This window comes from Clostridium sp. CM038, from assembly GCF_055081105.1.
Map to the genome: position 1 here is coordinate 2,309,947 of NZ_CM143651.1, position 115,343 is coordinate 2,425,289.

Here is a 115,343-nt window from a genome sequence, read left to right on the forward strand (position 1 = left end):
TTAAATTATACACCAAAAGAAAAAAGAGCCATCTCGCAATAGAAATTACTTTCTATTTTGAGATGGCCCTTTTTATCTATTTTCCTTATATCAGTTTTAAATAGATAATTCCCCTATTTTCATAGCACTTTCCAAGCTTTTAGCAGATGCTATAAACCCTGCTTTGTGACAAAAAATAGCATCATCTATTTTAAGTATAGAATTTATTTCCTCACTTGATTTTCCTCTAATCGATTCTAATAAATCTTTTCTTGCTTCAAAAGTATCAACGGCTTTCTTTACAGTTTGAATCTTATACTCTGCATTATTATCATTTGGAGAAATAACAAACAATATTTCATTATTTATATCTATTTTTAGTAACTGTTTAAGCCAAGGACAACCGGTTTTTAAAACCATTATTTCGTTAGTCTTTCTACTTTGAAAGGCTTCATCTACTATTACCCTTGCTTTTATAACAGAAACTTGTCTGCTTATTATTCTTTTTATAACCTCAGTAGCATACCGGACGGCTTCTTCGAATGCCTCCTCTTTTGAATCATCAGAATCCCATGCAGGATTAAAACTTTGGATTATATCACTTATTGTAGTTACATTAATTTCTGATTTTATATCTATTCCATTATCTGTAGCATCAATACCCTGAACTAAATTTTTATCAACACAATCAAAAATGGATCTTATGTCCTCTTCATCAAATTCAGAATTAAACTTTTGTATTACTCTTGACCCAAACTCTCTCCAAACCAAACCACAAGCAGCATATGGAACATCGTTTTCTCTTATTTCTTTGTCTAATTGGTGATGGTCGAACTCTCCAAAGCCTATGTCATATACAAAATCTAAAGTTCTAAGTATATTCTCATCTCTTGTTCTTGTTACCTTTATATCCCCTAGTAGTAGACTAAGTATAGCTGTAGCCATAACATCGTCTGCATGAAATTTTCCATTATGTGTTCCTAAAGTTTTAATATTCTTTTCATTAATCATTATTTACCTCTTTTATATTTATTATAATTTACTCATATCCGCAATATATTCTACAATTTCATCATCACTGCTAAAATCATCTTTATTAATCCAAGTTACTCTTGGATCTTTTCTAAACCAGGTAAGCTGCCTTTTAGCATAATTCCTACTTCCTTGTTTAATCATTTCTATAGCTTCATTTAAAGATATTTCACCATTTAAATAGTATAGCACTTCTTTATATCCTATACCCTTCATTGACTGCATATCTGAATTGTAGCCCATATCTTTTAATTTTATAACTTCATCTATTAAATTATTTTCAAACATTATATCTACGCGTTGGTTAATTCTATTATACAATTTTTGTCTATCCATGTTTAGTACAAAATAATGTACATTATAAGGAATATCCAAAATATTTTGCTCTGATTTAAACTCACTCATGGGTTTACCACTTACTTTGTACACTTCTAAAGCTCTAATAACCCTTTTTAAATCATTAGGATATAGTTTATTGTAAGATTCCTCATCAATATCTTTAAGTAAGCTATGTACATATTCGTTTCCTTTTTCATCTGAAAGTTTTGTAAGATACTCTCTATACTCTTCATCTTTGTTGGTACGCGCAAAGCTATAGTTATATATTAGTGAATTTATATAAAACCCAGTTCCACCAACTAGCATTGGGAGTTTATTTTTATTACTTATATCTTCAATAGCACTTTCAGCTCTTTCTTTAAACTCAGCCACACTAAACTCTTCACTAGGCTCTATTATATCTATTAGATGATGAGGAACTCCCCTCATCTCCTCGAATGAAATCTTAGCAGAACCAACATCCATACATTTGTATATTTGCATTGAATCTGCTGATATGATCTCTCCCTTTAGCTTTTGCGCAAGTTTTATAGAGATTTCTGTTTTACCTACAGCTGTAGGGCCTGCTAAAATAAATAAATCTTTCATGTTTCCACCTTTTTTCTATTGTATTCTTTTAAATCTTTTTTCAAGTTCATTAAGTGTAACTTTTATTATTGTAGGTCTTCCATGGGGACAAGTAAAAGGTTCATCAATATATCTTAAATCATCAATTAATTTGTTCATTTCAAGCTCTGTTAGCTGATTATTTGCTTTTACAGCTGCTTTACATGCCATAGATGCTATACGATTATATTTAACTTCTACAGTTTTACCGCTGCCCATGTTTTTTAAATTATCTAATATTTCATTAAAAAGATTTTTAATATCTGGTTTCCCAAGTATTATTGGAACTTCCCTAATACTTATTGTGTTTTCACCAAATTCAATAATGTCAAAACCAGAATTTTTAAATACTGCTTCATTTTCAATATAATAAGTGTAATCATCTTGATTAAGCTCTATTACTATTGACGTAAGTAAAATTTGGGATAGCACCTCGGAATTTGTAATTTCTTTTTTATATTTTTCAAATAATACTTTTTCATGAGCTGCATGTTGGTCAATTAGGTAAAGCTCATTATATACCTCACCTAAAATATAGGTTTTATTGAATTGTCCTATAATTCGAAGCTCTGGAAACTTTGAAATTTTAGAAACTTCATTTGGCGATGTGATTTCACCCGTCTCATAATTAATTATATTACTATCTTTAACATTCTCACTTACCCGCGCGATTTGTAACTCATTAGTAGCTTCACTACCATAATTACTTGTAACTTTTAGATCACTCACATTTGTATAAGATGATTCTTTAAAATTATCTGTTTCATTGTTTAATGTTTTATAATTAAAATCTATTGGGATTTGAACACTCTTTTCTAGTTCTTCCCTATCCTTTTCATCTATTACTGTCCTGTTAAAATCATAAATTTCTTTTCTTAAGGTGTTTTCTTCAATTTCTTTCTCACTGCTATTTGCTTTATCGCCTTCTGGTATATCAAAATTGCCTCTTAAACTATCAGCAATTGCTGTATGCACTGCGTCAAAAACAATTTTAAATACAGCTTTATCCTCCTGAAATTTAATTTCAGTTTTTTGTGGATGAACATTTATATCTATATACTCAGGGAAAATATCTAAAAATATAACAAAGAAAGGAAATTTATGAACAGTCAAAAAAGATTTAAATGCATTTTCGACGGCCGCTGTAATTAGACCACTTTTAATATACCTTTTATTAACAAAAATACTTTGTCTATTTCGGCTGCCTCGACTTATCTGTGCATTACCGATATATCCATGAACAGACATTATATCGTTATACCTTTCAAAACTAGTAATATTATCTACAACTTCTTTACCATATATATATCTAATAGTATCGCAAAGATTTGTAGAGCTATATGTAGACAAAACCTTTTTACTATTGTTTAGTAGTTTAAAAGAAATCTCATTGTTAGCTAATGCAAGCCTGCCTATAATATCTGATATTAAAGCTGATTCTCTTTGAGGCGTTTTTAAAAATTTTTGCCTTGCAGGAACATTAAAAAATAGATCCTTAACTTCTATTGTTGTACCAACATTGCATCCTACTTCTTTAACGTAGAGTATATCCCCTGATGACTGAGATATCTCTTTGCCAAATGAGGATTCTTCAGTTCTACTATTTAGTAAAGTATGAGATACAGACGCAATACTCGGCAATGCCTCTCCTCTAAACCCTAACGTATGTATTTTATAAATATCTTCAACATATTTTATTTTACTAGTAGCATGAGGCAAAAAAGCCTTTTCTATATCATCTATATGTATTCCGTTGCCATCGTCAGTTATCTTTATGTTTTTTTGACCACCATCAACGATTTCTATGTTAATATTTTTAGCACCAGCATCTATACTATTTTCCACGAGCTCCTTGACTACAGACGACGGCCGCTCTACAACCTCGCCTGCAGCAATTTTATTGGAAGTCTCAACTTCTAATATATTAATTCTCATGACAACTCACATCCTTACCTATTTTTATAGCCCCTGTCTATCACTATAGCAACTTAGCCCTATTAACTAGATCGTATAGCTTATTAAACCCATCCATAGGTGTTAGATTAAGGATATTTATATTTTTAATTTCTTTTAACATATTATCCTTTTCTATGTCTGTAAAATTAATTTGAGTAATTTCATCGTTTTCTATCTTCGGTACATAAGTTACAGCCGCTTCTTTCGCCACAATGTTTTCAATATCTTTTTTATTATTAGCTTTATTAGGTCGTTTAATTTCCGAAAATTTATTGCTTTTTAAGTCAATTTCCGTAGTATTGTTAAGATTCTCTAGTGACGCTAGAATTTCATTTGCCCTATTTATTACATCCTCTGGTAGACCTGCAAGCTTTGCAACCTCTATTCCATAGGATTCATCAGCTCCACCAGGAACAATTTTTCGAAGGAATACAATTTCATTTTCAATCTTTTTTACAGCTACAGAATAATTTTTAACACCCTTAATCATACCTTCAAGTTTTGTTAACTCGTGATAATGTGTAGCAAACAAGGTTTTACTCCTTAAATTAGAATTCTTACAAATATACTCAATTACTGACCAGGCAATACTTAATCCATCATAAGTACTAGTACCACGACCTACCTCATCAAGTAAAACTAAACTTTTATTTGTTGCATTTTCTAATATATTGGATACTTCCCACATCTCAACCATAAAGGTACTTTTACCCGCAGCAAGATCGTCTGAAGCTCCTATTCTCGTAAATATCTTATCACATATGGATATATCTGCATCTATGCAGGGAACAAAACTTCCTATTTGAGCCATAATAGTTATTAATGCGACTTGACGCATATAGGTAGATTTACCCGCCATATTGGGTCCAGTTATTAGTAGTAATTGATTACCCACAGCATCCATACATGTGTCATTTTCAATGAAAGTATTTGTAGGCATCATTTTTTCAACTACAGGATGTCTCCCACCTTTTATATTAAAAATACCCTTAGTATTTATTTTAGGTTTGGTATAATTATTTTCAAGTGCAATTGTAGCTAGGGCACTTAAACAATCAATTTCTGATATTAACTTTGCAGTATTTTTCATTCTTTCTATGTGTTTTTCAATTTCTTCTCGAATACCTGTAAATACCTCATATTCAATATTGACTAATTTTTCTTGTGCTCCTAAAATTTTCTCTTCCATTTCCTTAAGTTCAGGAGTAATGTATCTCTCCGCGTTAGACAAGGTTTGTTTTCTTATGTACCTTCCCTCCGGAATTGACCCGATATTTAATTTGGTTACTTCAATAAAATAACCAAACACTCTGTTATACCCTACTTTTAATGACTTTATTCCAGTTATTCTTTTTTCATCATTTTCTAATGTAGCAATCCATTCTTTGCCATGGGCCTTAGCTTGCCTTAGCTCATCTATTTCACTATTAAAACCTTCCTTAATAATATTTCCCTCTTTAATAGAAATAGATGGATTTACAATAATAGAATTATCTAAAGTATTATATATATCTTGCAAATCATCTAAGTTTAAATATATTTTTTTCGTTAATTTACTATTAAGTCCTGCTAAAATGGATTTAACCCTTGGTATTTTTCCTATAGAATTTTTAAGAGAAATCAATTCTTTTGCATTAACATTCTTTGAAGAAATTTTCCCTACAAGTCTTTCTATATCATAAATATCCACCAGCACATCTTTTAAATCTTCGTGGAAGGTAGTATTACCTTTTAGTTCTTCTACGGCCTCTAATCTTTCATCTATTAAGCTCTTGCTTATTAAAGGTTGATCTAACCATTTACGGAGCCTTCTAGCTCCCATGGCAGTATTAGTTCTATCTAATACCCAAAGCAAAGAGCCCTTCTTAGTTTTATCTCTTAAAGTTTCCGTGAGTTCTAAGTTTCTCCTAGAATTTGCATCTAAACTTACATAATCTAAAATATCATAATATTCTATAGTATCTATGTGAGAAAGTGATTTTTTTTGTGTATCCATAATATAACTAAGCAATCCTGAAATGCTGCTAATTAAAGTTTGTGAGAATGTATTCTCACAAAAGTTATGAAACTGATTTGTAATTAAACTTTCGTCTTTCAGGGTAAAATACTCATTTGGGTAAGACGAATACAAAACATTAAATCTTTCTTTTATAGCGCGCAGTATCTCCTCAGATATATCCTCTGACACAATAATTTCTTTTGGATTAAACTTTGAAATTTCATCTAATATAGTAACAATGTTAAATTTAGTATCTGTGCAAGTAAATTCACCAGTTGATACATCACAAAAACACACTCCACAGAAGTTAATTTTTCTGTCAATGTAAATGCTCATAATATAGTTATTTTTAGTTTCTTCTAAAAAACCGGAATCAGTGTAAGTTCCCGGCGTAATTATTTTAATAATATCTCTTTTAACTATGCCCTTTGTAAGTGCTGGATCTTCCACTTGCTCACATATGGCAACCTTATATCCTTTTGCAATTAGCCTTCCTACATAGGTGTTGGCAGCATGGTACGGTATTCCGCACATAGGTGCTCTTTTCTCAAGGCCACAGTCCCGTCCTGTTAGGACTAATTCTAATTCTTTTGATGCAACCTGCGCATCGTCAAAAAACATTTCATAAAAGTCACCTAATCTAAAAAACAATATACAGTCCTTGCACTTTTCTTTTATTTCAAAATATTGTATCATCATTGGAGTTAATGCCATTGTCATACCACCTTGCTTTCATCTGTAAGTAAATAATAATTGTTAATTTTTATATAAGGGACATTCAAGTAAATAACAAGTCAGTATCCTAGCCTAGTGACTTGTTATTTACTTTCATGCCCCTAATGTGCATTTATTCTCATGCACCTTATATTTCTTCACCTAAAAGTGAAAAAGAGTGTGCCTCAGTTATTTGAACTGATACGAGATCTCCAATAGCTTTGTCGTTTCCCTCGAAGTTCACTAATTTCCCATTTCTAGTTCTTCCACTTAATTTATTTTTATCATTTTTACTATAACCTTCTACCAATACTTCTACTATTTTACCTACACATTCTTTGTTTCTTTCTGCACAATTTCTGTTAACAACTTCAATTAATCTATTAAATCTTTCATGCTTAACATCATCTGGCACTTGGTCTAGCATTTCATCAGCTGGAGTTCCTTTTCTTTTAGAATAAAGGTACGTAAATGCTAAATTAAATTTCACCTCTTCCATAAGGCTTAGAGTCTCTGCAAAATCTTCATCTGTTTCTCCAGGAAATCCAACGATAATATCTGTACTTATTCCTACATTAGGTATTGTGGTTCTAATATCTTTAACCAAATCCAAATATTCCTGCCTATCATAATGTCTATTCATTTTATTTAGAAGATTAGATGAACCTGATTGTACTGGTAAATGAACATGTTCACAAATCTTATCCCCCGCAGCAATCACTTGCATTACTTCATTTGATAAATCCTTCGGATGAGATGTCATAAATCTTAATCTCTCTAAATTTTCAATATTGTTAATTCTTCTAAGTAACTGTGCAAAATTTATTTCAGGAGTTAATCCCTTACCGTAGGAGTTAACGTTTTGACCAAGTAAGGTTATCTCTTTGTACCCTTGTGCAACCATAGCTGTTATTTCATTAATAATTTCTTCAGGCTTTCGACTTCGCTCGCGTCCTCTTACATAAGGCACTATACAATAAGTGCAAAAATTGTTGCAACCATACATAATTGTAACAAAACCTTTTAGATTATTTCCCCTATCTATTTTAATTCCCTCTATAATATTTTCTTCTTTATCCCAAATTTCAACGATAGATGATTCTCCACCTTGTATTCTCTTTAAGTACTCTGGGAATTTATGAGCATTGTGTGTCCCAATAATAATATCTACAAATGGAAATTTAGTAATTATATGTTTCGCCATGCCATCTTGTTGCATCATACATCCAATAATCGCAATTATAAGCTTTGGATTATTTTTTTTCATTGTTTTTAAAGCACCTATATTTCCATCAACCTTTTGCTCTGCATTCTCTCTAACACAACAAGTGTTGAATATAATTATATCAGCAGTTCCCTTATCCAAAGTTCTTTTATATCCCACAGGTATTAGCATACCAGATAATTTTTCAGAGTCCTCCTCATTCATTTGGCATCCCCATGTTTCTATGTAATAATTAAGTGTTTTATTCATTAGTGCATTCTCCTTTATAAAAAAAAGTATTAATACATACCATTATATATAATATGAAAGCTTTTTTAAAGTCATTTTTAATAATTGATTATATAATTAATCTATTCTAAATATATATACGAATCAGATTATACTCTTACTAGTTGATTTTCTATTTTAATATAGAAAAAATTACATATTATGATTCTTTAATTAGCACTTATATTTGTTTTTAATTTCTAGATTAAATTTCTGTTTTTAGGATAACCTACCTAAAAGGAGTGATTTTATATGTATGATGCAAAAAAAGAAGAGACTATAAAAGATACGAGTTTACAATACAATTGCATAGGTGATAGAAGTTATTATTGTATGTGTAACCATAGTAATATGCTAAATATGAAAGCATCCTATGTTCCTGTTGAAATTGTACTAAACCAGTATAATGACATTTCAGAAGGAATATCCACCACTTCCATTAGTGAGAATTCCTTATTATAACAAAAATAAATATGCTTTCTGATATTGAAGATAAAATATAAAAAGAGATAGAATCCTCTATCACTTTTTATATTCATTATTAAGCTTTGGTTTTTTTCCAAGTATAAACTTCCTTTTTAATATTAAAACCTAAAGAAATATATAATTTTAAAGCGAAAACATTATTAGAATCCACCTTAAGTGAGACTTTAGAAAAATCATTATCCATAGCTATATTAAGCAAATGCCTTAAAAGCACTTTCCCATATCCTTCTTTTCTGTATTTCTCTACTATTCCGAAATTTACTATGATTGCTGCCTTATCTTCAACTATAATTTGACCATATCCAACGGGTATATTATCTAGTTTAATAAATATTGCGCCCTCATTAAAATAATATTCCTGTGCTTCATCATAATAGATATCTTCTACATTTATCGGAATTCTATCATCATTTTTAAATATTTCATTTTGTAATAAACAACGTTCTTTTTCATTTTTGCCCTTTTTTACTATAGAAAAAGTAATATTACTAGGAACAAGGGAATTAAAATATTCTTTACACTCTAGTTCTAGTTCCATAACTCCCTTTAATCTAGTAAACCCTAGCTTATTTAAAATATCTATGTTTATTCCATTATCTTCACATTCATAAGTTATCAAACTATTACTTACCAGTGAACTAATTAAAATTTTATAGCAGTAGACTAAATTATTATCCTCTATTACATTTATTGAATTAATGGAACTATGATATTTAGTATGTTTTTCAAACCATATATAACCTATATAATTATTTTCTTCTAATAATAAGTTTACAGTTTTTCTTAAAAACAATTTTTGAATAATGTTACTATTATCATACTGTTCAAAGAAATCTTTATTCGATAAACTAAAGTTAGTATTAATTTTACTAATTTTTCTAAAACTTTCAATATTTTTCAAAGTTAGACTTATTAATTTATACATTTAACTTTACTCCACTAATATTTATTTTTAAATAAATTTGATTATTTATAAAATTTTAATACATTTATAATTATAAATCTATTATTAATAGTTTTACAATGAATTTTTATAATTTATGAATATTCTTCTAAAAAATTTAAATATTCATTAAAAAATTTCTCTTGAGCTTCATTGTGACATGTTATCTTATTAAGTTTATTCAAATATTTAGTCTCAGACCATTTTTTTTGTTTCATATATCTTTTCTTCGCTAACTTCCAAAACTTATGAGGGAATATTATTAAGGCAAGCATTATCTCTAAATCTTCTTTGCTTAATTTATTAGTAGAATTATATGCTTCAATCAGAACTTTAGCAAAATTAAAATTCCACCCATAAGCCTTTTCGAACATCAATCTCCGAAGAAGCTTTCCTAAATCACTTATTTGTAAATCACTCATAATACTATCAAGGTTAATTATGAAGTACTCTCCATCCTTTTTAATTATGTTGTGATAACGAAAGTTATTATGACATATTATTTTCTTATCATTTGCTATTTTTGATGATTTATAATACTGTGACTTATTTAGAATATTAACGGAAGACATACCTCTATTATAAAAGTTATCAATATTTTCTAGAAAATGAATATCAAATTCATTTTTTATCCTTTTGTTAGTAATTATTCTTTCGAATCTTTTAAAATCATTTAAATCGTTAGTGAAAATTTTCGGCCAATCCTTTAAATTGTTTGGTATATGGATTTTATTATGGTCAATTTTATTTGATACGTTATGAAATTGTGCTAAGAGTTTTGTACAACTCACAGCTTCATCAATATCAGTTAAATCACATTCACAGCCTTCTAACCATTCTGTTAAGTAATATATATTTTTTTTATAGCTTACGGAAAAAGCTCCGTCTTTTGTTCTAAAATATTTAGGTGTATTGGTAAAGTTATTAAGTAGTAGTTCTTCTGTTAAAATACAACCATTTTTAACCTTACTTCTTCCATGCCTCATTTTCTTTAAACAGAAATCACCATTATCTGTTGTAATCTTATATGCACTTCTAACTTTTTCAGCAGTTATTAACTCTAATTTATACTTCCTAACTACATTTATTAATATTTGCATCTTTTTATTAGTAATTATATTTAAGTGCTCAATTGTTCTTGCATTACCTTTCAATTTTCTCTCTCCCATAATAGTGCTATTAAATTATATTAGCTAATTTAATTTAGTATTCAATAATTCATAAAAATTATAAAAAAACGTGCTTGCATAATTTTATGCTACACGTTTTTTACGAGAAATTTTCTTAAAGAAAATGTTATGCTTCAATAATCTATTATTTCATTTTTAAAATTGCCTCTTTAATAACCCAATCCGGTGTTGAGGCTCCAGCTGTGACCCCTATACTCTTAACATTTTTATCTTTTATAAATTCATCAGTAATACCTAATAAATTTTCTACATGTATTGTATTTTCACAATTTTTCTTACATATTTCATACAGCTTTGTAGTATTGGAACTATTAAAACCACCAATAACAACCATAGCATCAACTTTAATTGAAAGTTCTTCTGCGGATTTTTGGCGTACTTCAGTTGCACTGCATATAGTGTTGAAGGCAACTATTTCCTTACAGGTTTTTATTACCTTGGTTAATACATCCTCCCAAGTAGCCTGCCTCTCTGTTGTCTGAGATACCACGCATACTTTATTTGATATATTACCGAGCTCCGTACCACTCTTAAGTATTACTGCAGAATCATTACACCATCCATTAATTCCAATAACTTCGGGATGATTTTTATCTCCAACTATAATTATATGATATCCTAAATCGTAATATTTTTTCACCTTTTTATGAATATTGGTTACATAAGGACATGTTGCATCTATTACATTAAGGCTGGTTTTTTTTAAAATATTTAATGTTTTTTCAGATACTCCATGCGATCTTATAATAATCGTATCATTTTCTTTTAATCTTGAAATATTATCAAGTTCTATAGGAAATATTGAATTTTCTTTCAAAAAATCCACAACATCAGTATTATGAATAAGTGGCCCTAGTGTATAGATTTCATTATTGTATTTTTCTTTCATATTTAAAGCCGTATCTACAGCTCGTTTAACTCCAAAACAAAAACCAGCTGAATCTGCTAGTGTTATTTTTCTCATACTGCCACCTCCATATATAAGGCATTATAAAAAATATTGAATTAACTATACTTAATTTTCAAATTAATATATTCCACAATTGTTTCAACTACTCCATTAATGCTTAAATCAGAAGAATCGATTTCTATAGCATCTTCCGCTTTTATAAGTGGACTAGTCTCTCTATGTGTATCAACATAATCTCTTTTTATAATATCCTTTAAAATAGTATTGTAATCAACTTCTATATCCTTAGAAATTAATTCTTCGTATCTTCTTTTCGCTCTCTCTTCGCTACTCGCAGTTAAATAAAATTTAAAAGAAGCATCCTTAAGTACAACTGTACCAATATCGCGTCCATCCATAATAACATTAAATTTTTTGGCTATATTTTGTTGTAGCTTAACAAGTATTTCTCTGATTTCAGGAATAGCTGCATATTTTGAAACATTGTTGCTTATAATAGGCATATTTATCATATATGTCAGATCTTCCTTATTAACAAATAGACGTTCTTCTTCAAAATGAATTTCTAAAGATTCCACCATTTTAAGTAAATCATCTACATTATTTTCTGATATGTTTGCATTCATCGCCTTTAAAGTAACTGCTCTATACATTGCTCCCGTGTTAATATACATAAGACCAAATTTTTCACCTATCATTTTAGCTATAGTACTTTTACCTGCACCTGCAGGTCCATCTATGGCAACGGAAATTCCCATACTCTTCACCCCTCGTTTATAAAACTGCTAGTTTTAATAGCATTAATTTGATACTGGAAGTAGCATTAATTTTCCCCTACATTACTCCCAGCTAAATTCCCTGTTGATAATGCTATTTGGAGGTTATAACCTCCTGTATATGCATCTACATCTATCATTTCACCTGCAAAATAAAGATTATCAATTTTTTTTGATTTCATGGTTGAAGCATCTATCTCTAAAGTATCTACTCCACCACTAGTTATAATTGCTTCTTCTATTGGGCGAAGGCCCTTAATATTAAACGTTAAATTTTGAAGCAAATTTACTACGGTTTTTCTTTCTTCTTTAGTAATAGAATTCACTTTTTTATCTTCATCAATATTAGATAGTTGAATTATCGTATTAATCATTTTTCTAGGAAGTAAATCATCTAATGAATTTTTAAAAGCTTTGTTTGCATATTTCAAGAAATCACTTTGAACTCGCTTATCAAGTTCAACTTCACTTAATGCTGGCTTAAGATTTATCACAGCCTTAAATTTTTCTCCTTCTTTTATAAAACTACTTGCACTTAATACAATAGGTCCTGAAGCACCATAATGGGTAAAAAGCATTTCCCCAAACTCTTTATATAGACTCTTATTCTTACTATTAGTAATTTTTAATTCTACATTTTTTAGAGAGAGACCCTGTAAATCCGAAACCCACGTTTCATCAAATTCTATTGGTACAAGTGATGCTTTAGGTTTAATTATATTGTGTCCTAAAGAACGAGTATAAGATAAACCTTCACCAGATGATCCAGTTTGTGGATATGATAAACCACCGGTACATAATATAAAGTAATCTCCATAAACATAACTTCCATCAGCAAGCTGTACTCCGACAATCTTCTGATTATCCCTAACTAACTTTTTAACTTTTGAGTTTAATTGCACTTTAACATTTTTATTTTTTAATTCCATATTAAACGCTTTTATTATATCCGAAGACTTATCTGACTGCGGAAATACTCTATCTCCTCTTTCAACCTTAAGGTTAACTCCTAATTCTTTAAAAAAATTCATTGTATCTTCATTAGTAAAGGAATATAAAGAACTATATAAAAAATGAGGATTACATGGTATATGTTCAAAAAAATCACCAATATCCTTCGCATTTGTAATATTGCATCTACCTTTCCCAGTTATATAAAGTTTTCTTCCTAATTTTTCATTTTTTTCAATGAGTACCACATCATGTTTTGATGAAGCTGTAACAGCTGCCATCATACCTGCTGGTCCTCCTCCAATAATAACTACTTTTGCCACCTAATCACTCCCTTATAATACTTACAATTATAAATTAATATAATACATTAATTTATTCAACCTCATTTAAAAATAAACACCGTATTTCAAATAAATATATGCATTCTATTATATCACACTCTTTTATATAACTAAAAAATAAAAAAATAAAAAAGGGAATCCCCCTAAAAGGATTCTCTTTGAAATATATACGTAAGAATTAATAATTTCCTTGTGCGTGCATTGCTTCTGCAACTTTAACAAATCCTGCGATGTTAGCTCCTGAAACTAGATTATAACCAAATCCAAATTCTTCTGAAGCTTCTTTACAATTTTTGTATATATTAATCATAATTTCATGTAATTTTTCATCAACTTCTTCAGCCGTCCATGATAGTCTCATGCTATTTTGACTCATTTCAAGTGCTGATGTAGCAACTCCGCCTGCATTTGCAGCCTTAGATGGTCCTACATTAACGCCCTTTTCTAAGAAGTAGTCAACTGCTTCGTTAGTACATGGCATGTTAGCACCTTCACAAACAAATTTTATTCCATTTGCGACTATTTGTTTAGCATGCTCTATATTGATATCGTTTTGTGTAGCACACGGTATTACTATATCAACTTTTACATTCCATGGTTTTTCTCCAGCATGGAATTCAACATCATACTTGTCAGCATAGTCCTTAACTCTCGAGCCTTTATTTACCCTTAACATTTCAACTAAGTAATCTATTTTCTCTCCTGTTATTCCATTTGGATCGTATATATATCCGTCTGGACCTGAAAGTGTAACTACTTTACCACCTAAATCAGCAACTTTTGTGCAAACACCCCAAGCAACGTTTCCGAAACCCGAAGTAGCTACTGTTTTACCTTTAAAATCTAGCCCTTCATGTTTAAGCATTTCTTCACAGAAATAAGCTATCCCAAAACCTGTAGCTTGTGGTCTTATTAAACTTCCGCCATACGCTAACCCTTTTCCTGTAAGAACTCCATTTTGAAAAGTTCCTTTAATCCTTCTGTATTGTCCATATAAATAGCCAATTTCTCGTCCTCCAACACCAATGTCTCCAGCTGGAACGTCAACATCTGGCCCTATATATCTGTAAAGTTCAGTCATAAAGCTTTGGCAGAATCGCATTATCTCAGCATCTGATTTCCCTTTTGGATCGAAATCAGAACCACCTTTACCTCCACCTATTGGAAGTCCAGTTAATGAATTCTTTAACACTTGTTCAAATCCTAGAAATTTAATGATTCCAATATAAACTGAAGGATGAAATCTTAAACCGCCTTTAAATGGTCCTATACATCCATTAAATTGCACTCTAAAACCACGTTTAACCTGTGTAACGCCTGCATCATCTATCCATGGAACCCTAAACATCATTTGTCTTTCAGGTTCACAGAATCTTTCTAAAAGGTTTGCTTCAATATACTCTGGATGTTTTTCTAAAACTGGTCCTAAAGATCCTAAAACTTCTTCAACTGTTTGTAAAAATTCAGGTTCATTAGGATTTCTCTTTTTAACATTTTCTAATACTTGCTCTATATATTCTTTTACTTCCATAATTTATTTCCTCCTTAAATTAATGTTTTATTTGAATTTAATATATATATGTATGTATATATATATTAGATTGCTACTACTTTGCACATAATTTATAGTATGCACTATTTCTTCCTCATTTAAAGAATTATAATTATATTTTAAAATAAAAAGCAAATATTTATATCCACTTATCTCATACTAATCATCCTAATCTTTATCTTTATAAGAATAAACTTGATATTCTTCCCATACGGTCTCCAAATTAGAAAATGTCCTTGAAATTTTTTCTTTTTCTCTTAATCCCACAGCAATAATTAATGCGTTTATTACACTGAGTGGCGCTACTAAAGAATCAACAAATGAAGCCATATTACTTTGAGCTATTAATGTATAGTCGGCTTTAGCAGCTAGTGGAGATAATAAACCATCTGTAATTGCTACAACATTAGCATTTCTACTTTTAGCAAAAGCCAAAGCTTCAACTGTTCTTGTTGCGTACCTTGGAAACCCTATTCCAATTACTACGTCTTTTTCATTAACATTAAGCATCTGCTCAAATATATCGCTGACACCATATGCTACAACCTTAACATTATCTAAAATAAGATTTAAATAAAAACCCAAAAATTCTGCTAATGCAGATGAACTTCTAAGCCCGATTATGTATATTCTTTCAGCCTTAAATAGTGAATTTACTATCTCCTCAAAAGTTTTATAATTAATCTTCTCCAGAGTAGCTCTAATATTTTCCATATCAGCTTTTAATACACCTTTTAATGCATTTTCTTGCGTAATGAAGTCGTTAGACAACTCAATTCTTTGAACGGTAGTTAGTTTGTTTTTAATTAATTCTTGAAGAGCTTTCTGTAGTTTTGGATAACCAGTGAAATCTAACTCATTAGCAAATCTTACAACAGTAGATTCACTTACTCCTACACTAGTACCTAATTTGGCTGCGGTCATAAATGCTGCCTTATCATAGTGTTTTAAAATATATTCTGCTATTAATTTTTGCCCCTTGCTTAACCGTGGAAACTTGATTTGAATAGACCTCATCAAATCTTGTTTGCTGTTTTCCATAACTAACTCAATCCTTTCTATGTTAATTCCAACCAAATAAAATGAAAAACTCCTTCATGTCCCACATAAAATGCATCATTTAATTATAGATTTTTCAAATATTTTATTTCATCTTCAGTCAAGTTTCTCCATGAACCCTTTTCCATATCGCCTAATAAAATATTGCCCACAGAAACTCTTTTTAATGCAATAACTGGATGTCCTATTGCATCACACATTTTTCTGATTTGGCGATTTTTCCCTTCATGTATAGTAATTGTAGCCCTGCAGTTGAATCCAACCCTCTTATTTATTTGAAGATCCGCTTTCGCTGTAATGTATCCTTCAATATCTATCCCATTACAGAACTTAGATATTTCTTCTTCATTTGGACATCCTTCTAGTATTGCTAAATAAACTTTGTTGATTGCTTGTCTTGGGTGAATAACCTTATTATAGATATCTCCATCATTCGTTAATATAATTAAACCGCATGTATCATAGTCTAACCGTCCTATGGGATATATTCTTTCTTTTACCTTCACCAAATCTAGAATAGTTTTTCTTTCTTTTTCGTCCTTTACAGTAGATACTATCCCTTCTGGTTTATTTAGTGCAATGTAAACTTTATTTTCTTCCATATTGATAATTTTATTATCCACATGTACCCTATCTTTTTCAGGGTCAACTTTATGACCAAGTTCTGTAACCATTAAATCATTTACTTTTACTCTTCCTGATGTAATTATTTCCTCACACTTTCTTCGTGAAGCAACACCACAGCTCGCCATGAATTTTTGCAATCGTTCTTCCACTATATCACTTCCTAATATTATTTTAGTCACTGTATAAATATATATCTCCTATTAAAAAAATTTCATAAGCTAAATTCCACTTAATAAATGAATATCACTATAAATGTATTTTTCACCAAATATTTCTAACCACATTTCATAATCTATTATGAAATAAAATTGATTTAAAATTAAAATTAATATATATATAAATAAGTCTTCACGGATAATTATATAGTATATTAATAAAAAATCAATTGTTGAAAAATTATTTTTCATTTTAAAACACAAGCACCGTTAATAATAGATTTAACTTGTTTTTATTTTGATGTATCTAATGCTATAATATACACAAAATATATTATTATAAAAGGAGGATATACTATGAACTTTACTAATTACTACATGCCAACAAAAATATTACTAGATGAAGACGTAGTACTAAAAAATAGCAATTTATTTTGTAATTATGGAGAAAAAGCTTTAATTGTTACTGGTAAAACCTCTTCAATCACTAATGGTTCATTAAAAGATGTTACTAATGCGCTGAAAAAAGAGGGAATTAAATATGATGTTTTTAATAATGTAGAAGAAAATCCCTCTTTAGAAACTGTAGAAGCCATTGCAAAACTTGGAATATTACAAAAATCTAATTTCATTATTGGAATCGGAGGGGGATCTCCCATTGATGCCGCAAAAGCAGCCGGTGTGCTCATAAATAACCCAGATGATACAATATGTAATTTATTTGAAAGCCCAAATTTAAAATCTATACCTATAATTGCCGTGCCAACAACAGCTGGAACAGGAACTGAAACAACTCCTTATTCTATAGTTACAGATAATGAACTACAAACAAAGCATGGTATATGTCAAAGAATATTTCCTGAATATGCTCTGCTGGATGTAAAATATCTAATGTTTTTACCAGAAAAAATAACTATTAATACTTCAGTAGACGCTTTATCACATTTAATAGAAGGATATTTGTCAACAAACGCAAGTATATTAAGTGATGCTTTAGCAGAAAAGGGATTAAAATTATTTGGTGAATGTCTAAATATGATAAAAGAAAAAGATTTCACCTACACTATAAGAAAAAAACTAATGGTAGCTTCTACTTTAGCTGGTATGGTTATAGCGCAATCTGGAACATCTCTTCCACATGGAATGGGTTATGCTCTTACATATTTTCATAATATACCTCATGGGAAAGCAAATGGAATACTTTTAAAGTCATATTTAGAATTTTGCGATGATAAAAGTAAAGTTAAAAAGATTTTATATCTATTAACCCTAGAGAATTTAGATGAACTTGGCTATTTTCTAAACTCTATGCTTGGTGATGTAAATAGTGTAACTTATGAAGACGTATGTTCTTATAGTGACAAAATGACCTTAAACAATAATAAGTTAAAAAATCATCCCACACCTGTAAAGCGAGAAGATATACTAAATATTTATAAGAATAGTTTCAAATTATAAATATTTTTAAAAAAAGCAAATTAACATTTGCTTTTTTTTAGGACATTAAAAATAACAAACACACTACGAGTAATATACCAAATATAAATAATGAGTAAGTTAAACTATTCATGTTATACCCTATTTCTTCTATTTTTGATTTTACATTTATAATTTCTGACTTTTCCTCTGCCATCTCAATTTTGCATTTATTAATATCTTGAGTATTAAATAAATTGATGAATACGCTTCTCATCCTTCTTATAATAGCTTTTCCATAATCGATTTCCCTTTTATTAATTGAATCAATACTTCTCCCTATAAAAGTAACACTGTTAACTACTAAGCGATCAATTATATGAAAAATAAAGCAACTAATAAAAATAATACCTTTTCCTAGAGGCTTATATATATGTTTTTCTAAACTTATCCAATTTAAAGTTGGGTTCACATAATACCAATTAGTACCTTCCCCTTTTTTTAACACTTTTCTTATAAATCCCATATAAATTACGATACCAATTAATATTATTATAAAGGAGCTTTTAATATTATTAAAAGTGTAGAAATCCACGGCTATTGGCTCAGCATTTCCAAATGGCTTTAAAGCTTTATCTAGCACATGTAAGATTACACTTGGATTAAGTCCAATATAAATACTCATTAAACTAAATATAACCATTGGTAAAAGTGTCATTTTAGTTATCTTTGCCTTTACCTTTTCAATATTTTGATTGCTTTTTTCTATAAATACAGCTACAAATATTTTCAGTAAATAGGCTACAGTAAAGCTACTACTTATTATAAACACAATTTCACATGTTTTAAAAAACACCCCCCCATACATATGCTCCGCTTCGATAAGTGCCTCATGCAGCATTGTTTTACTAGTGAATCCATTAAAACCAGGCATCCCTATTACCGATAGAACGCCTATAAAAAACATTATCTTTAATGCATGTTTATTAATTCCAAAGCCACCAATTTTATTTATGCTAACCTCATTTAGCAGCAAATATATGGTTCCTGTGCCCATAAATAATAAGGCTTTAAAAATTCCATGATTTATAACATGATACATTGTACCATAAATAGCTATAGTTCTATGCTCTTTCAAAACCCCTATTAATCCTATTCCAACAAGAATATAGCCAATTTGACTCATGCTACTATATGCAAGAATTCTTTTTATGTTTCTCTGCATCATGGCTAGAAAACCACCAATGAACATATTTAGAAGACCTATCACTAGAATAATAATTGAAATCATAAAATCTCCACTCATAATTACTTCAATAGTTAATATAATTCCAAATATACCGGTCTTCGCTAAAACTGCAGATAAAACAATAGTTGCAGGCGTTGGCGCTGCAGGATATGCCTTCGGTAACCATATGTGTAATGGTACCATTCCTGCTTTTACACCAAACCCTATAATAATTAGAGTTACGATAAGATACTTTACATCACCTAACTTGCTTACGCAAGCTCTAAGCTCACTAATATCTAATGTTTGAGTATAATTATACAGCAAAAATAATCCCATAAGCAAAATAAGACCACCAGTTACTGCCATTATAATGTAAGTATTTCCTGCATCATGCGAATAATCATCTTCATCGTTAATTATTAAAGCATATGATGTAAAAGACATAATTTCGAAGAAAGTAAACAAATTTAAGAAGTTTTCTGATATGAAAATTCCAATAGTACTCGCTAGAGTTAACATAAAAAACAGATAATATCTATTCCTATTTTTAGGATTTTTTAAATACTGTGTTGAATATATTGTAGTTAAAAACCATATCATAGCTGTAAGCCAGACAAAAACATATCTAAACATATCCAATTTTAAATGAAGGCCTGTACCCATAATATAAGGTATAGATAGCTCTATTGGCTGTACTACAACATATTTATATAATATAGTAGTAACCACAAATACAATGGCAGTCATTACAATATTAAAGACATCTCTATATTTTTCATTTTTCATGCCTATAATGTAGCCTATTAAAGAACTAATAAGTGGGAACAGCAGAATAAACAGTAAATACGTAGTGGATTTCAATATAATACCCTCCTTTCTTAAATTACCTCACTAGCAATTTTCTGAATAAATGAGATAAGCATATTAGGAAATAATCCAAGTAAAACAATTATAATGGTTATCATAACTATGGGTAGTAACATTTTTATTGGTGCTTCCTTAACTATAGTGTTCTCCCCTTTTTTGAAAAAGGCTTCTTTTATAACTGGAAGAAGGTATAAAGCAGTTAATAATGCACTAATAAGCAATATTGCAGGAAAAACCATTTTCCCTTCTGTAAGTCCGCCTTGAGCTAGAAACCACTTACTAACAAAACCATTTGTTGGTGGAATTCCGATAAGTGATATTGCAGCTACACTAAAACACCCCATTGTTATTGGCATCTGTTTGCCAATACCTCTAATCTGACTAATCTCTGTTTTCCCCGTAGTGTACATTATCGCTCCAACACAGAAAAAAAGAACAATCTTAATTACTGCATGATTAATTAAATGAAGCAGACCTCCAACAAATGCATCTTCATTTAAAAGAACCACGCCTAATAATACATATCCTAATTGACTAATGGTTGAGTAAGCTAACCTCTTTTTTAAATTTTCTTGATGTAATGCTAAGAATGAACCCATTAAAATTGAAATTACTATCAGAATACTTAAAAATATATTTATATGGAGCTGCCTGATTATTTCTGTCCCAAAGATAAAATAACTCATCCGTATAATAGCAAAAATTCCCGATTTTACAACAGCGACTGCATGAAGCAGTGCACTAACGGGAGTTGGAGCAACCATTGCTGCAGGTAGCCATGAATGGAATGGCACAAGGGCCGCTTTAACTCCAAAACCTAAAAACATGGAAACGTAACTTACCAAATATAGGTTTTTATTATCATTTGTTAGTGCTGGCAAAATACCATGAGCATTAAATGTTGTATCCTTCGTAATGCTGAATAATAAAATCATTCCAAGCAAAACCAATGTGGCTCCTACAAATGAATATATCAGATATTTTTTCCCGCTTTTTAACGCTTCTTTTGAATCAGTGTGAATTACAAGCGGGAAGGTTGACAATGTAAGAAATTCATAAAAAGCGTAAAGTGTTATAAGATTTCCCGAAAAGGCAATTCCTATGGTTACACCGAGTGTTGCAAGAAAAAAAGTATAAAATTTTCTCTCTTTGCCTTCGTGTTTCATATATTCTATGGCATAGAAAGCAGTGAAAATCCATAAAATTGCAACTAATAAAGAAAACAATATACTTAACTTATCTATTTTAAAATAAATATCTAGAAATTCATTTATTTTGAATAGATGAGTTCTACTTTCTCCAAACACATAAAATATAGTAACTAGAAAAATAAAATTTAATATAACGCCCATACTAACAAAAATATTTCTTTTCTTTTCATCTAATTTTATTGTTGCCATAATTATTGCTAATATAAATGGGAATAAAATTGGTATTATTATTGTGATATTATTCAACTGCGAAGCATCTCCTCTACTTAAGTCCTAGGCTAATTAAATCTATAATACCACTAGATGTTAATCCCACGTAAACCATTGAAATCACTAGAAAAATTACAGGCATCAATTCTTTTACAGGTTTGCTTTTTGATTTATATACTTTATCTTGTAAATTTTCTTCTCCAAAAAATCCATTTATTATGATTGGAAAATAATATACTGCATTTAATAAGCTGCTAAGCAATATAACCGCTACTAAAATTGTATCTCCAGATGCTATAGATGCTAAAGATAAGTGCCACTTGCTTACAAATCCAGGCAATATCGGAATTCCTATCATAGATAGTGCACCCATAGAAAATAATCCTAAGGTTAGTGGCATTTCTCTCCCTATTCCCTTTAAATGTTCTAATGTTTTATGTCCTGTTTGTTCTATCATTCCACCAACTAATAAAAACAAAGCTGATTTAGTTACCGAATGCCCAATAATATGGAATATAGCAATGGAAACTCCTAAATCAGTTCCAAGACCTATCCCAAGAAATATATACCCCATTTGTGCCACAGTAGAATATGCTATAACTCTTTTTATATTTTTTTGAAAGATAGCAAAAACTGAGCCCATTATCATTCCTAAACTACCTAATATCAGTATAATATTCAAAACAGAATAATACTTAATTATTTCTATTCCATAAAGTCTATATAATATTTTAATTAAAAGTAAAACAAATGCCTTTAAAACTAAAGAAGATAAAAGTGCACTTGAGGAGGTAGGTGCACTTGAATGGGCATCTGGTAGCCAATTGTGAAGTGGGAACATAGCACTTTTTACTCCAAGACCAACAATAAATAAAACTATAGAAATCAGTACTGCATTTGGATAATTTAAGTGGCTTTCAATTAATATTTCATGAATGTAGTCTATATTCAAATGCCCAGTCATTGAATACAAATAAGCAATTCCCATAAGTACAAGGCCGGATCCGATGCAACTCATAATTAAATATTTCATAGTGGCTTTTATGTTTTCTTTTTTGTCTTTAACAATAATAGTGCCACAAGACGCAAGTGTTCCTACTTCTATAAATACAAAACAGTTAAACAAATCATTAGAATATACTACGCCGAGTAAGGAACCTATTAAAATGTTTATAAGTAAATAATATAAAGCTACCTTTGATTCTTTGATTTCCTTTTCTATACTATAAATTGAATACCAAATTATCATAAGTGAAACAAATGTAAAAACCAAACCCATTATAGCCTCAATTATTCCAATGCGGAATTCAATTCCATAAGGTGCATTAAAATGTCCAATTCTATATAAATATCCTCCCTTGTTAATAACAAAGATTAAATTTATCACTGCTAAAATCATTACTATTGTCATTGATATTAAACTAATACCCTTAACAATCTTTGTGTTTTTAATTAAAGGCATTATAAATGCCGAAATGAACAATATCAATATAATTGTAAGTGGAAAACTCTCGATTAGGCTCATTTTAATCACTCCTCATCTTAATAATTTCATCTAGTTCAATGGTACCGTATCCTTCATACAACCTCACTGTTAGTGCAAGGGCAAATGCTGTTGTACTGACTGCTACAACTATCCCAGTAAGCATAAGCGCAGATGGAACAGGATTGATGTAACCTTGAATTCCTTTATGCGCCCCTATAATAATGGGAGCATCTTTACCTAAAATATATCCTTTTGCAATAAAAAATAAAAAAATTGCTGTATCCATTATATTCATACCAATTATTTTTTTTATTAAATTATTATGCAATAATAATATTGCAAAACCAATTCCAAACAGTATGATTGCGCCAGTCTCATAATAATTATTTATTAATCCTTCCATAATTAAATTTCCCCTCTGTCAAATAAAGTGAAAAAAAAGTATATAGTAATCGCTACAATACTTCCTACTAATATGTTAAGTGGCAATAAAAATCCACCACTGAGTATATTGCCTGGTGTTCCTAAACTAGGCTGCGGAAGCCCTAAATGATTTCCACCAGTTATAAAACTATACCCTTTTAATAACCCATAAAACATAATTGCTCCACATAGATAGGTTATTAATCTTGCGAATGGTAATTTTTTATCTGTAAACTTTTTACCATAAATTATTCTATATAAGATGAAACTTGTGCCTATAATTGTTCCACCTGCAAATCCCCCACCTGGGCTTAGATGTCCATAAAAAATTATATAAATCCCAAAAATCTGAATGCAAGGTATTAGCACTTTACTTACTTCTTTTAAAATAGTACTTTTTATAATGATTTCGTAAGTACCTGTATCCTTAGGGTTCCTTTCTTTCTTTAGAAGTAACAAAACTATAATTGAAGCAGTAAACAATACACTTGACTCAACAAAAGTGTCAAAGGCACGGTAATCTAAAATAATACCTGTAACAATGTTCATTGCACCAGTTTCTTTTGTTGTTTTCTCTATATAATAATGTGCAACTTCATTATTGGCGGGATTATCATATTGTCCAAATTTGGGGAGTTCATTAACCCCCAAAAGTAAAATCATAATTAGAGTTGCTGTAATCCCAATAGATAAAAATTTTCTCATTTTCTTACTCCTTTAACTCTTTTTAGTGTAAGTATAAATAAAATTGTAGTAATACCTGCTCCAACTGCGGCTTCAGTTATTGCTAAATCGGGAGCATTTAGCTGTTGCCATAGAATTGTCATGATAAGGCTATAAACCATAAATACTATTATTGCACCAAGCAAACTTTTTATAGTAGAAACGACTACAGCAGAGCCTATTAAGAACATCAGCATTATCAAACTAAATATCTTCATGTTTTTTCACCCCATTTATTTTCGCAAGAGACGCTTGCCGGGTATACTCAGCCTTAGCAATTAAGTGTGTAGCTGTTGGATTCGCAATCCATACAAATACAATAATTAATACAATTTTCAAACTAACCATATTTAATCCATTTAATACTACCAATGCAGATAGGCATAATATAGCCCCTAAGGTATCACATTTAGCCGCACTATGGGCTCTTGTAAACACATCTGGAAATCTTATAATTCCTAGTGTTCCAACCATGAAAAAGAATAACCCTCCAAAGAGAAAAATAGCAACAATCAACTCTCTCATATATTTCTCCCTTCTGAATTTTCAATAAATTTAGCTATTACAATAGCAGATAAAAAACTAATCAAAGCATATACTATTGCTACATCCACAAAATAAGTTTCATTAAGTAAAAATGAAACTATAAGAATAAGTACAATAGTTTTAGTGCCTATAACATTAATAGCAATAAGCCTATCTGCTGCACTTGGCCCCTTAATCGCTCGCAACATACATAAAAAAATTGTAGCCGCTAAAAATAAAATAGAAAAAATCAATAGTTTACTCATAAATGTCTTCCTCAACTTCTAAAATTTTTTTTTCAAAATCTGAATTAATTAGCCCATTTACAAATTCATTTTTCAAACAATGCACAGTAATTTTATCTCTATCCATTGAAATTGTTAAGGTTCCCGGCGTTAATGTTATAGAATTAGCAAAAATTGTTTTAAGAAAATCAGATTTTATTTTTGTGTTAATTGTTACTATCTGTGGCGATATTACTATTCGAGGGTTCAAAACTATTTTTGCCACATTAAAATTGGAAACTATTATTTCTTTTATCAATATAATTGTGTAAGATAACCATTTTCCAATATTTTTCTTGAAATTTACTTGTCTATCACTACACATCAAACCCTTATTTAAATTTCTAACTAATAAACTTATTATTATACCAATACAAATAGTTTCAACTTTCGCATTTGCTGATAGAACAATCCAAAATAATAAATATAAATATACAATTCCATAATACATTTTAAAAATCCCCCTATGAATTTTTACTCAGTTTCTTTATATATTTAACTAGCAATAAACATGCCAAATTTTCTTTTACAAAAAAATCAAGTTTATAATCCATTGATTTTCAACGGTTTATAAACTTGATTTTTTTATTTTAAATAAAATTTTTGTTTTTCATAAAAGCACCTTATTTAAAATCGTACCAATACGGCACACTATATTATTATAGCTAACGATTACATGCACCATTTTGAAACACTTGTACCACATTGATACGATTTTTATAATTATATTAACTGGTAATGATTACTCTATTCTACACTAATCATTATTGGTGTAGAAATTCAACTTATTACAGCACCGCAGGTGATGATTTAACTAATCTTATATTTTTCCATCTTTCTATACAATGTAGTTCTCCCTATACCTAATATTCTAGAAGCAGCTGCCATATTATCATTTACATTAATCAACGCTTGCATAATAGCATCTTTTTCGATTTGTTCTAATGTAAGTAGTTGCTTTGCGCCACTTACTTCTCCAACATTTTCCTTTTCATTTATATAACTTGGCAAACTCTTATTTGTAATTACACTATTATTTTCAGCTACATTTAATACAAGTTGCATAACATTTTGTAATTCGCGAACGTTTCCGGGCCAATTATAATTAATCATACTTTTATAAAAGCTTTCACTTATTCTTTTTATATTCTTTTCATTAGATTCACTGAATTTTTCATAAAAATAATCAATAAATATCTTGATATCCTCTTTTCTGTCTCTAATGGAAGCAATATAAATTGGCATAACATTTATCCTATAAAACAAATCACTTCGGAATTTTCCTAGTTCAACTTCTTTTTTTAAATCTTTGTTAGTAGCCGCTATAACCCTAACATTTATTGGTATAACATCATGTCCTCCAACTCTTACTACCATGTGGTCTTCTAAAACCCTAAGTAAACTTATCTGAGCGTCTAAGGGCATATCGCCTATTTCATCAAGAAATATTGTTCCGCCATTTGCGAGCTCAAATTTTCCTGGATGTCCACCTCTTTTAGCTCCAGTAAAAGCACCTTCTACATACCCAAAGAGTTCACTAGAAACTAGATCACGAGGAATAGCTCCACAATTTAAAAATACAAATGGTCTGTCTTTCCTTCTACTAGCATTATGTATAGCTTGTGTAAACATTTCTTTGCCTGTGCCACTTTCTCCTTGCAAAAGTATAGTATCATCAGTCTTAGCCGCAATTGATGCTAATTTAATAGAATGGGTTATACTTTGGCTTTTTCCAAATATATCATCAAAGGTATATCTTGCATTAGCTCCAACAATTTTATTAATCATACTTAGAACTGCTTTATTCTCTTTAAAAGTAATTAGCACCCCACCTAAGTCACTAGAGCTAAAAATCTTTATGGGGGCAACGTTAACTATACAAGTTTTATTTCTACCCATTTTTGTAGTAAAATCTATTTCTTCCTCTTGACACTCTCTTCCATTATCTATAATATTTACAATATCCTTACCACTATTATTAGATAAAACATCACCTATGTGCATATTATGTACATCTTTCCCGCTATATCCCAATAGTTTTCTTGCAAATCTATTCATACTAATTATATTACCTTGATTATCTATTCTAATAATGCCCTCGGAAATTGATTCTGTAATTTGATAAAATTGTTCATTAACTATTTTCAATTTTTTATTGTAATACTCTAACTTCATTTCTTTTTCTATAGCCTTTGCTGCGGCTACTACCATACCTAACGTATGTGGATGTACAAATTCATAGTTACCTGTAATACTTAATACCCCTAAAACTAAGCCCTTTTCATTTTTTATAGGACATGCAGATGAAGTCCAATTATGATACTCATGCAAATAATGTTCGCCACCAAGTACTTGTATTGGCTCACCAGTTATTAATGAAAGACCAATCGCATTAGTGCCTATTACTTCTTCTTTTACATTATATCCATCTTGTAACACCAGAAATTTATTTTGCCGCATTAAGCTATCCTCTCCAATATGATCTAATACATATCCATCTCTATCTGTTAAACGAATCATAAAATCCGAATTTTGTAGTAGATTGTACAGTGTTTGCATAAATGGTTTAGCTGTCTGTAACAGAGGCATAAATTCCTTATACTTCTTTTTTAGATTATCCTGCGTAAGTTCAATTGGAAAATCCTTTTTAAATGGATCTATATCATTCAATTTACTTCGTTCCCAAGACTTTGAGATAATATCTCGAAGTCCATTTTTATTTAAAATACCCTTTGAAACAAATAATTGCCACTTTTTTATAATATCTTCAGAATTACCAAGCAATTTTTTATTTGGCAAATAAATCCTCCCTCTCATAGCATTTCAATATAATTATATGTCTAATTATATGTCTAATTATATAAAATGGCTATTGAAAATATTGAATAAGCAAAAAAAAATCCCCTGAAAAAACAAGGAATTTTTAAGAATCAATTAATTTAACTTAATCATCATTTAAATTGATATGACAGTAACCACCGGGATTTTTTTGTAGATACTTTTGGTGATAATCTTCAGCATCCTGAACCTCACACGACTGAAGTCGAATGGTTCTTATCTACCTAAACTTCTTCAATACTCTCATATATAGAAATTTTATAACTTCTATATATTACAACGTATTAAAACTAATTTATATCGACAAGACTTTTACTACCAAAGGCTACTATTAGCCTATTAGCGATAGTATAATGGCTCAATTCAAAACCATTTTGTTTAATTATATTCCCATACTTGATATTAGTTTAAATCCACTTGATTTTAATTCTTTTAATCTATTAATTTCATTATCATGTAATTTTTTAAAATTATCATAAGTTTTATCACATAATCTTCTATCAATTTTCTCTAAATCATCGCCTACATTCATTATCAAAAATGCAGAATAACAATCTCTTTGAATTTCAAACGTATTCCACCTATCTTTTAACTCTTTTCTATTATATTCTCCTGTGAAATGACTGAATTGACTAGCCTTTACTTTCTGAGTATTAATCTTTAATATTTCTAATCCATCATATTTTAATTTTCTATTAATGATTTCTACAATCATGGCAGGAGCTTTGTTGCTCAAACTCTTTCCAAATCTTTTTTTCTTATTGAACTTACCCGTTTTAGCATTAACTGTAGTTTTCTTTGCTTTTTTTTGTAATCCGCTAAAACTCATTTTCTCAACACATATCCTATCTCCTAAACTTATAATATAATTAGCTAACTTTTCGTGTGATTGATTCCTAATATCGGCTTGTTTCCTCTGGATATTACTCAATTCATATTGAGTTTTAATATATTTGTTTGATTTAATCCATGTTAATTTTGTTTTCTTACCGCCAACCGTAATGCCTTTTTTAATAGTTCCATCATCATTATAGTTATCAAGATTATTTGCTCTTTTTTGCCTATCTATCTTTCTCAATAATTTTGTTTTAACGTTTTGAATATTTTCAACTTCTGGGCACAGCTCTAATAACTTAACTTCGGACTTACTGGATATTGCTATCGTTCTTGTACCGATGTCAATTCCTACATTACCTAAACCAATTCTTCTTTTGACTTCACCAGTTTCTTTATTATATTTTATAGGAGGCGTTCCCTCTAATGCTAATTGCACGTAATATTTATACTTCCCACGAATTAATTTTCTAACTATTCTGCAATACTTAATCCTGCTTTCAATAGCTTTCTGAGCATAGATATCACTAAATTTTGTAATTATGAGGATTTTTAATCCATTCCAGATTATTACACCATTGTCATATTTAAGACCACTTTTATTCCATTTATTTTCAATAGAATTAAACTCACCATAGCCTTTGAAATATACTCTTTTACTATCTCCGCCTAATAATTTGTTTATTGCAGTCCACGCTCTATCAGCTATGGCTTGAGCTTCTAAACTACCTATATTGTCTTTAAAATGCTTATACATTGGTTTTACATCTTCATATAGTGAATATTGTGTTAACCCGTATTTACCATACATAATCTGTAATTGTCTATATAATTCTTTTCTATGCTTATTTAAACTATTTTTAAGTTTTTTAACATCACATTCATGATAACTTTTGTTAGATAATTTTAATTGCCTTTTTAAATTTCTATATTCTTTAGACTCTAGCATTAAATTATATCTATCCATAACTCTTCTAAGAACTGAATTATATATGTTTCTACCTATTTCGAATCTTTTATTTAACATGCCTTCTTGGCACAATTCTGTTTTCAATAACAACGTTAATATATACGTCGGAGTTTTTTTTTATCACAATATTCACCTTCTTCCTTAGTATTAATATGCCCAATTGATTAACTAATCATAGTAAATATACTTAGTTATTAATTACTATAATTTGAATGTTGCATCCTAAAATTCATCTCATGACTGAAGTCGCGAGTATTCTTTTCACTTTTATAAACTCGATTGCTTTCTAAAGCGTTCTTTTATTTTAGATGACCTACCATACAAATTTTATATTATTACCATTTTCTAAAAAATACCACAGCAATAATTTTATGAGTATTATACTATTTGCTGTTTATTATCCCAAAATTTAAAATCCTCTGCTACAACTTCTATGCTATATCTTTTATTTCCATCTTTATCTGTGTAGCTATTACTGGATAGTCTACCTGTTATAGCAATTTGACTTCCCTTTTTTAAATATTTACACAGCGTCTCTGCCATTCCATTCCATGCCACAATGTTTATAAAATCAGCTTCAGGTTGTATATCTTTATGTGATACTTTATTAATTGCCAATGTGAATCTAGTATAAAACCCTTTACCCTCATTAAAATTCTTAAGTTCCAGTTCTCTTGTTATTCTTCCAATTATTGATACATTATTCATATAATATCTCTCCTTTTTATTTAGTAACTTTTTAAAATTATTGACAATAAGAAGAGATTTTATACAAACAAATGTTTGTTATTCTTTTAAATATTAGTGTGCTTATACTTCAACCATTTCCTTTAATGATTTTGATCCTGCTGTGAAAAAGACAAGTGCAAACAGAATTAAGATCCCTAACTTTGGAAGGATATCTATAACACCACTATTTTTTAATGCCACATCACTAAGTGCAGACAGTGCCCAATTTTGCGGAGTAAAATAAGCTATTTTCTTAAATACTGCTGGAAGAAATTCAAGTGGCATAAATGTTCCACTAATAAGACATGTTGGGGTTACTACTAAATTAACAATACCAGCAGCCTGAGATTGATTTTTAGCATACCTTGATATTAATAATCCAAGACTTAAAACAACCATTATAAAAATAGTAAATATCAAAAATACTGCAAACATTGATTTCCCCCAATATATATGAAAAATATATTTTGTTACTATTACTAAAAGCCCTATTTGAATCCAACATAAGAATAACATAGATAAAAGCACAGAACCTATTATGCTGCCATTTTTATTTGGCGTTGATAAACTTCTTCTTAGGGTTTTATTATTTCTAAGTTCCACCATTTCTATGACAATGTATATCATTGAGAACATAAGAAAATTAATTATAAGACTTGTAGATAATGAACCTGATAAAGTGCGCGTTCCATCCTTTTTAATCTCTTCTAGCTCCACTTTTACCGGGTTATTACTTAAAGAAGTATCTATTTTTCTTGAAATTTCACCATAGCTTTTATTTATCACAATATCATTCTGTTTTATAACGGATATAACTTTATTTGAAAGAAGTCTTTGAGTTACAAAATTATTTACTTTTTTAGAAATAATAATATCCATATTACCATCTGACAATTTCATTATATCTAATTTCTTTAAGTTACCACTTTCTAAATTTTCAGTGAATCCTTCAGGTATAACCAAAGCTACTCCTGTCTTATTCTCTTTTATTCTTATTTGAGCCTCTTTAATATTTAATTCTTTGATTTCAAAATTTTCATCTGTCTTTAATTCTTCTATAAGTTTATTACCTAATCTTCCATTGTCTTTATTAACTATTGTAATATTAACACTCCCATTAAATGAATCTTTAGAATCTCTTGTAAAATATGCAATTGTGCCTACTACTAAAACTGGTATTAAAATCATTGAAAATATAGGTGTTTTTTGCTTTAACATTCTTTTTAAATGTAAAAATGCCATATGAATAACCTGCATTCTTGTCGCCTCCTTATCCTAACAATAAATTCACTTAAACTTTTTTACTATATCTGAATTTTTCCTCCCTTATTTAATGTTTTAAATAGATTATTCCCTTCTTTTTTTCTCATGAAAAATGCACCAAAAGCTATTCCTAAAATTCCAATACTTAAGAGTACTATAATATTTACCGTTAGCTCTTTTAGACTTCCTCCAATCACTACTTTATTATAGCTATCCTGAATCCAATAATTAGGTGCGACTTTAGCAATTTCTTGCATGATTTTGCTGCTATTCCCAATGGGATAAAAACTTCCACCAATCATAGCAAACACCGTAATTACTACTGGAAGGATTGCATTTAATTTATGCTGACTTTTATATAAATTCATTATGGAAGCACTAATACCTGTTATAGCAAATGCATGTAAAACACCAATTAAAATCAGTTCTACATAACTGTCCCCAAGGCTTATTCCAATAATTTTACAAATGCCCATGTATAATGTAATATCCACTAGAGTTACAAAAAACATAAAACATATTTTAGCTATATACAAATTCTTCATACTTAAAGTGGTAGATTTTAATCTTGCAAATGTGCCCTCTTCTTTTTCTATTACCATATTTTGCGCTCCCATTACTGCTAAAGTAAGGCTAATGAATGCTAACATTGATATTGTGAAAATTTGTTTTCCACTAAGCTGTTTATCTTTAATTATATTAACTGTATTTATAAAATTTTCACTATTTAAGGTGGTCGTCTGAGTTATAATTGCTTCTTTCAACATGTCTATAGAAGTTTTATCATTAACACTCCCGTCTATTGCAGAAAATATATTTACATTATTATTAAGTACTTGCACATAAGAATTTACTATATCAAAAATAATCTGTGATTCAACACCAGATGAGGATGCCTTTAAAACTTTTATATTAATAGTTTCACCTTTTTGAACCTTTTCTGAAAAACCCTTTGGTATCACTATGGCAGTCTTAAGCTTTCCTTTTTGAAGATTAGCTTTTACTTCATCTATATCAGGTGTCTGGCTAAGTTCTACAAACTTTTTCATATTATCATTTGTAAGAATATCCTTTAAAGGAGCCGTGTATGAGCTTTTGTCCATATCTATTAAGGCTACGTTTACTATAGGAATATGCCTATCTGGATTAAGTTGTTTTTCATACACCATACCGTAAAGAACTCCTAATAAAAGAGGCATAATCAAATATATAAGTACATAGAATTTTATATTTCCTAAAAATACCTTGATGTCTTTTATAAATATCCTAAATATTTTCACTTATCCCACCTCCACATTTTTTAGTCTCTTAAGTTCTTCCCAGTTAAACTTAAAAATACAGTTTCTAAGTTTGGTGAATCAACACTTATATTATTTATTCTTACGGATGAAGACATAAGGATCATAATAATATCCTGAAGATTCCTCTGCGAATTTTCAACAGTCAAAGTTAGCAACGGATTACTATATTTTATTCTCTTAACCCCCTCTATCCTCCTCAATTTTAATATGATTTCTTCTTTAAAATTATCTACAATAATTTCTAATTTTTCTTCATTTGTTACCATTCTCTTAATTTCATCTTTAGTACCGCTAGCAACAACCCTGCCTTCATCTAATATTGCAATCCTATTACACAAACTCTCTACTTCTTCCATGTAATGACTTGTATATATAACCGTTGTCCCATATTCACTATTTAAGTTTTTAGTAAACTCCAGTATATGATTTCTTGATTGAGGATCAATTCCCACTGTTGGTTCATCCATAATGATAATATCTGGATGGTGCATTATTGCCGCTGCAATATTAAGACGTCTTTTCATACCCCCCGAATATTTTTTTACTTTATCCTTTGATCTATCAGTAAGTCCTGTAGCTTCAAGAACCTCCTTAATTCTATTTTTAAGCGTGCTTCCCTTTAATCCATACATGCTACCCCAGAATACAAGATTGTCATACGCATTTAAATTCTCATACAGTGCCACTTCCTGAGGTATAAATCCTATATGTTTTTTAGCTTCTACAGAATTTTTATTTATGCAATTATCAAAAATCTTTATATCACCTCTATCGGCTTTTAACAATCCACAAATCATTGAAATAAGAGTGGATTTTCCAGCACCATTAGGTCCAACCAATCCAAACAATTCCCCTTTTTCTATATTAAGATTTATACTATCAACAGCTAATTTATCCTCATATCTTTTTGTTACATTGTTTATCTCAATTATTGACAAATTCAACACTCCTTTAAATAATCTGTTTATATTTATATTATATAAATTTCCAGTATCTATAGCAATTGAGTTAAGTAATGACTATAAAAAATTGACCATTACTTAAGTCATGTTCTTAAGTAATGGTCATAAAATTAAAAATCCACTAAATAATTTTTAAGTGCAAAAATCGCTATTTGAGTTCTGTCTCTTAATTCAAGCTTTGAGAGTATTTCTGTAATATGATTTTTTACTGTTCCCTCTGTAACAAAAAGATTGTTAGCAATTTCTTTGTTTGTAAGCCCTGTTCCAATACCAATTATAAATTCTACTTGTCTTAAAGTCAGCTTATATTTATCCATAATATTACTTAGTGTATTTTTGGAATTGGACTTGGTATTATTTATCATTTTGGCTGCTACCTCAGGGTGCATAACTACATTGCCTCTATACACACTTTTAATGCCATCCATAATAATATCATAGGATGTATCTTTTAGAAGATAGCCACTTGCACCATACTTCATAGCATCATATATATACTCATCATCTTTAAATGTAGTTAGTATTAGAATTTTTATATCCTTAAACTCACTTTTTATAAGTTTGGTACCCATAACTCCATCACACAAAGGCATTCTTATATCCATAAGGACTACATCCACTTTTTCATTTCTACATAATTTTAGAGCTTCTTCTCCGTTACCACATAACCCCACTACATTTATTTCTAAATTAGAGCTTAATATAATCTTTAATCCTTCTCTTATAAGTACTTCATCATCTGCAATTGCTATATTAATCTTTTCCAAATTCCAACCCCCTGTTATTTTACCAAACTCTCAATTTTGGGCATGGATATACTAATTTCAAAACCTTTTTCACTATGAAAATTAACTTCTCCCCCTAGACTTTTAACTCTCTGTTCTATACCCGTTAATCCAAAACCACTTTTAATTTTAAGACAACCTTTTCCGTCATCTTTTATATGTAAATATAACCTATCTTCTAAAAACTGAAGTGATATAATCACACTAGATGCATTACCATGATTAAGTGAATTATTAAGTGATTCCTGAACTATTCTATATAAAGTGAAGCTCTGATCTCCATTCAATGTCCATTTTTCATTAGAAACAATAAACCTTACCTTAACTCCACTAAGTTTTTCAAAATTTGAAGTGAGTTCTTGAAGCGCAAAAATTCCTTGATAACTGTCAAAATCCGTTGGTTTAAGTTCTTTTACCGTCCTTCTAACATTTTCAATGCCATTTTTAGTGAAATGAACTAAATTATCCACCATTTTTCCACCTTCATTTGGGTCATTTTTCATTACATAAGGAATTGCTTGAAGCTGAATAAGCAGTGTAGATAAGGTATGCCCAACAGAATCATGGATTTCCCTCGATATTCTATTTCTTTCTCTCAAAATAGTTAGTTCTTCTACAGTATTTGAATACTGCTGTAACTTTTCGTAGGTCTCTTTTAAATTTTCCTCTGATATTCTTAGCTTATCATATAAGTGCTGTGCTTCACTTTTCCTCTCTCTTTCTTCTTCAATATATCTTCCTAAGACTCCAAATATAACTACAATCACCGTATTAAAAATCATATTAATTAAAATATAATTCTGCATCTTACCATAAACTGGTTTACTGCTTTGGAATAATACCGCTGCATATAAAAATGAAATAACTACATATGCATATGCTTTAGGAAGCATCAATGCAGCATCCAAAACTGAAATGAAATAATATACAAAAATAAACCCACCAAAACTATAATAGATTATAGAAATTAATACTAAATCTATAAAAAGAGAAATTATTACTGCATATTTTTTCTTATATAAAAAATACATTCTTATCTGAGTATTCAATATATATAGCAGCATACAAATAATGAATTTAGTCATAATATTCATAGAATATTCACCGGTCATAACAACTGAAAGCGCTACTAAAAAATATACTATATATTTAATTAATTCTAAAAACGGATAGTTATTTTTCTTCAATTTACCACATCCAATTTATATATATATTAATTTTAAAATTATTCACAATAAAATATAGAAGCTCTTATAATTTTAGATTCTTCCTGACTGCTACTATAAACCTTAAGTTCTAAATTGTTTTCTTTCTCTGTTGTAGTTACTAATGCTAAATCACCTTTGTTAAGATTTATTTTTTCCTTTGTTTCTGTAGCTATTTCTACATCACCTTTCACTATATAAAATGCTTCTGTGATTTGATGAGATTTTTCAGCATCATTGATATTATTGTGTAACAATATATCTTTAAACTCCCCTTTATTAACTGAAATTGATTCTAATCTCCCCGTGTAGCCTTGTGCCATCATTAAATTAAAATCTACAACTTTACCAAAACTTGTTGTTTTCCACTCTCCACTAAAGCTATCCTGCTCGAATGCTTTTAACACAGCATTATGATGACCTTCATGGCCAAGAAGTAGTTTTCCTTCAATAATCATAATAATCCTTGATATTCCGGGTAAAGATGTAAATGTAGATTGTTCTACTCCAACCTTTGCAGAACTCAGCCTCCATTTAAAATTACGATTACCATATAGTGAATCATTAGGATAAATATAAAGCTCTGTTGTTGTACCACCAGACCATTCACTTGTTTTATGTTGATTTTTTCTAATTATTTCAATATTGTAAGACATTTATAATTCCCCCCTATTACTTATCATATTTACATTCTATTTTTATATGTATTTTCCTTTTATTTCGAAAGTAGAAGTCATAATTTTTAGTTTGTACTTTAATCTGGGACTTAATTAAAAATATTTAGGATTAACAATTTCTAAATCTGAACTTGATATCGTGTAAACTATCCGATATTATTATATCTTAAGTGATATAATAATAAAGTAAAACAACAGTTAAAGTTATTTGCAGTATGTTTGATATTTCAAAGCCAACTTTATACAAATCAATAGAGGAAATAAGTAAAACTAATAATTTATAAATACTTTGGAGAGATTAAACCTAATAATTCTAATAATATATTCATATCAGTTAATTCAGGATTGTATTTTATCATTCATTAATATAAATTCCAAAATAATATTTATTTGGTAAGGAGTTAAAAATGAAAAAATTGAGGTTATTGAATTTTATACCGTTATTGATGGCAGTACCATCAATAACTATTGGAGGGATAGCAATGTACACCACTAAAGTACCAATTGCTATTTTTGTTCAAAACATTTTTTATTTAGTATTAGCTGGAATAATTTCATACTTTATACTATTAAAAAAATCTAAAGTTAAAAATAATGCAAGCACTAATACCACTACTATTATAGTTGCAGTTATTCTTTTATTTCTAACTTTTATTAGTTCAGGAATAGAAGGCGTTCATAGATGGGTATCTGTTGGGCCAATTAAGTTTTACGTTGCAGTTATTGTCCTACCTATTATAATTATAAATCTATGGGAATTGTTACAAATAAGAGATTGGTGGTTTTCAGCTGCTATTACAATAGTTATATCAGTTTTGCTTGCTTTACAACCTGATGCTTCTATGCTAACTGCATTTGCTATTCCAATGATAATGTTGTTATGGAATAAGATTAATAACAATATTTTTCGTTCTTGTATTGTAGTGTTACTTTCTGCGTTGATTATTATTTCATGGGTGTTTTTAGATGGATTACAACCTGTATCTTATGTTGAAAATATAGTTAGTTTGGTAGCGAGTATGGGAATAATATGGCTTAGTTTAGGGGTTATTTCTCTTGTAATATTGCCATTGCCATTTATATTTTTTTCACCAAAAAAATATAAATTGTTATCACTAAGCATTGGTATGTATTTTATAATTATTTTAATTTCTACTCTATTTGGAAATTTTCCAGTTCCATTGATGGGATACGGAGTTTCCCCGATAATAGGATATTTTATATCTATAACTTGGTTCGCAAAATCCAAAATTAATTCATAATATTCTTAACGTTCGGCCCCCCTTTTGGAGTATCAAAATCAAGAAATTTGCGAGTATAATCCTAGTTATGGTAACCAAATGTACTTTTATTTAGTTTATACTCCTAGTCTATATATGCTTTAATTTATATTTTAACGACATTTCAGAAAGAAAGTCTCCTACTTCTATAAGTGGGGTTTACATTCCCTAACATAGAAAACTTCAGTGGGAGTATAAATCTCCTTCTGAAGTCGTTAATATGCAGCTCCGCAGGAGATGATTTAATCCAGAAATTTTATATTCATAGTATATTCAAACAAATTCTTGATATAAAAAATTGCAAATAAAAAACACCATATGGCGTTTTTTATTTGCAACAATCTTTATTAATAATAAAAATAATAGGAATTAAGTATATATTCAGCATTATATCTAACACTTAATTTTTTCAAATAAAGCTTAACCTTTTCTTTATGTTCCATATCTAAAAGGATTTTTTTAAAATGAGTTAGTTCTTTATCCGAAGCAGCATTTTTAACATATCCCCAAACATGCTCTGCAGTACTTACAAAACTTCCATTCTCTACATCAAAATTTATTATTTCATCCGTATACTCATAGAATTCCTCAATACTGCAATTCTCTTTTATCAATTTACTACACTCTTTATAATATTTATAATTTCTTTCCATTAATACATATTTATATTTAGCCCACTGTTTTTCTATAATTCCAGCCTTTGATTTCTTATCCCTGTTGTTAATTATAATATTGCATTTTATAGCCGAAATATCTTTGTCTTTTACCTCTAGCATAATATCAATATTAAATTCTTTAACTTCATCATAGTATTCTAGAAAGGTTTTAACTATTATCGTATTTGAATGAGCCCCTATCTGTTTATGCAAATTTTGCTGACTATAGTGGGCTTTTATATTACCATCTTTTTTCTGCCATGTTTTAGCTACCTTCCTCATTATTTCTTTTATAGGCACCTCTATTTCATGATTACACTGATGGTGAAGGTTATCAAATATTACTGGTATATTAATTTCCTTACTTACTAAAAGTACATCATCAATATTAAATATTTTTCCATCATTTTCAATTACGAGCCTATCCTTTACCGAAGATGATAATCTTTTAAAATTTTCAATAAACCTATTCATAGCAGCACTTTTATCACCATAACCGCCACCAATATGAAGTATTATCTTATTGCTTGAATCCACACCTAATGAATCAAGGAATCTAGCATGGTATTCCAAATCTTTAATTGCTTTTGCTACAATCTCTTCTTTTTCTGCATTGAGTACTGTGTACTGACCTGGATGCATAGACACTCTCATGCCACATTCTTTTATATACTCGCCTATTTCATTTAATTCGTTTTGAAAATGTTTATGCCATGGAATTTCATTAATACTGTGACTTCCTAATGGAACTATATCTGAACTTATTCTAAATAACTTTATGTTATACTTCTCATTATTCTCTAATATTCCTCTTAGATCTATTAAGTTTTGCTCTAATATTTCTAAAAACATTTCTTCCGAAAAGTTTTTGAGCGTTAATCTTCTATTTGTTCTTGCATTTGTTGTAAGTGGTATGCATGCATATCCGATTTTCATATTTACCTCCTATTTTTTCCTCCCATGAGTGTATCCAACAACCTCAAATTCCTTTGAAAGTCCTTTAACAAATTCATTATAATAAGGACATGTTGCTCTAATGCATGTTGATAAATGTATACTGCTTACACCCTGTTTTTTTAATTCCTCTGAGGAATTAAGCATTTCTTTTAATGAATCTGCGTTACATCCGCTACATGGTATTTGCATTACCATGTCTAAACTAGCATCATAATCATTGAATGAGGCTGTCTTATTGTTAAATGCCTTTATACAACCAGAACCTGAGCATTTACTAGAAACTTTAAAACATCTTAATACAGCAATCTTTTTCATATTTATAACCACCTTAATAATTTATATACTATATTATATCTAAATACAAAAGTATAAGATGTGATTTATATAACATATTTAATTAATGTTTTATAACAAAATTGCCTTCCTTATTTAAAACCCATACTTATTACATGTTTAAACCAACCTTATGCCTTCTTAGAGGTACAAAACCAAGTTAAAGGTATAATTGCATCCTAATGCTTTCGGCTATCCATATAGCCATATTTATCATTATTTTCAATATACGCTAACCCTTTCCGATACTTCAATTTAAAATACATCAATTAAATCTCCAGCATTATTTTTCAGCTTATCTACGGAGTGAATGTACCTATTAGTAGTAGCTAGATTTTTATGTGCAGCAAAATCCCTAACTTTCTCTACTGTAGCCCCTGCTAAAATTGCTAGTGTAATAGCTGTATGCCTGGTAGAATGAACTCGTAAATCTTTATCTATACCTGCATTTTTGCATACTCTTTTTATCATGTAATTTAAAGTGCTTGCATCTAATTTTTCTTTATTATTCCCATTAGTTGAATGTCCAATAAATAAATACTCCTCGCCACTAGATAACTTATTTCTTTTAGTCAACCTAATATATTCATTTATCATAGTAAGAACGTTCCCTTGAATTTTTACTATATCCTCTTTACCGCCTTTTCTTATTACTTTTACTACATCATAACCTGTATGCGTTGTAATATGCTTTATCTTAATATTTATAATCTCAGATTTTCTTAAAGCAGTTGTTAAAGCAAGTACTAATATAGTTTTATTTCTATGTCCTAATATAGTGGATGTATCTATACTATTTAATAAGACTTTACACTCTTCTTTTGTTAAAAACTCAGTTTCCTTATTATTTATCACTGGTTTTTCTTCTTTTAAATTTCCAAAAGGATTATATTTAATTATATGAATGCCTGTAGAATTATCTTGATATTTTAATAACCACTTATAGAGAGCACTCAATGATGATATTTTCCTGTTTATAGTAGCAGAGGACATATTTTTATTCATTAAATTCATTATAAAATTTTGCGAATGTAGTATAGATACCTTTTTAATATCTTCTATAGTGATGTCATAAATAGAACTTACGCAAAAAAAATCTTTTATATCTCGTTCATAGCTTTTAGCAGTATATTTACTTTTTCTAGACTTGATTTCAAGAAAATACCATATAAAATTTTTGTTATCTAAAGTCAAATCTGAATTATAGTTGAATTGTGTAATATTGTTTATCATATGTATTCCCCTTTAATATTTTTTAAATTTCTATACATTTTAAAAAGCTGCAAACAGTAAGTTAGCAGCTTTTTAAAATATACAGGCTATAATTATTCTTCTAAATCATTAATTAAGTTTACTATTTCTTCTAAAGCTAATTTTTCATCATCACCATTAGCTATAACGTTTACAGTTGTATTAGGACCGACTCCTAGAGATAAAATGCCTATTAAACTCTTAATATTAGCTTTTTTGCCCATATATTCTATACCTATATCTGATTTAAAAGACGCGGCTTTTCTTACTAATAATGTAGCTGGTCTAGCATGCAATCCTTTAGAATTACTAACGAGAACTTCCTTTGTTATCAATTAACTTCACCTCGATACTTTATTTATTATTGCATGCGATAATATAAAATATCTTATCTATTAACGCATGCTATTATAATATCATTAAAAATCATGTAAATCAATTTTAAATATTTTCAACAAACCTCGCTATTCTATCAAGTCCAATTTTTATATTTTCCATAGAAGTAGCATAAGACAATCTTATAAAATTATCTACTCCAAATGCTATACCTGGTATAACAGCAACTTTTTCTTTTTCAAGTAAAATATCTGAAAAAGCAATCGAATCTTTTATAACTTTTCCGTCGATTGATTTATTTAAAACATCCCCTATATTCACCATAACATAAAAAGCGCCTTCAGGTTTTATGCAAGATAAATTATTAATGCTATTAATTTTTTCCACCATATAATCTCTTCTTAGCTTAAATTGTCCAATCATTTTAGCTATATCATCTTGATTTCCATTTAAAGCTTCAACTGACGCATATTGCGCAATTGAATTGGGATTTGATGTAGTATGACTTTGAATATTAGACATTAACGATACTATTTCCGTGCTGCCAGCAGCATATCCTATTCTCCATCCTGTCATAGCGTAAGCCTTAGAAAGACCGTTGATTACGATAGTTCTTCTGTAAGCATCCTCTGAAAGACTTGCTATACTAATATGGTCATTACTACCATACAACAATTTTTCATAAATTTCATCCGATATTATGATTAAGTTATTTATTTTTGCAAAATCAGCAATTTCCATAAGTTCTTCCTTTGAATATACGGTACCTGTAGGATTATTGGGACTATTTAATATTATTGCTTTAGATTTAGGCGTTAATGCTCTATTAAGGCTCGCTATTGTTAATTTAAATTCATTAATTTCTTCTGTTTCTATATAGATAGGTTCTCCATCTGCTAATTTAACCAATTCTGGATAACTTACCCAATATGGAACTCCAATTAAAACTTCATCTCCTGGATTTAAAATAGCTTGAAATACATTAGCTAAGCATTGTTTTGCTCCAGCTGAAACTATAATTTGAGCTGGTGTGTAAGTTAAGTTGTTTTCTCTCTTTAACTTTCCAATTATTGCCTGTTTTAGTTCAATAATACCTGAAGCCGCTGTATATCTTGTCCTGCCTTCTTTAATTGCTTCTATAGCTGCTTCTTGAATGTTTTTGGGTGTATCAAAATCAGGTTCACCAGCACCAAATCCTATGACATCTATGCCCTCAGCCTTCATTTTTTTAGCCTTTGCAGTTATATCTAGTGTTAAAGATGTTGTTATTTGCTTTGCTTTTTTAGATAATACCATTTTTCTTACCCCCAATACTTATATTAATTTAATTCTTATGATACTAATATATCACTTTTTTTTTGTGATGTAAATGAAGCAACCTGATTCCACATTACATACTTTTCCAAATAATATGTAATATGAAATAAAAAACCCTCTTAGGGTTTAGAAATATTCTAAATCTCAAGAGGATTTAATCTTACATTTAATTATTTAGCATAGTCAATAGCTCGTGTTTCTCTAATTACATTTACTTTAATTTGACCAGGATATTCTAGTTCATTTTCAATCCTTTTAACTAGATTTCTTGCCATTTCAACAGCACCTGCATCATCAATTATTTCTGGTTTAATCATAATTCTAACTTCTCTTCCAGCTTGAATAGCATATGACTTTTCTACACCTTCATAAGAATTTGCAATTTCTTCTAATTTTTCCAATCTTTTAATATAAGCTTCTAAAGTTTCTCTTCTTGCACCTGGTCTTGCCGCTGATATAGCATCTGCCGCTTGAACTAGTATTGCTTCAAGGGATTCTAACTCAACGTCACCGTGATGCGCTGCAATAGCATTTACTACAATAGAGGACTCATGGTGTTTTTTAGCTATTTCTGAACCTATAAGCGCATGTGGACCTTCAACTTCATGATCTACAGCTTTACCTATATCATGAAGTAGACCGCATCTTTTAGCGAGTGTTGGGTCAATTCCAAGTTCAGATGCCATAAGTCCAGCTAAATATGAAACTTCTATAGAATGCTTTAATACATTTTGACCATAACTGGTTCTGTATTTAAGCCTTCCAAGCAGCCTGATAATTTCCGAATGAAGTCCATGCACTCCTGTTTCAAAAGTTGCTTGTTCTCCTTCTTCTTTTATGTCACTATCAACTTCTTTTTTAGCTTTTTCTACCATTTCCTCAATTCTAGCAGGGTGAATTCTTCCATCCACTATTAGTTTCTCAAGTGCTATTCTAGCAACTTCGCGCCTTATAGGATCAAATGCTGAAAGAATTACTGCTTCAGGTGTATCATCTATTATTAAATCTACTCCTGTAAGCGTTTCTAGAGTTCGAATATTTCTACCCTCTCTACCTATTATTCTTCCTTTCATCTCATCATTAGGAAGCGAAACCACATGAACTGTTGTTTCTGCTACATGATCGGCTGCACATCTTTGAATAGCATAAGTAATAATTTCTCTTGCTTTTTTATCAGCTTCTTCTTTTGCCTTAGTTTCAATTTCTTTAATCATAATTGCAGCATCGTGTTTAATTTCTTTTCTAATTTCATCTAATAAAACTTGTTTTGCCTCATCAGATGTCAACCCTGATAATCTTTCTAATTCTCCTCTTTGCTTTGTGTATAAATCTTGTACACTTGCTTCTAGCATTTCACTTTCTTGTTGTTTTTTATTAAGATTTTCTTCTTTTCTCTCCAGCACATCACTTTTTTTATCTAATGATTCTTCTCTTTGGATGTTTCTTCTTTCTAACCTTTGAACTTCATTACGTCTTTCTCTTGATTCTTTTTCTAAATCAGTTCTAAGTCTGTGAACTTCTTCTTTGGCTTCTAAAATAGCCTCTTTCTTTTTTGATTCAGCATCTTTTACACTTTCATCAATAATTTTTTTAGCTTCTTTTTCGGCCTTGAAAATATTTGCTTGAGATATATTTTTTCTAATATAAATTATAACAAAAATACATGCTAAAACAACAACCAAAATAGCACAAACTACTATGAGCATTGTTTGACTTTTAGTATCCATTGATTATCAACACCTCCTTTGCTTATTTCAAATCTATTTAAGAGTAAATATGAAAGCTAGAAAAGGTGCTATATTTAATTGGTAACAATTTAAATATACTAAACCAGTATTTGTATTTATTTTATATTACTTTTCAGTTAATGTCAAGATTTTAACGTTTAAATAAGTCTTTATTCTTACTATTATATAGTAGTTATGATAAACTTTAGCATATTGCATCATAGAATGCATATGCCTGATACCATAATAATATTCCTTAATTATAAGTTAAAGAAAAAAAGCAAGTAAAAACTTGCTTTTATGCTTCTTTTTTACTTGCTTCTTTTTTGCTAACTTCTTTTTTACTAGTCTCTGCGTTCTTGTATAATGGTAGGTTATGTTTTGCTCTAATTTTGTTTTCTATCTCTAACATAACCAAAGGGTTTTCTTTAAAATATTGTTTTGAATTTTCTCTTCCCTGTCCAAGTCGTATATCTCCATATGAGAACCATGCTCCACTTTTTTGTACAATCTCTTCTACAACTCCTATATCTAGAACATCGCCCTCTCGAGATATGCCGTGACCATACATAATATCAAATTCAGTTTTCTTAAATGGAGGAGCTACTTTGTTTTTAACTATTTTTATTCTTGTTCGATTACCCATAAATTCATCGCCTTGTTTAATTGTATCTATTTTTCTAATATCTAGTCTAACAGATGCATAAAATTTCAACGCTCTACCACCAGGGGTTACTTCTGGGTTACCAAACATTACTCCTACTTTTTCTCTTAATTGATTTATAAATACAAGAACACATTGGGATTTATTTATAGAACCCGCAAGTTTTCTTAAAGCTTGCGACATAAGTCTTGCTTGGAGTCCTACATGGGAGTCTCCCATTTCGCCTTCAATTTCAGCTTTAGGCACTAAAGCTGCTACCGAATCCACTACGATAACATCTATAGCCCCAGAGCGAACTAAAGCCTCTGTAATCTCTAACGCCTGTTCACCAGTATCTGGTTGTGATACTATTAAATTTTCTATATCTATTCCTAGTGCTTTAGCATATTCAGGGTCTAAAGCATTCTCTGCATCTATAAATGCAGCTGTACCACCATTTTTTTGAGCTTCTGCAACTATATGAAGTGCAACTGTAGTTTTACCTGAAGATTCTGGTCCAAAAACTTCTATTATTCTTCCTCTAGGTACACCACCTATGCCTAGGCCTATGTCAAGTCCTAAACAACCAGTGGAAATAGCCTCTATATTTAACTTACTATTTTCTCCAAGTTTCATTACAGAGCCTTTTCCGAATTGTTTTTCTATTTGACCCATAGCTACTTCTAGCGCTTTTAATTTTTCATTATTCATAAATTTCCCCTGCGGGTTCACCATCCTTTTTCGACGAACGTTTGTTCTGAATTTAAGTATACACCATTTATTTTATATGGTCAACATACAAAGCAATATCTGCCATTTTCATTTACTAAAGAAATCCTTTTATTTGTATTATTAACAAACTCTAATAATTTAATCACTTATCGACTCTAATTGTACCTTTGTTTTTTACAAAATAGTCAACACCAGATATTATTGTAATAATTACTGCGGCAGCCATGAAAATATTGGTTAACGCATTTAATAACGTATTTGCGTAAGATAAATTTATCAATGCTGTAATTATAGCTACTATTTGAATAACGGTTTTAAGTTTCCCCCATTTACTAGCCGCAATTACTTTTCCCTCTGAAGCAGCTATTGTTCGAAGTCCTGAAACTGCAAATTCTCTAGCAATTATAATCATAGCTACCCAACTAGACACAATCTGAAGCTCCACTAATGAAACAAGTGCAGCAGTTACTAAAAGTTTATCTGCTAGAGGATCCATGAATTTTCCGAAATTAGTTATTTGATTTCTGCTTCTAGCTACATAGCCATCCAACTTATCAGTGAGAGATGCTACTATAAAAACAATTGTCGCCAGTTCTCTTCCATAAGGTATTCCTTTAACCGCCATAAACACTAAAAATATAGGTACTAAAAAAATTCGAATCATTGTAAGTTTATTTGCAAGATTCATAGCACACAACTCCTATTAAATCATATTCTAACGCTTTGGTAACCCTTACTGTTACGAATTCTCCCTTATTATAATCTTTGTCAGATTCAAAGAAAATAGTTCCATCAACTTCTGGTGCCATTTCATAACTTCTACCAAAATAAGTTTTACCATTAAATCCTTCTACTAAAACTTTGTAAATTTTGTCTATTTTTTTACTATTTATCTCTTTTGATATATTTTGTTGCACAATCATTAATTCTTCTTCACGTTTTTCCTTTATTTCTTCTGGAATTTGATTTTTCATCTCTGCAGCTGCAGTACCATCTTCCATTGAGTACTTGAACACTCCCAATTTATCAAATTTAGTTTCATTAATAAACTGTTTCAATTCTTCAAAATTTTCTTCCGTTTCTCCTGGAAATCCAACGATTAATGTAGTTCTAAGGGTTAATCCCTTAATACCCTTCCTCATCTTATTTATGTTTTCTGTTATGATATTTTTTCTTCCTTTCCTTTTCATGGATTTAAGAAGATCATCGCTTATATGTTGAATTGGTATATCTACATATTTGCAAACTTTATCATTTAAAGAAATTTCATTAATAATATCATCCGTCATTTCTTCTGCATAACAGTAAAGTACTCTAATCCATTCAATCCCACTTATTTGAGAAATTTTTCTTATTAATTTATGTAGGTTTTTTTCACCATATAAATCTATCCCGTATCTAGTGGTATCTTGAGCAACTAAAATAATTTCCTTGCAACCATGTTCACTTAAATCCTTAGCCTCTTGTATTATGTTCTCCATTTTTCTGCTTCTATATTTTCCTCTAATATTTGGTATTGCACAATATGCACAAGCATTATCACAGCCCTCGGAAATTCTAATATAAGCAGAGTATGTTTCTGTAGTTAATACTCTTTGTCCTTCATTAATATTATCATCACTATAAGTGCAATGTTGTACTTTAATATTTTTTAAAAGAACCTCTTCTATACTACTTACTAACTTGTCATAATCATTAACACCGAGGATTATATCAAGTTCTGGCATCAATTCAATCAGATCCGACCCATAACGCTGAGTAAGGCAACCCGTCGCAATCAATACTGTGCAATTATATTTCTTTTTGTATTCTGACATTTCTAGAATAGTGTCTATTGATTCTTGTTTTGACGATTCTATGAATCCACAAGTATTCACTAAAATTATATCTGCTAGTTTAGGATCATTTGTCATATCATATTTCCCACTTAAACTGCTTATTACAATCTCACTATCAATTCTATTTTTATCACAGCCTAAATTTATAACTCCAACTTTTAATTTTTCCACCAGTCATCCTCCTTGTTTATCAACCTGAGTAACTCCTATTTACCAAATATCATACTACTTGTTTGACTCTTTATGTAAATAATAGCTAATTATTTTTATCTTCCTACATTTGTACCCATAAATTATTGTAAATGTGATTTGCAAATTAAACAAGGGTATTTACAATTATTCTTACATTTTTTTTTTATTGTTCCTTTAACTCACTATCACTTAATAATATTTCCCTAGGTTTGCTTCCATTTCTACCTGATATAATCCCTCGTTCCTCCATTTGTTCAATAATTCTTGCTGCTCTATTATACCCTATTTTTAGCTTACGTTGCAATAAGGAAGTAGATGCTTGTCCATTTTCAACTACTATTCTTATTGCTTCATTTAATAATTCATCAATATCATCATCAATACTTTTATTATTTGAACTACTCTCTATTTCATCTATTATTTCTTTTTCATAGTTTACTTCTGTCGTCTGATTCTTTATAAAATCAACAACTCGTTCAACTTCTTCTTCTGACACAAAAGCTCCTTGTATTCTAAATGGTTTAGCCTCTCCAACCGGATAAAAAAGCATATCACCTTTCCCAAGTAATTTCTCTGCACCAGAGGAATCCAAAATTGTTCTTGAATCTATTTGACTCGAAACTGCAAAAGATATTCTTGAAGGTATATTGGCTTTTATTACACCCGTAATAACGTCAACTGATGGTCTCTGCGTCGCAATTACTAAATGCATTCCTGCCGCTCTTGCCATTTGCGCAAGTCTTCCAATATATTCCTCTACATCATTAGCACAGACCGTCATTAAATCTGCTAACTCATCAATTATAATAACAATCCACGGCAATTTATTTTCAACAATGCCTTTATTTACTAATTCATTATATCCTTCTATACTTCGCACATTGTTTTCAGCAAAACTCTTGTATCTTCTTGACATTTCGTTTACAGCCCAATTTAAAGCACCTGCAGACTTTTTGGGATCTGTTACAACTGGTATTAATAGATGAGGTACCCCATTATAAATATTTAATTCGACAACTTTAGGGTCAATTAATAATAGCTTAACCTCCTCTGGAGAATACTTATAAAGTATGCTTATTATTAATGAATTTATACAAACACTTTTTCCAGAGCCTGTAGCCCCTGCTACCAGCAAATGTGGCATTTTTGTTAAATCCGAAACAACACAGTTACCGCCTATACCTTTTCCTAAACTAAAGGATAAATTTTTGTTTGAAGCTGAAAATTCATTAGATTCTATTACTTCTCTTAAGTATACTGCGCTTAACTCTTTATTTGGTACTTCAATGCCTACAGCTGCCTTACCAGGTATCGGTGCCTCGATTCTTACCCCGGAAGAAGCTAAATTCAGTGCAATATCATCTGCTAAATTTACAATTTTACTCACCTTAACACCAGCATTTGGTTGAAGTTCAAACCTTGTCACTGAGGGTCCTTTTGTAACTTGAATAACCTTTGCTTCAACTCCAAAGCTACTTAGTGTCTCTTGTAGCTTATTGGCACTATTAAGCAATTCTTTTTTATCGTTTTTATTCATTTTGGAAGTATTATTTTCATTTAATAAATCTACAGTGGGGTATTCATATTTATAGTTTGGCTTTGAATTTACACTATTTAATTGAATTTCTTTCTCCAACTCTTGGTTGATAGAATTATCTATATGCCTTTCTTTTAAAGTACGTGCATTGTCATTCCTAACACCACTAACAGTTTCTTCTTTATTTAATCCTTCCGCATCTGTAGCAATTTCATTTGATTTTATAAAATCGATTATTTTAATTTTATTGCTGCTAATATCTTTAATAAATTTATTTTTTTCTCCATTTGGAACTACTAATTCTTCTTGCTTATCATTATTTTCTATATATAAATCCTTACTATCATTTTTACTCGCAGTCTTTTTAATAATAAATTTATCCTTTAAATAAAAAAAGACATCATTAAGCGATACGTTTAATATTATAATAAAGCATATAACATAAATAGCAATAAAAATTATATAGCTACCCGCAGCTCCAAATAGTGTATGTAATAGTACATCAATTGAATAACTAATAATCCCACCATGTAGTACACTTTCTGAATTGTATATCTTATTTATTCCGAGCAAAAAATCTCCTTTAGTGTAATACTTATTTAAAGATAACATTTGTATAAATAATAGTGTATTTATTATAAAAAGTATTATTCCACAAAACTTCTTACTAAAATTTATCTTACCTTTCTTAACGATTTTGCAAATACCAATAAATACTATAAGGAACGGCGAAAGATATGCACCCACTCCTAATATTGCAAAAAGCACATGATTAATCAGATTACCTATCATACCTGATATGGAATTAGAATTTGAACCCCTAGTTGAGAAGATACTTAATAAAATTAATATGCCTATTGTTATTAAAATAATTCCATAAATTTCACTATTAGCATCTACATTACTTGCAACTTTAGATTTAGTTTTAGTTTTTTTTCTAGCCAAAGTATCACCTCTATCCTTATTATTTCTACAAAGTTTAGAAATCTCCTCTAACTTTCAATAGATTTATAAATCAATTTTAAACTAGTTATATAAAAAAATTATTAGATTATATTTGTCATAGTAACAAATCATTAAAAATAGACATAAATAGGCTATTTTAACCTGTTTATATCTAATTTATTTTTAACCTATCATTTCGTTTAATTTTGATAATGCCTCACTAATGCCACCAACCTCATCTATTAACCCATTATCAACTGCTTGTTTTCCTATAAGTATAGTACCCATATCATTTAAAAGCTCATCAGTTTGAAGCATTAATCTATTTACCGTTTCCTTATCAATCTTAGAGGTTCTAATAATAAATTCTGTTATTCTTTCTTGCATTTTATTGAAGTATTCAAAAGTTTGAGGTACCCCTATTATTAGACCATTCATTCTTATAGGATGAATTATCATAGTTGCAGATGGGGAAATGAATGAGTACTTAGCTGCTGTTGCCAGTGGTATACCTATTGAATGGCCTCCACCTACTACAAGTGATACAGTTGGTTTGCTAAGGCTTCTAATCATCTCTGCTATTGCAAGACCCGCTTCCACATCTCCTCCTACAGTATTTAAAACTATAAGAATACCTTTTACTTTATCATCCCTCTCCATAGCAATTAGCTCTGGAATAACATGTTCATACTTAGTAGTTTTTGTTTGAGGGGACAACATCATGTGTCCTTCTATTTGACCTATAATAGACAAAACCTGAATTTTAGTATCCTGAGTTGGGATGTTAGTTGTTCCCAGTTCTTTAATATTTTCAACCTGTTCATTTACGTTTTTTTCAGTTTTCAACATTTTCATTCCTCCTAATCCATTTTATTTTGTGCATTAAGAGAAACTATATACATTTTTTATCCTAATTTAAATTCCCTGTGTAGAGCGTTAATTGCTTTTTCAACATATCCTGTTTCTACAAGGCACCATATAGTCATATTAGAATCTGCTGTTTGCAGTACTTCAACATTTTCTCTAGTTAACGCCTTAAGTATTCTCGCCATAACGCCAGGCATACCTCTCATTTTTGAACCTATAATTGAAAGTTTACTACAATCCTTCACAAATGAATAGGACATATTAAGGTCTCTTATTAAATCAGCAAATTTAGTAAAGTCTTTTTCATCAATAGTAAATATTTTTTCCTTAGGAAAAATATTTATAAGATCTATACTTATAAGATTCTCAGCTAAAATATCAAATATATCATCATAACTAGAACCTGAATTTTCACATATTTTTATTTGAATTCTATTATTCATATGCGTAATACCTGTAATTATATTTTCATAACCTTCATTTCCCAAATTACTAATTACTGTTCCATCACAATCATTCATAGTATTTTTTATTACTAATGGTATATTATACTTTCTAGATATTTCAACTGCCCTTGGGTGTATAACATTTGCTCCTTGATCTGCAAATTGAAAGATTTCATCATAACTTATTTTTTTTATTAAAGTCGCTTCAGAAACTATTCTTGGATCCGCTGTCATAATCCCATCTACATCAGTGTATATTTGAGTCTGAGAGGCCTTAAGTGCTGCCCCTAGTATTGCAGCAGTAACGTCACTCCCACCTCTCCCAATAGTCGTAACATAGGCATTTTCATCCATGCCTTGAAATCCTGCTACTACTGGGGTTTTCCCTTTTTGTAAAATATCCAATATTTTTTTTGTGTCCACATTAAGTATTGCTGCATTGTTATAATTAGAATCTGTGATTATACCTGCTTGTCCACCAGTTAAAGGCACAGCATCAATTCCACTATTATTTAGTTCGCTACACATTATTACAGTGCTTATAGTTTCACCACAACTCATTAGCAAATCTATTGCTAATGGATTTGCTACTTTGAAATTATCATCTACCAAAGATAGCAATGTGTCTGTAGCGTAAGGCTCACCTTTTCTTCCCATTGCAGATACTACTACCACAGGAAAATATCCTTGAACCTTTGCATTTAAAACTTTGTTTACTACAAGCTTCCGCTTTTCCTCTGTTGAAACAGATGTACCTCCAAACTTTTGCACTAATATCTTCATTTCTGTCCTCCAAAATTATATATGAGATTTTTTTAAAAATTCATTATCAACATCAATTATTATAGTTCTGGAACCAATTTTTTTAACATATTCCCAAGGTACTTCAATAATATCATTATTTTTTAAAAAACTAAATTTAGAGCTTCCTTCATTTATAATTAAAAATTTTAAAAGCCCATTCTCATCAATAACTACATCATTATTACCTAAATTGCTATATTTGTCACCATCATTGATATTGATAATTTCATATCTTTCCATTTCACTATACAGTTTTATATTATCTTCCATATTATCATCTCCTTAACAACTCTCATAAAATACTATGAAATCTGTTAAGGATTTATGCATAATTTCTACATTTTTATAGATAAATTTACTTATCCATAGAAATAATATTACCTTTAAAAACTTTTTTAAGCATCTCTTTTTCTTTTCCTACATATGCAGAATTTATTATACCTTTTTCAAAAGTTTTTTGCATGACACAATTTACCCTTTCCATGTCTATTTCATTGATTTTTCGCAATACGTCTTCTGGCGTATTAATTTTGTTCATAAACATTACTGATCTCCCATTACTAAACATTCTACTGCTTGTGCTTTCAAGCCCTAGGATATAACTACCCTTTAACTGCTCTTTAGCTTTACTTAACGTTTCATTGTCAATTCCGAGTTTAGCGAATTTACTAACCTCTTCTTTTATTGCATTAATAGCAACTTCCACGTTCATTGGACTGAGTCCCGCATAAACGCTTACAACTCCTGTGTTTTTAAACGTAGATATATAACAGTAGATTGAATAGCACAAACCTAGCTCTTCACGGATTTTTTGGAATAGCCTTGAGGATGCTCCTCCGCCTAATATATTGCTTAGTAAGATTAACGTGTATGTATCATCATTTCCAAGACCTACACCAGGTATTCCAAGACTCACATGGAATTGCTCAATATCTTTTTTTCTGAAATAATGTTGATTTAATATTTCAGGGCTACTATATTTAGTAATATTTTTGTCTTTACAACGCCATTTACCAAAATACTTTTCAACAAGACTTTCTATCATTTTCATGTCAAATTTACCTGAAATAGATATTACTGAGTTTTCGGGTATATAATGCGAGTCAATATAATCTGCTATCATTTTTCTACTAAAAGATTTTACAGTATCAATCGTTCCTAAAATCGGTAACGAAATAGAATCTGCACCCCAGATTGCTTTTGTGTGTAAATCTGCTAAAACATCTTCTGGCGAATCTTCACTCATATTTATTTCTTCAACAATTACGCCTTTTTCCTTCTCAATATCATCTTCTGATAAATTACTATTGAAAATCATATCTGAAAGAATATCTAAGGATAGTTCTAAATGAGTATCTAATGCTTTTATATAAAAACATGTAGCTTCCCTACCTGTAAAGGCATTTATTTGACCACCAACATCTTCAATCGCTTCAGCAATTTGTTTTGCAGTTCTATCACACGTTCCTTTAAAGAGCATATGCTCAATAAAATGTGATATCCCACTGCTAGTTATATTTTCATTTCTTGACCCATTTTCTACCCATAAGCCTACACTAACCGAATTTACATACTCAATATTTTCCACTACAACTCTTAACCCATTATTTAACTTAAACAAATTATACATATGCGCCTCTCCTTAATGAGAATTTATATTTACTATGTGCATATTAAGGCAATATTATTAAAAAAAAATAAAAAGGCATCTAAGCCCTTCTATTATTATTCTTTATCTTTGTTTTCATTTTCATTTTCGCTATCTTTCATAGCATCTCTTCTCGAAAGATTTACTCTTCCTTGATTATCTATTTCCATTACTTTTACTAATATTTCATCACCAACTGAAACTATATCTTCTACTTTATTTACTCTTGTAAAATCAAGTTTAGAAATATGCACTAGGCCTTCTTTATTAGGAAGTATTTCAACAAAAGCTCCAAAAGCAGCAATTTTTGTTACTTTTCCTAAATATATTTCTCCTACTTTAACAGATTTAGTTAGTTCTTCGATAATTTTTACTGCTTTATTGGCACTAACGCTGTCGCTCGACATAATTACAATTTGTCCATCGTCATTAGTATCTATTTTAACGCCGGTTTCTGCTATAATTTTCTTTATAGTTGCTCCGCCTTTACCTATTACGTCCCTAATCTTGTCTGGTGCTACATTTAGCACATACATTCTAGGAGCATAAAGTGACATTTCACTTCTTGGTTGCGGTATACATTCGTTCATTTTTTCTATTATATGAAGTCTAGCTTTTTTGGCATCTATAATTGCAGTTTTAATGCAATAATTAGATAATCCATGAAGCTTTGTATCAACTTGTATAGCTGTAATACCTTTAACAGTTCCAGCTACTTTAAAGTCCATATCTCCAAAGAAATCTTCTATGCCTTGAATATCCGTTAATACTTTTTCTTTAGATAAGTCAGCGTTTGTAATTAGCCCCATTGCGATACCCGCAGCAGGTCTTTTAATAGGAACCCCTGCATCTAATAGTGCTAAAATACTTGCACTTACACTAGCTTGAGATGTTGAACCATTAGAACTTAATACTTCTGACACTACACGAATAGCATATGGGAATTCTTCTATAGATGGTAAAAGTGGTTCTACTGCTTTTTCTGCTAGTGCTCCATGACCAATTTCACGTCTTCCAGGTCCACGCATTGGCTTAGTTTCTCCTACGCTATAGGCTGGAAAATTGTAATGATGCATATATCTTTTAGTATCTTCAGTACTTATTCCATCTAGTATCTGGGCTTCTTTTAATGCTCCGAGTGTTGCAACTCCCATTACTTGAGTAAGTCCTCTTGTAAATAAACCAGTACCATGAGTTCTTGGAAGTATTCCTACTTCACAACTTATTTGTCTAACTTCATCAAAAGCTCTTCCATCTGGTCTTCTATTTTCATTTAACATCATATTTCTAACTATTTCTTTTTGAATATTATAGAAAACTTCACCGATATCTGATTTTTTATCTGCGTATTTTTCATTAAATTCAACACTTATTTTTTCTTTAATTTCGTCCACTTTTTTGTTTCTCTCATCTTTATCCATTATGTACATTGCTGTTTTTGTCATATCAACTGAAAATTCTCTTACTTCACTTTCGAGAGTTTCATCTATTTTATTTAATAAAGGTATAACTTTTTTCTTTCCAAACTTAGCTACAGCTTCTTCTTGGAAAGCTACAATTTTTTTACATGCTTCAAAAGCAAAGTCAATTGCATCTATCATTACATCTTCAGGTATTTCGTCTCCATTTGCTTCTATCATTGTTACATTATCTTTTGTTGCACAAACTGTAAGTTTCATAGAACTAGCACTTCGCTCTTCTACAGTAGGACTCAATATAAATTTACCATCAATTAAACCCACTGAAACAGTTGCAACAGCATCCGTATAAGGTATACTTGATAAACATAATGCCAGTGACGCTCCGTTCATAGCAAGTATCTCAGGTGAATTATCTTGTTCAACTGACATTACTGTACAAACAATTTGGACATCATTTTTATAGCCTTTAGGGAATAATGGTCTTAATGGCCTATCAATACCTCTTGCTGTTAAAATTGCTCTTTCTGATGGTCTTGCTTCCCTCTTTATGAATCCCCCTGGAATTTTACCAACAGCATAAAGTCTTTCTTCATATTCTACACTTAGTGGGAAGAAATCAATACCATCCCTTGGTTTTTCTGATGCATTTGCATTAATTAAAACTACTGTTTCTCCATAACTCATGACTATTGCACAGTTTGATAGCATTCCAACTTTACCATATTCAACTTTAAGATTTCTGCCTGCTACAGTAGTTTCTATAATATGAATCATATATTTGCCTCCCTTCAATTTGCACTAATATTATTAGCTAATTGTATATATTTCCCCTAATCTAAAATAATAGAGCGGCTAAGCCGCTCTGAATTATTTTCTTAGTCCGAGTTCTGCAAGAATTGCACGATATCTTTCGATATCTTGGTTCTTTAAGTAACCGATCATACCTTTTCTTTGTCCAACCATCATTAATAGACCTCTTCTTGAATGGTGATCTTTTTTATGGATTTTCAAATGTTCATTTAACTCTTGAATTCTTTCAGTAAGTAGTGCGATTTGCACTTCTGGAGAACCTGTATCTCCTTCATGTCTTGCATGTTTTAACATTACTTCTTGTTTTTTAGCTTTTTGCATTTTACAACACCTCCGAATATAATCCCCATATTCCAAGTACACCGTTGGTGATTCGGTGAACTTAGCATAAGGTTCAAACCAATTATAACAAACTAAGATTAAATTGTAAATTAATTTTTACATCTTAGCACTTATTTTTCTATTTTTTGATTTATTGCATATTCCTTATCCTTTAAAAGTTGCTTTTTTAATTCATCAATAGAATTAAATTTAACTTCATCTCTTATTCTGTTTATAAAATAAATTTTAACTATTTCATTATAAATTTTTTTATCAAAGTTCAAAATATGCGTTTCTACTGATAGCTTGCCACCTTCTACAGTAGGATTGTAACCTATGTTGGTTATAGCTCTGTAAAAGTTATTATCATACTCCGCTAAAGTATAGTACACCCCTCCCTTAGGAATGATATACTCTTTATTGTAATTTAAATTTACAGTTGGAAACCCAATAGTTCTCCCAAATTGTTTTCCCTTAATTACTTTCCCACTAATAGTGTGTGGTCGTCCTAAAAGCTCATCTGCTTTAGTGATATTACCCTCCGCTATTAGATGGCGTATTTTTGAACTACTTACAATTTCATGGTTAATACTAACGGCTTCACAAACATATAGTTTATATCCTAAAATAGTACTATATGTTTTAAGCATTTCTACATCACCTAAATTTTTATATCCAAATCTATAATTAAAACCAACAACTATTCCCTTTGCATTATAAAACTTCACCATATTTTTTATGAACTCTTCCGGAGTTATCTTCATAAAATCTTTATTAAAATTAACTAAGTTAACAATATCAATACCAGTGTTTTTTAACAAATTTATTTTGGTGTCATTATCCATTATCAACTTTGGACAAATTTCCTTGTTAATAACAGACAATGGATGATTTTTAAAGGTACAAATCATACTTTTAGCATTATTTTCTTTTGCTAATACTACTGTTCTATTTACAAGAGACATATGCCCTAAATGGATGCCGTCAAAACTTCCTAAAGCAATGTACGTTGGTTCTTTAAGTTTTGTTTTAAAATTATCTTTTATAACTAACATTTTAATATACTCCTATATAAATGATTTTATTAGCTTAACACTATCATTACTTCTATGTGCAATTCCAACAAAGTCATTATCTTTATTATATATATTATATATTATATCAACTTCAAATTTGCGAGTTAGTGCTCTATCTTTTACTACAACACCATTTAATAAGAATTTAACAAATCTATCTTCTATGGTAATTTTACTATTGTTTTGAAAAATCTTTTCTATAGGCATAACATGTTTGTTTATGTTTTCCTCGTTTAAATCTTCAATATTTATAGCATCTTCAATATGAAATGGCCCTGTAGCAATTCTTTGTAAATTCCACATCATACCACCGCATTTTAATAATTGCCCAATATCATAACATAGACTTCTAATATATGTACCCTTAGAGCATTTAACCCTAAACTTTACGTAAGGTGTTTTAATATCAATAATATCTATATCATAAATTACTAAAGTCCTTGCTTCTCTCTCTATTTCTATTCCAGACCTTGCCAATTCATAAAGTTTTTTCCCATTAACCTTTAGAGCTGAGTACATAGGAGGAATTTGTTTTATTTCACCTATAAATGAATTAATAGCGCGAATAATTTCTTCTTCGGTTGCATTAACTTCACTTTCACTAAGAATCTTACCTTCTCTATCATATGTATCTGTAATAACTCCCAACTTTAATTCAGCTTCATAAATTTTAAAGTCACCCATTATATAGTCAATAGCCTTCGTTGCTTTTCCTATACAAACAGGTAAAACCCCGCTAGCCTCAGGATCTAGAGTGCCAGCGTGGCCTACTTTTTTTACATTGCTGATTTTTCTTATTTTACGTACTACATCAAAAGAAGTAATTCCGGTAGGTTTAAATACATTTAATATACCGTTCATTTCATCAACTCTTTTTCTAAAATTTCTATTAATTTAACTTTAATATCATCAAAATTTGCTTCTGCATAAAAACCTGAAGCTCTAATATGACCTCCACCACTAAAACCTTCTGCAATTTTACTAACATCTACTAAAGACTTAGATCTTAAACTTACTTTAACACCATTCTCAGCTTCTTTTATAAGAATAGTAACTTCAACGGTATCTATTGAATCACCAAAAGTAATAACATCTGATGTATCCGAGGACGCCAAATTGAATTTTCCAAGTACATTTTTAGATATATGCATAATACAGACTTTACCATTGAGTTCTACTGTCATATCACTAATAATTTCTCCATAAAATTTTATCTTTTCAAATTTCTTATTTTCAAAAATTTTTCTATGGATGTTACTGAAATCTATACCTGTATTTATAAGTTCACCAGCGATACCATGAGTTACTGCTGTGGTATTCGAATGTCTAAAGCAGCCTGTATCTGTAAGTAAGGAAGTATACAAACATGTAGCTATTCCTTTGTCTAATTCTACATGGAGAAGTCTAAGAACTTCGTATGCAATTTCTCCCACTGCAGAAGATTTTGTATCGACAAAATTTAAATCTCCATACAAATCATTAGATAAATGATGATCTATATTTATTAATTCAAACTTTTTGTTTTGCATACATAAATTAGCATTAATTCTTTTAAAATCACCACAATCTAACACTATTACACATTCCGTATCCTTTAACGGCTGACTTGTTTCACCATTAATTTCATCAGAGCAAGGCAAAAATAAAAAAGTTTGCGGAATAACTTCTTTTGAAATTATATATACTTCCTTGTTTAATTTTCTAAGACCAATAAGCAGCGCTAATGCGCTACCAATTGAATCACCATCTGGTGAAGTATGAAAAGTTATAGCAATTTTTTTGAATAACTTAATTCTGGTAACAATATCATTAATCTTCATTGTTATCTTTTTCGTTGCCATCTTCCTCATTTATATCTTCATCATTCTTAGTTTTTTCTTTTATTTGATTAAAAATGCCTTCTAAATGTATTGCACGTTCTATAGTTTCATCTACCTCTATAATAACCTGAGGAACATGTCTTAACTTAACATGACTCCCTATTTCTTTTCTAATGAGACTAGTTGAACTTTTAAGTGCTTGAAGTGTTTCTTTCTTAGCATTTTTGTCACCAAATATACTAACATAAATTTTTGTATAGCTTAGGTCTTTTGTTGTGTCTACTTTTGTTACACTTACCATAGCACTTAATCTTGGATCCTTTATTTTGTTTTGAATTGTATTGCTTACATCTTTTTTAATTTCTTCATTTATTCTACCATTTCTATAACTAACCATACAATTCACTACTCCTTATACTTATATTAATTTTGGTTTTACTTCTTCCATTATGAATGCTTCAATAATGTCGCCTTCTTTAATATCATTGAATTTTTCTACACTTAATCCACATTCAAATCCAGCAGCGACCTCTTTTGCATCATCTTTAAATCTTTTTAAGGAAGCTAAAGTTGATTCAGTAATTACTATTCCATTTCTAAGTACTCGTACGCTACTGTTTCTCGTGATTTTACCGTTCAATACATAAGACCCTGCTATTGTTCCTACACTTGAAACTTTATATATTTGTCTTATTTCAACTCTACCTAAGACAACTTCTTTATATACAGGATCGAGCATTCCAACCATTGCATCTTTTATATCATCAAGAGCGTCATAAATTATTCTATAGGTTTTAATTTCTACATTTTCTTTCTCACCAATTAAAGAAGCATTATTATCTGGTCTTACATTAAACCCTATAATTATTGCGTTTGAAGCTGCTGCAAGTACAACATCTGTTTCTGTAATAGCGCCAACTCCAGAATGGATAACCCTTACTTTAACATTATCAGTAGATAATTTTTCGAGAGATTGTCTTACAGCTTCTACAGATCCTTGAACATCAGCTTTAACAATTACACCAAGTTCTTTAACAGATCCTTCTTGTATTTGGCTATATAGGTTTTCCATGGAAACTCTATTACTAGATTCAAAATGTTCTTCTCTTAAATTTGTTTTTCTAGTTTCTGCCATATTTCTTGCAGTTTTCTCATCTTTAACTACATTAAATCTATCTCCAGCTGCTGGAACTTCAGATAATCCAAGTATTTCTACTGGTATAGAAGGTCCTGCTGTCTTTATTTTGTTACCCTTATCATCAAACATTGCTCTTATTCTTCCATAAGTTGAACCAACAATTATAGAATCTCCAGCTTTTAGTGTACCATTTTGCACGAGTAAAGTAGCAAGTGGTCCGCGACCTTTGTCAAGTTTAGCTTCTACTACAGTTCCTTTTGCAAGTCTACTAGGGTTTGCTTTTAGCTCTAACATTTCTGCTGTAATCACTACCATTTCAAGCAAAGTATCTATACCCTCTTTAGTATGAGCTGATACTGGAACACAAATTGTGTCTCCGCCCCAATCTTCTGCTACAAGTCCATGTTCTGTTAATTCTTGCTTAACTTTATCAACATTAGCTCCTGGCCTATCTATCTTGTTTATAGCTACTATCATTGGTACCTTAGCCGCTTTACAGTGATTTATAGCTTCTTCAGTTTGTGGCATAATACCATCATCTGCAGCTACAACAAGTATAACTATATCTGTTATTTGGGCACCTCTTGCTCTCATTGCTGTGAAAGCTTCGTGACCAGGTGTATCTAAAAATGTAATTTTTTCACCATTAATATCGACAGTATATGCACCTATATGTTGTGTTATTCCGCCCGCTTCTGTTTCTGTAACTTTAGCTTTCCTAATACAGTCAAGTAGCGATGTCTTGCCGTGATCAACATGACCCATAACTGTAACAACTGCTGGTTTTTTGTCTGTATCTATTTCAACTTCAACATTTCCGAAGTCTTCTTCATCAGCAATTTTTCCTTCTTCTTCATCTTTTAGTACAGCAAGTGCACCATATTTTTCTATTACTTTTTCAGCTGTAGCGAAATCAATTTCTTGATTCATCCCAGCCATAACACCTATAAAAATAAGTTGTTTTATTACTTCTACATAAGGTCTCTTTAACGTATCAGCTAAGTCTTTAACTGTAATAGTACTTTTGATTACTACAACTTCATCATCTATTGCTTCAACCGCATTGTTTCCGCTTCCTAATTCATCTCTACCTTTTCTACCTCTTTTTCTAATAACAACTTTATTAGCATCTTCATTAGCTAAGTTTTCATAGTGTTCCACTGTTTCATTTTTATTATCCTTAAGTCCTGAATTTTCATCACTATAAAGTTCCTTTATTAACTCAGCATCTTCTTCCTCAATCACACTCATATGATTTTTGGCCTTTATACTAAACTCTTCTAATAGTACATTAATTAATTCTTTACTTGACACTTCTAACTCTTTTGCTAATTCATATATTCTGACTTTTGCCAAATCATTCACCCCCGAAATTTAATTTATTCATCATTTTCATTCCATAAGCTTAATAGCTTATTACTCATTTTTTTGTCATTTACGCACAAAACATTGATTTCTGCTCTACCTAAGCACTTGCCTAAAGTCTCATTGGATATTCCTTCTATAAGAGGTATAACCCTTTTGATAGCTAATCTTCTAAATTTATCTTTAGTATTGGTAGCGCTCTCCTCTGACAAAATTATGAGGGTCCCTCTCCCGTGTGATAGTGCATCTTCACATTGATTGTACCCTTCAATAAGTTTGCCTGCCTTTTTAGTTAAACCCAAAAATTGAAAAAATTTATTGTTCATGATTTACCTCATCCTCGTAATTTATCTTATCCCTTAGTTTACCATAAATTTCTTCACTTATTTTTCCACCTAAGTTTCGCTCTAATCTTTTTGTTTTAAAAGATTTTTCAAAGCATTCCATATTCTTACAAACATATGCGCCTCTACCTGGTTTTTTTCCTGTTAAGTCTATAGAAATTTCGCCTTCTTTGCTATGAACTATGCGTAATAATTCTTTTTTGCATTTCATTTCCATACAACCTGTGCACATGCGCTGAGGTATTTTTTTCACTTTCATAAAGCTATCACCTACTCTTCAGTAATGGTTTCAATTACTTTATTTTCATTTTCAATAACTTGAATACCTTCAATATCTTCAATATCTTCAATATCTTCCATGTTATATTGGGCTTGTGTTCTACTTTTTATGTCAATTTTCCAACCTGTTAATCTCGCTGCCAATCTAACATTTTGACCTTCTTTTCCAATAGCTAATGATAATTGATTATCTTCCACTATAACTTTTGCAGATTTAGAAACTTCTTCAACTACTACATTCAATACTTTTGCAGGGCTTAGCGCATTTGAAATGTACTCTTCAGATTTCTTACTCCATTTAATAATATCAATTTTTTCATTTCTTAATTCATTAACTATGTTTTGAACTCTGATACCTTTTGGCCCAACACAAGCTCCCATAGCATCAACATTCTCATCGTTTGAATATACCGCAATCTTAGTTCTTGATCCTGCTTCTCTTGAAATACTTTTTATTTCAACCACTCCACCAAAAACTTCTGGCACCTCTAATTCAAATAATCGTTTTACAAGACCTGGATGCGTTCTTGATACTCCTACTTGAGCACCTTTAGTAGTATTTTTAACTTCAACAATATATAGTTTCAACTTTTCATTAAAATTATATTCCTCGCCAGGCATTTGTTCATTAGCTCCAAGCACAGCTTCAATTTTACCTAAATCTATAAATACATTTCCTCTATCTTTTCTTATAACACTTCCTGTAATAATATCAAATTCTTTGGTTATAAATTCATTGTAAATTATATTTCTTTCAGCCTCTTTAATTCTTTGAATAACCACTTGTTTTGCAGCTTGTGCAGCTATTCTTCCAAATTTTCTTGGAGTAACTTCAATATCAACAGTATCATCAATTTGATATTTAGGGCTATATTCTTTAGCTCCTTCTAGTGATATTTCATTGGCATCCTCAAATACTTCTTCTACAACTGTTTTTTGACCATAAATATGTATTTCACCTGTTTCTCTATTCATTGACACTTTTACACTTTGGTTACTATTAGATAGAGTAGCAAAATTCTTCTTATATGCTGCAACTAATGCATCCTCAATAGTTTCAAAAAGTAAATCTTCACTGATTCCCTTTTGTTCTACAATTTCTCTCAATGCTTCAATAAATTCCTGATTCATTTTAACTTCCTCCTTACAGCACCGGTTTCAAACTCACAATGGAAATCTTTTCTTTCGGAATAGATATATTATTCCCATCATATTCAATTTCTATTTGCACATCCGAAAATCCTAATAAATTGCCTTCAATTTTTTTTGTTCCCTCATATAGACTATTTAAATTAATTAATACGTTTTGGCCTATATATTTTTTCAGATGATTGTCATCATATAAAATTCTCTCAATTCCTGGAGAGGAGACTTCTAAACAGTAACTATCAGTTATTAGATCTTCTACATCTAATATTTCACTTACAGCTCTACTTGTTTTTTCACAATCTTCTAACGATATCCCATTAGAACTATCTATATAAATCCTCAAGAAATTTTCTCCTGATTCTTTTACATACTCCAAATAATATAATTCGCAATTATTTTTTTCTGCTATTGGTTGAATTATTTTTCTAAGTTTTTGCAACAAGGCATTTTTCATTTTAACACCCTCCTTTTATAAAAATTTTCTACAATTATTACATAATTAATCGTAATATTATAATTAAAACGCAACCATGAGTTGCGTTTCAATAAATAGAGAGTAGGACGAGCCTACTCTCTTGAAATAAAATTACCAACGGTAACTAATATATATTATTCTATCATATAAAATTTGCTATTTCAAGGGTTAATTGCATTTAGCTAAAAAAACGACAACTGATTTGTATCAGGTAGTTCTTTTAAACACCCATGATTATCTAAGGACTCAATAACTGTTTTGGAAACCTTGCAGCGAATTCTCAAATCTTCTTTAGATATAAACTCCCCTTCAGGTCTTTCCAAAACTATGCTTTTAGCGGCATTTTCACCTACACCTTCAAGCCCGCTTAGTGGAGGCCTTATCGCGTCATCTTCAATTGTAAATTTAACTGCCTCAGACTTATAAAGATCTACATTTAATAATTTTATCCCTCTTTTATACATTTCAAAAGATAACTCCAGCGCTGTAAGAAGTCCTTTTTCTTTCATACCTATGTCCTTACCTAGAGCTGTTAGTTCATCCATTTTAGCACTTATAGCACTCTCACCTTTTACAATCAAATTAGCATCAAAGTCATCTGCTCTTATAGTAAAGAAAGTAGCATAGTATTCCTTTGGGTAATAAACCTTATAATATGCTATTCTTACCGCCATCATTACATATGCAACTGCATGTCCTTTAGGAAACATGTACTTTATCTTTTTACATGACCCTATATACCAATCTGGCACGTCATGCTCTCTCATTACTTTCTCATCGTCTTCCGTAAGCCCTTTACCTTTTCGTACCTTCTCCATGATAGTAAAAGCAGTCTTAGGTTCAAGATTTTTCTGCATTAGATAAACCATTATATCATCTCTTGTAGAAATACAATCTTTAAGTGTAGTAAATCCTTCTTTAATATAATATTGTGCATTATTAATCCATACGTCAGTACCATGAGAGAGTCCAGAAATTCTAACCAAGTCTGAAAAAGATTTAGGCTGTGTATCTAAAAGCATTTGTCTAACAAATTTCGTACCAAATTCTGGAACACCGCAACTTCCTACTTCACAGCCCAACTCTTTAATGGTGAGCCCCAGTGCCGCAGGAGATGTAAATAAACTTATTACACTCGGATCTGATAGTGGAATAGTTATAGGGTCGAGTCCAGTTAAATCCTGAAGCATTTTAAGCATTGTAGGATCATCATGTCCAAGAATATCCAGTTTTAATAGCCTTCCACTTATGGAATGATAATCAAAATGTGTTGTAATAATATCTGAATTCGGATCATCAGCAGGGTGTTGCACTGGGCAAAAATTATATATATCATTGTCACTTGGGACAACCATTATTCCACCTGGATGTTGCCCTGAGGTTCTCTTAACGCCAGTACACCCTAGCACAAGTCGTTCTATTTCAGCTTGGGGGACCATAACGTTTTTTTCACCTAAATATTTTTTCACATAACCATAAGCAGTTTTGTCAGCAATTGTTCCAATTGTTCCAGCCTTAAAGGTATGCCCCTTTCCAAACAACACCTCTGTATACCTATGTATATCTGCTTGATTTTCACCTGAGAAATTTAAATCTATATCTGGCTCTTTGTCTCCTTCAAACCCTAAAAAAGTTTCAAATGGAATATCATGACCATCTTTTTTATATATTGCACCACAATTTGGGCACTCTTTATCAGGTAAATCAGCACCCGAACCAATAGATCCATCTAAAAAGAATTCGCTCTTTTTACAATCAGGACATACATAATGAGGCGGAAGCCCATTTACTTCTGTTATATTAGACATATTAGCTGCAAAAGAAGATCCAACTGAGCCTCTCGACCCTACTAAATAACCGTCAGCAAGTGATTTTGCTACTAATTTTTCAGCTATTAAGTAAAGTACAGCATATCCATTATTTATAATAGAGTTTAATTCCTTCTCCAATCTTTTTTCAACTACCTCTGGTAAGGAATCTCCATATATTGAATGAACTTTATCTGATGTCATCTTGCGGATGTCCTCTTCTGCACCTTCTATTTTAGGGGTATAAGTTCCATCTGGTATTGGTTTTATAACTTCTACCATTTCAGCAATTTTATTAGGATTACCAATTACAACTTCTCTGCATTTTTTTTCACCTAGATATGAAAATTCTTTTAACATTTCATTAGTAGTTTTAAAATATAGTGGCGGTTGATCATCTGCATCTGAAAAACCTTTGCCAGCCATTAAAATTCTTCTGAAAACTTCATCAGAAGCTTCTAAAAAATGTACATCACCTGTAGCAACTACAGGCAAATTATTTTTTTCTCCTATATCACATATTTTTCTATTAATATCCATTAATTCACTTTCATCTTTTACTGTGCCATTTTTAATCATGAATTTATTATTTAGAAGAGGTTGTATTTCTAAATAATCATAGAACTTCACAATCTTCCTAATATCTTCTTCCGATTTCCCATGTAGAACTTCCTTATACACTTGCCCGGCTTCGCAGGCTGATCCTACTATAAGACCATCTCTATACTTCTCAATTAAGGTTTTAGGAAGCCTAGGTCTTCTATGAAAATGTTCTAAATTGGAAGCTGAAATAAGCTTGTAAAGATTTTTAAGACCTACTTGATTTTTTGCCAAAATAATCACATGATAAGTATTTGCCTTTTTTATATTAAAGTCACCTAAAAACTCTTTGTTTAAAGTATCTAAGTCAAAAATGTTATTTTCTTTAAGTAAACCAAAACAATGTAATAATATTTGCGCTGTGGCTTTAGCATCATCTACAGCTCTATGATGGTTCTCCAGGGTGATGCCCAAATGCTTAGCTACTACATTCAGCTTAAATGTTTTAAGGTCTGGAAGTAAATATTTAGCTAAAGGAATTGTATCCATAATTGCATTTCCAAACTTCAAATTCAACCTCTCTGAATTTTTTTTGATAAAAGATGTATCGAAGTCAGCATTATGGGCTACCACTACGCTACCACGTGCAAACTGCAAAAAATTAGGAAGCACTTCTTCAATAGAAGCAGAGCCTGCAACCATATCATTTGTAATTCCAGTTAGTTCAGTAATTTTATAAGGTATGTCTATCCCCGGATTTACAAATTCATTAAATCTATCTACTATTTTCCCATTTTCAACTTTAACTGCACCAATTTCAGTAATTCTATCATTTTCACTAGAAAGCCCTGTTGTTTCTAAATCAAAAACTACAAAACAATCATCTATATTTTCATTTTTACTATTAATAACAATTGGTACTCCATCGTCTACTAAATAGCCCTCTACACCATATATAACCTTTATTTTATTCTTTTTAGCTGCATCCATAGCTTCTGGAAAAGCTTGTACCACGCCATGGTCAGTTATCGCTACTGCGCAGTGCCCCCATTTAGCCGCTCTTTCTACAAGTTTAGCCGCAGGGCTTATCCCATCCATTGCACTCATTTGTGTATGCAAATGAAGTTCAACTCTTTTCTCCTGCGCAGTATCCATTCTTTCTATTTTCTTAAGTTTAATTATATCCCTAGCCATTACAACAACTTCTTTTGCGTAGGTATCATAACTTGCTTCTCCTCGCACCTTACAGAAAAGTCCCACTTTAATTTCGTCCATTATCTTTTCTACATCTTTAGGCTTTGGAAAACATTTCACTGTAATTGAACTTGAATAATCTGTAATATAGAATGTAATGATTATTCTACCCGTTTTTGTTTCAATTATTTTAATTTTAAAGATATCTCCACAGACACAGACTATTCCTGAAGCTTCATCTATCTCTCCTATCGCTATGGTCTCACTTTTTATATTTCTTCCCATTATAGTGTTTGCATCCGCTGCTTCATCTTTTCTGTAGCCCGGTTTGCTAAATTTATTTGTTTTATCATTATTTTGATTATTACTTTGAGGTTTGTCCTTCTTTTCTATATTAATATTTTTAATAATTTCTTTTATAATAACTTCATTTTCTTTTTCCTTTTTACCAAAATAATCTTCTTTAGAAAGTTTACTGTTATGTTCCAATTTCACTAATGAACTAACTCCAAACATATCGTTTATAGTATCTTTTATAAGAATTTCTATGTTCTTATCTCTTAAAATTTTGCACATAAAATCATTTCCACACTGGATTTTTAGAGTGCCGTTTTCAATTATTCTAGAAGATTTAAGTAAACTATCCTTACTTGACGGCTGTGAGGTAGCTATTACATTTACAACATCTACCCAAAACTTATCTTTTATATCTTCTATAGTGGCATTTGACACATCTTTGTAGCAAATTAACTGTATATCCTCAAAACTACCTACTCGTTTTGAAATAATATTTTTGATTAGTAGCTTTTTATTATCATCTATATCCTCTAAAGATTTGATTAACACCCTTAATTTATTGCTTTTTTTAAGGTATTGAACTCTCAATACCTTAATATCAGCTGCTAATGTTTCTTCATTTAAGTTAAAATCATTTTTCAGCATTTCAGCTAAATTTACATTCATTAATATTCCTCCTGATAAGACATTTTAGGCACATGAAATCATCTCCTGGGTCGCTGCAACATCTTCGTAGAAGATGCATTAACGACTTCACAAGGAAATTTATACTCCAACTTAAGTTTTCTATTTGTTAGGGTAAGTAACTCCTACTTATAGAAGTAGGAGACTTTCCTTCTGAAATGTCGTTAAAATAACTTTGAATGTGCCTATAATTTATCTATCTCGCGAATAAGTTCTTCCACTAAATCTTCTTCTTTAACGGTTTTAATTATTTCACCTTTTTTAAATATGAGACCAACTCCGTTACCTCCGGCTATGCCAATATCAGCTTCTCTTGCTTCACCGGGGCCATTAACGATACATCCCATTATTGCAATCTTTATGTTCTTATTGCAACATTCTAATCTTTTTTCTACTTCATTTGCAATTTTAATAAGATTAATTTGAGTTCTACCACATGTTGGGCATGATACAAATTTAATTCCATCATCTATATACCCTAAGGATTTCAGGATTTCTATGCCGACTTTAACCTCGTCTACTACATCCCCCGTTAGTGACACCCTTATAGTATCTCCAATCCCCTCAGCTAAAAGCGCCCCAATACCTATACTTGATTTTATTGTCCCTCTCCATGTAGTTCCAGCCTCAGTAACACCGAGGTGTAGCGGATAATCTACTTTACCTGATAATAATTTGTAACTTTCAATCATCATGACCACATCTGACGATTTTATAGAAATAACTATGTCATAAAAATTAAAACTTTCAAGTATTTTAACATGTCTTAACGCACTTTCAACTAGTGCCTGCGCGCATACATGACCATACTTTTCAAGAATATCTTTTTCTAGTGATCCTGAATTCACACCAATTCTAATGGGAATGCCATTCTCTTTAGCTGCTTCTGCGACTAATTTTATTTTATCGCGGCTTCCAATATTACCTGGATTAATTCTTAATTTGGATATCCCGTTCTCAATAGATTTTAAAGCTAGCCTATAGTCAAAATGAATATCTGCCACAAGTGGTATGTGAATTCTTTTCACTATGTTCTTAACAGCCTCAGCCGCTTGCATATCTGGGACCGCGCATCTTACAATGTCACACCCTACCTTTTCTAGCTGAAGAATTTGATTTACTGTAGCTTCTACATCCCTTGTGTCTGTATTGGTCATCGACTGTACTGCTATCTTCGAATCTCCACCTATATACACATTTCCAACTCTAATCTTCTTCGTTTTGCGCTCCCTCATAGTCTTCATCTCCTAGAATTTTAGCGGACTAACTATATCCTTAATAACTACTAACACCATAAATGCCATTAAAAACATAAATCCAATGTAATTTATAGTTGCAACTTTATTATCATCTAATTTTTTACCTGATATTATTTCAAATAACAACATAAAAATCCATCCTCCATCTAGTGCTGGGAAAGGTATTATATTGAATATTCCTAATTGCACACTCATTAATGCAGTAAAATACATTAAGGTTGTAATTCCAGCTTGTGCCGCTTTTCCAGAAAATCTTATTATGCTTATTGGTCCTCCGACATCATTTGCTGAAACCTTCCCGTGGAATACGTTACCGAAAAATTCAAAAATTTGTTTTACAGTATTACCAATTTGATCAAATCCATAAATCACAGCTTTGCCAGGGTTCATTTTTTTCTCAACCATAGAAGGAGAGACTCCTACAAAAAATAATTTTTCTTTCACGTTCTTAATGGGTTTAAGGGTGATTTTTTCTACTTTTGAATTTCTTACTATTTCAATATCCATACTTTCACCTTTAGAAACAAAAATCTCATTTTGAACTTGATCCCATCTATCTATTTTAGTCTTATTAATCTTAGTAATTTCATCTCCAACTTGTATCCCAGCTTTCATGGCTGGACTATTAGGTACCAACTCCCCAATTATTGGTAATATGTATCCTTTAGACGCACCTACCATAGCAAATAAAACTACTGCCAATATTAAATTCATAATTGCTCCAGCAGAAACTATGCTTAGTTTTTGACCCGGGGTTTTATTTGTGAAAGATCTCGGATCATTACTTTCTCCATCTTCCCCTTCCATTTTAACATATCCTCCAATAGGAAATGCCTTAATCAAATACTCCGTTTCTTTTCCTTTAATTCCAAAGATTTTAGGTCCCATCCCTAAAGAAAATTCACTTACTTTTACTCCATTTAGCTTACATAGAATAAAATGACCTAATTCATGTATTATAATCAGAAGACTAAATGCTAACATAGCCATAATAAAGTATGGTATGTTTGCTATAATATTACTCATAATAATTTTCCTCCCTACTCTTTATCATAATTATTTCTTACATATTCTCTTACCTTTAAGTCAATTTCTAAAATTTCTTCTAAATCTGGATTAATATTATGCTCAAATTTATTCATGCATTTTTCTATAATATCTTCTATTATAAGATACTTAATTTTATAATCCAAAAATAATTCAACAGCTACTTCATTAGCAGCATTCATAATAGCAGGCATATTTCCGCCCATTTTACCTGCTTTATAGGCTAATTTAAGACATTTGAACGTATCCCTATCCGGTTTTTCAAAAGTTAAATTACCCATATTATAAAAGTCCAATTTATCGATAACAGCATTATTTCTTTCAGGATAGTTTATAGCATATTGAATAGGAAGTCTCATGTCAGCAGAACTCATTTGTGCTATTACACTTGCATCCATGTATTCTACCATAGAATGTATTATACTTTGAGGATGAACTACCACTTGTATATTTTCGTAATCTACCCCAAATAACCAGTGTGCCTCTATAACCTCTAGGCCTTTATTCATAAGTGTTGAGGAGTCAATAGATATTTTTCTACCCATTTCCCATTTAGGATGTTTAAGCGCCTCTTCCGGTTTTATTTCTATTAATTGTTGCTTATTTTTACCTCTAAACGGACCACCTGATGCGGTTATTATTATTTTGTTAACAGATTCCGACTTATTACCCTGTAGACATTGAAAAATAGCACCATGTTCTGAATCAACCGGTAAAATATTTACATGATTTTTTTTAGCAGCATCCATTACTAGTCCACCTGCTGCAACTAGTGTCTCTTTATTAGCTAAAGCAATATCCTTACCAGCATTAATTGCTTTCATAGTGGGAACTAAGCCTATCATACCCACAACTGCGGTTACTACAATATTAACTTCAGGTAGTGTACTTATATAATTTAGTCCCTCCAGTCCCTGCAATATTTTTGTTGAATATTTTTTTAGCATGCAATGTTTTTTAAGTTTTAATGAAGCCGCCTCGTCCATCATGGTAACATATTTAGGCTTAAATTCTTCTATGATGGGTATAATCTTCTCATAATTGGTGTTAGCAGAAATTCCCACAATAGTGAAATTTTCAATATCATTTCGAATAACATCTAAAGTTTGAGTTCCTATCGACCCAGTAACTCCTAAAATAGTAATCTTCTTCATGTACTCTCTCCATTCACGTAATTCTGTTATTTATACTTCAAAATCTTGTTTTTTCCTTTAATTTCACACTTATAAATTTACCTGTTTTTTTTAGTAAGCAATTCTTCTACAGCATATAATATAACATATTTATGTTCTAAAATAAAGTAACTAGTAATATTTACAAATATATGGGTAATTATTTCACATATATTATATAGTGCTCCTTTTGATTATATTCATTAATCAACGCAGATATTAATATAAAATATAACACAATTATTATTTTAAAATTTTACGTAATAATAAAATCATATATTTCCAGTAATGCTAATTTACAACTAATTGTTTATCTGCATTCTGTTCAATATATGATTTTATTAATCACTAAAGTATATTAGATCATCTCCTGCGGAGGTGCACTATTAATTTCTTGTACCTTTAGTATATATGAATTTAAATTACTAATATAAATGTAATATAATAAAATGCTATCACAGACACAAATAGAATACTATCAAACCGATCTAAAACTCCACCATGTCCTGGAATAAGGCTACTGTAATCTTTGGCTCCTACAAATCTTTTTATAGATGACGCAATTAAATCTCCAAGTTGTCCAAAACTGCCACAAAGAACACCAATTATAGCGTAATGATATAATTGAATAGGTACACCATATTTTGAAATAACATAGCCATAAATTGTACACCCTATAGTGCTGCCTAAAAGGCCTCCTATTGAGCCCTCAATTGTTTTATTAGGGCTAACTTTAGGGCAGAGCTTATGTTTGCCACCTTTACCTAAAAATCTTCCACAATAATAGGCTGACGTATCACAGACCCACGAGCAAATAAATATAATCCAAACTAAATATTGACCGTAGGTTTTATTGTTTATAAACACTATAAAACTAAAAAATACTGCCACATATAAAAATCCGAATATAGTGAGGGCCACATCAACAAAATTATACTTTGTATAAATCACCGGAATACATAATAGTAAAAGAATTGTTACTATTAAAATATATACATTAAAACTTGCTGAAAAATCCTTGCTCATATTCAAGTAATATACTATACATAAAATATATCCTATAATTCCAATTGGCTTATAGTGTTTTTTTCTAGAAACTTTATAGAACTCATACATTCCAAAAAGCGAAAGTACCATTACACTATATTTTAAGTACTCTCCACCTAAAATTAAAAATATTATTAACGGAGCTAACATCAGTGCTCCTATATATCTATTATTCATAATTTTCTCCTCTATTTAACCTTTCCAAATCTTCTGTCTCTTTTTTGATAATTTAATATTGCACATTTCAATTGCTTCTCATGAAAATCCGGCCAATTAATATCTGAAAACCAAAGTTCTGAGTATGCACTCTGCCATAGTAAAAAATTACTTAATCTTAACTCCCCACTAGGTCTTATTATAAGGTCTGGGTCGGGCATTTCTTTTGTATACAAATACTTTGAAAATAAACCCTCAGTTATTTCATCTTCATATATTTTTTTATTCTTCAAATCTAAACAAATTTCTTTTACAGCATCTACTATTTCGTTTCTTCCTCCATAATTTAAAGCTAGATTTAAAATTAACCCCTTATTATTCTTTGTCCTTTCATAAGCAGAGTTTAATTCTGTTATGCAAATCTGTGGTAATTTTGATATGTTACCAATAGAATTGATAACAACATCATTGGCGTTCAATTCCTCGAACTCATTTTTTAAATATTCTACTAATAATTTCATTAGAGCGTCTACTTCTTGTAAAGGTCTATTCCAATTTTCAGTTGAAAATGCGTATAATGTTAAATATTTAACCCCTAATTTGTTGCACTCTTTTACAATTCTTCTTATTGCTTCTACTCCAGCCTTATGTCCAAGTGCTCTCGGCAAATTACGCTCCTTAGCCCATCTACCATTCCCATCCATTATAATTGCAATATGTTCAGGTATTCTCGACATATCTAACTCAATATTATTACTTGTACTTTTATTTTTTTTAAAAAAAGCGAATAATGTTTTCAATAAAATTCCCTCCTTTTTATTAGTTATATTATAATCTTAAATAGAACCTGCATAACTGCAGGTTCTATTTAAAATTATATATTAAACGGCCATTACTTCTTTTTCTTTAACCTCTATTAATGTATCTATTTCTTTAATAAATTTATCTGTTTCTTTTTGGATGATATCTTCTGATTTTTTAGCTTCATCCTCAGTAATTTCGGTGTTTTTTTTCAAAGCCTTAATTTTATCATTAGCATCTCGCCTAATAGATCTTATAGCTACTTTAGCATCTTCTCCTGTTTTCTTTACAGTTTTAATTAAAACTTTTCTTGTTTCTTCTGTAAGTTCAGGAATAATTAATCTAATTGCTGATCCATCACTTGATGGGTTTAATCCTAAATCGGATTTCAATATAGCTCTTTCTATATCTTTCATAGAAGATTTATCCCATGGCTGGATAAGTAATACTCTAGGTTCCGGTGCTGAAATGTTTGCTATTTGATTTAATGGCATAAGACTTCCATAACATTCAACATGAACCCTATCTAGCATTGTAGCATTTGCTCTCCCTGCTTTCATACCTGAAATCTCATGTTTAAAAACAGCAATAGTTTTATTCATTTTTTCATCAGCAATACTAATAATTTGTTTAATCATAGAATTCCCTCCATTTTATATTGATTCTTTAGTACAATCTGATACTAAAGTACCAATTTCTTCTCCTAAAATTGCTCTTTTTATATTTTCAGGATTATCTAGTCCAAAAACTAATATAGGTATATTATTGTCCATACATAATGATGTAGCCGTAGAATCCATAACTTGTAGACCTCTTTCAAGAACATTAAGATATGTAAGATTATCAAACTTCTTTGCATCATTATATTTATGAGGATCCTTATCGTAAACTCCATCTACTTTTTTAGCAAGCAAAATTACTTCAGCTTCTATTTCTGCCGCCCTAAGTGCCGCTGTTGTATCTGTTGAAAAATATGGATTGCCTGTACCAGCTGCGAATATAACAACTCTACCTTTTTCTAAATGTCTCATAGCTCTTCTTCTAATAAATGGTTCTGCTACCGCCTTCATTTCAATGGCAGTTTGTACTCTAGTATTTACGCCTATATTCTCCAAAGAGTCTTGAAGCGCTAATGCATTAATGCAAGTTGCCATCATCCCCATATAATCTGCAGTAGTCCTGTCCATGCCTTCACCACTTCTACCACGCCATATGTTTCCGCCTCCAACAACTATGCCTATCTCAACACCTAACTCAACCAATTCTTTTATTTGAAGTGCTATCTCATTTGTAATTTCAAAGTCTATTCCAAATCCTTTTTCACCAGCTAAAGCTTCTCCTGAAATCTTTAACATAACTCTTTTATATTTAGCAACCTCCATAAACATTATACCTCCAATTTATAGTATTACTTATTTTAAAAAAGAGAACACGTAGTGTTCTCTTTAATTGTTATTTACCCTGTACTTGTCTTTGAACTTCTTCAGCAAAGTTTTCTTCCTTCTTTTCTATGCCTTCTCCTCTTTCAAATCTCACATATCTTGTTATAGTTATGTCAGCACCAAGTTTTTTAGATTCTTCTTGAAGATATTTTTTAATAGTATAGTCAGCATTTTTAACCCAAACTTGTTCAAGCAAGCAAACTTCTTTATAATACTTATTTACTCTACCCATAACCATTTTTTCAATGATTTTTTCTGGTTTTCCTTCGTTTATTGCTTGTACTCTGTATATTTCTTTTTCTTTTTCTAAAGTTTCACTATCAACACAAGTGTTATCTAAGAATAAAGGACTAGTAGCTGCAATTTGCATTGCAACATCTTTAGCAATCGTAATTAATACATCATCTTGTTTTGCGCAAGCGAGTTCTACTAAAACACCTATTCTTCCGCCACCGTGAATATAGCTTTGAACTATACCATTTTCAATAGAAAACTTTTGAAATCTTCTTACAGACATGTTCTCGCCCAATTTTGCTATTAAAGCTGTTACGGCATCCGTAACAGTAATTGCTTCATCAGCTATGTATTTTTCAGAAACTAATTCATCAATAGTAGTTGAAGTAGTTTGTACTGCTTGCATTGTTATGTTTTTCGCTAAAGTAACAAAATCTTCATTATCAGCTACAAAATCCGTTTCGCAATTAACCTCTACAACAGATCCAACTTTCATGTCATCTGAAATATATGAGTTTACTAATCCTTCTGCAGCTATTCTTCCAGATTTTTTTGCAGCTGCTGCTAAACCTTTTTCTCTTAAAAGTTCAACCGCTTTTTCTATGTCACCCTCTGTTTCACTTAGAGCCCTTTTACAATCCATCATACCGGCTCCAGTTTTTTCTCTTAACTCTTTAACCATACTTGCACTAATCATTATTATTTCCTCCTATTCCTATCTAATTTAAAAGGTAAATGAAAGAATTAACTTTCACCTACCCCCCAACTGTTATATCAATAATTATATTATTAGATAAATATAGTTACTATTATTCAGCTAATTGTTCACCTTGTCTGCCTTCTATAATAGCATCAGCTAATCTTTCAGTTATTAATTTAACTGCTCTTATAGCATCATCATTACCTGGAATTACATAATCAACTTCATCTGGATCACAGTTTGTGTCAACTATTGCAACTACAGGAATTCCAAGAATTTTAGCTTCAGAAATCGCATTCTTTTCTTTTCTTGGATCTACAACAAATAGAGCTCCAATTTTATTTGCATCCATGCTTCTTATTCCGCCTAAATTCTTTTCTAGTTTTTCTCTTTCATTTAGAAGGTGACTAACTTCTTTTTTTGGAAGAACTTCAAATATTCCGTCTTCTTCCATTTTAAATAACTCTTCTAATCTTTGTATTCTTGTTTTAATTGTTTTAAAGTTTGTTAACATTCCACCTAACCATCTATTGTTTACAAAATGCATTCCTGCTCTTACTGATTCAAATTTAATAGCTTCTTGAGCTTGTTTTTTTGTTCCTACAAATAGAACATCCTTACCTTCTTCAGATACAGATTTTATGAAATCATATGCCTCATCGATTTTTCTAACTGTTTTTTGTAAATCGATAATGTATATACCATTTCTTTCTGTAAATATGTATGGTGCCATTTTAGGATTCCATCTTCTAGTTTGATGTCCGAAGTGAACACCTGCCTCTAATAATTGTTTCATTGAAATAACTGCCATTAATAATAACCTCCTTGGTTTTTACCTCCATCACCATCATCTTATTGAAGTCCAAATATCGGAACCCTTCCATAATCAAGCAATGTGTGTATTTTCTTACCTACATAGTATATCACAATGTGATAATGTATTCAATATTTTTTTTAATAAAATTGAAATACTTGTTTCATCTATATTTATATTTTAATAATTAAAAACAATTTAAGGCAGAACAAAATTGCTCTGCCTCAAATTATTTTATTTTTTTAAGCTCGTCAATTAGCTTCTCATTTAATATTTTGATATGAGTACCCTTCATTCCAAGTGATCTTGATTCTATTACTCCTGCACTTTCAAATTTTCTAAGTGCATTAACAATAACAGATCTAGTTATTCCAACTTTGTCTGCTATTCTAGATGCTACTAACAAGCCTTCAATTCCGTCTAATTCATTGAAAATATGTTGTACAGCTTCTAGTTCAGAATAAGATAGTGTTCCAATAGCAAGTTGCACTACTGCTTTTTTCCTTTCTTCTTCTTCTATCAAATCATTTTTAGCTCTCAAAATCTCAAGTCCAACTATAGTAGCACTATATTCAACTAAGACTAAATCATCATCTGTAAACTCTTTATCAAATCTAGCAAGTAAAAGAGTACCTAATCTCTCTCTGTTACCATTTATCGGTACTATGGTGGATAATTTATTTTCTATTGAGCATTCCCTATCATCTTGGAATACACAAATATTTTTATTCGTAAGATTAGCCCTTGTTTCGTTGACATTAAGCAAACTATTATTGTAATTTTCCGGAAATCTCATATTTTTTATAATTTCATCCTTTACGATTTCACATTCAAATCCGCTTGATAAATTATAACCCAATATTTTTCCTTTTCTGCTAATAATATATACATTACATTGCAATACATCGCTTAGCAAATTACAAATATCATCAAAAACTACTGGTTCCGTTCCTGATTTTTGCAATATTTTATTTAGCATTCTTGTTTTAGCTAATAGTGACACAATATTCCTCCTCATTTATGTTATAAAACACAATCTATATTATTTAATCCAATTCATAAATCTATCTTGCTTTAGCATAAGTAAAGTTCAAAATATTTCAAATTTTTAGAATCGTTCCTTGTCCACTTAATACTATCACAACATTCATGCTATATCAACAGTGTTTTTTAAATTTCGACATTATATTTATTAAATTTTACTTTTCCTCACTACTCTCTTCCCTATTTTCTTCGACTTTGTATTCCTTATGTTTACATTCTTTATTAGAACATTCCATATAATCGCCTTTAGTTTTACTATATCTTTTTAACATATATGTACCACACTCAGAACATTTTATTTCGGTAGGCTCAAACCAGCTTACAAAATCACATTCTGGATAATTACTGCATCCAAAAAATCTAGTTCCTTTCTTACTTCTTCTTTCTAAAATTTTCCCGCCACATTTAGGACATGGAAGTTCTAGTTCTTTAGTAATTGCTTTTGTGTTTTTGCATTCTGGGTAACCAGGGCATGCCATGAAATCACCAAATCTCCCATGTTTTATTACCATTAACTTGCCACATTTATCACATTCTACGTCTGTAACTTCATCTTCTATTGTGATTTTAGCTATCTCTTTTTCAGCAATTTCAATATCTTCTTTTAATGGTGTAAAAAATTCACTAACTATATTTTGCCACTTTTCCTGTCCTTGTTCTATATAATCTAAATTATTCTCCATTTGTGCTGTAAATTCAATATCCACTATCTGTTTAAAGTATTCACTTAAAATGTCATTCACAATATTTCCTATTTCTGTAACTTCTAAAATCTTTTGGTCTTTTTCTACATACTTTCTATTTAGAAGAGTTGTAATAATAGGTGCATAAGTACTAGGTCTTCCTATGCCATTTTCTTCTAATGTTTTTACAAGAGATGCCTCAGAAAATTTAGCAGGTGGCTGAGTAAAATGCTGCTTTCCTTCGGTTTTTTCACATTGCAGAATGTCTCCTTCATTCAATTCTGGAATTTTCAAAGTATTTTCTTCTTCATCTGGCTCTTCATCATAAATTTTTCTGAATCCATCGAAGGATACTTTAGACCCCGATGCCTTAAACACATAGTCTCCATTTACTATATCAATAGATATGGTATTTAGTAAACATGATTCCATTTGACTTGCTACATATCTATTCCAAATTAATTTATATAGTTTGTATTGTGGAGCTTTAAGAGTTTTTTTTGCTATCTCTGGCGTTATTTCAACATAAGAAGGTCTAACAGCTTCATGAGCATCTTGTATGTTTTTTTTACTTTTGTATATTCTAGGGGTACTCGGATAGTACTTCTCCCCATATTTACTCTCAATAAATTCTTTCGCATTTATTTGAGCTTCTTCAGCTATTCTAGTAGAATCAGTTCTCATATATGTAATTAATCCCACTGTTCCATGTCCTTCTATCTCCATACCTTCATATAATTGTTGCGCAATAGACATAGTTCTTTTAGTTGCAAAATTAAGTTTTCTATATGCATCTTGCTGCAATGTACTTGTTATGAATGGTGGTAATGGTTTTCTAGTCTTCGATGATTTCTTTATTTTGCTTATAATGAATTCTTTTTCCTTAAGTTCATTAATGACATTATCACTTTCTTCTTTAGAATTCATTTCAACTTTTTCTTTACCCTTAGAAGCTAATTTAACATTTAATTTCTGAGAATCTCCTTCTTTGTACAACTCGCATTCTATAGTCCAATACTCTTTGCTTATAAATTTTTCTATTTCCTTTTGTCTGTCACAGATTATTTTAAGTGTAACTGATTGAACTCGACCTGCACTAAGTCCCCATTTAACTTTTCTCCAAAGTATAGGACTAATTTCATATCCAACCAATCTATCAAGTATACGCCTTGCTTGTTGGGCATCCACAAGCGTCGCATTTATTACCCTTGGCGACTTTATAGCGTTTTTAACCGCTGTTTTGGTTATCTCATTGAATTCTATCCGACACTTATCTTTTTCATCTATTTTTAAGGCTTTTGCTAAATGCCAAGCTATAGCTTCACCCTCCCTATCAGGATCTGTTGCCAAATAAATCTTGTCGCTTTTTTTTGCTTCTTTTCTTAGTTTCGAAAGAAGTTCTCCCTTACCACGGATAGTTATATATTTAGGTTCATAATTATTTTCTATGTCAACCCCCAATTGGCTTTTTGGCAAATCTCTAACATGCCCCATGGACGCCTCAACTACATAACTACTTCCTAAATATTTTTTTATAGTTTTAGCTTTAGCCGGCGACTCAACTATAACAAGTTTTTGTCCCATCTTATCCCCTCCATCAATGTATTCTAATATAGTTAATATATATTTACTTATATTTTGTCATTTACTTTTACATAATAGTTTCCTGATAGACATAATATTTCATTTTTAATCTGCATTTCAAATAATACCTCATATAATTGTTTTATGTCAATGTTAGTTATTCTAATAATATCGTTTATATGTAGTGGACTATCATTTATAATGCTATATATCTTTTTGTTAATTTGACTATTAAAAGACCGCACAGTGGTTTTTTTTTGATTCTTCATCTCTATCCCCATTAAATTAAATATATCATCAGAACAAGTCATAGGGTATGCTCCATCCTTAATTAATTTATTGGTTCCTTTGCTTTCATATGAAAATATAGAGCCTGGCACAGCCATAACATCTTTACCTTGTTCGAGTGCTAAATTTGCTGTAATTAAAGATCCACTTTTTTCACCAGCCTCTATTACAATAATAATATCACCGAGAGCGCTTATTATTCTATTCCTTTGGGGAAAGTTGTAAGCATGTGGTGGTGTTCCTGGTAAAAACTCTGAAATAACAGCACCTTTTTCAATTATCTCATTGAAAATTTTAAGATTTTCTTTTGGGTATACTATATCTAACCCTGAACCTAAAACTGCACAAGTATAGCCTTCGCCTTCTAAACAACTTTCATGGGCAAAAGTGTCAATGCCCTTAGCCATTCCGCTAATAATGTTAATATTATTAGCACATAAATCCGAGCATATAATTTTAGTAACATCCTTACCATAATTTGAATACTTCCTCGAACCAACTATAGAAATATTGAATCCATCCTCTAATGGCAATATGTTTCCTTTATAAAATAACGCAAATGGTGCATCATCATAATTTTTTAATTTTTTAGGATATTCCTCTTCTAAATAAGTAACTGATTTTATTTCATTAACCTCTAATTTTTTTTTTACCTTATCAATTTCACCCTCATTCCAAGCATCTGTAAGTACGTCAATTAAATTATTTTTAAAATATTCTGTTTTTTTATTATGTACACCATAATACCATATTTTTTCTGTATTATGAAAATCATTTATTAATTTCAGTTTATTTTTAGGGGATAATTTAATTAAAGAAAACCATATATCATAGTCATTCATTTTTTTCACTCTACCTCCACTAACTTAAATTTATTTTTTTATATTACCAATTAAATCATCTCCTGCGGAGCTGAAACATCTTCACAGAAGATGCATTGACGACTTCAGAAGGAGATTTACACTCCCACTGAAGTTTTCTCTTTGTTATAGTATGGAACTCCCACTTATAGAAGTGGGAGACTTCCCTTCTGAAATGTCGTTAAACTATCTTTTCATCTATAAATTTTCTATATTGCATAGCTTCAATTATATGTTTATCTAAGATATTCTCACTTTCATCTAAATCTGCAATAGTCCTTGCTACCTTAAGAATTCTAGAATAAGCTCTTGTGCTTAGAGTAAATTTATTATACATTAATTCCATGATTTTACTAGCTTTATTATCTAAATGGCAGTACCTTTTAATTAGCTTTTGGCTCATCTCTGCATTACAGTGAATTTCTTCCGTTCTAAATCTTTTTTCTTGAATATCTCTTGCTACCTCTACTCTTTTTTTAATAACATTAGATTTTTCACTACTTTTCCCACTAGCTATTTTATTATAAGGCAGAGCATTTACTGCTGTAAATATATCAATGCGGTCTAGAAGTGGGCCTGATAGTTTACTCAAATACCTTCTTCTTTCATAATCACTACAACTACATCGCTTCTCATAAGATCCGTAATATCCACAAGGACATGGATTTAAGGCACTTACAAACATAAAGTTTGATGGATATTCTACAGTTCCATTTATTCTTGAAATATTAATTTTTCTATCCTCTAAAGGTTGCCTTAGTATTTCTATTACATTTTTTTTAAATTCTAATATTTCATCTAAAAACAATACTCCTTTATGCGCTAAAGAGATTTCTCCAGGTATTAACTTATTTCCACCACCAACCAAAGCAATTCGTGATATAGTATGATGCGGACTCCTAAAAGGTCTTTGCAGAATAATCCCTCCATTATCACCAAGATTTCCAGAAACACTATAAATTTTAGTAACCTCAAGTGATTCCTCTTGACTTAAAGATGGTAGTATAGTAGGAATTCTCTTAGCCATCATGGATTTACCTGAACCAGGTGGACCATACATAAGTAAATTATGATTTCCTGCAGCGGCTACTTCAATAGCACGTTTTGAGCTTTCTTGTCCCATAACGTCTTCATAATCTAACTCTTCATTTATTAATATTTCTAAATCATTGCACTGCTTATAAGGCAACAAGTCCTTATAAGTTAAAAAACTCACTACTTGATTTAAATTATCTAAAGGAAATATCTTTGCAGATTTAACAAGACTACATTCTTTTGCGTTGTTACTAGGAACAATAAATTTTTCAATTCCGTTTTCTACTCCTTCCATAACCACAGGTAATGAGCCTCTTACTTTTCTTAACTTTCCAGACAAAGATAATTCTCCGATAAAAAGATAATCGTTAATATCATTAACGATAATTTGTTTAGTTGCCAGAAGTATCCCTATAGCTATAGGCAAATCAAATAGAGACCCTTCTTTTTTTAAATCTGCAGGTGCTAAATTTATAGTTATTCTATTTACTGGAAAATCAAACCCTGAGTTTAGTATTGCAGAACGTACTCGCTCTTTTGATTCTTTAACTGCAATATCTGCAAGTCCAACAATGTTTAAAGCAGGCAACCCTCGAGTGATATCAATTTCAACAGTAACTATAACCCCTTTAATTCCTGTAAAAGCAGCAGACATAATTTGTATTGCCATATTATCACCTTAACCTTTATTATTCCTTCTATTTCATAATTATTGACAAAATAATTTTCTGTAGACTCATTATTCATATAATTTAGTTCATTAAAGCTTTTTATTTTAAACAAAAAACAAAAAACACAGGCATAATAACTTTACCTGTGCTATAAGTTGGGTTAAATCTGACCTAATACAATGCATCCAAACTTAGATACCATGCTACTTATTCCGTTAATTTTTACATAACCCTCATTTTTTATTTAAGAGTAATACTGATTTTACAGCTTCTCTAATCTCTTCATATGATGTGCATCTGCAAATATTGGATTGAAGCCATTCCTCAATAGTTTCGTCATCTGCATCCGGGTGAATGGTTATAAGTCCATAACAGTTCATTATGAAACCTGGAGTACAATATCCACATTGAAAACTCCATTTATCTATAAAAGCTTTTTGAATTGGCTCTTCTTTTAAGCCCTCAATAGTGGTCACTTTATGTCCAATAGCTTCAACAGCTAGCATAATACATGATTTAACAGGCAATCCATCTAAGAGTACAGTACATGTACCACAATCTCCATTTTCGCACCCAGCCTTTGCTCCAGTTAGTCCCAATTGTTCTCTAAGCACCCTAAGTAGGGTATCCGCAGGCCTAATAACTAACTTTCTCTTTTCGCCATTAATATTGAGTTCTATTTTTGATGTCTCAATATATGATATCATTTCCCTTCACCATCCAGTATTTCCAAAGTATAATCTATCAAATTTCTTAATACGAACTTCTTATATCCAGAGGAACCTTGCATATTGCCCAATATAGGAGCAGGCAAATGACTTATCGCCTGTTCTATCCTTTTCTCCTTTGAAACATTTTTGTTATTTATATACCCTTCCATTTCTATAGACCTAAATGGAAAAGCACAGACCCCGCTAAATGCCATTTGAATATTATTGTGTTTCCTAAGTGCAGCCATACTAATTAAAGGGTACCCTATCTTTTCTTGTTTGGTCTTCTTTATACATATATTAGGCAAATCGGAATAACTCACATCTGTTGTCAATTGAAAAAGCAATTCTCCTTTTTCCAGTTGAAGACTTTGATTAAAAGCACGATTTATTGGAACTATCCTTTTACCTTTTTCTCCATATATAACTGCATTGCTATCTGCAATTAAATAGCCTAAAATCGCTTCCTTATATATGATTTTACCACAAATATTCCCTCCTACAGTTATCAAATTACGCGATGTATGATCTGCCGGAAAGTTTGCTGTCTTACTCAAGAATGGGATTAATTTATTCTCGGCAATGCGAGCAAGCGTAACTGCAGCTCCTATTACTAGCTGGTCGCCTCTTTTTTCAAATACATTGCACTCAGAAATTCCTTTAGTGTCTATTACTGCCTTTGTAGATATATCATTTCTCCTTGCCCTAGTGATTATTTCTGTACCACCCGAATAATATAAAGTCTCCTTACCGCTCTGGCGAAGATTGTGATACAGTTCTACTGCCTCATCTAATGAATCAGGTTTATAATACTCAAAATCCAATGCAATCATTATTGCCCTCCCTCTTTTGCTTTCCATATGAACTCAGGAGTTAACGGCAATTGGTTAAGGGGGACATTTGCCGCATAAGATAAGCTGTTTGCAAGCGCTGCTGGCATTCCAATTACACCATGTTCTCCAATTCCTCTTGCACCATATGGGGCGTCTATTTGTGGAGTTTCTATAAAGTCTACAAGATACTCTGGAGTTTCTCCAAATCTCGTAATTTCATATGTTCTTAGCTGCTTATTCTGAATAATGCCTTTATCCGTAAACAAAAATGCTTCTCTACTAGCAAAACTCAATCCCTGGTTCATACCACCAGAAATTTGACCTTTTGCAATCGCTGGATTAATAACCTTCCCTGCATCTATAACACAAGCTGCCTTTGTAATTTTGTAGGTATATTCCTTTTTATCAAATTCTACTTCTACAGCTGTTGCACCAACAGTCCACTCTGGACCTGGATTACCTTTGCCAGTTTCAGGATCTAATCCTGTTAGATGTTTTAAAACAAAACTTCCTCTTCCAATAACCTGTCCTCCAACTGAATTTCCATTGGGATAGGTATAGCCAAATGCTATTTTACTTATTTTTATTCCTATTTGGGGATTGTCTTTTAAAAATACTCTTCCCCAACCAACTTCCAGTTCATCGGTGGAACACCTTAAAGGAATAGCTGCTGTTATACATAGTTGATCAATGGCATCCTCAGCTGCTCTAAGTATTGCTCTACCAATCAGCAAAATAGTCCTGCTTGCAGCTGTTTTCCAGTGATCTGGAGATATCTGAGTATTAACATCCATCACTACATGGATTTGATCTACATCCATTTTCATTTTTTCTGCTAATATCTGTGCCAAAGCTGTTTTAGTTCCCTGCCCCATTTCAACTGCACCACAAATAAGATTAATGCTTCCATCCGGATTAAAGGTAAGAATTGCTCCTCCTCCTGCATTTAAAGCTGTATTTGAATTCTTCCAGAAGAAGCTTATACCTTTAGCCTTCACTTTACCATCCTCGGTTTCAGCTATTCTTCCCTCTTCCCAATGTATTAGTTCAGATAACCTTCCAATACACTTCGGTAAATTTCCCAAATTACTTCTAGTGAGTAAAGTTTGAGTAGGGCTAGTATACCCTGGTAATATTGCATTTCTTAATCTTAATTCTAAAGGATCCATCCCAATCTTATCCGCTAGTATATCGATTATTCTCTCTATTGGGAATGTAAGCTCCGCATGACCGAAGCCTCTGAAAGCTGCAGCATAAGGATGATTTGTATACATACACAATGAATCACACCATACATTTTCAATATTGTATGGCCCTGTACAGTCTATAGCAGCTGCCCTGCTTATAATTACCGCTCTATCTGAGTATGCACCTCCATCAAATAAATATGTTATCTTTACAGCAGTTAGCCTCCCATATTTTGTGCATCCTAGCTTAACTTTTGCATCAAGACCTATATGAACTGGAGATGTAATCATATCTTCTTCTCTTGTATTTGTAAGTTTAACTTGTCTTCCTCCAACCGCCTTTGAACACAAATAAGCAATGAATTCTAGCTGTACAGCTGTTTTACCTCCATAAGCCCCACCTACTAAAGGTACATTAACAATAACCTTACCAGGGTCAATTTTAAAGAAATCACTTATAAGCTTTTTTATTACAAAGGGTGCCTGAGAAGCAGAGTATATAATAACCCTACCATCCGGTAATATTTCTGCCCGTACACACCTGGTTTCCATAGCAGCATGATCTGAGGGTGGAAAAGAAAAGCTAGCTTCGACAGTTACCTCACTTTTATCCAAAGCCTTTCTAATATCACCTTTTCTTATTTTAGTTCTGTTAGCAATATTTGTATTAGCTTCTGGCAGCGTATCATCTATAATTGTATATTGACCAAGATTTTCATGAACCAATGGGGCATCTTTTTTAAGAGCCTCGCCAGGAGAATTCACAACTTGCAAAGGTTTATACTGTATTTTTATAAGCAAAGCCGCTTTTTCAGCCTCGATTTCGCTATCAGCCACCACCACCGCCACGGGTTCACCATTGTATCTTACTTTATCTATTGCAATAGGAGGTCTATCAATAATAGTTGATCCTATAAGCTGCGGAAAGTACTTGCCTGTTATTACCGCCCTAACTCCTGGAGATTTTAATGAATCTGCATATTCAATAGATTTTATTTTTGCATGAGCATGAGGACTTGTTATCATTCTTGCATATAAAAGTCCTGGAATTTGATAATCATTGGTATATTTAGCCATACCTGTTACTTTATCTAAAGACTCTTTTCTAGGCACACTTTTACCTATATTATTTATTTTATGCATAGACTCTCCTTTAAATAATATTCATATACTTTTATAATGTATTTATTATTGTTAATCATTATGAATTTATTTCAGGCTGAGGTGCTCAAATGAATTATCAAAGAAATAGTAGCATATGATCCTGATATCTTATGGATACAGTGTAATTGACTAAAGCAAATTGACATTCAGTTAAGTTTTAATTATTTATATGCTGATATCTCTAAAAGCTTATCTACAGTAACGAAGCTGTATCCCATTTCTTTAAGCTTTGAAATAATTTGTGGCAGTGCCTCGGTAGTGACTTTTTTATCTTCATTACAATGCATTAAGATTATTTCTCCAGGACGTACGTTTTCAACTGAATTTTTAACAATATTATCAACTTCGCGTTGCTCCCAATCTAAGGTATCGGTGGACCAAATTATGTTTTTGTAATTTAATGTTGTTAAAGAATTCTGAACAGCATCATTTGTATCACCATAGGGTACTCTTATTAATGCAGGCGTTTTTCCTATTACCTTATTGATTTCATTTTCAGTTAAAGTTACTTCATTCCTAATTTCAGATGCATTAATAGTGGCGAAGTCTTTATGAGCCCAACTATGATTTGATATTACATTTCCATCTTCATAGGCCTCTTTAATTATGGATTTGCATGCTTCGATTTGTTTACCAATACAGAAAAAAGTGCCTTGAATATTATTCTCGCGTAATACTTTAATAATTTTAGGAGTATTTATGGGGTCTGGACCATCATCAAATGTAAGTGCTACTACCTTGTTTACATTTTGGCCATTAATATATAAGTCAGAAGGATATTTTTTAGCTAAGTTCACTACATTTTTTCTCCATTTTGTCATTGCTGCATCGGGATAGATTGTAGGTCTACTACTTGTACCTAAAATATCATAAATGACTTGAGCTTTTTTCGTAGTTGTGTCCGAGGAAGTTTGATGTAGCGTGAGTTCACTGGCAGTAGGTTGAATTATGTTTTCTTTATCTGTAGTCTTATCTACAGAAGATTGCGTCTCTGTTATTTTAATCGGAGCATGTATTTTATAAGTAATAAATACTGAACCTATAAGTAATACTAAGAGGCCAAATACGTTAAATAATTTTTTCATAAAATAATCAAACCTTTCTTAAATTATTAAGTTTTCATAATTTTGCTATTATATAAAATGAGTTAGAGTGCCAGTAATACAATACATAGAATTCTTTATATCCCTCAAAGCATTTACATCCACACCCTCACCTCCCACTCTTTTAACTTCTATAAAAGAATGTAAAACCCTTTAATTACTATAAAAGCAGCAGGCATAATTTGAAAATAAATAAGAGTTATATTATAGAAATATAATATAACTCTTATTTTACTTTTTATATATTATTTAGTCACAAGCATAGTGTACTTGTTGCGTTTAAGAAATATTTGATTTATAGTGGCAAAGGGAAAACAGTGGGGAAAGGTCATTTATGGAATTAATTTCTCGTATTCCTGGCTATCCATGTGGTTCAATACAATTATGACAAAAATACCCTACAAAGTAGAGTCAGTTAACTTTGAGACAATTATGCCTCTTTTTTTAACTGTATCCCTTATAGGGTCCATTTTATACTTGTATAATATGATTCTTATTTTATTTTTTATGTCCTATTTAATAATAAGTACTATCAAAATTTAACTTGTTTATCCATTATTTTTATACTCATAGAAAAACTTTATTTCCCATGTAATCCTTCTTTACTTTAACATATTAAATGTCCTACTTGTCACGGAATAACTCTAAAAGGTTTATATAATGATTGGCTTCTCTAAGGACATGATCTGCCAAAAGCGGAACAATTATTGACTTGATTTTACAATTTAAGAGTCCTTCAGTAGCCTGAGTCTTAAATTCTCTAATCTTAATAGTTTGTCTTAAAGTGTTATCCGTAAGGCCAGATAACTCTAATGAAGATTTATTCACAGCAGATGCTTCTTTTCTTAGTGTTTCAAATTCTTTCCCAAAATTATTTGATATATCGAATAGTTCCACTTCAGTAGGATCTAATAACCCTCTAATAAAGTAAGAATGCTCTGACATTATTCTGTTCCAAAAGGTTTCCTGTTCAACTATATCTCTTTGCACATCAATCTCAATACCATTTTGTAATCTTGTTAATAACGTTGCAAAGAATATTGCCTCCCTAAGTATATGATCTATTAACAATGGATAAGCGGTAGTAAATACCTTGCAGGATAAAACATCGCTTTTAAGTTTGGCTTTGAATTTAGCAATCATATTAGTCGCTGCTATAGAATTGTAATTCAGCGCATAAACATGTTCAGTTAACATGGATAGGTTCATATTATTCATTCCAGGTACTAATGAGTTCTCCATAGCAGTTACGCTTGAGTCTATAAAAATTCCAGTAGCAAATTGAGTCGCCCTCTCAGCATCCATTGTATATTTAGTCGAAATTTCATTTGCCTTTAACACTCTAACAGGAATTACTCCGTCAGACAAGGATATTGCATGTGAAAGCAATCTAGTAAATTCATTTTTAAAGGCATCCGCTTGATTGATTAAATTTCTATCCTTTATAACAAATGCTGCCTCCAAAAATATGGAGTGCTCCTTCATTATTCTTAGAAAGAATAGATTTAACTCTAAAGATTGATTTATAAATTTTTGATTTGATATCATAACATACTCCTAAATTATTATTTCATCATTAATAATATATTCAGAATAAATGTATTAAATGATTATAAAAATAATATTTTACAACAACTTTTATTTCAATCATAATACTCTTGATGAAACTGTGACGTCCAAAGGTCTGATGGACAATAAATCACCGAAGGCTTTCACCGTAAAATAACCCCATACTATTATTGTATGGAGTATACTAATTTTATAGATGAAGCTTATTGAATTTTGACGTAGATCTTTCACTCCATATTATCACTTTCTTTGTAGTGATTTAACCTGTTAACGGCTGGGCCTTCTATAATATCGCCTTCAAAAGTAAATCTTGATCCATGACAAGGGCAATCCCAGGATTTTTCCGCACTATTCCATTTCAGTTCACAACCTATGTGCGTACATGTTATATCAACTATATGCAGTTTTCCATTTTTGTCCCTATATGCTCCATACCTTTCTCCATCAATCTCTACCATCTTTCCCTCATCATTTTTTAATTCAATATTATATTGTCCAACTTGAAGTTTTCCCTTTATTAATTGCTTTGCAACATCAAAATTCTCCTTAGCAAAATTCTTAATCCCATCAGTTGAAATATTACGCGATGGATTATATACGTCTTGATAAGGACTTACCTTATTAACTATAATATCCCTTAGTATATTCGCAGCCGCTGTTCCATTTGTCATTCCCCATTCACCATAACCTGTAGCAACATAAATATTTTCTGATGAAGAAGTAAGATTACCTACATATGGCACACCATCTATTGTTATATAGTCTTGAGTCGACCATCTATACAAAAATTTTTCAATACTAAAGTTTTTTTCAGCATACTTTTCTAAATTAACATAATGTTTTATCATATCACCACCATGAGCAGTTTTATGATCTTGGCCCCCGATAATTATCATCTGGACATCCTTATACTTTTGTGAACGAAAATACCAACCTTTCTCCCCTGCATCTACAAATGTACCTTTTGGCAATTCATCCTTTATTTTTGCAGTTATTACATATGACCTTTGTGGTCGAAGCCTTGCAAAATACAGCCCTAACCCATCATAAAAAGGAAAATGTGAAGCTAAAACAACTATTGGAGCTATTACTTTAAAGCCTGTGTCTGTTATTACAGTGTATAAATCATCATGTTCAATATCTACAGCTCTGGTATTTTCATATATGTTACAATCATTGCTAGAAATGTTTTTAGCAATTTCAAGGAGGTATTTTCTAGGGTGAAATTGAGCTTGATTTTCAAAACATAATGCACCCTTTATTGAAAATGGCAAATCCAACTTTTCAACATATTTTGCTTTTATACCTAGCCTTTTAGCAGCTTCTGCTTCTTCCTTAATAGTATCTATATAGTTTTCATCCGTTGTATAGATGTATGCTGGTAGCCTACAAAAATCGCAATCAATATTATATTTTTTTACCATACATTCTATAAAATCTATTGCCCCTTCATTAGCATCTGCATACTGCTTAGCTTTTTCAATTCCCACACTTCTAATTAAATTACTATATATTATATCATGTTGTGAAGTAATATAAGCTGTGGTGTGCCCTGTAGCTCCCTTGGCTATTTTATCTGCTTCAATTAACGCAACTTTGAACCCTTCATTTTTTAAAAGGAGAGCAGTTGTTATGCCTGTAATACCTCCCCCTATTATTGCTATATCAACTTTAACATCTTTTTCTAAAGCTTTATAGTTTGTTTCATTAGTTGAATCAATCCAATAAGATTTTGATTTTAATTGTTTATTAATACATACATCATTTTTTTCATCCATAAAATTACTTCCTCCCTTTAATAATAAAAGAACAATTTTATTTTGTGTTTACAAATTAAAAATATGTACATTAAAAATTATGTCACAAATTTTCAAAAAAAGATTGATAGAAAATATAGAAGTAGTTTGTGCATGTCACGGGTGAATAATATTGTATCTGTATTGATTTAATGTGATGAAAATGGTTAAGAGGAGCATAAGCTCCTCCTAACCATTTTAAAAATATTCAATATTCAAATATAATTTATTATTTGCTGTTTATTACAAAAATGTACTAACTATAAATTTTAATTTTTAATGCTCTCACTCCAGCGATTATATTGCTCTTCCTGGTAGTATAGCATCTAGTATTCCAATGACTATTGAAGCAAATATTGCACCTATCATAGATACTCTCATCCCAGGAACTAGGAATTGCGCTATATATAATATTATAGCCGCTATTACAAACCCTTTTATTCCCTTCCCAAAAGGCGATGCATCGACGCGCATAAGTTTTTCCACTAAATAATCTATTAAAGATATAACTACCGCCGCTAATATAATTGACCGTAGACCCACAAGTACAAAACCTGGTGTTAAAAATGACGTTATAGCTAATATAATTGAAGTTACTACAAATCTTATTATCATACCTGTTAAGCTATTAAAAGCACCTTTTTTCTCTTTATTTTCCATAATTAAATTACCTCCTTATTTAAATTTTTTTATACTTATATGTTTACCAAGAAGCTGAAATTTTATTATGAAAAATAAACAAACATTATTTCACTAACTATTACCATAAAATAAAAATTATAAATTAATAAAAGCTGTTAATAATATAAGTAGTAATTAATAAGAAAGTGTTACCGTGAATGACCATTTAATAACCAGTTACAGCTATCTTACTTCTACCTTCCATTAAAACTACATTTTAAAAATTCTTTTATACTTGATACTCAATTAACTTTATAAAGTGAACACAGAAATCATGCTTACTTATATTTGACAAAAAATATTAATCACCGTATAATTATGCATATTTCCCATTTTAAATATAGCAAATGTTACAACCATTTTAATTATTATGTTATATAAGCCTAAGAACAAAGGAGTATACAAGATGAAAAATCAAATCATTAATGAAATTGAAAATATAAAAGAAGATCTATTGGAAATAAATGATTATATATATAATAACCCAGAATTAGGTTGTGAGGAATTTAAAGCGGTTGAAAAATTAACATCTTTTCTTGAAGAACATTCTTTCAAAGTCGATATTAATATAGCAAACAGGGAAACTGCATTCAAGGCTATATATGACAGTAACCTAAAAGGTCCAACCATTGCATTTTTGTGTGAATATGATTCATTACCAGGAATAGGACATGGCTGTGGTCACGACATGATAGGAACAATTAGTGCCGGAGCAGCTGTTGCTTTAAGCAAAGTAATAAGCCAAGTTGGTGGAAAAATAGAAGTATATGGAACCCCTGCCGAGGAAACATTTGGTGCGAAAGTTGATATGGTTGAACAAGGAGTATTTGACAATGTTGATGTTGCTATGATGATGCATCCGTATGGCAAGACATGTTCAAGTGGATCATCCTTGGCTATGGAAGCACTAGAGTTTGATTTTACAGGAAAGTCAAGCCACTCTGCAAGCACACCTGAAAATGGAATTAACGCACTGGATGCTGTGCTATTAATGTTTAATGGTATAAATGCAATGAGACAACATGTGACCTCAGATGTAAGAATACATGGCATTATCAGCGAAGGTGGTGTAGCTGCCAATATAGTGCCCGATAAGGCTGTTGCAAAATTCTACATAAGAGCCCAGAAAAAGGCCTATCTTAAAGAAGTGATACAAAAGGTGAAAAACATTGCAAATGGAGCCGCACTCATGACTGGGGCGAGTGTAAAAATCAGCTTATATGAGCCCTCTTTTGATGATATGAATACTAATAAAAATTTATCTGATGCATTTAATGAAAACTTGAGAATGTGCGGTATAACAGATATCAACCCACCAGAAAATATCGGCTCACTAGATATGGGAAATGTAAGTTACATTGTACCATCAATACATCCTCTGCTTGGAATAGGAAACCCAAAATTGAACTTACATACCGATGAAATGGCTAAAGCAACAATAACGCATCAGGCCCATAATTCTTTGATTATAGGGGCTACGGCACTCGCTTGTACTGGGTACGATGTTATTACTGATAACAACCTGCTTTCCATGATAAGAAAAGAGTTTGATGACAGTTTAAAGTAATCATTCCTAATAAAAAGCAAGAGCATTAACTTACTGTATAAATATGCACAAAAATATATAATAAATGTATGTCTCATGAAAATAAAAAAAGAACAAAAATTGATATCGTAACAACGAATCAATATATAACTTCATTTTTCCCTATTTAACCCTTTAATTTTTGTGATATTTTGATAATACGATAATAAAGGTATACTCAAGCCATATGCTTTAATTTCGTATTTTCTATTAATTGTCAATCCCCAGTACACATCTTCAGAATGAATTTTAAATTCTAATAAACTATTAGCATCCTCAAATACCTTTATATCGCCATTCTCCATTTGTGCATAAATTAAATACCTATCAATATTATCATGTCTTATTATTCGTTTATTTGCAATGGTTACTGTATAAGTATTTCTAAAAAAATGCGGAAAGAATATACCTACGCCTACCATTACAATAATGATAATTATTATTTTTCCAATCTTAAATTTCGAAAAAAATCTATCCCTAAATTTATAAGAAATGTTTTTTATCATAAAATCTCCTTTATTTTAATAAATTCATTTACTTTAATTGTTACTCCTTTTTCTAGATATTAGAACATAATATATATAAATTTTTTCTAAACTAATTTTGTTTTAATACATAGCATAAATAAATGGATTGAGGTAAACTAGAACATTATCCAATCTACAGACTTTTTGAATTTATAAACATTATATTGATTTTTAATCTATTTTAATTTATTATTAGTATATATAGAAATTTATGGAAGGATGTTTGCAATGAAAACTTTCAATAAAGATATCGGAGCACTTGGTGAAGATATATCAGAAAATTATTTAGAAAATTTAGGATACAGAATATTAGATAAAAATTTTAGATGCAAATGTGGTGAAATTGACCTAATAGCAATAAATAAAGGCTATATTTGCTTTGTCGAGGTGAAAACTAGATATGGAATACATTATGGAACACCCGCTGAATCGGTTACCTCCTCTAAACAGAAGAAGATTTGTAAAACAGCTCAAGTATATATTTCTAGAAAAAATATTATTGACTACAATTTCAGATTTGATGTTGTAGAAGTTATGTTGAATAATGATAATAATAATTTTTTAATTAATCATATTGAGGACGCTTTTCAATTATAATTTTAGATAAAAAATAAAAATAAAAATTAAAATATATTTTAATTTTTATTTTCGTCTAAAATATTTTTCAAAAAACTTTTTCTATGTATTGGAATAGTTCCGTATTTTTTTATTGCAAGCACATGTTCTTCTGTGCCGTAACCAACATTTCTATCAAATCCGTAATTTGGGTATTCATTATGATACTGTGCCATCAGTTCATCTCTATATACTTTTGCAATTATAGAAGCACACGCTATGCTTATACTTAATGCATCTCCCTTTATTACAAACTCATTTAAATCTGAAAAGTTTTTTATTTTATAACCATCTGATAATACTAATTCTGGTTTAATAGTTAGCCCCGCACAGCATTCTATAAATACTTGATTATTGCACCAACCAATGCCTTTTTCATCAATCTCTTTATTGTCAATAGCAATAATTTTATAGGCTAAGGCTCTTTCTTTAATAATATGAGCTAGCTCTTTTCTGCTAGATATTGATAATTTTTTAGAATCGTTAGCTCTTAAGATTAAATCTCTATCCTCGTTTGATTTTAAATCTAATACTACTGCCGCTGCAACTATAGGTCCAGCTAAAGGGCCTCTTCCAACTTCATCTACTCCAGCAACATATTTATAGTCCCCAAAGCTTCTATCAAATTCGTACATTTTTTTTACTCTCTGAATTTCCTTTTCTTTTAGCTCAATCATTCTAGATATTTTAATACCTAATTTTTGAACGGTTTTCCTCTTGTCTTGTAATAGCATATTAGATATGATTTGCTTATCACCATCAGAGAAATCGTTTTCAGCATTCTCTAAACTCAACATATATGTAGATATTTCCTTGTAACTCATGTCTGAAAATTTAATATTAAATTCCATGGTATTGTCTCCTTACTATTTCTTAATAGTGTTATTTAGGCATCTTAAAAAACAAGTATAGCACTAACGTTTTTTTAAGATGCTCTATTTATTTTTTAAAATGCCTACCTGTTTTCAGATAGGAATTGCATATGATTTTTTTATATAAAAATTTAAACTTCATCTAGTCTTTCTAATGATATAGGTCCTAATTTTCCACCTCTAAATTCATCTAAAAGCATAACTGCGACTCTATTATAGTCAATATTACCTCTAGAAATTACTGATCCTCTTTTTTTAGCAATATTATCTAGATTGTCTAAAGGATTCTCCATAATCTCATCAAGTTTATATCTTTCCATTAGCCTTTCTCCATTATTAACTTGGAGTCTTTCTACTAATCTAAGTGCTAATTCCTCTATATCTATGACTTCATCTTTTACAGCACCTGTAAATGCCAAATTAAGTCCAACTGTCTCGTCTTCAAATCTAGGCCATAATACACCTGGAGTATCCATTAATTCTATACCTAAGCTAGTTTTTATCCATTGCTTGCTTTTAGTAACTCCCGGTCTATCACCAGTTTTAGCAATATTATTTTTTCCTAATTTATTTATAAAAGAAGATTTACCAACATTAGGTATACCAACTACCATAACCCTCGTAACTATGTTAACTAATCCTTTTTTTCTTTGTCTATCATGTTTTTCTTTTAATAACTCATCAAGCGTAATCTTTATACTTTTTAGACCTTGACCTGTAATACAATTTACAGCCAATGGCTTTATAGTATCAGTTGTAAGCTTTTTTATCCAGTCTTTGGTTACTTTGTCTTCAGCTAGATCACTTTTGTTTAGTAAAATGACTCTAGGCTTATCTTTACATATCTCATCAATTTGTGGATTGGCGCTTGATTTAACTATCCTTGCATCTCTAATTTCTATTACAGCATCAACAAGTTTTAAACTCTCTCCAATTTGTCTTCTTGTCTTAGCCATATGACCTGGAAACCAATTTATTGTCATTGCCATACTATTTAATCCCTCCAATTTTATTGAATGGATAAAGCCTTATAACCGCTTTTCCTTCCAACAGATTGAGTTTTACAAACCCAACATCACTACTACGACTATCTTTACTGAAATTTCTATTATCTCCGAGGACAAAAATTGAATCTTGTGGCACCAAAACTTCATTATAGTCTTCCATAAAATTTTCATTTTTATAGTGCTCATTAATAATTTCATCATTTATGTACAATATATTGTTGTTAATTTTAACTTTATCTCCAGCAACTGCTATAACTCTTTTTATTATTCTTTGACTTATATCAGCAGGGTACTTTATTACTACAATATCATTTCTCTTAGCCGATGTTATTCTATATGATACTTTTTCAATTATTAATTTATCATTATTTTGCACCGTAGGAACCATAGATTCGCCATTCACTGTAACTATTTGGAATAAGAAATTTATAATAAATACAGCGATTAAAAGTGAAATTGCTATAGATTTTACTACTGCAAAAACTTCTTTTGTCAATATATTCACCTACTTAATAAACTACTTAAATTACTTAATTGAAAACTTATGAAGAATATTTACACCTAAGTTTAATTATCTTTAAAAGTAAAAAGGGACTTTTCAGCCCCAATTTTATTTTCTCATTCTTTCTTTAACTTTTGCAGCCTTACCAACTCTATCTCTTAAGTAGAATAGTTTAGCTCTTCTAACTTTACCTAGTCTTACAATTTCAATTTTCTCGATTACTGGAGCGTTTACTGGGAATGTTTTTTCAACACCAACACCAGATGCTACTCTTCTTACTGTGAAAGTTTCTCTTAAACCGCCGTGTTGTCTTTTAAGAACGGTTCCTTCGAATACTTGGATTCTCTCCTTGTTACCTTCACTAATTTTGATGTGAACCTTAACAGTATCACCTACACTAAATTCTGGTAAGTCAGTTCTGATTTGTTCTAATTCTATTGCTCTTATAATTTCTAACATGTGCATTCCCTCCTAAAATTTTATTGTGACGTTCATGCTTATTATAATATAACAGAGGACCGTCCGTACTAGCACAAACTATATTTTATCATAAAAAAATATATATATCAACATAAAAACACTTTTTATACTTATATATAAGATATTTTTAATTTTAAATAACTCTCCGGAAATTAATTAACCACCTGTAAAAAATAACTAGTCAGTATACTAGTACATTTATACTTATTGCTTTCTTTCAAAAGCCTTACTTAATAGTTTTTTATCTTCCTTCGTAAGATTAAGTTTTTGAAATAAATCTGGTCTTTTTTCTTTAGTTATTAAGAGTGACTGCACTCTTCTCCATTTTCGTATGTTTTCATGGTGTCCTGATGTCAATACCTCTGGAACCTTTTTACCCTCAAAGCATTCTGGTCTTGTATACTGAGGATATTCTAGTACGCCATCATAAAAGGATTCTTCTGTGAAACTCTCCGGGCAAGATAATACCCCTGGAATTAATCTACAAATACTATCGACTATAGGAATACATGCCATTTCTCCACCTGTCAAAACATAATCACCTAAAGAAATCTCCATATCTATATAGTCATAGGTTCTCTCATCAATACCTTCGTAATGTCCACATACAAATATTAATTCTTTTTCCGTGCTGAGCTTTTTTGCAATATCTTGGGTAAAAGTAATACCCCGTGGCCCCAAGAATATTACCTTTCCACCATTATGCAATTTAACATCATTAATACAGTGAACTAGCGGTTGAGTTTGCATTACCATACCTGCTCCTCCACCATAAGGAGTATCATCTACCTTTTTATGTTTGTTTATTGCATAGTCCCGAATATTACGAGGAGAAATCTCCAGTATATTTTTCTCTATGGCTCTTCCAATGATACTATAATTAAAAATATCAAACATTTCAGGGAATAGAGTTAGAATGTCTATTTTCATTCTTGCCATTCTTTTATTGGCTTAATTATTATTTCGCGTTTATTAATGTCTATACTAACTATAATATCCTTAAGCACTGGAATTAGCACTTCTTTATTTCCCTTAACCCAATATACATCATTACCCGGAGTATGAAGAACATCATATACTTTTCCAAGTTCTTCTCCGCCCTGCTCGAAAACATTGCAATTTAATAAATCAGCCACATAGTAACTATCCTCAGTCAGTTCAACTGCATCTTCTCTTTTAACCATCAAGTACTTATTTCTATACAATTCTGCTTGCTCTATGCTGTTTATACCTTCAATTTTAAGTATTGCGTTAGCTGCTTGAAGTTTGCAACCTTCAATTTTTCTAATTTCACCATCAATATACACACTTTTTAATTTTTTAAATCTTTCAAGACTATCCGTTAGCGAAAAGACTTTAACTTCACCCTTTAAGCCATGTGTCTTGCCTATCTTACCTACGCTCATAAAATCTTCCATTTAAAATCCTCCTTTCAAAATCACTTATATAAATAACTAAAACTCAAAATTTAATTAAAATAAGAGTTAGGCAGAACCTAACTCTTACTTTATTTCAACAACTACTTTTTTATTTTCTTTAACAGCAGCTGCCTTAACAACCGTTCTAATAGCTTTAGCTATTCTACCTTGTTTACCTATAACTTTTCCCATATCCTCATGAGCTACAGATAATTCAAGAAGTACTGCATGCTCATGTGCTACTTCGTTTACTACTACCATTTCTGGTTTATCAACTAAATACTTTGCCAATACTTCAAGTAACTGTTTCATGGAAAACTCCTCCATTCATTACTTACAAACTTTTCTAGTTGACTGCTATTTTGCTAAGTAACCTTTTAACTGTATCAGATGGTTGTGCACCATTTTTCATCCACTTAGTTGCTTTTTCAACATCAATTTTAATAGTAGTTGGCTCTGTTGTTGGGTTATAGTATCCTATTTCTTCTATAAATCTTCCATCTCTAGGAGCTCTTGAATCTGCAACTACTACTCTATAAAATGGAGCATGTTTAGCACCCATTCTTTTTAATCTTATTTTAACTGCCATGTATAATCACCTCCTTAAATTTAATCATTGCTCAAGTAGTTTTATTAAAAAGGCATTTTACCAAACAGACCTTTTTTACCAGGTTTTTGGAATCCTTTTGCTTGCTTCATAAATTTCTTTGCCATTTCAAAATCTTTTAACAGCTTATTTACTTGCTGTACCAATGTGCCTGACCCATTAGCAATTCTCTTTTTTCTAGAAGAAGAACCACTAATTAAACTAGGATGCGTTCTTTCTGATATAGTCATTGATTTTATGATAGCTTCAACTTTTCCCATTTCTTTTTCGCTTTGAGACAAATCTACACCCTGTAATTCTTTTTTATTTACACCTGGCATCATTTCAACCAATTTATTCAATGGTCCAAGCTTTTTCATCTGTTGCATCATTGCTAAAAAATCATTTAGATTGAATTCTTGAGATAGCATTCTGCTTCCAAGTTCTTTTGCTTCATCTTCATTTATAGCTTCCTGAGCTTTTTCTATTAATGAAAGCACATCCCCCATACCAAGTATTCTTGATGCCATTCTATCTGGATAGAAAACTTCCAAATCATTCATTTTTTCGCCAACACCAACGAATTTTATAGATTTACCAGTTATTGCTTTAATTGATAAAGCTGCACCACCTCTTGTATCACCATCTAACTTAGTCAAAATTATTCCAGTTATATCCAGCTGCGAATTAAAACTATCTGCTACATTAACTGCATCCTGACCAGTCATAGAATCTACAACAAGCATTATTTCGCTTGGCTTAACACTTGATTTTATATTTTGAAGTTCCTCCATTAAAGTTTCATCTATATGAAGTCTTCCTGCTGTATCTATTATAACTACATTATTACCATTATCTTTAGCAAAGTCTAATGATGCTTTTGCTATATCTACAGGGCTCACATTCTCTCCCATGGTAAAAACCGGAACATCAATTTGTTTTCCTACTACCTGTAATTGTTTAATTGCAGCTGGCCTATATACATCACAAGCAACCAATAGTGGTTTTTTGTTTTTTCGTTTCAGTGAAAGGGCAAGTTTCCCACCCATTGTGGTTTTACCGGCACCTTGAAGACCAACAAGCATTATAACTGTTATCCCATTTATAGAAAACTCTAACTTACTTTCTGAATTACCCATTAAATCAGTTAACTCATCATTAACAATTTTGATGACCTGTTGCCCTGGTGTTAAGCTTTCTAATACTCCATTACCTAAACACTTTTCGCTAACATTTTTCACAAAATCTTTAACCACTTTATAGTTAACATCTGCTTCAAGCAATGCTAATTTTACTTCTCTCATAGCATTTTTAATATCTTTTTCGGAAAGCTTACCCTTACCTTTTAATTTTTTTATGGTATCCTGTAACTTAGAAGATAACCCTTCAAAAGCCATAATAAACCTCCTAAATGTTTTCAATAATCTGGGTTTTTATATCACATATAATCTTATTTATATTTTCATCTTTTATATTAACTTGTAAGTTATCTAATTTTGATATAATGTCTTTTAAAGTTTCTTTTAGTTCATGATTTTTATTTAATAACTTTAATTTTTCTTCATATACTAAAAGCACATTATCAGACCTTTTAATGGTATCATGAATAGCTTGCCTGCTAGTATTATTTATCTCTGCTATTTCTGATAAAGAGAGGTCATTATTAAAATACATATCCATTATGTTTCTCTGCTTTTCAGTAAGCAATTCACCATAAAAATCTAATAATAAAGAAATTTCAAATCTTTTTTCCATTTCATCACCTTGCTCACAAGTCATATATTATCAGATTTTAAATGCAGTGTCAAGTAGTTTTACTTAACAGGTCAATATTTTTATATGAACCAGTGTCTTAGATCTACATTTTAAAATAAAGCCTCTACGAAATCCTTTGAATTAAACTCTTGTAAATCATCTACACCTTCACCAACGCCTATATATTTAACCGGTATATCAAGTTGATTTTTTATTGATATTACAACGCCACCTTTAGCCGTGCCATCTAATTTAGTTAGTATTATACCATCTATAGGACATATCTTCATAAATTGTTTAGCTTGCTCAACTCCATTTTGTCCTGTTGTACCATCAATTACTAATAAAGTTTCCATATGGGCCTCACTATACTCTCGCTTAATCACCCTATTTATTTTTGCTAATTCATCCATAAGATTCTTTTTATTATGTAGCCTACCTGCCGTATCACAAATTAGAACATCAACTTTCCTTGCTTTGGCTGCTTGAACAGCATCAAAAACCACAGCCGCAGGATCAGACCCCTCTTGATGTTTTATTAATTCCACGCCTGCTCTACTGCTCCAAATCTCTAACTGATCAATTGCTGCCGCTCTGAACGTATCCGCTGCAGCAATGAGAACTTTATATTTCTTGTCTTTTAGCGATGCAGCGATTTTACCAATGGAAGTGGTTTTACCAACACCATTAACCCCAATTATCAAAAGTACCTCCGGTAGATTTGCATGTTGTATTGGGTTTTCATTTTCACCTAATATGTCAATCAAAACTTCTTTTAAACATGGCCAGATTTCTTCTGGTTCTTTTATTTTGTCTTCCTTCACCTTTTTTTTAAGCTTTTCAATGACATGAATAGAAGTCTCTACCCCTATATCTGATGTGATTAATATTTCTTCTAGTTCCTCATATAATTCATCGTCAATTGTAATGGCTAAGTTTAGTACTTCACTGACTTTTTCTGTGATGCTATTTCTTGTTTTTGCTAGTCCGTCTTTTAATTTTCCAAAAAAATTTCCAAACATTTCTACTCCTCCTTGTTTATTTTTTGTAACAAAGTAATTATTATAAATAATTTTACTTATTCAAATCCACAGATACTATTTTTGACACTCCCTTTTCCTCCATGGTAACCCCATATAATACATCTCCAGCTTCCATAGTTCCCTTCCTGTGAGTTATTATAATAAACTGAACATTATCCGAAAATCTCTTTAAAAATTCAGCATACCTAACTACATTCGCATCATCAAGTGCTGCTTCAATTTCATCTAAAATGCAAAAAGGTGTTGGCTTCATCTTTAATATTGCAAATAATAATGCTATTGCGGATAAAACTTTTTCTCCACCAGACATTAAACTTATGTTTTGAAGTTTTTTCCCTGGTGGTTGAACATTAATATCAATTTTGGCAGTAAGTTCGTCGCCTTCTGTAAGTATTAAATCTGCACTTCCACCCTTAAATAATTCCGTGAAGGTTTCATTAAAATTTTGTCTTAATATAATAAAATTTTCTGCAAATATTTGTTTCATTTTTTCAGTCATTTCACCTATTACAGTTAATAATTCGTTTTTCGCTAAAACCAAATCTTCTTTTTGACCATTCATAAAAGTGAATTTATCTTTAACTTCTTTATATTCTTCAATCGCACTAACATTAATTTTACCAAGCATTGATATTGCCGCTTTTAGTGCTATTATTTCCTTTTTAAGCTTATCAATGTCTTCAATTTCATTTTTAAATTGCAATGCTTCCGCATATGTTAATTCAAAGTCATCGTTCAGTTTCTGATAGTAAGTATCCTTTTCCATTTTAACTTTCGCAAGGGCTAATTCACATTTGTGCATTTCTTTTTCGGTTTTTTCTAGCACTTGCGAAACATTTTCTAAATGCTCCACACTTATTTTTATATGCTCTTTAATTTTAATTCTTTTAATTTCATTGTCTTCAAATTTTTTTTCCGTTTTTTCTAGTATACTCATTATTTCTTTTACTTTTACTTCGGCACTTTGAATTGAAAATAAATTTTTGTTTTTATTTTTCATGGATTCTTCTATTTCTCTAGAAAATACAATTATTTTTTCATTATATACCGATATTTCATCATTTAATCTTTGAATTTCAGATCGCTTATTATGTATTGTTTCATCAATTTGAGCTTTTTTTATCTTAGCATCAATAATTGATTCTTTTATATTTTCAATTTCTTGCAATTTATCTTTTAATTTAAAATCAACCTTGTTAAGACTTTGTTGTATTTCATCTTTCGCATGAATAAATTTAGCAACAGATTCATTTTTTTCATCAATTTCTTTATTTCCCTTTTCAAGTTTACCCTCTTCTAATGACTTTTCAGTGTTTAGAGCCATTATATTGTTTTTTAATCTGTTTGTTTCATTAATTATTGAGCTTACTTTAGCTTCCACCTTCGTTACTTCAATATTTTCAAAGTGAACCTTATCCTTTAAATTTAAGTTTTCTTCGTTTAACCCTAAAATTTCAGATTTGCTTTGTTTTATTTTTTCCAAGTAAATAATTGATTCATCTTTTAACACATCTAAATCCTTAGCCAACTCTTTTATTTCTCTTTTTCTACCAATTATGCTTGAAGTCTTTGAATATACGCTTCCACCAGTTAACGAACCGCCAACGTTTATAATTTCTCCTGATAATGTAACGATTTTATATCTAAAATTATTTTTTTTAGATATTTGGAGGGCCGAATTCATATCTTTACATATAATTGTCCTACCTAAAATAAATGCAATAACTTCACTAAATTTCTCATCATAACTTATTAATTCATTTGCCATTCCAACAAATCCAGGATTGTTTTTAGTTTCATTATCAATTGTAAGTCTTTTACCCTTAATAATGTTTAAAGGTAAAAATGTTGCTCTTCCGAGATTGTTTACCTTCAAAAAATCTATTAATAATTTTGCCACGGTTTCATCTTTAGTTATTATATGTGATATAGATCCCCCCAAGGCAATTTCTATAGCTACTTCTAAATTTTTTTCCACCTTTATAATTTCTCCGAGTACAAAACACTCACGAATATTTCCTACTTTACCTTCATTCACGTGTTGCATTAAATTTTTTACCGATTTATTATAACCTTCATGCTTTTTTTCCAAAGTTGTAAGTACATTAAAATTAGCTTCTGTTTTATTAATTTTAAAATTACAATTTTTCATAGTTCTTTCATTAAACGTTAGAATGTTTTGTAATTTATCACTTTCTTTTTTATTATCCCTAACCTTACTTTCATAGCGAACTATTTTATCTTTAAATTCTTCCATTTGACTTTCAAATACTGTTTTTGTATTCGCATTGATTTTTATTGAATTGTCGAAATTTTCAATGTTATTTTTCAAAGTATCAATTCTTTTTTTAGAGATATCCATGTTATTTTTTAAAATTAATAGATTATTGGTAAATTCAATAGTTTTATCAATGCTGCTTTGCTCTTTTTCCTTAAGAGTTTTAGCTTCATCACTTTCAATCGCTATATTTCCCTCAATACCCTTAATTTTTATTTCTTCATATTGAATTTTTTCTACTATTTCCATTTGAGTATTTTTTATAATATTCAAAGAATCTTCTGATACATCCTTATTGCGTTTAAATTCCAATAAATTTTTACGAATAATATCGCTCTCATTTGATGTTTTATCAATTGCTTTTGCTAAATTATCTATTCTTTCATTTAGTATCTTTATTTCAGAGACATTATTTTGGTAAATCAACTTATTGTTGTAATATATTTGTTTTTCTTCTCGGTTTTTATTTTCAAATGTTTCAAATTCACTGTTCCAGTATTCAACATCTTTCTTAAATTGGGTTTTTCCCTTTGTGCTTTGTATTACTTCGCCATCTAATTCAGTACCTTCATCGTGTAATCTTTTAATTTTTTCTTCAACCTTATTAATGGAGTCAATAATTATGCTAACCTCTTTGCTTTTTAATTCTTCAAAAAGTTTTAAAAATTTCTTTGCCTTTTCGCTTTCATTCATTAATGGTTCTAGTCTTTCTTCATAAGTGCTTAAAATATCTTCTATTCTAATCAAATTTTGATCTGTACTATCTAATCTCTTTTCTGCTTCTTCTTTTCTTGTTTTAAACTTAACAATTCCTGCAGCCTCTTCAAACAATTTTCGTCTTTCCTCAGTTTTACCACTTAAAATAGCATCAATTTTACCTTGACCAATAATTGAGTATCCTTCTTTTCCTATACCAGTATCCATAAAAAGCTGTTGAACATCTTTTAATCTACAAGATGTATTGTTTATTAAATATTCGCTTTCTCCTGAACGATATAATCTTCTCGAGATTGTAACATTAGAATAATCAATGTCCAGTCCAGAATCGCTATTATCCAAAATCAAGGAAACTTGCGCCAGGCCAACCGGTTTCCTAAACTGTGTGCCAGCGAATATAATATCCTCCATTTTATCTCCTCTTAAGTTTCGTGCACTTTGTTCTCCGAGGACCCACCTAACAGCATCAGATATATTGCTTTTACCACTTCCATTTGGCCCAACTACTGCCGTAATTCCCTTCGTGAATGTTAACTCTGTTTTATCTGCAAAGGATTTAAATCCTCTTATTTCAATAGATTTTAAGAACATTAAAACACTCTCCTATTTTACCTAAATAGCATTGGCGATATAAATCCTATAATAAAAATTACAACTATACTATAAATAAATACCTTTGTATATTTATCTCTTGTTTTCTTTTTCATAATTCACCTCATATTTTTATTTTTTTCTTTAATATAAATAAAGTATATATTACTACAAATAATTTAACGTAATATATACTTTATTTAACGTGCAAGGATAGACACTATATTCTATACACCAAATTAAAATCCTTCTTTATACTTTGAGGACACATACTCATGTATGGTCATAATAATGCATTTTTCTTCTTTAGATATACTAATACTTCCACGGCTAATGGTAATATCTTGGGATATTTCTATTGAAACTGTTTTTATTTGTTTTTTTATGCCATAAAAAAAACTTTTGCCATTAGCGTAAAGTTTTGAAATGTCTTTTGGATTTATTTTCACTAAAACTTTATTAACGCCCGTGTCACTTTTAAAATTATTCACTATAACATCATATAATAAATCATTATATATACTGCCTTCAACTAATTCTCTAAATGCAGGATGAAATGGTCCTGCAACTAAATCATTGCCTTCTGAGATTTCAACAGTTGGCTGTAATCCTATCCTGATCACATTTATTTGGTTTGCTACCATCATAATGTAAATAATCTTACTTATGTTTACTGCTTCACTTAATGAATAAGGTTTGAATTCTTGCTTTATATACATGCTCTCCATAGGTGTATCTTTAATCACAAGTGCCGGATATATCCGACAAATATCTGGCTTAAGATCAATCGCTCTTTTGGCTGTCTCTATATCTTTATTTATATTATCTCCTGGAAGGCCTATCATTATTTGGTGTCCTAAAACAAAACCATACTGCTTTATAAGTTTTGAAGCATTCACTACATCACTTGCAGTGTGACCTCTTCCAGACTTTAATAACACTTCTTCATCAAGGGATTGTACTCCGAGTTCTATAATATCTACAGAGTATTTTTTTAGATTGCTCAATATTTTATCATTAATATAATCTGGCCTTGTAGATAATCTAATGAATTTTATTTTATTATCATCTTTTAATTTCTTAGCAACAGTTAAAAGTTCTATTTGCTTTTCCATTTTTATAGCTGTGAAAGTTCCTCCAAAAAATGATACCTCAATAATAGCATCATCATTATTTATTGTTTTCAAATATTCATTTACCGTTTGCTCCACATACATTGCATCAACTTTTGTTGATGTTCCTGTTATGCTATTTTGATTACAAAATACACAATCATGTGGGCAACCCTCATGTGGAACGAAAATAGGAATAATGTAATGCAAATTACTCATGTACATCCTCCTGATTCATCATAACCTGTTTTGCTGCATTTTGCTCTGCTTCTTTTTTACTATAACCTTGCCCTGAGCCTTTTACACAATCATTTATTAATAGGCTTACAAAAAATTTTCTCTTGTGTGGTGGCCCTTCAAATTTCACAAGTTCATAGCAAATATTTACTTCCCCATTCTGCTGAAATATTTCCTGAAGCTTAGTCTTATAATCCAAAACTATCTCGTTGCTAATTGCTTTCTCAATGATTTCTTTAAAGTTGTTAAGTATAAATGAATTAGAATATTCTATTCCTTTATCCAAATATACAGCAGCAATTATTGCTTCAACACAATCAGCCAATATTGAAACTCTATTTCTACCACCAGTAATTTCTTCACCTTTGCTCATGTTCATGTACTTTCCAAGTTCCCATACGTTTGCAATATCGCACAGCGAATTTTCGCAAACAATTAGGGACCTAATTTTAGTTAAGTATCCTTCAGGTTTTTCCGTAAAGCGACTGTATAAGTATTCGGATATTACAAGTTGTAATACAGAATCGCCCAAGAACTCAAGCCTTTCATTAAATTCAACCTTCTTTTTCTGATTTGCATAGGAACTGTGGGTTATTGCTGTTTTCAATAACTCTTTATCACTAAAATTCAATTTCAGTTCCTTCTCAAGTTCCTGTAATTTTATATCGTACTTCATAATCATTCCTCCTTTTCGGAAGTTTATTTAAATAATGTTTTCTTCATTCGCAAGATTCTTCAAGTTTATTATTCAATTTACTTAGCCTGACAAATAAAACAATACATTTACTGGTTATCTTAGAAAGATAACTTTTATAGTAAATTCAAAAATAAGTTTGAAAAAGCTAAAGGCCCGCAATACTGCGGGACCTTATGTTACTCTTCTGAGTGAATTTTAATATATTCCACTATATCGCCAACAGTCGCAATTTTCTCAACATCTTCATCCGGAATTTCTATATCGTACTCTTCTTCGAGTGCCATAATTAATTCTACGATATCAAGAGAATCAGCGCCTAAATTATTCATAAAAGATGATTCCATTTTTATTTCTTCTTCATCTATGCTTAATTGCGATGCTATACACGCTCTAATTTTTTCAAACATAATATACTCACCTCCTTACCTTTCTATATTATACCTAACAATTATTACAAGTTCTCATTTATGTTCTTTTCCTGCTGAGATAATTTTTCAATTTCTAATTTTAATTTATCTACAACATTATTTTCATAAAATATTGTAGCTTGTCTAATTGCATTTTTAAAAGCTTTAGAATCTGAACTACCATGAGCTTTTATGCAAATCCCATTTACTCCGAGAAATGCAGCTCCGCCATATTCTTTATAGTCGAAATCCTTTTTAAAGCTTTTAAAAATTGGTTTTAATAGCATTCCTCCAAATTTAGTTCTGAAGGATCCCATTATTCTTGTTTTTAATAAATCAAATACACTAGCAACAACACCTTCATATAGCTTTAAAATTACATTTCCTGTAAACCCATCACAAACTATAACATTGACGTCTCCAGTTGGAATTTCTCTAGCTTCCACATTGCCTACAAAATTTAAATCTGCTTCTTTTAATAGTTTATGAGCTGATTTTGAAAGTTCATTACCCTTTTCTTCTTCAGTTCCTATATTCACAAGACCTACTGATGGATTAGCTATTTTTAAAATGTTTTCAAAATATGTTTTCCCCATAAGTCCAAATTGCACTAAATAATGAGGTTTACATTCTGCATTTGCTCCACAGTCAATTATCATAAAGGGGCCTTTTTTACCTGGCACTATTGGTGCTAGAGCCGGTCTATCTATACCTTTTATTCTTCCTACTATAAGTGTACATCCAGCTAAAAAAGCACCTGTACTTCCAGCTGAAATAATAGCATCTGCCTCTCCATTTTTCACAAGATTCAATGCTTTTACGAGGCTTGAATTCTTTTTGCGTTTAACCGCCATTACAGGATGTTCATTTGTACTAATAACTTCTATAGCATCAACAATTTTTATTTTGTTACAATCATAAGTATACTTCTTTAGTTCTTCGCGAATTAATTGTTCAGGACCAGTTATTACTATATCTATATCATATTCTTTTATAGCTGCGATGCAACCTTCAACCACAGCATTTGGAGAAAAATCTCCACCCATTCCATCTACAACAACTACCATTTTAAACCCTCACTTTAAATGTGCATTATAACAAACAAATAAATACAAATAAATATTTATTTATATTTATTTGTTTGTTTATATTATATACCATAGTGCGCAAATAATTCTAGTATTAATAATACCAGAATACAAATATAATTGTATTTAAAAAATAAAAAGAAAGTCTTTCGACTTTCCTTTTTATTTTTGCTCCATTGAAACAACTTCTCTATTTTTGTAATATCCACAGTTTTTACATACTCTGTGCGAAAGTTTCATATCGTGGCACTGAGGACACTCAACTATTCCTGGTAAACCAAGTTTAAATGTTTGCGCTCTTCGAGAATCTCTTCTACCTTTAGAAAATTTTCTAGCAGGATTTCCCATTGTAACACCTCCTTAATCAGTTAAAAACAGTTCTTTTAGTTTTGCCAACCTTGGATCAACATCGTCAATTGCACATTTACATGCACTATGATTTAGATTGATTCCACAATGATGGCATAACCCTTTGCAATCTTTATTACAAAGTTTTTTTATAGGCAGCATAGAAATGATATTATTTTCCATAATTTCATTTAAATCTAATCTATCATTTTCAATAAAAATAATATCCTCATCTTCACTCTTTAGAGTTTTTGACAATCTTTCATTTAATTCAATATGTATTGAATAAGAAAAAGTCTCAAGACACCTAGAACAAGCAAGTAATAGTTCTGTCTCCATACTTCCAGTTAAATCTATTTCATCATCGATAGATTTTAAAATTAAATGCGTTTTAACTGGTTTAGAAAATTGTACAAATTCATTATCATAGAAAAACTTATCTTTTTCCAAATCTAAATGAAGTTCTTTTCTTTTGTTTTTATTACTAAATAATTCTGAAACGTCTATTACCATATTATCCACTCTGAAAAACTAAATACTATTTAGTTCTAGTTCTTCTCATATAAAGAAAATCTTTATACCTTGTATAAAAAAATATACAGCTCGAGCAAAGCTTCCGCGTCCCTCCTAACTAAATAGTTTTTTACTTACATCAAACACAGTTAATTATATAAACAATACAGTAAAAAGTCAAGAATTATTTATTATAGACATTAGCAATAATTTTATTTTATTAAAGCCTTCGTGTCTCTTGCTATTACTAATTCTTCATTTGTTGGTATAACAAGTATTTTAGTTTTAGAATCTTCTGTACTTATTTCTGCCTCTTTTCCGCGAATCTTATTCTTTGCCTTATCTAAGACTGCTCCCAAGAACTCTAGTCCCTTGCATATATCTTCTCTTGTTTCTGGAGAGTTTTCACCAAGTCCGGCAGTGAATATAATTGCATCTACTCCGCCCATTACTGCAGCATAAGATCCTATAAATTTCTTAACTTTATAGACAAATATATCAAGCGCTAACTGTGCTCTATGATTTCCATCTTTCCATGCAGCATCTTCTATATCTCTAAAGTCACTGCTTACCCCTGATATTCCTAAAACGCCTGATTTTTTATTCATTAAATCATTAGCTTCATCAATTGTTAATTTTAATTCTTGCATTATATATATTATTATAGCTGGGTCTATATTTCCGCATCTAGTTCCCATAGCTATCCCTTCAAGTGGAGTAAATCCCATACTTGTTTCTACTGATTTACCATTTTGCACTGCAGAAATACTTGCTCCATTTCCTAAGTGACAAGTAATTAATTTTAGATCTTTTATGTCTTTACCCATCATTTTTGCAGCTTTATCTGAAACATATTTGTGAGATGTTCCGTGGAATCCATATTTTCTAATACCATGTTTAGTATAAAGATCATACGGAAGTGGGTATATATATGCAACTTCTGGCATTGTCTGATGAAACGCGGTATCAAATGTAGCTACCATAGGCGTACTAGACATTAATGCTTTACAAGCATTAATCCCGATTATATTAGCTGGATTATGAAGTGGTGCAAGTTTTGCACATTCTTCTAAGTTCTTCATCACTTCATCATTAATTATAACTGATTCTGCATATTTTTCTCCACCATGAACAATTCTATGTCCCACTGCATCTATTTCTGATAAATCTTTAATAACACCATGATCACAATCTACAAGTGCGCCAATTACTAATCTAATAGCATCTGTATGATCTTTCATAGTCTCTTCAATAATATATTTTTCCCCATTAACCTTTTGCGTTAATTTTGAACCTTCCATTCCTATTCTTTCTATTAATCCGAGTGCTAAACATTCTTCATTTTCCATGTTTATTAATTGATACTTAAGTGATGAACTTCCACAGTTTATGACTAATACTTTCATTAAATTTTCCTCCTAATAATATATATTTAAATTATATGTTTTATATAAGTTTATTTTGAATTTGAGCTTGAACCGCAGTAACTGCAACAACATTAACTATGTCATCCACACTGCATCCTCTTGATAAATCATTTATAGGCTTTGCAAATCCTTGACAAACCGGTCCGATAGCTTTTGCTTTAGCAAATCTTTGCACTAATTTATATCCAATATTTCCAGATTGTATGTCTGGAAATATTAAAACGTTTGCGTTTCCAGCTACAGTACTATTTGGTGCTTTTTGTTTTGCTACACTAGCAACAATCGCTGCATCTAACTGAAGTTCTCCGTCAATTTGTAAATCAGGTCTAGCCTTCTTTGCAATTTCAGTAGCATTTACTACTTTATCAACTAATTCATGCTTTGCACTTCCTCTAGTTGAAAAAGACAACATTGCAACCTTAGGTTCAAAATCGCATAACAATCTTGCATTATCTGCAGTGCTAATAGCTATAGCTGCTAGGTCCTCCGCATTAGGGTTTATATTAACAGCGGAATCTGCAAATAAAAGCAGTCCATCTTCTCCATATTCATCGTGAGGCAATTCCATTATAAAGAAACTTGAAATAATCTTAATTCCTGGTGCAGTTTTAATAATTTGCATTCCAGGCCTAAGTAAATCTCCTGTATAATGTACAGCTCCGGAAACCATTCCATCAGCTTCTCCCATCTTAAGCATCATAGTTCCAAAATACACACAATCTTGCATTGTTTCAGACGCTTTTTCTAGAGTCATTCCTTTATTTTTTCTTATCTCATAAAATTCCTTTGCATAAAAATCAGTTCTTTCAGAAGTTTTTGGGTCTACAATTTCTATACCTTCAATGCTAACTGATAACTTAGCTGCTTTTGCTTGTATTACACTTTTATCTCCTATTAATATTACCTCGGCTAGTGAATTATTTTTGATGATTTCACTAGCTTTTATAGTCCTCTCTTCTTCTCCCTCTGGAAGTACTATTCTTTTTTTATCTGCCTGTGCCAATTTACACATTCTAGCTATAAATGCCATTCTTATTGCCCCTCTCGTTTATTATCAACTTAATATACAATAATAATATACACCCTTTGCCCTATACATTTCAACATAAAACTACAAAATCATTTACATATATTATATTTTAAATATTCTTAATTTTCATCCTTTTTGTCTTTTTTGAAATATATGTACTTTAATTAATTCATTTTATATTATATAATATGTATAAGTTTTAACGACATTTCAGAATATAATTATTGCATTATTTTTAGTGGTTTCTCTTTAGACATAAATTATTAGCTTATATTTATATGAGCTTTCATGAGGTGATTTAATGAATATTTCAGGTATAATTGTTGAATATAATCCATTACATAACGGTCACGTATATCATATTAATAAAACCAAGGAGCTCACAAACTGTGATGCCTTAATTTGTGTTATGAGTGGGAATTTTACTCAACGTGGTATTCCATCAAGTATAGACAAATGGACAAAAACTAAAATGGCATTAAATAACGGAGTAGATTTAGTAATAGAGCTACCAACTATCTACAGCGTATCATCAGCAGATTTTTTTTCCTTTGGCGCTGTAAGTCTTCTAAACAGCTTAGGAGTAGTGGATAATATTTGCTTTGGTAGTGAACATGGAAATATTAATGATTTATATAATATTTCCAATATATTACTTCAAGAACCTATTGAATTTAAATCACTGTTAAAAACTTATTTATCAAAAGGTATCACTTACCCTTTAGCAAGATCTAATGCACTTTATGATTATTTGATGAATTCAAAATTGGACATATCAGACTTATTATTAGATAACTGTTTAAATTCACCTAATAATATACTAGGTATAGAGTATTGCAAAAGCTTAATCAAGTTAAAAAGTTCTATTACACCTTACACATTAAAAAGAGAAGGTGCATCTTATAACAGTGATCTTTTACATAATGAATTTTCAAGCGCGACAGCTATAAGAAAATTTTTGAAAGAAAATGGTTCTTTAATAAAACTTGCAGGTCATATCCCAAGTTCAGTATTAACTGAACTTCAAAACTTATACTCGAAAAATTATGAATTTACATTTGAAGATTCCATGTTCCCGTATATTAAACATAAATCTGCTACATCAAAAAATTCTTTAGTAAATTTACCAGACGTATCTGAGGGTCTTGATAATAGGATTATTAGCTCCTTACAAAATAGTTTAAGTTACTCTAGTGCACTGGCCAATATAAAAAGCAAACGCTACACTTACACTCGCATTAGTAGAATATTATGTCAATATTTTATAGGATTTGATAGCTTTGATACTAAAAAATTAAGATCAATGCCTTGCCCTTATGCTCGAATTTTAGGATTTAACTCAAATGGA

105 protein-coding genes and 1 pseudogene (1 of these 106 running past the window's edge) are annotated in these 115,343 nt (G+C 30.7%); 6 read left to right on the forward strand and 100 right to left on the reverse strand.

Going from position 1 to position 115,343, the window contains the following annotated elements; genetic code table 11:
- Window positions 1-96 precede the first annotated feature (96 nt).
- The 5 genes from ACWJKS_RS10685 to miaB all read right to left on the reverse strand — a co-directional run bounded on the left by ACWJKS_RS10685 (window position 97) and on the right by miaB (window position 8,099).
- Window positions 97-990 (reverse strand): MYG1 family protein, encoded by an 894-nt coding sequence (locus tag ACWJKS_RS10685; protein WP_462959558.1) that lies wholly within the window; start codon window positions 988-990, stop codon window positions 97-99.
- Window positions 991-1,011: 21 nt separating this feature from the next.
- Window positions 1,012-1,938: a tRNA (adenosine(37)-N6)-dimethylallyltransferase MiaA gene (gene miaA, locus ACWJKS_RS10690; RefSeq protein ID WP_462959559.1), complete on the reverse strand. Its 927-nt coding sequence runs from the start codon at window positions 1,936-1,938 to the stop codon at window positions 1,012-1,014.
- Window positions 1,939-1,953: 15 nt separating this feature from the next.
- Entirely contained in the window at window positions 1,954-3,891 is a 1,938-nt protein-coding gene (gene mutL / locus ACWJKS_RS10695; RefSeq protein ID WP_462959560.1) for a DNA mismatch repair endonuclease MutL, read from the reverse strand.
- 43 nt (window positions 3,892-3,934) lie between these two features.
- Complete coding sequence (mutS, locus tag ACWJKS_RS10700) at window positions 3,935-6,625, reverse strand: DNA mismatch repair protein MutS (protein ID WP_462959561.1); 2,691 nt, start codon at window positions 6,623-6,625, stop codon at window positions 3,935-3,937.
- Window positions 6,626-6,773: 148 nt separating this feature from the next.
- Window positions 6,774-8,099 (reverse strand): tRNA (N6-isopentenyl adenosine(37)-C2)-methylthiotransferase MiaB, encoded by a 1,326-nt coding sequence (miaB, locus tag ACWJKS_RS10705; protein ID WP_462959562.1) that lies wholly within the window; start codon window positions 8,097-8,099, stop codon window positions 6,774-6,776.
- 270 nt (window positions 8,100-8,369) lie between these two features.
- Here miaB and ACWJKS_RS10710 point away from each other — a divergent pair, with 270 nt between their 5' ends.
- Complete coding sequence (locus ACWJKS_RS10710) at window positions 8,370-8,579, forward strand: hypothetical protein (protein WP_462959563.1); 210 nt, start codon at window positions 8,370-8,372, stop codon at window positions 8,577-8,579.
- Window positions 8,580-8,658: 79 nt separating this feature from the next.
- On the opposite strand, the gene ACWJKS_RS10715 is transcribed toward ACWJKS_RS10710, so the two are convergent.
- From ACWJKS_RS10715 to ACWJKS_RS10750, 8 genes and pseudogenes are all read right to left on the reverse strand, one after another.
- Complete coding sequence (locus tag ACWJKS_RS10715; protein ID WP_462959564.1) at window positions 8,659-9,528, reverse strand: GNAT family N-acetyltransferase; 870 nt, start codon at window positions 9,526-9,528, stop codon at window positions 8,659-8,661.
- Between the two features lie 113 nt (window positions 9,529-9,641).
- The gene (locus ACWJKS_RS10720) at window positions 9,642-10,700 is read right to left on the reverse strand and encodes a CotS family spore coat protein (RefSeq protein ID WP_258280657.1); all 1,059 of its coding nucleotides are present in this window, start codon (window positions 10,698-10,700) and stop codon (window positions 9,642-9,644) included.
- A gap of 166 nt (window positions 10,701-10,866) precedes the next feature.
- Window positions 10,867-11,700 (reverse strand): annotated as a pseudogene (locus tag ACWJKS_RS10725) (4-hydroxy-3-methylbut-2-enyl diphosphate reductase); the annotation flags it as partial.
- 41 nt (window positions 11,701-11,741) lie between these two features.
- Window positions 11,742-12,404 (reverse strand): (d)CMP kinase, encoded by a 663-nt coding sequence (gene cmk, locus ACWJKS_RS10730; protein ID WP_462959565.1) that lies wholly within the window; start codon window positions 12,402-12,404, stop codon window positions 11,742-11,744.
- Window positions 12,405-12,469: 65 nt separating this feature from the next.
- Window positions 12,470-13,657 (reverse strand): BaiN/RdsA family NAD(P)/FAD-dependent oxidoreductase, encoded by a 1,188-nt coding sequence (locus ACWJKS_RS10735; RefSeq protein WP_253198179.1) that lies wholly within the window; start codon window positions 13,655-13,657, stop codon window positions 12,470-12,472.
- Window positions 13,658-13,895: 238 nt separating this feature from the next.
- Window positions 13,896-15,248 (reverse strand): NADP-specific glutamate dehydrogenase, encoded by a 1,353-nt coding sequence (gene gdhA / locus ACWJKS_RS10740; RefSeq protein WP_462959566.1) that lies wholly within the window; start codon window positions 15,246-15,248, stop codon window positions 13,896-13,898.
- A gap of 189 nt (window positions 15,249-15,437) precedes the next feature.
- Window positions 15,438-16,310 carry a MurR/RpiR family transcriptional regulator gene (locus tag ACWJKS_RS10745; RefSeq protein WP_216303110.1) on the reverse strand — a complete coding sequence of 291 codons (873 nt, stop codon included), beginning with the start codon at window positions 16,308-16,310 and terminating at the stop codon, window positions 15,438-15,440.
- 83 nt (window positions 16,311-16,393) lie between these two features.
- A complete protein-coding gene (locus ACWJKS_RS10750) occupies window positions 16,394-17,104 on the reverse strand; it encodes a pseudouridine synthase (RefSeq protein ID WP_462961070.1) in 711 nt (236 codons plus the stop codon).
- Between the two features lie 363 nt (window positions 17,105-17,467).
- On the opposite strand from ACWJKS_RS10750, the gene ACWJKS_RS10755 reads away from it, so the two are divergent.
- Entirely contained in the window at window positions 17,468-18,568 is a 1,101-nt protein-coding gene (locus tag ACWJKS_RS10755) for an iron-containing alcohol dehydrogenase family protein (RefSeq protein ID WP_462959567.1), read from the forward strand.
- A 37-nt stretch (window positions 18,569-18,605) separates the two neighbouring features.
- Here ACWJKS_RS10755 and ACWJKS_RS10760 read toward each other — a convergent pair whose 3' ends face one another.
- From ACWJKS_RS10760 to ACWJKS_RS10850, 19 genes are all read right to left on the reverse strand, one after another.
- On the reverse strand, window positions 18,606-20,618 hold the full coding sequence (locus ACWJKS_RS10760) for a complex I subunit 5 family protein (protein ID WP_462959568.1): 2,013 nt from the start codon (window positions 20,616-20,618) through the stop codon (window positions 18,606-18,608).
- A gap of 17 nt (window positions 20,619-20,635) precedes the next feature.
- Entirely contained in the window at window positions 20,636-22,081 is a 1,446-nt protein-coding gene (locus tag ACWJKS_RS10765) for a proton-conducting transporter transmembrane domain-containing protein (protein ID WP_462959569.1), read from the reverse strand.
- 16 nt (window positions 22,082-22,097) lie between these two features.
- Window positions 22,098-23,570: a complex I subunit 5 family protein gene (locus tag ACWJKS_RS10770; protein WP_462959570.1), complete on the reverse strand. Its 1,473-nt coding sequence runs from the start codon at window positions 23,568-23,570 to the stop codon at window positions 22,098-22,100.
- A 1-nt stretch (window position 23,571) separates the two neighbouring features.
- Window positions 23,572-23,934 (reverse strand): sodium:proton antiporter, encoded by a 363-nt coding sequence (locus tag ACWJKS_RS10775; protein ID WP_216303053.1) that lies wholly within the window; start codon window positions 23,932-23,934, stop codon window positions 23,572-23,574.
- Between the two features lie 2 nt (window positions 23,935-23,936).
- Window positions 23,937-24,659 carry a hydrogen gas-evolving membrane-bound hydrogenase subunit E gene (mbhE, locus tag ACWJKS_RS10780; RefSeq protein WP_462959571.1) on the reverse strand — a complete coding sequence of 241 codons (723 nt, stop codon included), beginning with the start codon at window positions 24,657-24,659 and terminating at the stop codon, window positions 23,937-23,939.
- On the reverse strand, window positions 24,656-24,895 hold the full coding sequence (locus ACWJKS_RS10785; RefSeq protein ID WP_216303055.1) for a hydrogenase subunit MbhD domain-containing protein: 240 nt from the start codon (window positions 24,893-24,895) through the stop codon (window positions 24,656-24,658). Before ACWJKS_RS10785 ends, mbhE begins: the two co-directional genes overlap by 4 nt.
- Entirely contained in the window at window positions 24,882-25,202 is a 321-nt protein-coding gene (mnhG, locus tag ACWJKS_RS10790; protein ID WP_216303056.1) for a monovalent cation/H(+) antiporter subunit G, read from the reverse strand. The genes ACWJKS_RS10785 and mnhG overlap by 14 nt, the downstream gene beginning before the upstream one ends.
- A complete protein-coding gene (locus ACWJKS_RS10795; protein WP_462959572.1) occupies window positions 25,199-25,468 on the reverse strand; it encodes a monovalent cation/H+ antiporter complex subunit F in 270 nt (89 codons plus the stop codon). Before ACWJKS_RS10795 ends, mnhG begins: the two co-directional genes overlap by 4 nt.
- Window positions 25,461-25,937, reverse strand: a complete 477-nt coding sequence (locus ACWJKS_RS10800; RefSeq protein WP_462959573.1) for a Na+/H+ antiporter subunit E — start codon at window positions 25,935-25,937, stop codon at window positions 25,461-25,463. Before ACWJKS_RS10800 ends, ACWJKS_RS10795 begins: the two co-directional genes overlap by 8 nt.
- A 359-nt stretch (window positions 25,938-26,296) precedes the next feature.
- A complete protein-coding gene (locus tag ACWJKS_RS10805; RefSeq protein WP_462959574.1) occupies window positions 26,297-28,285 on the reverse strand; it encodes a sigma-54-dependent Fis family transcriptional regulator in 1,989 nt (662 codons plus the stop codon).
- 145 nt (window positions 28,286-28,430) lie between these two features.
- Complete coding sequence (locus ACWJKS_RS10810; RefSeq protein ID WP_462961071.1) at window positions 28,431-28,544, reverse strand: peptide-methionine (S)-S-oxide reductase; 114 nt, start codon at window positions 28,542-28,544, stop codon at window positions 28,431-28,433.
- Window positions 28,545-28,706: 162 nt separating this feature from the next.
- Window positions 28,707-30,185, reverse strand: coding sequence for a nuclease/transposase family protein (locus ACWJKS_RS10815; protein WP_462959575.1), 1,479 nt, complete (start codon window positions 30,183-30,185; stop codon window positions 28,707-28,709).
- Window positions 30,186-30,506: 321 nt separating this feature from the next.
- On the reverse strand, window positions 30,507-30,836 hold the full coding sequence (locus ACWJKS_RS10820) for a single-stranded DNA-binding protein (RefSeq protein ID WP_462959576.1): 330 nt from the start codon (window positions 30,834-30,836) through the stop codon (window positions 30,507-30,509).
- Window positions 30,837-30,938: 102 nt separating this feature from the next.
- Window positions 30,939-32,114 carry an ABC transporter permease gene (locus ACWJKS_RS10825; RefSeq protein ID WP_462959577.1) on the reverse strand — a complete coding sequence of 392 codons (1,176 nt, stop codon included), beginning with the start codon at window positions 32,112-32,114 and terminating at the stop codon, window positions 30,939-30,941.
- A gap of 47 nt (window positions 32,115-32,161) precedes the next feature.
- Window positions 32,162-33,400 carry an ABC transporter permease gene (locus ACWJKS_RS10830; protein WP_462959578.1) on the reverse strand — a complete coding sequence of 413 codons (1,239 nt, stop codon included), beginning with the start codon at window positions 33,398-33,400 and terminating at the stop codon, window positions 32,162-32,164.
- Between the two features lie 20 nt (window positions 33,401-33,420).
- On the reverse strand, window positions 33,421-34,359 hold the full coding sequence (locus ACWJKS_RS10835) for an ABC transporter ATP-binding protein (protein ID WP_462959579.1): 939 nt from the start codon (window positions 34,357-34,359) through the stop codon (window positions 33,421-33,423).
- Between the two features lie 134 nt (window positions 34,360-34,493).
- Window positions 34,494-35,150 (reverse strand): response regulator transcription factor, encoded by a 657-nt coding sequence (locus ACWJKS_RS10840; protein WP_462959580.1) that lies wholly within the window; start codon window positions 35,148-35,150, stop codon window positions 34,494-34,496.
- 14 nt (window positions 35,151-35,164) lie between these two features.
- Window positions 35,165-36,355, reverse strand: coding sequence for a sensor histidine kinase (locus ACWJKS_RS10845; RefSeq protein ID WP_462959581.1), 1,191 nt, complete (start codon window positions 36,353-36,355; stop codon window positions 35,165-35,167).
- Between the two features lie 38 nt (window positions 36,356-36,393).
- Entirely contained in the window at window positions 36,394-37,029 is a 636-nt protein-coding gene (locus tag ACWJKS_RS10850) for a HutD/Ves family protein (protein WP_220285884.1), read from the reverse strand.
- A gap of 428 nt (window positions 37,030-37,457) precedes the next feature.
- On the opposite strand from ACWJKS_RS10850, the gene ACWJKS_RS10855 reads away from it, so the two are divergent.
- Window positions 37,458-38,312, forward strand: coding sequence for a cell division protein (locus ACWJKS_RS10855; RefSeq protein ID WP_220319505.1), 855 nt, complete (start codon window positions 37,458-37,460; stop codon window positions 38,310-38,312).
- Between the two features lie 365 nt (window positions 38,313-38,677).
- On the opposite strand, the gene uvsE is transcribed toward ACWJKS_RS10855, so the two are convergent.
- The 46 genes from uvsE to ACWJKS_RS11085 all read right to left on the reverse strand — a co-directional run bounded on the left by uvsE (window position 38,678) and on the right by ACWJKS_RS11085 (window position 93,139).
- Window positions 38,678-39,922, reverse strand: a complete 1,245-nt coding sequence (gene uvsE, locus ACWJKS_RS10860; RefSeq protein WP_220319504.1) for a UV DNA damage repair endonuclease UvsE — start codon at window positions 39,920-39,922, stop codon at window positions 38,678-38,680.
- 9 nt (window positions 39,923-39,931) lie between these two features.
- Window positions 39,932-40,258: a CGGC domain-containing protein gene (locus ACWJKS_RS10865; RefSeq protein ID WP_165412195.1), complete on the reverse strand. Its 327-nt coding sequence runs from the start codon at window positions 40,256-40,258 to the stop codon at window positions 39,932-39,934.
- A 273-nt stretch (window positions 40,259-40,531) separates the two neighbouring features.
- Entirely contained in the window at window positions 40,532-41,509 is a 978-nt protein-coding gene (locus ACWJKS_RS10870) for a tyrosine-type recombinase/integrase (protein WP_220285886.1), read from the reverse strand.
- A gap of 92 nt (window positions 41,510-41,601) precedes the next feature.
- Window positions 41,602-41,862 carry an HPr family phosphocarrier protein gene (locus ACWJKS_RS10875; protein WP_462959582.1) on the reverse strand — a complete coding sequence of 87 codons (261 nt, stop codon included), beginning with the start codon at window positions 41,860-41,862 and terminating at the stop codon, window positions 41,602-41,604.
- Between the two features lie 106 nt (window positions 41,863-41,968).
- Window positions 41,969-43,159: a pyridoxal phosphate-dependent aminotransferase gene (locus ACWJKS_RS10880; RefSeq protein ID WP_462959583.1), complete on the reverse strand. Its 1,191-nt coding sequence runs from the start codon at window positions 43,157-43,159 to the stop codon at window positions 41,969-41,971.
- Window positions 43,160-43,350: 191 nt separating this feature from the next.
- Window positions 43,351-44,907 (reverse strand): ribonuclease Y, encoded by a 1,557-nt coding sequence (gene rny / locus ACWJKS_RS10885; protein WP_224578977.1) that lies wholly within the window; start codon window positions 44,905-44,907, stop codon window positions 43,351-43,353.
- Window positions 44,908-45,205: 298 nt separating this feature from the next.
- Entirely contained in the window at window positions 45,206-46,261 is a 1,056-nt protein-coding gene (recA, locus tag ACWJKS_RS10890; RefSeq protein ID WP_165412191.1) for a recombinase RecA, read from the reverse strand.
- Between the two features lie 163 nt (window positions 46,262-46,424).
- The gene (pgsA, locus tag ACWJKS_RS10895; protein WP_216303072.1) at window positions 46,425-46,970 is read right to left on the reverse strand and encodes a CDP-diacylglycerol--glycerol-3-phosphate 3-phosphatidyltransferase; all 546 of its coding nucleotides are present in this window, start codon (window positions 46,968-46,970) and stop codon (window positions 46,425-46,427) included.
- Window positions 46,954-48,291: a 30S ribosomal protein S12 methylthiotransferase RimO gene (rimO, locus tag ACWJKS_RS10900; RefSeq protein ID WP_216303073.1), complete on the reverse strand. Its 1,338-nt coding sequence runs from the start codon at window positions 48,289-48,291 to the stop codon at window positions 46,954-46,956. Before rimO ends, pgsA begins: the two co-directional genes overlap by 17 nt.
- A gap of 184 nt (window positions 48,292-48,475) precedes the next feature.
- Window positions 48,476-50,794 carry an FtsK/SpoIIIE family DNA translocase gene (locus ACWJKS_RS10905; protein ID WP_462959584.1) on the reverse strand — a complete coding sequence of 773 codons (2,319 nt, stop codon included), beginning with the start codon at window positions 50,792-50,794 and terminating at the stop codon, window positions 48,476-48,478.
- Between the two features lie 183 nt (window positions 50,795-50,977).
- The gene (locus ACWJKS_RS10910) at window positions 50,978-51,643 is read right to left on the reverse strand and encodes a ClpP family protease (protein ID WP_258280654.1); all 666 of its coding nucleotides are present in this window, start codon (window positions 51,641-51,643) and stop codon (window positions 50,978-50,980) included.
- Window positions 51,644-51,699: 56 nt separating this feature from the next.
- Window positions 51,700-52,890, reverse strand: a complete 1,191-nt coding sequence (gene dapG / locus ACWJKS_RS10915; RefSeq protein WP_216303075.1) for an aspartate kinase — start codon at window positions 52,888-52,890, stop codon at window positions 51,700-51,702.
- 15 nt (window positions 52,891-52,905) lie between these two features.
- Window positions 52,906-53,181 carry a YlmC/YmxH family sporulation protein gene (locus tag ACWJKS_RS10920; RefSeq protein ID WP_165412185.1) on the reverse strand — a complete coding sequence of 92 codons (276 nt, stop codon included), beginning with the start codon at window positions 53,179-53,181 and terminating at the stop codon, window positions 52,906-52,908.
- An 85-nt stretch (window positions 53,182-53,266) separates the two neighbouring features.
- Entirely contained in the window at window positions 53,267-54,541 is a 1,275-nt protein-coding gene (locus ACWJKS_RS10925; RefSeq protein WP_462959585.1) for a M16 family metallopeptidase, read from the reverse strand.
- Window positions 54,542-54,636: 95 nt separating this feature from the next.
- Window positions 54,637-56,754, reverse strand: coding sequence for a polyribonucleotide nucleotidyltransferase (locus ACWJKS_RS10930; RefSeq protein ID WP_216303077.1), 2,118 nt, complete (start codon window positions 56,752-56,754; stop codon window positions 54,637-54,639).
- A 93-nt stretch (window positions 56,755-56,847) separates the two neighbouring features.
- Window positions 56,848-57,111 carry a 30S ribosomal protein S15 gene (gene rpsO, locus ACWJKS_RS10935; RefSeq protein ID WP_165412182.1) on the reverse strand — a complete coding sequence of 88 codons (264 nt, stop codon included), beginning with the start codon at window positions 57,109-57,111 and terminating at the stop codon, window positions 56,848-56,850.
- Window positions 57,112-57,242: 131 nt separating this feature from the next.
- Complete coding sequence (locus ACWJKS_RS10940) at window positions 57,243-58,166, reverse strand: bifunctional riboflavin kinase/FAD synthetase (protein WP_462953759.1); 924 nt, start codon at window positions 58,164-58,166, stop codon at window positions 57,243-57,245.
- A 12-nt stretch (window positions 58,167-58,178) separates the two neighbouring features.
- A complete protein-coding gene (gene truB, locus ACWJKS_RS10945; RefSeq protein WP_216303079.1) occupies window positions 58,179-59,048 on the reverse strand; it encodes a tRNA pseudouridine(55) synthase TruB in 870 nt (289 codons plus the stop codon).
- On the reverse strand, window positions 59,045-60,007 hold the full coding sequence (locus ACWJKS_RS10950; protein WP_462953136.1) for a DHH family phosphoesterase: 963 nt from the start codon (window positions 60,005-60,007) through the stop codon (window positions 59,045-59,047). The genes truB and ACWJKS_RS10950 overlap by 4 nt, the downstream gene beginning before the upstream one ends.
- Entirely contained in the window at window positions 59,997-60,404 is a 408-nt protein-coding gene (rbfA, locus tag ACWJKS_RS10955) for a 30S ribosome-binding factor RbfA (protein ID WP_216303080.1), read from the reverse strand. Before rbfA ends, ACWJKS_RS10950 begins: the two co-directional genes overlap by 11 nt.
- 21 nt (window positions 60,405-60,425) lie before the next feature.
- The gene (gene infB / locus ACWJKS_RS10960; RefSeq protein ID WP_216303082.1) at window positions 60,426-62,501 is read right to left on the reverse strand and encodes a translation initiation factor IF-2; all 2,076 of its coding nucleotides are present in this window, start codon (window positions 62,499-62,501) and stop codon (window positions 60,426-60,428) included.
- A 23-nt stretch (window positions 62,502-62,524) separates the two neighbouring features.
- Window positions 62,525-62,839: a ribosomal L7Ae/L30e/S12e/Gadd45 family protein gene (locus ACWJKS_RS10965; RefSeq protein WP_187351404.1), complete on the reverse strand. Its 315-nt coding sequence runs from the start codon at window positions 62,837-62,839 to the stop codon at window positions 62,525-62,527.
- Window positions 62,826-63,113, reverse strand: a complete 288-nt coding sequence (gene rnpM, locus ACWJKS_RS10970) for an RNase P modulator RnpM (protein WP_216303083.1) — start codon at window positions 63,111-63,113, stop codon at window positions 62,826-62,828. Before rnpM ends, ACWJKS_RS10965 begins: the two co-directional genes overlap by 14 nt.
- An 11-nt stretch (window positions 63,114-63,124) precedes the next feature.
- On the reverse strand, window positions 63,125-64,264 hold the full coding sequence (gene nusA, locus ACWJKS_RS10975; RefSeq protein ID WP_462959586.1) for a transcription termination factor NusA: 1,140 nt from the start codon (window positions 64,262-64,264) through the stop codon (window positions 63,125-63,127).
- A gap of 13 nt (window positions 64,265-64,277) precedes the next feature.
- Window positions 64,278-64,736 (reverse strand): ribosome maturation factor RimP, encoded by a 459-nt coding sequence (gene rimP / locus ACWJKS_RS10980; protein ID WP_216303085.1) that lies wholly within the window; start codon window positions 64,734-64,736, stop codon window positions 64,278-64,280.
- A gap of 203 nt (window positions 64,737-64,939) precedes the next feature.
- Complete coding sequence (locus ACWJKS_RS10985; RefSeq protein WP_462959587.1) at window positions 64,940-69,262, reverse strand: PolC-type DNA polymerase III; 4,323 nt, start codon at window positions 69,260-69,262, stop codon at window positions 64,940-64,942.
- Between the two features lie 203 nt (window positions 69,263-69,465).
- Entirely contained in the window at window positions 69,466-70,515 is a 1,050-nt protein-coding gene (gene ispG, locus ACWJKS_RS10990) for a flavodoxin-dependent (E)-4-hydroxy-3-methylbut-2-enyl-diphosphate synthase (RefSeq protein WP_216303087.1), read from the reverse strand.
- Between the two features lie 12 nt (window positions 70,516-70,527).
- A complete protein-coding gene (gene rseP / locus ACWJKS_RS10995; RefSeq protein ID WP_216303088.1) occupies window positions 70,528-71,565 on the reverse strand; it encodes an RIP metalloprotease RseP in 1,038 nt (345 codons plus the stop codon).
- Window positions 71,566-71,579: 14 nt separating this feature from the next.
- Window positions 71,580-72,740 (reverse strand): 1-deoxy-D-xylulose-5-phosphate reductoisomerase, encoded by a 1,161-nt coding sequence (dxr, locus tag ACWJKS_RS11000; protein WP_462959588.1) that lies wholly within the window; start codon window positions 72,738-72,740, stop codon window positions 71,580-71,582.
- A gap of 435 nt (window positions 72,741-73,175) precedes the next feature.
- The gene (locus ACWJKS_RS11005; RefSeq protein ID WP_462959589.1) at window positions 73,176-73,982 is read right to left on the reverse strand and encodes a phosphatidate cytidylyltransferase; all 807 of its coding nucleotides are present in this window, start codon (window positions 73,980-73,982) and stop codon (window positions 73,176-73,178) included.
- 11 nt (window positions 73,983-73,993) lie between these two features.
- Window positions 73,994-74,698: an isoprenyl transferase gene (locus tag ACWJKS_RS11010; RefSeq protein WP_253198183.1), complete on the reverse strand. Its 705-nt coding sequence runs from the start codon at window positions 74,696-74,698 to the stop codon at window positions 73,994-73,996.
- Window positions 74,699-74,842: 144 nt separating this feature from the next.
- Complete coding sequence (gene frr, locus ACWJKS_RS11015) at window positions 74,843-75,400, reverse strand: ribosome recycling factor (RefSeq protein WP_216303094.1); 558 nt, start codon at window positions 75,398-75,400, stop codon at window positions 74,843-74,845.
- A gap of 15 nt (window positions 75,401-75,415) precedes the next feature.
- On the reverse strand, window positions 75,416-76,144 hold the full coding sequence (gene pyrH, locus ACWJKS_RS11020; RefSeq protein WP_216303097.1) for a UMP kinase: 729 nt from the start codon (window positions 76,142-76,144) through the stop codon (window positions 75,416-75,418).
- 70 nt (window positions 76,145-76,214) lie between these two features.
- Window positions 76,215-77,135 (reverse strand): translation elongation factor Ts, encoded by a 921-nt coding sequence (tsf, locus tag ACWJKS_RS11025; protein WP_220285896.1) that lies wholly within the window; start codon window positions 77,133-77,135, stop codon window positions 76,215-76,217.
- 112 nt (window positions 77,136-77,247) lie between these two features.
- Window positions 77,248-77,949 (reverse strand): 30S ribosomal protein S2, encoded by a 702-nt coding sequence (gene rpsB / locus ACWJKS_RS11030; protein WP_165412164.1) that lies wholly within the window; start codon window positions 77,947-77,949, stop codon window positions 77,248-77,250.
- Window positions 77,950-78,181: 232 nt separating this feature from the next.
- Complete coding sequence (gene codY, locus ACWJKS_RS11035) at window positions 78,182-78,958, reverse strand: GTP-sensing pleiotropic transcriptional regulator CodY (RefSeq protein ID WP_165414693.1); 777 nt, start codon at window positions 78,956-78,958, stop codon at window positions 78,182-78,184.
- 193 nt (window positions 78,959-79,151) lie between these two features.
- Window positions 79,152-81,263, reverse strand: coding sequence for a type I DNA topoisomerase (gene topA / locus ACWJKS_RS11040; protein WP_216303099.1), 2,112 nt, complete (start codon window positions 81,261-81,263; stop codon window positions 79,152-79,154).
- Between the two features lie 47 nt (window positions 81,264-81,310).
- On the reverse strand, window positions 81,311-82,393 hold the full coding sequence (gene dprA / locus ACWJKS_RS11045) for a DNA-processing protein DprA (protein WP_216303115.1): 1,083 nt from the start codon (window positions 82,391-82,393) through the stop codon (window positions 81,311-81,313).
- Window positions 82,394-82,592: 199 nt separating this feature from the next.
- Window positions 82,593-84,116 (reverse strand): YifB family Mg chelatase-like AAA ATPase, encoded by a 1,524-nt coding sequence (locus tag ACWJKS_RS11050; protein ID WP_462952916.1) that lies wholly within the window; start codon window positions 84,114-84,116, stop codon window positions 82,593-82,595.
- A 234-nt stretch (window positions 84,117-84,350) separates the two neighbouring features.
- Window positions 84,351-84,824, reverse strand: a complete 474-nt coding sequence (locus ACWJKS_RS11055) for a (2Fe-2S)-binding protein (RefSeq protein ID WP_220285898.1) — start codon at window positions 84,822-84,824, stop codon at window positions 84,351-84,353.
- Complete coding sequence (locus ACWJKS_RS11060) at window positions 84,821-85,660, reverse strand: FAD binding domain-containing protein (protein WP_462959590.1); 840 nt, start codon at window positions 85,658-85,660, stop codon at window positions 84,821-84,823. The genes ACWJKS_RS11055 and ACWJKS_RS11060 overlap by 4 nt, the downstream gene beginning before the upstream one ends.
- Window positions 85,660-87,990 carry a xanthine dehydrogenase family protein molybdopterin-binding subunit gene (locus ACWJKS_RS11065; protein ID WP_462959591.1) on the reverse strand — a complete coding sequence of 777 codons (2,331 nt, stop codon included), beginning with the start codon at window positions 87,988-87,990 and terminating at the stop codon, window positions 85,660-85,662. Before ACWJKS_RS11065 ends, ACWJKS_RS11060 begins: the two co-directional genes overlap by 1 nt.
- A gap of 182 nt (window positions 87,991-88,172) precedes the next feature.
- A complete protein-coding gene (locus ACWJKS_RS11070; RefSeq protein ID WP_462959592.1) occupies window positions 88,173-89,096 on the reverse strand; it encodes a polysaccharide deacetylase family protein in 924 nt (307 codons plus the stop codon).
- A gap of 642 nt (window positions 89,097-89,738) precedes the next feature.
- Window positions 89,739-90,662: a DUF2935 domain-containing protein gene (locus tag ACWJKS_RS11075; RefSeq protein ID WP_220319502.1), complete on the reverse strand. Its 924-nt coding sequence runs from the start codon at window positions 90,660-90,662 to the stop codon at window positions 89,739-89,741.
- A 248-nt stretch (window positions 90,663-90,910) separates the two neighbouring features.
- Window positions 90,911-92,461, reverse strand: coding sequence for an FAD-dependent oxidoreductase (locus tag ACWJKS_RS11080; protein ID WP_220319501.1), 1,551 nt, complete (start codon window positions 92,459-92,461; stop codon window positions 90,911-90,913).
- A 315-nt stretch (window positions 92,462-92,776) separates the two neighbouring features.
- Complete coding sequence (locus tag ACWJKS_RS11085) at window positions 92,777-93,139, reverse strand: phage holin family protein (protein WP_165414002.1); 363 nt, start codon at window positions 93,137-93,139, stop codon at window positions 92,777-92,779.
- Between the two features lie 427 nt (window positions 93,140-93,566).
- Between ACWJKS_RS11085 and ACWJKS_RS11090 the strand changes: the two genes are divergently transcribed.
- A complete protein-coding gene (locus ACWJKS_RS11090) occupies window positions 93,567-94,727 on the forward strand; it encodes a M20 family metallopeptidase (protein ID WP_216302549.1) in 1,161 nt (386 codons plus the stop codon).
- A 131-nt stretch (window positions 94,728-94,858) separates the two neighbouring features.
- Here the strand turns inward: ACWJKS_RS11090 and ACWJKS_RS11095 are convergent, their stop codons facing one another.
- Window positions 94,859-95,251: a DUF1523 domain-containing protein gene (locus tag ACWJKS_RS11095; RefSeq protein ID WP_216302548.1), complete on the reverse strand. Its 393-nt coding sequence runs from the start codon at window positions 95,249-95,251 to the stop codon at window positions 94,859-94,861.
- A 249-nt stretch (window positions 95,252-95,500) separates the two neighbouring features.
- On the opposite strand from ACWJKS_RS11095, the gene ACWJKS_RS11100 reads away from it, so the two are divergent.
- Window positions 95,501-95,869, forward strand: coding sequence for a YraN family protein (locus tag ACWJKS_RS11100; RefSeq protein ID WP_216302547.1), 369 nt, complete (start codon window positions 95,501-95,503; stop codon window positions 95,867-95,869).
- 38 nt (window positions 95,870-95,907) lie between these two features.
- Here the strand turns inward: ACWJKS_RS11100 and ACWJKS_RS11105 are convergent, their stop codons facing one another.
- The 21 genes from ACWJKS_RS11105 to pta form a co-directional block, all read right to left on the reverse strand.
- Complete coding sequence (locus tag ACWJKS_RS11105; protein WP_369811891.1) at window positions 95,908-96,711, reverse strand: ribonuclease HII; 804 nt, start codon at window positions 96,709-96,711, stop codon at window positions 95,908-95,910.
- 179 nt (window positions 96,712-96,890) lie between these two features.
- On the reverse strand, window positions 96,891-97,742 hold the full coding sequence (ylqF, locus tag ACWJKS_RS11110) for a ribosome biogenesis GTPase YlqF (RefSeq protein ID WP_216302558.1): 852 nt from the start codon (window positions 97,740-97,742) through the stop codon (window positions 96,891-96,893).
- 7 nt (window positions 97,743-97,749) lie between these two features.
- Window positions 97,750-98,262: a signal peptidase I gene (lepB, locus tag ACWJKS_RS11115; protein WP_462959122.1), complete on the reverse strand. Its 513-nt coding sequence runs from the start codon at window positions 98,260-98,262 to the stop codon at window positions 97,750-97,752.
- Between the two features lie 114 nt (window positions 98,263-98,376).
- Complete coding sequence (gene rplS / locus ACWJKS_RS11120) at window positions 98,377-98,727, reverse strand: 50S ribosomal protein L19 (RefSeq protein ID WP_165414008.1); 351 nt, start codon at window positions 98,725-98,727, stop codon at window positions 98,377-98,379.
- Window positions 98,728-98,952: 225 nt separating this feature from the next.
- A complete protein-coding gene (gene trmD, locus ACWJKS_RS11125) occupies window positions 98,953-99,678 on the reverse strand; it encodes a tRNA (guanosine(37)-N1)-methyltransferase TrmD (protein ID WP_216302545.1) in 726 nt (241 codons plus the stop codon).
- A complete protein-coding gene (gene rimM / locus ACWJKS_RS11130) occupies window positions 99,675-100,166 on the reverse strand; it encodes a ribosome maturation factor RimM (protein ID WP_462959593.1) in 492 nt (163 codons plus the stop codon). Before rimM ends, trmD begins: the two co-directional genes overlap by 4 nt.
- 84 nt (window positions 100,167-100,250) lie before the next feature.
- Window positions 100,251-100,478, reverse strand: coding sequence for a KH domain-containing protein (locus ACWJKS_RS11135; RefSeq protein WP_165414011.1), 228 nt, complete (start codon window positions 100,476-100,478; stop codon window positions 100,251-100,253).
- 34 nt (window positions 100,479-100,512) lie between these two features.
- A complete protein-coding gene (gene rpsP, locus ACWJKS_RS11140) occupies window positions 100,513-100,755 on the reverse strand; it encodes a 30S ribosomal protein S16 (protein ID WP_165414012.1) in 243 nt (80 codons plus the stop codon).
- A gap of 44 nt (window positions 100,756-100,799) precedes the next feature.
- Complete coding sequence (gene ffh, locus ACWJKS_RS11145; RefSeq protein WP_216302544.1) at window positions 100,800-102,149, reverse strand: signal recognition particle protein; 1,350 nt, start codon at window positions 102,147-102,149, stop codon at window positions 100,800-100,802.
- Between the two features lie 10 nt (window positions 102,150-102,159).
- Entirely contained in the window at window positions 102,160-102,507 is a 348-nt protein-coding gene (locus ACWJKS_RS11150) for a putative DNA-binding protein (protein ID WP_216302543.1), read from the reverse strand.
- Window positions 102,508-102,617: 110 nt separating this feature from the next.
- Complete coding sequence (ftsY, locus tag ACWJKS_RS11155) at window positions 102,618-103,529, reverse strand: signal recognition particle-docking protein FtsY (protein ID WP_216302542.1); 912 nt, start codon at window positions 103,527-103,529, stop codon at window positions 102,618-102,620.
- A 52-nt stretch (window positions 103,530-103,581) separates the two neighbouring features.
- A complete protein-coding gene (gene smc, locus ACWJKS_RS11160) occupies window positions 103,582-107,136 on the reverse strand; it encodes a chromosome segregation protein SMC (protein ID WP_216302541.1) in 3,555 nt (1,184 codons plus the stop codon).
- A 17-nt stretch (window positions 107,137-107,153) separates the two neighbouring features.
- Window positions 107,154-107,252: a DUF4044 domain-containing protein gene (locus tag ACWJKS_RS11165; RefSeq protein ID WP_165414017.1), complete on the reverse strand. Its 99-nt coding sequence runs from the start codon at window positions 107,250-107,252 to the stop codon at window positions 107,154-107,156.
- Window positions 107,253-107,375: 123 nt separating this feature from the next.
- Entirely contained in the window at window positions 107,376-108,467 is a 1,092-nt protein-coding gene (locus tag ACWJKS_RS11170) for an elongator complex protein 3 (protein ID WP_216302540.1), read from the reverse strand.
- On the reverse strand, window positions 108,460-109,161 hold the full coding sequence (rnc, locus tag ACWJKS_RS11175) for a ribonuclease III (RefSeq protein ID WP_369811881.1): 702 nt from the start codon (window positions 109,159-109,161) through the stop codon (window positions 108,460-108,462). The genes ACWJKS_RS11170 and rnc overlap by 8 nt, the downstream gene beginning before the upstream one ends.
- Window positions 109,162-109,358: 197 nt before the next feature.
- On the reverse strand, window positions 109,359-109,592 hold the full coding sequence (gene acpP, locus ACWJKS_RS11180) for an acyl carrier protein (RefSeq protein ID WP_304518712.1): 234 nt from the start codon (window positions 109,590-109,592) through the stop codon (window positions 109,359-109,361).
- Window positions 109,593-109,633: 41 nt separating this feature from the next.
- Entirely contained in the window at window positions 109,634-110,656 is a 1,023-nt protein-coding gene (gene plsX / locus ACWJKS_RS11185) for a phosphate acyltransferase PlsX (protein ID WP_220285907.1), read from the reverse strand.
- A gap of 183 nt (window positions 110,657-110,839) precedes the next feature.
- Complete coding sequence (gene rpmF, locus ACWJKS_RS11190; protein ID WP_165414022.1) at window positions 110,840-111,025, reverse strand: 50S ribosomal protein L32; 186 nt, start codon at window positions 111,023-111,025, stop codon at window positions 110,840-110,842.
- 12 nt (window positions 111,026-111,037) lie between these two features.
- The gene (locus tag ACWJKS_RS11195; protein ID WP_165414023.1) at window positions 111,038-111,538 is read right to left on the reverse strand and encodes a YceD family protein; all 501 of its coding nucleotides are present in this window, start codon (window positions 111,536-111,538) and stop codon (window positions 111,038-111,040) included.
- A 212-nt stretch (window positions 111,539-111,750) separates the two neighbouring features.
- Window positions 111,751-112,944 (reverse strand): acetate/propionate family kinase, encoded by a 1,194-nt coding sequence (locus ACWJKS_RS11200; protein WP_165414024.1) that lies wholly within the window; start codon window positions 112,942-112,944, stop codon window positions 111,751-111,753.
- 40 nt (window positions 112,945-112,984) lie between these two features.
- On the reverse strand, window positions 112,985-113,995 hold the full coding sequence (gene pta, locus ACWJKS_RS11205; protein ID WP_165414025.1) for a phosphate acetyltransferase: 1,011 nt from the start codon (window positions 113,993-113,995) through the stop codon (window positions 112,985-112,987).
- Window positions 113,996-114,296: 301 nt separating this feature from the next.
- Here pta and ACWJKS_RS11210 point away from each other — a divergent pair, with 301 nt between their 5' ends.
- Window positions 114,297-115,343, forward strand: partial view of a nucleotidyltransferase gene (locus ACWJKS_RS11210; protein WP_216302536.1) — the 5' portion only. It continues 177 nt past the right edge of the window; 1,047 of the gene's 1,224 nt are visible here — the first part of the coding sequence; the start codon lies at window positions 114,297-114,299; its stop codon lies beyond the right edge, outside the window.

Coding starts and splice junctions, on each gene's coding strand:
- ACWJKS_RS10685 (WP_462959558.1), bottom strand. CDS start 990: ATGATTAATGAAAAGAATATTAAAACTTTAGGAACACATAATGGAAAA.
- miaA (WP_462959559.1), bottom strand. CDS start 1,938: ATGAAAGATTTATTTATTTTAGCAGGCCCTACAGCTGTAGGTAAAACA.
- mutL (WP_462959560.1), bottom strand. CDS start 3,891: ATGAGAATTAATATATTAGAAGTTGAGACTTCCAATAAAATTGCTGCA.
- mutS (WP_462959561.1), bottom strand. CDS start 6,625: ATGGCATTAACTCCAATGATGATACAATATTTTGAAATAAAAGAAAAG.
- miaB (WP_462959562.1), bottom strand. CDS start 8,099: ATGAATAAAACACTTAATTATTACATAGAAACATGGGGATGCCAAATG.
- ACWJKS_RS10710 (WP_462959563.1), top strand. CDS start 8,370: ATGTATGATGCAAAAAAAGAAGAGACTATAAAAGATACGAGTTTACAA.
- ACWJKS_RS10715 (WP_462959564.1), bottom strand. CDS start 9,528: ATGTATAAATTAATAAGTCTAACTTTGAAAAATATTGAAAGTTTTAGA.
- cmk (WP_462959565.1), bottom strand. CDS start 12,404: ATGGGAATTTCCGTTGCCATAGATGGACCTGCAGGTGCAGGTAAAAGT.
- ACWJKS_RS10735 (WP_253198179.1), bottom strand. CDS start 13,657: ATGATGGCAGCTGTTACAGCTTCATCAAAACATGATGTGGTACTCATT.
- gdhA (WP_462959566.1), bottom strand. CDS start 15,248: ATGGAAGTAAAAGAATATATAGAGCAAGTATTAGAAAATGTTAAAAAG.
- ACWJKS_RS10745 (WP_216303110.1), bottom strand. CDS start 16,310: ATGGAAAACAGCAAACAAGATTTGATGAGGTCTATTCAAATCAAGTTT.
- ACWJKS_RS10755 (WP_462959567.1), top strand. CDS start 17,468: ATGAACTTTACTAATTACTACATGCCAACAAAAATATTACTAGATGAA.
- ACWJKS_RS10770 (WP_462959570.1), bottom strand. CDS start 23,570: ATGAGCCTAATCGAGAGTTTTCCACTTACAATTATATTGATATTGTTC.
- ACWJKS_RS10775 (WP_216303053.1), bottom strand. CDS start 23,934: ATGGAAGGATTAATAAATAATTATTATGAGACTGGCGCAATCATACTG.
- mbhE (WP_462959571.1), bottom strand. CDS start 24,659: ATGAGAAAATTTTTATCTATTGGGATTACAGCAACTCTAATTATGATT.
- ACWJKS_RS10785 (WP_216303055.1), bottom strand. CDS start 24,895: ATGAAGATATTTAGTTTGATAATGCTGATGTTCTTAATAGGCTCTGCT.
- mnhG (WP_216303056.1), bottom strand. CDS start 25,202: ATGAGAGAGTTGATTGTTGCTATTTTTCTCTTTGGAGGGTTATTCTTT.
- ACWJKS_RS10795 (WP_462959572.1), bottom strand. CDS start 25,468: ATGAGTAAACTATTGATTTTTTCTATTTTATTTTTAGCGGCTACAATT.
- ACWJKS_RS10800 (WP_462959573.1), bottom strand. CDS start 25,937: ATGTATTATGGAATTGTATATTTATATTTATTATTTTGGATTGTTCTA.
- ACWJKS_RS10815 (WP_462959575.1), bottom strand. CDS start 30,185: ATGTTAAATAAAAGATTCGAAATAGGTAGAAACATATATAATTCAGTT.
- ACWJKS_RS10820 (WP_462959576.1), bottom strand. CDS start 30,836: ATGAATAATGTATCAATAATTGGAAGAATAACAAGAGAACTGGAACTT.
- ACWJKS_RS10825 (WP_462959577.1), bottom strand. CDS start 32,114: ATGCAGGTTATTCATATGGCATTTTTACATTTAAAAAGAATGTTAAAG.
- ACWJKS_RS10850 (WP_220285884.1), bottom strand. CDS start 37,029: ATGTCTTACAATATTGAAATAATTAGAAAAAATCAACATAAAACAAGT.
- ACWJKS_RS10855 (WP_220319505.1), top strand. CDS start 37,458: ATGAAAAAATTGAGGTTATTGAATTTTATACCGTTATTGATGGCAGTA.
- uvsE (WP_220319504.1), bottom strand. CDS start 39,922: ATGAAAATCGGATATGCATGCATACCACTTACAACAAATGCAAGAACA.
- ACWJKS_RS10865 (WP_165412195.1), bottom strand. CDS start 40,258: ATGAAAAAGATTGCTGTATTAAGATGTTTTAAAGTTTCTAGTAAATGC.
- ACWJKS_RS10870 (WP_220285886.1), bottom strand. CDS start 41,509: ATGATAAACAATATTACACAATTCAACTATAATTCAGATTTGACTTTA.
- ACWJKS_RS10880 (WP_462959583.1), bottom strand. CDS start 43,159: ATGGTATTATCTAAAAAAGCAAAGCAAATAACAACATCTTTAACACTA.
- rny (WP_224578977.1), bottom strand. CDS start 44,907: ATGGATACTAAAAGTCAAACAATGCTCATAGTAGTTTGTGCTATTTTG.
- recA (WP_165412191.1), bottom strand. CDS start 46,261: ATGAATAATGAAAAATTAAAAGCGCTAGAAGTAGCTATGGGTCAAATA.
- pgsA (WP_216303072.1), bottom strand. CDS start 46,970: ATGAATCTTGCAAATAAACTTACAATGATTCGAATTTTTTTAGTACCT.
- ACWJKS_RS10910 (WP_258280654.1), bottom strand. CDS start 51,643: ATGTTGAAAACTGAAAAAAACGTAAATGAACAGGTTGAAAATATTAAA.
- dapG (WP_216303075.1), bottom strand. CDS start 52,890: ATGAAGATATTAGTGCAAAAGTTTGGAGGTACATCTGTTTCAACAGAG.
- ACWJKS_RS10920 (WP_165412185.1), bottom strand. CDS start 53,181: ATGGAAGATAATATAAAACTGTATAGTGAAATGGAAAGATATGAAATT.
- ACWJKS_RS10925 (WP_462959585.1), bottom strand. CDS start 54,541: ATGTATAATTTGTTTAAGTTAAATAATGGGTTAAGAGTTGTAGTGGAA.
- ACWJKS_RS10930 (WP_216303077.1), bottom strand. CDS start 56,754: ATGATTCATATTATAGAAACTACTGTAGCAGGCAGAAATCTTAAAGTT.
- rpsO (WP_165412182.1), bottom strand. CDS start 57,111: ATGCAAAAAGCTAAAAAACAAGAAGTAATGTTAAAACATGCAAGACAT.
- ACWJKS_RS10940 (WP_462953759.1), bottom strand. CDS start 58,166: ATGTTAGTTATAAAAGATAATTTTAAAACAAAACTTAAAGAACCAACG.
- truB (WP_216303079.1), bottom strand. CDS start 59,048: ATGAACGGTATATTAAATGTATTTAAACCTACCGGAATTACTTCTTTT.
- ACWJKS_RS10950 (WP_462953136.1), bottom strand. CDS start 60,007: ATGAAGATTAATGATATTGTTACCAGAATTAAGTTATTCAAAAAAATT.
- rbfA (WP_216303080.1), bottom strand. CDS start 60,404: ATGGTTAGTTATAGAAATGGTAGAATAAATGAAGAAATTAAAAAAGAT.
- rnpM (WP_216303083.1), bottom strand. CDS start 63,113: ATGAAAGTGAAAAAAATACCTCAGCGCATGTGCACAGGTTGTATGGAA.
- nusA (WP_462959586.1), bottom strand. CDS start 64,264: ATGAATCAGGAATTTATTGAAGCATTGAGAGAAATTGTAGAACAAAAG.
- rimP (WP_216303085.1), bottom strand. CDS start 64,736: ATGAAAAATGCCTTGTTGCAAAAACTTAGAAAAATAATTCAACCAATA.
- ACWJKS_RS10985 (WP_462959587.1), bottom strand. CDS start 69,262: ATGAATGTAAATTTAGCTGAAATGCTGAAAAATGATTTTAACTTAAAT.
- ispG (WP_216303087.1), bottom strand. CDS start 70,515: ATGAGGGAGCGCAAAACGAAGAAGATTAGAGTTGGAAATGTGTATATA.
- rseP (WP_216303088.1), bottom strand. CDS start 71,565: ATGAGTAATATTATAGCAAACATACCATACTTTATTATGGCTATGTTA.
- dxr (WP_462959588.1), bottom strand. CDS start 72,740: ATGAAGAAGATTACTATTTTAGGAGTTACTGGGTCGATAGGAACTCAA.
- ACWJKS_RS11005 (WP_462959589.1), bottom strand. CDS start 73,982: ATGAATAATAGATATATAGGAGCACTGATGTTAGCTCCGTTAATAATA.
- ACWJKS_RS11010 (WP_253198183.1), bottom strand. CDS start 74,698: ATGTCGAGAATACCTGAACATATTGCAATTATAATGGATGGGAATGGT.
- frr (WP_216303094.1), bottom strand. CDS start 75,400: ATGATTAAACAAATTATTAGTATTGCTGATGAAAAAATGAATAAAACT.
- pyrH (WP_216303097.1), bottom strand. CDS start 76,144: ATGGAGGTTGCTAAATATAAAAGAGTTATGTTAAAGATTTCAGGAGAA.
- tsf (WP_220285896.1), bottom strand. CDS start 77,135: ATGATTAGTGCAAGTATGGTTAAAGAGTTAAGAGAAAAAACTGGAGCC.
- rpsB (WP_165412164.1), bottom strand. CDS start 77,949: ATGGCAGTTATTTCAATGAAACAATTATTAGAGGCAGGTGTTCACTTC.
- topA (WP_216303099.1), bottom strand. CDS start 81,263: ATGGGACAAAAACTTGTTATAGTTGAGTCGCCGGCTAAAGCTAAAACT.
- dprA (WP_216303115.1), bottom strand. CDS start 82,393: ATGAATGACTATGATATATGGTTTTCTTTAATTAAATTATCCCCTAAA.
- ACWJKS_RS11050 (WP_462952916.1), bottom strand. CDS start 84,116: ATGGCAATACAAATTATGTCTGCTGCTTTTACAGGAATTAAAGGGGTT.
- ACWJKS_RS11055 (WP_220285898.1), bottom strand. CDS start 84,824: ATGATATCATATATTGAGACATCAAAAATAGAACTCAATATTAATGGC.
- ACWJKS_RS11060 (WP_462959590.1), bottom strand. CDS start 85,660: ATGATTGCATTGGATTTTGAGTATTATAAACCTGATTCATTAGATGAG.
- ACWJKS_RS11065 (WP_462959591.1), bottom strand. CDS start 87,990: ATGCATAAAATAAATAATATAGGTAAAAGTGTGCCTAGAAAAGAGTCT.
- ACWJKS_RS11070 (WP_462959592.1), bottom strand. CDS start 89,096: ATGAAAAAATTATTTAACGTATTTGGCCTCTTAGTATTACTTATAGGT.
- ACWJKS_RS11075 (WP_220319502.1), bottom strand. CDS start 90,662: ATGATATCAAATCAAAAATTTATAAATCAATCTTTAGAGTTAAATCTA.
- ACWJKS_RS11080 (WP_220319501.1), bottom strand. CDS start 92,461: ATGGATGAAAAAAATGATGTATGTATTAATAAACAATTAAAATCAAAA.
- ACWJKS_RS11085 (WP_165414002.1), bottom strand. CDS start 93,139: ATGGAAAATAAAGAGAAAAAAGGTGCTTTTAATAGCTTAACAGGTATG.
- ACWJKS_RS11090 (WP_216302549.1), top strand. CDS start 93,567: ATGAAAAATCAAATCATTAATGAAATTGAAAATATAAAAGAAGATCTA.
- ACWJKS_RS11095 (WP_216302548.1), bottom strand. CDS start 95,251: ATGATAAAAAACATTTCTTATAAATTTAGGGATAGATTTTTTTCGAAA.
- ACWJKS_RS11100 (WP_216302547.1), top strand. CDS start 95,501: ATGAAAACTTTCAATAAAGATATCGGAGCACTTGGTGAAGATATATCA.
- ACWJKS_RS11105 (WP_369811891.1), bottom strand. CDS start 96,711: ATGAGTTACAAGGAAATATCTACATATATGTTGAGTTTAGAGAATGCT.
- ylqF (WP_216302558.1), bottom strand. CDS start 97,742: ATGACAATAAATTGGTTTCCAGGTCATATGGCTAAGACAAGAAGACAA.
- rplS (WP_165414008.1), bottom strand. CDS start 98,727: ATGTTAGAAATTATAAGAGCAATAGAATTAGAACAAATCAGAACTGAC.
- trmD (WP_216302545.1), bottom strand. CDS start 99,678: ATGAAAATAGACATTCTAACTCTATTCCCTGAAATGTTTGATATTTTT.
- rimM (WP_462959593.1), bottom strand. CDS start 100,166: ATGGAAGATTTTATGAGCGTAGGTAAGATAGGCAAGACACATGGCTTA.
- ACWJKS_RS11135 (WP_165414011.1), bottom strand. CDS start 100,478: ATGAAACAGTTACTTGAAGTATTGGCAAAGTATTTAGTTGATAAACCA.
- rpsP (WP_165414012.1), bottom strand. CDS start 100,755: ATGGCAGTTAAAATAAGATTAAAAAGAATGGGTGCTAAACATGCTCCA.
- ffh (WP_216302544.1), bottom strand. CDS start 102,149: ATGGCTTTTGAAGGGTTATCTTCTAAGTTACAGGATACCATAAAAAAA.
- ACWJKS_RS11150 (WP_216302543.1), bottom strand. CDS start 102,507: ATGGAAAAAAGATTTGAAATTTCTTTATTATTAGATTTTTATGGTGAA.
- ftsY (WP_216302542.1), bottom strand. CDS start 103,529: ATGTTTGGAAATTTTTTTGGAAAATTAAAAGACGGACTAGCAAAAACA.
- smc (WP_216302541.1), bottom strand. CDS start 107,136: ATGTTCTTAAAATCTATTGAAATAAGAGGATTTAAATCCTTTGCAGAT.
- ACWJKS_RS11165 (WP_165414017.1), bottom strand. CDS start 107,252: ATGAAAAAGAAAACAAGAGATAAATATACAAAGGTATTTATTTATAGT.
- ACWJKS_RS11170 (WP_216302540.1), bottom strand. CDS start 108,467: ATGAGTAATTTGCATTACATTATTCCTATTTTCGTTCCACATGAGGGT.
- rnc (WP_369811881.1), bottom strand. CDS start 109,161: ATGAAGTACGATATAAAATTACAGGAACTTGAGAAGGAACTGAAATTG.
- plsX (WP_220285907.1), bottom strand. CDS start 110,656: ATGGTAGTTGTTGTAGATGGAATGGGTGGAGATTTTTCTCCAAATGCT.
- rpmF (WP_165414022.1), bottom strand. CDS start 111,025: ATGGGAAATCCTGCTAGAAAATTTTCTAAAGGTAGAAGAGATTCTCGA.
- ACWJKS_RS11195 (WP_165414023.1), bottom strand. CDS start 111,538: ATGGTAATAGACGTTTCAGAATTATTTAGTAATAAAAACAAAAGAAAA.
- ACWJKS_RS11200 (WP_165414024.1), bottom strand. CDS start 112,944: ATGAAAGTATTAGTCATAAACTGTGGAAGTTCATCACTTAAGTATCAA.
- pta (WP_165414025.1), bottom strand. CDS start 113,995: ATGGCATTTATAGCTAGAATGTGTAAATTGGCACAGGCAGATAAAAAA.